The sequence below is a fragment of the Streptomyces sp. JJ38 genome (assembly GCF_019303475.1).
Taxonomy (GTDB): domain Bacteria; phylum Actinomycetota; class Actinomycetes; order Streptomycetales; family Streptomycetaceae; genus Streptomyces.
Map to the genome: position 1 here is coordinate 56,483 of NZ_JABLSI010000002.1, position 106,730 is coordinate 163,212.

Sequence of the window (106,730 nt, forward strand, 5' to 3'; positions counted from 1 at the left end):
TCCTGGTTCCAGTCCGTGAACCCGGTCTACGTGATCATCCTGGCACCCCTCTTCGCGGCCCTGTGGGTGCGACTGGCCCAGCGGAACCGCGAGCCCAGCACGCCGGTCAAGTTCGGCCTGGCCATGCTGCTCATCGGCGGATCCTTCGGTCTCATGGGCCTGGCGGGCGCCGCTGCCGCCGCCAGCGACACCGGGCAGGTCACGGTGTTCTGGCTGCTGGGCGTCTACCTGGTGCAGACCCTCGGCGAGATGTGCCTCTCCCCGGTGGGCCTCTCCCTGTCCACCAAGCTGGCGCCCAAGCAGTTCGTCAGCCAGATCATGGGCCTGTGGTTCCTCGCGACCGCGACCGGCAACGCGCTCAACGGCTGGGTGACGCGGCTCAACGAGCCCCTCGGCGACACGCTCTACTACACGATGTGGGCGATCGTCGCGGTGGCCGCGGGCCTCGCCTTCACCGCGGGAGCCCGCCGCCTGCGGGTGCTGATGGGCGACGTCGGCTGACCCCTCTGACCCCCCGGACGGGCCCGGGGAGCCCACGGTGGGTCCGTGCCGAGGCGAGGCCCTCGGCACGGACCCACCGTCGCCTTGGCGCGGACCTCCCCAGCGCAGCGCGATCCCGCGCGGCGCTGGGGGGCCGAGCTGAGGCGCAGGGCCAACAGGCGGGACCCCGGGCAGGAACTGCCCCTGAACGCGCGTCGTGGCCCGCGGGTGCGTCGTGACTGGTCGCGCGGTTCCCCGCGCCTCCAACGGGGCGCTACGGCTGGGCCAGCTCGGCCCAGACCGTCTTGCCCCGGCCCTCGGGTGCGTGGACGACGCCCCAGTCGGCGCACAGGCGCTGCACGATGAACATGCCGTGACCGCCGGGGCGGCCGGCCCGGTGCGGGGTACGGGGCTCGGGGCGTCCGTCGCCTCCGTCCACCACCTCCACGCGCACCGACTTCGGGCCGCGCGCCACCCGGACCTCCTCGGGCCCGCCGGCGTGCAGGCAGGCGTTGGTGACCAGCTCCGAGACGACGAGCAGCACGTCCTCGGCCGCGGCCTGGGCGTCCCAGTCGGCGGCGGGCAGCCAGCCCCAGTCGTTCAGGGCCTCGCGGCTGAAGTCCCGGGCCCGCTGGACGGCCCCGCTGACGCCGAGCAGCCGCAGGCGACGCACCTGCCGCAGCTCGCGCACCTGCCCGGACGGCGGGGCGCAGGCAGCCGGAGCGCCTTCGGACTCCGGGCCGATCTCGCCCGCCGGAGAGGGCCGGGTGGTGCTCATCAGTCCTTCACCTCACCGGTTCCCGAGTTGGACCTATGCCGCCAGCAGATACAGAGGGTCTCCTGCCCGTCCACCCGGTGGGAACACCCACCGATTCCGCCGGGCTCGTGTGATGCGGATTACGCTGCGCCGGACGGACGCCGCAGCACGTGGTTCCACGCGGAGCTCGGCGTGTCGGCGCGCAACGCTCAGGTGTCGGGCAGCGCCTCCAGCGCGTCGGTCAGCGCGTCGTGGACGGTGAAGACGGCTCCGGCTCCGGTGATCTCGAAGACCCGCGCCACGACGGGGCGCATCGCCGCGAGGTGGACGGCGCCGCCGGCGGCCTCGGCCTCCAGCCGGGCGGCGAGGAGCACGTTGAGCCCGGTGGAGTCCAGGAACTCCAGCCGCGAGCAGTCGACGAGGAGGTACCTGCACCCCTCTTCAAGGGCGGATTCCAGTGGTGTACGCAACAGTTCGGCGGTGTGGTGATCAAGCTCACCCTCGGGCGTGACCACGGCGGTCTCCCCCGCGTGACGCACGCCGACCGTCAGGCGCCCCCGGTGGCTCGTGCTCCCGGGCATTCCGCGGTCCATGCACACCTCATCTGCGTCTTCATCTGCGTTTTCGCGGCCGGTCGCGCCCTGCGCCGCGCGCTGCTCAACCCCCCGTGATCGCACCTTCGAACCCTACGCCTTGACGGCTCCCGCGGGTACCGGAACGAAACGTTCTATCGGTGCGATCCGGACATATCGCACTTGCCATCCCCGCGCAACACCGGATACCCCTAGAAAAGAACCAGCCAGTACGTCAGCCATGGAGGCGCCGCACCTAGCAGTGCACGTCACGGCCCCGGCAGCCTGATGCCGGTCAACGAGGAGGACAGCATGTCACCCCAGCTCGACGAGATACCCGCCGAGCATCCCCTGTGCGAGGGCTCCGAAACCGTCGACGCTGACCCCGTCGATTCGGACCCCGTCGATTCGGACTCCGTCGATATCGACGCCGCCCTCGCCGGACTTCCCGAGATCCCTCCCTACGACGAGATCGCGCCACACGACGCGCGGGCCCTGTCCAAGACGCTCTTCGAGCGCCTCGCCTCCGCCGAGGAGGGGACGCACGAGCACGCCTACGTCCGCAACACCCTCGTCGAGCTCAACCTCGCTCTGGTGAAGTTCGCCGCCTCCCGTTTCCGCTCCCGCAGCGAGCCGATGGAGGACATCGTCCAGGTCGGCACCATCGGCCTCATCAAGGCCATCGACCGGTTCGAACCGGACCGGGGCGTGGAGTTCCCGACCTTCGCGATGCCGACGATCATCGGCGAGATCAAGCGGTTCTTCCGTGACACCTCCTGGTCCGTGCGCGTCCCGCGCCGCCTCCAGGAGCTGCGCCTCGACCTCGCCAAGGCCGGTGACGAGCTCGCCCAGACGCTGGACCGCGCGCCGACCGTCGCCGAGCTGGCCGAGCGGCTGAACCTCTCCCGCGACGAGGTCGTCGAGGGCATGGCGGCCAGCAACGCCTACACCGCCAGCTCGCTCGACGCCCAGCCGGAGGAGGACGACGCCGAGGGCGCCCTCGCCGACCGCATCGGCTACGAGGACCACGGCCTGGAGGGCATCGAGTACGTCGAGTCCCTCAAGCCGCTGATCGCCGAGCTGCCCCCGCGTGACCGCCGCATCCTCTCGCTGCGCTTCGTGGCCAACATGACGCAGTCGGAGATCGGCGAGGAGCTGGGCATCTCCCAGATGCACGTCTCCCGCCTGCTGTCGCGCACGCTCGGCAAGCTGCGCAAGGGGCTGCTCATCGAGGAGTGACCCGGCGGCGCGCCGCACCGTCCGGCACCCGCGCCCGGGGCCCGTCCGGACGCCCGCCTCTCAGCCGAGGCGAGCGTCCAGGCGGGCCCTCGCCGTATGCGCGCGCCGAGTTGCGGAGGGTCACACCCGGCGCCGCAGAATGAGGGGACGGCAACCGGAAGCCCGTCGTCCCCAGGAGGTCTCCCGTGGCGTTCAGGTGCGCGATCGGCCGGGCAGTTCCGGCCACAGTGACGGCCGTGCTGGTCATGACGCTCACGGCGGCGGCCGGAGCGTCCGGCACGGGCACGGCGGCCGGAGCGTCGCCCGCGGGCCCCGGAGAGGCCGCGGGGGCCCCGGCGGGCCGCACGGGGGCGTCCGGCCAGGCGTTGGGCTTCGGGGCGGCCCAGGACCCGCGGCGCCCTCCGCTGGCGTCTCAGGCGGCTCTGGCGCCGCCCCCGGTGCCGCGCGGGCTCGACGCCCGGGTCGTCGGGCCCGGCACCGTCCTGCTGAGCTGGCTGCCGCCCGCCCCGGCCGAGGGGGCCACGCCCGTCGCGGGCTACCGGATCCACCAGCAGGGCACGGCCACCCCGGTCGCCGAGGTGGGGGCACGCACGCTCCGGACGGAGATCACCGGGCTGGAGCCCGGCATCGGCTACACCTTCAGCGTCCGGGCGGTGAACGCGGCGGGCCACGCCTCGCCGGACTCCCGCCCCGTGGACGTCACGCTTCCGGAGTAGCCCCCGGGGCGGCCCCCGGAGCGGGGCACAGCACGGCCCGGTCCGGGTCCCGGCCCAGATAGGCGACCAGCCGGTCGCCCGGCGGCGCCGACGCCGACACCCGACGCGGCGGGGCGAACAGCGGCGCCCGCTCTCCCGCGGCGGGCACCAGCAGCGGCGCGACCCGCAGCAGCTCGGCCGCGAGCGGCGCCGGAACCGGCCGCTCCGGCCGGCCCCGGGCGCGGTGGACGTCCCAGCCGTGAACGGCGATCTCCAGGGCGCCCGCACAGGTCACCGCGCGGGTGGCGAGCGGGCACCCGCCCACCGCCACGGCCCGCCGGCCCGGATCGGCGGCCGACCAGGCGGCCAGCAGTCCGCAGGCCCGGGCCCGCAGCGCCGGGACGGGGTCGGCGGCCTCCTCCCGTGGCTCGGGAGCCGGGAGGAGCGCGACGGCCCCGTCGTCCACGGCCTCCCGCAACGCGGTGAGTGACTCGTTCAGATGGCGCAGCAGTGCGCGCAGGTCCCACCCCCGGCACGGTGTGGGCCGCTCCAGCTCCGCACGTGTCACGTCCCGCACCGCCCCGAGGGCGAAGCCGAGGGCCCGCTCCAACAACTCCGTGCCGTCCGGCCAGGCTGTCACCAGGCCCCCTTCTCCTCGTCCCGCGCCGACCTTCTCAGCGGTACAGACCGACGGGGGCCGGGGAACTCATCGGTGCACGACGCGCGCCCCGCCCTGCCAGACGTCCGTCACCAGCGGAACGCCGGGGCGGTAGGCGAGGTGGACGTGGCTGGGGGCGTCGAGCAGCATCAGGTCGGCGCGGGCGCCCGGGCGCAGTCGCCCGACGTCCTCGCGGCGCAGCGCCGCCGCCCCGCCGACGGTGGCGGACCACACCGCCTCATCCGGGGTCATGCCCATCTCGCGCACCGCGACGGCGACGCAGAACGGCATCGAGCTGGTGAACGACGAGCCGGGGTTGCAGTCGGTGGACAGGGCGACGGTGACGCCCGCGTCCAGCAGCCGCCGGGCGTCGGGGTACTCCGCGCGGGTGGAGAACTCGCAGCCGGGCAGCAGGGTGGCCACGGTCTCGCCCTCGGCCAGCGCCGCGACGTCGGCGTCCGTCAGATGGGTGCAGTGGTCGGCGGAGGCCGCGCCCAGCTCCACGGCGAGCCGCACGCCCGGCCCGTAGGTCAGCTGGTTGGCGTGGACGCGCGGCTGGAGCCCGCGCGCCATGCCCGCGGTGAGGACGGCCCGCGCCTGGTCCCCGTCGAAGGCCCCGCGCTCGCAGAAGACGTCGACCCAGCGGGCGTGCGGCGCGCAGGCGTCGAGCATGGGCCCGGTGACGAGGTCGACGTACCCGGCCACGTCGTCGGCGTACTCGGGGGCCGCCACGTGGGCGCCGAGATAGGTGACCTCCTCCACCCGCTCGGCGGCGATCCGCAGGGCCCTGGCCTCCTCCTCCGGCGTGAGCCCGTAGCCGGACTTGGTCTCCAGCGTGGTGGTGCCCTGGCGCAGCGCCTCGCGCACATACCGGTCGAGGGTGGCGGCCAGTTCGGCGTCGGAGGCCGCGCGGGTGGCGGCGACGGTGGTGCGGATGCCGCCGGCCGTGTAGGCGCGCCCGGACATCCGGGCGTTGAACTCCTCGGTGCGGTCACCGGCGAAGACGAGGTGCGAGTGGGAGTCCACGAAGCCGGGGAGACAGGCCCGGCCCCCGGCGTCGTGGGCGGTGTCGGCGGCGGGGGCCTCGGCGTCCGGACCGACCCAGGCGACGCGCCCGTCCTCGATGAGCACGGCCGCCCGCCGCAGGAGGCCGAGCGGCCCCTCGCCCAGCTCCGGATCGCCCGTGACCAGGCTTCCGATGTCACGGATGAGGGTGGTCGAGGCAGCCATGGGGCTCCTTCACGGTGCGTCGGGTGGCGTGGGGTTCGCGGTTCTGCGGTGGGTGCGGGCGGGGCCCCGGTGCGGCGTGTGACCGGGGGTGGCGGGGCGCGGGTGTGTGGCGGGTCAGCCGGTGAGCGCGCAGACGGCCTCGGCCAGCGCGGCGGCCGTGTCGGTCACCCTCGTGTGGGCGCCGTCGCGGACGATGTGCCGCCCGCCGACGACGGTGTGCCGGACGTCCGCGCCGCTCGCCGCGTACACGGCGGTCTCGGCGGCCAGCCGGGGCGGGGGCCCGGCCGTGCGGACGCTGTCGAGGGCGACGGTGGTGAAGTCGGCCAGCCGGCCCACCGCGATGCGCCCGGCGTCGGGCCAGCCGAGCGCGTCGTGCCCGGCCTCGGTGGCGGCGTGCAGCAGCCCGGCCGCCGTCCAGTGCCCGCGGGTGCGGGTGCGCAGCCGCTCGTCCAGCTCCATCGCCCGGGCCTCCTCGAAGAGGTCGACGACGGCGTGGCTGTCGCTGCCCAGGGACAGCGGGCTGCCGGCCCGCTGGAGGGCGACAGCGGGCCCGATGCCGTCGGCCAGGTCCCGTTCGGTCGTGGGGCACATGCACACGCCGGTGGCCGAGCCGCCGAGCGCGGTGATGTCGGCGTCGGTGAGGTGGGTGGCGTGGACGGCGACCGTGCGGGGCCCGAGCACGCCGTGGTCGGCGAGCAGCTCGGTGGGGGTGCGCCCGTGCGCGGTCTGGCACGCGTCGTTCTCGGCCGGCTGCTCGGACAGGTGGACGTGCAGCGGCAGATGCCGGTCCGCCGCCCACAGGGCGACGGTCTCCAGCTCCTCCGCGGGCACCGCCCGCACGGAGTGGACGGCCGCGCCCAGGCGGGTGTTGCCGTCGGCCCTCAGTTCGCCCGCCCGCGCGGCCCAGCCCTCGGCGGTCCCGTCGGAGAACCGGCGCTGCGGCGGCGTGGGCGGCTGTCCGAAGCCGGCGGACAGGTAGCAGGTGTCGAGCAGGGTGATGCGGACGCCCGCGTCCGCCGCGGCGGCGGTCAGGGCGTGGCCCATGGCGTTCGGGTCGGCGTAGGGGGTGCCGCCGGGCGCGTGGTGCAGGTAGTGGAACTCTCCGACGCAGGTGATCCCGGCCAGCGCCATCTCCGCGTACGCCGCGCGGGCGAGCGCGTAGTAGGTGTCGGGGGTGAGGCGTTCGGCGACGCGGTACATCTGCTCGCGCCAGGTCCAGAAGTCGCCGCCGCCGGCCTGGACGAAGCCGCGCAGGGCCCGGTGGAAGGCGTGGCTGTGGGCGTTGGCCAGGCCCGGCAGGGTGAGGCCGCGGAGCACCTCGGCGCCGGGCGGCGGGGCGGGCACGTCGTGGCGGACGGCGCTGATGTGGCCGTCCGCCACGTCCACGGCCACGCCCGAGGCCACCCGGCCGTCCAGCCAGACGTGTTCGGTCCAGTAGGTCACCGGCACGCGAGGTCCTCCAGTACGTCGGCGAGCGCGTCGACCCCGGCGTGGCAGTCGTCCTCGGTGGCCTGCTCGGCCGGGGAGTGCGAGACGCCGGTGGGGTTGCGCACGAACAGCATGGCGGTGGGGACGGTGTCGGCCAGGATTCCGGCGTCGTGTCCCGCCCCGGTGGGCAGCACGGGCACGCCGTCGAGCCGCGCGGCGATGCGGTCGCGCAGGTCGTGCGCGAACTCCACCACGGGGGTGAAGGACTCGCGGGTGACGCCCACCCGGACGCCGTCGCCGCGGCCGTGCTCGACCGCCGCCCGCTCGATGGCGGTGACGACGGCGTCGAGCGTCGCCTCGTCGGCGGCCCGCGAGTCCAGCCAGCCGCGGACGCGGGAGGCGATGGCGTTGACGCCGTTCGGGTCCACCGCGACCTTGCCGAACGTGGCGAGCGCCCCGGCCGCCTCCGCCTCCGCGCGGGCGGCGAGGACGGTGCGGGCGTAGGTGAGCATCGGGTCGCGGCGGTCGGCGATGCGGGTGGTGCCCGCGTGGTTGGCCTCGCCGTGGAAGTCGAACCGCCAGCGCCCGTGCGGCCAGATGGCGGAGGCGACGCCGACGGGGTGCGGGGTGTCGGCCAGTGCCCGGCCCTGCTCGACGTGCAGCTCGACGAAGGCCCCGACGCGGGCCAGCCGCTCGGGGTCCGGCCCGAGGGCCTCGGGGTCCTGCCCGGCGCGTTCCATGGCGCGGGCGAGGGTGACGCCGTCGGCGTCCCGCAGCTCGCGGGCCGTCTCGGGGCCGAGCTTGCCGCTGCTGAGCCGGGAGCCGGTGCAGGCCACGCCGAACCGGGCGCCCTCCTCGTCGCCGAAGTTCACCACGGCGAGGGGACGGTCGAACTCCCGTCCCCGGGCGCGCAGCTCATCCAGGGCGGCGAACGCGGAGACGACGCCGAGCGGCCCGTCGAAAGCGCCACCGTCGGGCACCGAGTCCAGGTGGGAGCCGGTGACGACGGCGTCCCCGGCGGCCGGGTCGCCCAGCCAGGCCCACTGGTTGCCGTTGCGGTCCGTCTCGCAGGCCAGCCCGCGCGCCGTCGCCTGGTCGTGGAACCAGGCGCGGCAGTCGGTGTCGGCCGGGGTCCAGGCATAGCGGCGGTAGCCGCCGGTCTCGGCGCTGCGGCCGATGCCCGCGAGATCCCGCCACATCTCCAGGAAGGTCACGCCCGCTCGCCCTCGCCCTCGGAGCTCTCGGAGCCCTTGGAGCCCTCGCGCATGGGGACGCGGACGGCGCGCTCGGCGGCGACCTCGTCCGCCCGCTCGTACCCGGCGTCCACGTGCCGGATGACGCCCATGCCCGGGTCGTTGGTGAGGACGCGCCGGATCTTCTCCCCGGCCAGCGGGGTGCCGTCGGCCACCGTGACCTGTCCGGCGTGGATCGAGCGGCCCATGCCGACGCCGCCGCCGTGGTGGATGGAGACCCAGGAGGCCCCGGAGGCGACGTTGACCATGGCGTTGAGCAGCGGCCAGTCGGCGATGGCGTCGGAGCCGTCGAGCATGGACTCCGTCTCCCGGTAGGGGGAGGCGACCGAGCCGCAGTCCAGGTGGTCGCGGCCGATGGCGACGGGTGCGGACAGCTCGCCGCTCGCCACCATGTCGTTGAACCGCTCGCCCGCGCGGTCGCGTTCGCCGTAACCGAGCCAGCAGATGCGGGCGGGCAGGCCCTGGAAGTGCACCCGCTCCCCGGCCATCCTGATCCAGCGGGCCAGCGACTCGTTCTCCGGGAAGAGGTCGAGGATGGCGCGGTCGGTGGCGTGGATGTCCTTCGGGTCACCGCTGAGGGCGGCCCAGCGGAACGGGCCCTTGCCCTCGCAGAACAGCGGGCGAATGTAGGCGGGGACGAAGCCGGGGAACGCGAAGGCGCGTCCGTACCCGGCCAGCTGGGCCTCGCCGCGGATGGAGTTGCCGTAGTCGAAGACCTCGGCGCCCGCGTCCTTGAAGCCGACCATCGCCTCGACGTGCCGAGCCATCGACTCCCGGGCCCGCGCGGTGAAGTCCGCGGGCTTCTCGGCGGCGTAGGACGCCATGTCCGCGAAGTCGACGCCGAGGGGGAGGTAGGCCAGCGGGTCGTGGGCGCTGGTCTGGTCGGTGACGATGTCGATGGGGGCGCCCATGGCCAGCAGCCGGGGCACGAGGTCGGCGGCGTTGCCGAGGACGCCGATCGACAGCGGCTTGCGCTGGTCGCGGGCGGCGGTGGCCAGCTCCAGGGCGTGGTCGAGCGAGTCGGCCCGCACGTCGAGGTAGCGGTGCTCGATGCGGCGGTCGATGGCGCGCGGGTCGCAGTCGACGCACAGGGCGACGCCGTCGTTCATGGTGACGGCGAGCGGCTGGGCGCCGCCCATGCCGCCGAGCCCGGCGGTGAGCGTGATCGTCCCGGCGAGCGTGCCGCCGAAGCGCTTGGCGGCGACGGCGGCGAAGGTCTCGTAGGTGCCCTGGAGGATGCCCTGGGTGCCGATGTAGATCCAGGAGCCGGCGGTCATCTGGCCGTACATCGTGAGGCCGAGCTGCTCCAGGCGGCGGAACTCCTCCCAGTTGGCCCAGTCCCCGACGAGGTTGGAGTTGGCGAGGAGGACGCGCGGAGCCCACTCGTGCGTCGTCATGACGCCGACGGGGCGGCCGGACTGGACGAGCATCGTCTCGTCGGCCTTGAGCGTGCGCAGGGTGCGGACCATGGCGTCGAAGGAGCGCCAGTCCCGCGCCGCCTTGCCGGTGCCGCCGTAGACGACGAGCTGGTCGGGGTGCTCCGCGACCTCGGGGTCGAGGTTGTTCTGGAGCATCCGCAGGGCGGCCTCCTGCTGCCAGCCGAGCGTGGTGAGCTCGCTCCCCCGGGGTGCGCGCACCGTGCGCGGTCCACTCTGCCCTGCCTGTGCTGCCATGAGCCCCTGCCTCCCGGACGCCGGTGTGTGCCGCCTGAACGGATCGAAGTATTCACACACTCTACGAACTGAATAGAACTAGTCAACACCGCCGACGCCCCGACACGGCGCACCGGGCTCCCCGTACGACGACGCCGCCCCGGCCGGATCGCGGTGCGACCGGCCGGGGCGGCGGAGGAACGGTGACGGGGCCCGCTCAGCGGGCGGGGCTCACAGGGAGGCGATGACGCGGTCGGCCAGGACGTAGACCGTCTCGTCCTCGCAGCCGAAGGTCAGGGCGTAGCCGCCGGAGACGCCGGAACCGCCGAGCAGCACGGGCGGCTTCCCGGCGCGCAGGGCGTCGGCCAGCCGCTCCGCCGTCTCCCGGTGCCCCGGTGACAGACAGACGGTGGTGCCGTCGGCGAACACGTAGACGTCCAGCGTGCCCAGGGGGCCGGGGCGCACGTCGGCCAGCTCCGTGCCCGCCTCGGCCACGGCGGCCAGCCGGGCCAGCGTGCGCTCGGGGTCGCTCTCCGGCGAACCGGCCTGCGCCGGGACCACCGGCTCACCCGACAGGGTGTGGTGCGGGTTGGAGGGGTGACGGCGGCGGGCGGCGGCCCGCCCGGCCGCCTCGGCGTCCGCCCGCGCGGACTCCGCCGGGTCGACGTCGACGTGCACGGCCTCGACGTGCGCCGCCTCGGCGGTGGGCTCGACGCGCGCCTCGACGTCCACGGGCTCGGCGTCGTACTCCACGCCGGAAAACGCCATGCCGTGCTGCTCGTGCTCGGCGTGCCGGTCGTGCTCGGCGCCGGCGAACTCGGTGTCGTGCTCGACGTCGACGCGCTCGGGGGCCGATCCCCCGGGGCCGGCGGGGCCGTTGTCGCTCCCGGGCTCCTCGGCGCTCCCCGGGCGGGCGGCGGGGGCCCGGTCGCCCGAGTCGCGGTCGGGCTGGCGCGGCACCACGGGCTGGCCGGCCGATGTCGCCACCTCGTCGAGGAGGGCGTCCAGCAGCGCCGCGTCCATGGCGCCCACGATGTGGTCGGAGTGGCCGTCGTAGGGCCCGGCCGCGAGCCCGGAGGCCAGGCCGGGGGGCGGCCCGCCACCCAGCCCCTCCGCGTCCCGTGCCTCCTGGGCGGCCCAGAAGGCACGCGCCTCGGCGAGCTCGCGCTCGCGTTCGGCCGCGAGCGCGTCCGCGACCGCGGCCCGGACCTCCTCACCGACGGGCTCCGTGCGGGCGGCGGGCACGGCACGGCGTGCCCGCGTCGCGAGGTCACGGCGGAGTCCGGCCACCTCGCGGCGCAGCCCGCGCACGGCGTGCAGGGCGGCCCCGCCGAGGGCCGCGACGACCACGGCGGCCAGCAGCAGGATGAGGGATATGGCGATCACTGGACGTTCTCCCGACTCGGCTTCAGCCCCGATTCCTACCCCACCTTTACCGCGCCCCGGGCTCAAGCACAGCGGAAAACGTCACAAAACGTGCATGCACCCCCGAACGAACCTCTGGCCAAAGCCTTACTGAGCTGCGAAAAGAGTACGCCCCTGGGAGGTAGATCACATCCCAGGGGCGTACCACCCTCCGGGGTCACCCGGCCCCGCGGCCGGACGACCCACGGGGCCGGATCAGCTCAGGCGCTCCAGGACCATGGCCATGCCCTGGCCGCCGCCCACGCACATCGTCTCCAGCGCGAACTGCTTGTCGTGCCACTGGAGGGAGTTGATCAGCGTCGTCGTGATGCGGGCGCCCGTCATGCCGAAGGGGTGGCCGACCGCGATCGCACCGCCGTTGACGTTCAGCCGGTCCAGGTCGATGCCCAGGTCCCGGTAGGAGGGGATGACCTGCGCGGCGAAGGCCTCGTTGATCTCCACCAGGTCCATGTCACCGATGGTCATCCCGGCCCGGGCCAGCGCCTGCCTGCTCGCCTCGACCGGGCCGTAGCCCATGATCTCCGGCGACAGTCCGGACACCCCGGTGGAGACGACGCGGGCCAGCGGCGTGATCCCCAGCTCGCGGGCCTTCGTGTCGGACATGACGACCAGGGCCGCGGCGCCGTCGTTCAGCGGGCAGCAGTTGCCCGCCGTCACCAGACCGTCGGGGCGGAAGACCGGCTTCAGCCCCTCGACGCCCTCCAGCGTGACGCCCGCGCGGGGGCCGTCGTCCTTGCTGACCACGGTGCCGTCCGGCGTCGTCACCGGCGTGATCTCGCGCTCCCAGAAGCCGTCCGCGATGGCCTTCTCGGCCAGGTTCTGCGAGCGGACGCCGAACTCGTCCATGTCCCGCCGGGTGACGCCCTTCACCCGGGCCAGGTTCTCGGCGGTCTGCCCCATGGCGATGTAGACGTCGGGGAGCTCGCCGGACTCACGCGGGTCCGTCCAGCCCTCGCCGCCCTGCTCGGCGCGGGCCGCCGTACGGGCCTCGGCGTCGGCGAAGACCGGGTTGTGGGTGTCCGGCAGCCCGTCCGAGCTGCCCTTCACGCTGCGGGAGACCGCCTCGACGCCCGCCGAGATGAAGACGTCGCCCTCGCCCGCCTTGATCGCGTGCATCGCCATCCGCGTCGTCTGCAGGGACGACGAGCAGTAGCGGGTGATGGTGCAGCCGGGCAGGTGGTCCATGCCGAGCTGTACGGCCACCACGCGGCCGAGGTTGTGGCCCTGCTCACCACCGGGGAGGCCGCAGCCCAGCATCAGGTCGTCGATGTCCCGCGGGTCGAGCTGCGGAACCTTGGCCAGCGCGGCGCGCACGATCTCCGTGGTGAGGTCGTCGGGGCGCACGTCCTTGAGAGAGCCCTTGAAGGCGCGCCCGATCGGCGAGCGGGCGGCGGAAACGATCACTGCTTCGGGCATGACGACTCCAGGAAGACGGACGGGCCGGAACTCCTCGCGAAGCTACCCGTGCGTAGCGCCGAGGTCACGGTTCCCGTCGTGTGAAACGGCTCGCAACAGCGGCCCGACCGGCGCGACCGGCCTCGGCACGGACCGCGGCCGGCAGGCTTCGGACCACCGCGCGGACCCCCGAAGGACCCGTGCACGGGAACGCCTGTACGAAGGGTGTCACGTAAAGGGAACAATTTCCTCTCTTCCCCGCGTTGGAGCAGTGGACTACCGTGCGGCCTTTGCTCAACCATTACCCTGATCGAAGACGCCGTGCCGTGCGGCCATGGAGGAGTGAGATGAGGAGCAGCAACCCGGTCTTCTCGCGACGGGGGTTCAGTCGGGACGGATCCGCCGGCTTCCAGGCCGGCCAGCCGCAGGCCGGGAACCCCTACGCTGCCCAGGCGGGGAACCCGTACGCCCAGGCGCAGCCGGGCCTGGGCCACGCGCCCGCGCCCGCCGCCCCGCGCACCGACCGCATGACGATGGACGACGTGGTCTCGCGCACCGCGATGACCCTCGGAACCGTCGTCCTGACCGCCACCGCCGCCTGGATCCTGAACGTCGGCCTGGGCATCGCCATCGTCGCGCTGCTCGTCGCCTTCGGCCTGGGCATGTGGCAGTCCTTCAAGGCCAAGGCCTCCCCGCCGCTCATCATCGCCTACGCCGTCTTCGAGGGCGTGTTCCTGGGCGCGATGAGCAACTACATCAACACCTACGCCCCCGGGGCCGCCATGCAGGCGGTCATCGGCACCATGGCGGTGTTCGGCGCGGTGCTGTTCCTGTACAAGTCGCGGATCATCCGGGTCAACGCCCGGTTCGCCCGCTTCGCCATCGCCGCCGGTATCGGCTACGGCATCCTCTGCCTGGTCAACCTCGGCTTCGCGCTCTTCGGCGCGGGTGACGGCTGGGGTTTCCGCACCGGCACCATCGGCATCCTCATGGGCATCGCCGGTGTCGTCATCGCCTCGCTGTTCCTCGCCCTGGACTTCAAGCAGGTCGAGGACGGCATCGCGTACGGCGCCCCGCGCGAGGAGGCCTGGCTGGCCGCCTTCGGCCTGACGATGACCCTGGCCTGGATCTACTTCGAGTTCCTGCGCCTGGCCTGGATCCTCAACAGCAGCGACTGACGCGGCTGACGCGGCTCCACCGCCGCGACGAACGGCCCGCGAGGCGATGCCTCGCGGGCCGTTCCGCGTCTGCTCAGGGCGCCCTTCCCGGACTCCGCCCACCGGTATCCGCGCCGCGTCGGTCAGTGCCGCGTATCGGGCAGAACCGCACGTCGTCACCCGCGTGTCGGCCCCGCGTGTCGGTTCAGTGCTTGCGTGCGGCCCGGCCGCGACGGCGGTCGTGCTCGTGGATGATGGCCTTCGCGTGGCCGTAGGCGAGGTTGTGCTCCCCGCGCAGCCAGCTGACCTTTTCCTCGAAGCGGAAGAACGACGGACCGTCGTCGACGGTCCGCATCCAGTCCCCCACTTCACGTCCCGTGCACTCGGGGATGCGGGCGAGCAGGTTCTGATGGGTCTCGTCGGAGAAGAGTTGGGACATCGGCGCCTCCGGACGCGTTCGCTGAGTCCTTCCCGACACCGTGCCCGAGGAGCGGGGCGTTGGCAACAGGCCCTCCGGGTACCGAAGGCTTCCACCGGGGGCGCTTAGGCTTGCGGTGTGCTCGATGTGACGCCCCTGATGACCGCCGTCGACGCGCTCGCCGACCGGCTGCGCGCCCTGCCGCAGAGTGCGCTGCGGCGCGGCGCCGCCGCCGAGGCGCTGGCGCTGGCCCGCGATCTCGCGGCACGGGCCCAGCGCGTCGAGGAGCCGGGGCACGCTCCCCGGGAGCTGCCGGACGCGGGCCTGTTCGCCGTCGGGGACCAGGTGGCGGTGGCCGGGCACGACCTGGCCCAGGCCCTGTCGACCGAGGTGGCGCGGGCGGGCGGCACGCCCTCGGAAGCGGTCGGCCGGGAGCTCGCCGAGGCGCTGGAGCGGGTGGCGGCCACGACCCGCGCCGCCCTGCGCTGAGCCGCTGCGGCGCTCGCGGGGCTCAGGCGATCGCAAGCCTTGCGGACTCACGGACTTGCGGGCTCAGGCGCTCGCGGGCTGCGGGACTCAGGCGCTCGCGGGCTCAGGGCAGGAAGAGGCCGCGTTCGGCCGCCCGGGCGTCGAACTCCTCCAGCCGTGCCTGGGCATCGGGGAGTTCGTCGCACATGGCCTCCAGCAGCACGCGGCCGAGGAGCATCGGCGCGCAGGCCGTGTCGAAGACCAGCCCGGTGCCGACGGCGGCCGGCAGCAGGATGTCCTCGGGGTGCGCGACGGGCGCGAAGGCGCTGTCGGCGACGGTGACGATGCGCAGCCCGGCCGCCCGGGCCTGCTCGACGGCGCCCTGGACCTCGCGCGGGTGCCGGGGCAGGGCGAAGCACATCAGGGCGGTGGCCCCGGCCCGCCCGGCGGCGTCGATGCGGTCGGCGAGCATGGTGCCGCCCTCGTCCAGCAGCCGCACGTCCGGGTGCACCTTCGCGGCGAAGTAGGCGAACCCGCGGGCCTGCGCGGAGGCGGCGCGCAGCCCGAGCACCGGCAGCGGCCGCGAGCCGGCCAGGACCCGCGCGGCTTCGACGACGGGGGCGGGGTCGGCGAGCTGGGCGGCCAGCAGCCGCAGGTTGTCGATCTCCTCGCGCACGGCCTGCTGGTAGGCGTTGGCGGTGTGCTCGCCCCCGCCGCCCGGGGCTCCGGCGCCGGGGGTCTCCCGCAGGTGGCGGCGCAGCGCGGGGTAGCCGTCGAAGCCGAGCGCCACCGCGAACCGGGTCACCGAGGGCTGGCTCACCCCGGCCAGTTCGGCCAGCTCCACGCTGGAGAGGAAGGGCGCGTCGTCGGCCCGCCTCACCATGCACTGCGCGATGCGCCGCTGCGTCGGGGTCAGCCGGTGCCCCTCGAACAGCTTGTGCAACCGTGCCGCCGCGCCGGACATGGCCTCCACCCGCCCTCCCTGTGCTTTCATCCCTCGCCATTCCTGTATGACTCTATGCAAAGGGTGGGCGGACCGGTGCGGCGACCGGGGGGTTAGCCCCCGTGCCTTCCCCGCCGCCGCGGCCTACCGTCACCGGTATGAGTGCGGTGGACCCCGAAATGAAGCGGGAACTGGACGCGACCCTGCAGACGCGCAAGGAGCTGGGTTCCGAGTACGACGACGCGCTCGTCGACTCGTTCCTGGAGAAGGTCGACGTCCGGCTGAACGAGATCGTGGACACCCGGGTGCGGCGGCGCCTGGCCGAGCAGCGCATGTCGGCCGTGCGGGAGGCGTCCTCCGGGCGTCGCGGGCTGGACGGCCCGTCCGGCCCCGGCGCCGTCTTCGCCCTGGCCGTGATCTCCCTGGTGCTCGGCATCCCGCTCTCCGCGGTGGCCGGTCACCAGGCGGGGCTGGCCGGGATCCTCGTCGCCTGGGCCGGGATCGTCGGCGTCAACGCCTTCCACTCGGCCGGACGGCTGCCCTGGGGCCAGCGCCGCGCCGCGGACGAGGGCTGAGGCGGGAGAGAAGACGGGGGACCGTCGAACCCCCGGTGTGACACCGGGGTCGGGACGACGACGGTCCCCCGGGGCGCGTGAGACGTGCCCAGGCGGCGCATCCTCCGGGAGCCGCTCCGGAGTGCCGCAACGCATCGGCGCCGTTGCCGACACCGATCATGATGCCGGGCCGCCGTTAACGGACCGTTGCGCGGCCGTGACTCCTGGGCCACCGGCCGCGCACCGCGTTTCCACCGTGTTCCACGGCCCGTCGAGAGCCCCTACCTGGCCAGGAACGCCAGGAGGTCCTGGCGGCTGACGACACCCGTCGGCTTCCCGTCGAAGAGCACGATGGCCGCGTCCGCGTGCTCCAGCACGGCCATCAGGTCGTTCACCGGCTCGCCCGAGCCGACCTGCGGCAGCGGGTCGCTCATGTGCTTCTCCAGCGGGTCTCCGAGGGAGGCGCGCTGGGTGAAGAGCGCGTCCAGCAGTTCCCGCTCGACGACGGAGCCGACGACCTCGGCCGCCATCACGTCCGGGTGGCCCGCGCCGGGCTTGACGATCGGCATCTGGGAGACGCCGTACTCGCGCAGCACGTCGATCGCCTCGCCGACCGTCTCCTCCGGGTGCATGTGGACGAGCGAGGGCATCGCGCCGCCCTCCTTGTGGTTCAGCACGTCCGCGACCCGGGCCGCCGTCGGCTCGCCCTCGGCGAGGAAGCCGTAGTCGGCCATCCAGTCGTCGTTGAAGATCTTCGACAGGTAGCCGCGTCCGCTGTCCGGCAGCAGGACGACGACGACGTCCTCGGGCGTGAGCCGCTCGGCGACGCGCAGCGCGGCGACCACGGCCATCCCGCAGGAGCCGCCCACCAGCAGGCCCTCCTCCTTGGCCAGGCGGCGGGTCATCTGGAAGGAGTCCTTGTCGGACACGGCGATGATCTCGTCCGTGACCTCACGGTCGTAGGCGGAGGGCCAGAAGTCCTCGCCGACGCCCTCCACCAGGTAGGGGCGGCCGGAGCCGCCGGAGTAGACGGAGCCCTCCGGGTCGGCGCCGACGATCCTCACCCGCCCGTCGGAGACCTCCTTGAGGTAGCGCCCGGTACCGGAGATCGTGCCGCCGGTGCCGATGCCCGCCACGAAGTGGGTGATGCGGCCGTCCGTCTGCTCCCACAGCTCGGGACCGGTCGTCTCGTAGTGGGACCGGGGGTTGTTCGGATTGCTGTACTGGTCCGGCTTCCAGGCCCCGGGGGTCTCCCGCACCAGCCGGTCGGACACGTTGTAATAGGAGTCGGGGTGTTCCGGCGCGACCGCGGTCGGGCAGACGACGACCTCGGCGCCGTAGGCCCGCAGCACGTTGATCTTGTCCGTCGACACCTTGTCCGGGCAGACGAAGATGCAGCGGTAGCCCTTCTGCTGGGCGACGATCGCCAGCCCCACGCCCGTGTTGCCCGACGTGGGCTCGACGATCACGCCGCCGGGCTTCAGCTCGCCGGAGCGCTCGGCCGCCTCGATCATGCGGACCGCGATGCGGTCCTTCACCGAACCGCCCGGGTTGAAGTACTCCACCTTCGCCAGGACGGTGGCCCCGGAGGCGGACGTGACGTTGTTCAGCTTGATCAGCGGGGTGTTGCCGACCAGCTCGATCATCGACTCGTGATACTGCAATGTGGTCTCCGCATCGGAAGGAGCGACCGCGATCGCGGTCCCGTGACAGCAGCCTATTCCGCGTACCCGCCTTACGGGGCGTTGCAGCGGGGACCAGGGCGGGCAACAACCGGATAGGCGCGCGAACGGGAGACGGGGCGGGCCGCCGGCGGAACGGCGCGACGGGAAGGGCGGGCAGGGGATGTCCAGGGCGAGGGTGGCACGGCGCATCGCGGCCGCCGCCGCGTACGGCGGGAGCGGGATCGGACTGCTGGGCGGCGCGGCGGTCGGCGTGCTGGTGGCCGAGGTACAGCTCACCAGACGGAAGGTCGGCGGCCCCCCGGAGCTGCCGCCCCAGGCCGACGGCCGGTACGGCGCCGCCTTCGGACAGCGCGGCGTCCCCGCCCTGCGCCTGGCGTTCCTGGGCGACTCCACCGCCGCCGGGCAGGGCGTCTACCGCGCCCGTCAGACCCCCGGCGCCCTCGTCGCCTCCGGCCTCGGCGCCGTCGCTGAGCGCCCGGTACGGCTGCGGAACGTCGCCCTCCCCGGCGCCTGCTCGGACGACCTCGACCGCCAGGTCAGCCTGCTGCTGGCCGACCCCGACCGCGTACCCGACGTGTGCGTGATCATGATCGGGGCCAACGACGTCACCGAACGGATGCCGCTCGGCCGCTCGGTGCGGTACCTCTCGGACGCCGTGACGCGGCTGTGCTCGGCGGGCTGCGAGGTCGTCGTCGGCACCTGCCCGGACCTGGGCTCGGTGGAGCCCATGGGCCAGCCGCTGCGCTGGCTGGCCCGGCGGCTGAGCCGGCAGCTCGCCGCCGCGCAGACCATCGCCGTCGTCGCCCGCGGCGGCCGCACCGTGTCCCTGGGCGACCTCCTCGGCCCGGAGTTCGCCGCCAATCCGCGCGAGCTCTTCGGGCCCGACCGCTACCACCCCTCCGCCGAGGGCTACGCCACGGCCGCCATGGCCGTCCTGCCCACCGTGTGCGGGGCGCTCGGGCTGTGGCCCGAGGCCGAGGAGCGGCCGGACGCCGCCCGCCGCGAGGCCCTGCTGCCCGTGGCCCACGCCGCGGCGCGGGCCGCCTCCGAGGGCGGCACCGAGGTCAGCGCCGCCCGGGGCCCCTGGGCCCTCCTGCGCCACCGCAGGCGCCGCCGCCTCCCCGCCGAGGACCCGGCCCCGGCCCCCGAGACCGCCGACGCGGACGCCGAGGCCCGGCCCCCGAACTGACCCGGCGTCACCTTCGTCTGCCCGCACAGAGATCCGTGGCCAAAACCCGACGCACGGTGTCACTGGGTGCCCCTACTCTGTAACCCATGACCTTCTCCTCCCCGTCTCCCGACCCGGCGCGTGCCGCCCCGGCCGACGACGTGAACGCCGCCATCCGGCGCCTGATGGAGCAGCCCGCCGACGCCCGTCGGGCCGAGGAGTACAGCCGCCTGCTCACCCTGTGGGCCCGCGCCGCGTCCGACACCTCCGCCTGGACGACCGCCGCCTGAGCCGGACGGTTCACAGCACGGCGATGCCCAGGAGCCACACCGCGGCAACGGCCACCCCTCCTTGACCGGGTCGATGAGCCCGGTGACCACGACGAGGAGGGTGCCGCCCCCCGGCCCCGCCCCCGGGCCCGCCCCCGGCGAGCGCCGCGCCGGGCGGCGGCGGGCCTGGACCTCAGGGCGTCGGCATGACCGGGCGGCCCGTCTCGTCGGCCGTGAGGGGCCAGCCCGAGTCGTGGGGCACATTGGGCTCGGCACCCGGGACGCAGTCGGGTGCGGTGCCGGGGGTGGGCCAAAGGGGGGGGACGCGCGCGGGCGGGGTGCTGGAAGCGACCCGTCCGGCGCTGGGGAGCGCCGGTGTGCCCGGAGCCGGACTCGAACCGGCACGGCCCACGAGGCCAACGAGGTTTAAGCTCGTCGTGTCTACATTCCACCATCCGGGCACCGACTTCCGGGCCTGCCAGGCGGCGGGGACCCGCTCCGAGGGTGCGCAACGAGAGTAACCGGATCCGTGCTTCCAACGTCGCGTTCGGTGAACGATGTTGTCTTATTTTATTGCCGTCTGACGCACCGTCAGACGTTGACCGGCACGATCAGGCTCCCCGGGCGGCATATGCCAGTGGATCAGGAATGTCGCAAAGTCGTCGGGTGGGCGCCGGGAGGGCACGGCCCGGGCCCGTACGGGGCCTGCCCAGGGGGCGCCGGAGACGGGTCGGGGTCGGGGTCATCCGAAGGTAGGACGGGGCCACCGGGGCGGGTACACCGGAAGGCGGCCCCAAGACGGGCGGCAGGGCTGATCCCCGGGGCCGGGCGCGGGCCCACGATGGAGTGGTACCCCTCCGCCTGACCGAACAGGAGCCCGTTCCCGTGACCACCAGCACCACCCAGCCAGGCGCGCCCGCCACCGTCCGTACCGGGGCGGCGGCCGCCAGCGCCGCCGACCTGTCCAAGGTCTACGGCACGGGCGAGACGAAGGTGATCGCCCTGGACCGGGTCTCCGTGGAGTTCCGCCGCGGGGAGTTCACCGCGATCATGGGCCCGTCCGGGTCCGGCAAGTCGACGCTCATGCACTGCATGGCCGGGCTCGACTCCGTCTCCAGCGGCTCCGCGCGCATCGGCGACGCCGAGCTGACGACGCTCAAGGAGAAGAAGCTGACCCGGCTGCGCCGGGACAAGATCGGCTTCATCTTCCAGGCGTTCAACCTCCTGCCCACCCTGAACGCGCTGGAGAACATCACGCTGCCCCTGGACATAGCGGGCCGCAAGGTGGACCGGGCCTGGCTGGACCAGGTCGTGGAGACGGTGGGCCTGAGCGGGCGGCTGAAGCACCGGCCCAGCCAGCTCTCCGGCGGGCAGCAGCAGCGGGTGGCCGTGGCCCGCGCCCTCGCCTCCCGTCCCGAGATCATCTTCGGTGACGAGCCCACCGGCAACCTGGACTCCCGCTCGGGCGCCGAGGTGCTCGGTTTCCTGCGGAACTCGGTGCGCGAGCTGGGCCAGACGGTCGTGATCGTCACCCACGACGCGGTGGCCGCCTCCTACGCGGACCGCGTGATCTTCCTCGCCGACGGCCGGATCGTGGACGACATGGCCGAGCCCACCGCCGACAGGGTGCTGGAGCGGATGAAGGGCTTCGACGCCAAGGGGCGCACGACCTGAGCCCGCCCCTCGCCGTCGCGCCCATACCCTCCCGCCCCCCTGAACCTCCCGTAGGACTCCACCATGTTCCGTACCGCTGTGCGCAACGTGCTCGCGCACAAGGCCCGGTTGCTGATGACCGTGCTCGCCGTCCTGCTCGGCGTGGCGTTCGTCGCCGGCACCCTGGTGTTCACCTCGACCGTCTCGACCGCGTTCCAGAAGAGCTCCGAGAAGGGCTTCGAACACGTCGACGTGGCCCTCCGGCCCGACGCCGACGCGTCCACCACCCCCGGTGACGCCCCGGCGCTGCGCCAGGAGCTGCTGGACGAGGCCGCCGGGCTGCCCGGGGTCGCGCGGGCCACCGGCACCGTGTCCGGGTTCGCCGCCCTGGCGGACCGGGACGGCGACCTCGTCGGCCAGGGCTGGTCCTCACGCGGCACCAACTACTCCCCAGGGGCCGACGGTTCGGACGACCGCTACCCGATGCGGAGTGGACGCGCGCCGCAGCGGCCCGGTGAGATCGCACTGGACGCGAAGACCGCCGAGCGCACCGGCTACGAGGTCGGTGACACCGTGCGGATGTCCGTGGACGGACCCGTGCGCACCGAGACGGTCACCGGCGTCTTCACCACGGACGACGGCAACGTGGCCGCCGGCGGCACGCTCGTCCTCTTCGACACCGCCACGGCCCAGCGCCTCTACGGGGAGCCGGGCCAGTACGACGAGATCACACTGACAGCGGCCGACGGCACCTCGCAGGCGGAGCTGAAGCGGACCGTGGAGGACATCCTCCCGGACACCGCCGAGGCCATCACGGGGGCCAGGCTCGCCGACGACCAGTCGCGGATGATCGAGTCGGAGATGAGCGGCATGCAGACCAGCATGCTCGTCTTCGCGGGCATCGCCCTCTTCGTGGGCGTCTTCATCATCGCCAACACCTTCACCATGCTCGTCGCCCAGCGCACCAAGGAGCTGGCGCTGCTGCGGGCCGTGGGGGCGAGCAGGCGGCAGGTGACGCGGTCGGTGCTGATCGAGGCCACCGTCGTCGGTCTGGTCGCCGGGGTCGCGGGCCTGGCCGCCGGGGTCGGCATCGGGGCCGGGCTGCGTTCGCTCATGGGCTCCCTCGGCGTCACCGTCCCGGACGGCCCCCTCCAGGTGGGCACGGGCGCGATCGTCACCTCGCTGCTCGTCGGCGTCGTGGTCACCGTGCTGGCGGCGTGGCTGCCCGCCCGCCGGGCCGCCAAGATCCCGCCGGTCGCCGCGATGAACAGCGTCCACGCGACGGCCACGGGCCGCGGGCTCCTCGTCCGCAACACGATCGGTTCGCTGCTGGCCGCCGGCGGTGCGGCGCTGGTGCTGGCCGGCACCGGCATGGACGCGGACGCGGCCAAGGGCCCGATGGGGCTCGGCGCCGCCCTCCTGGTGATCGGCGTCTTCGTCCTGACGCCGCTGCTGTCCCGGCCGCTGATCGCCGCCGCGTCCCCGCTGCTGCGCGTCTTCGGGATCTCCGGGAAGCTGGCCCGGCTGAACGCCGTCCGCAACCCGCGCCGCACGGCCGCCACCGCCTCCGCGCTGATGATCGGGCTGACCCTGATCACCGGGATGACGGTGCTGGCCGGGGGCGCCCAGAAGGGCATCGAGAAGATGGCCACGGACGCGCTGAAGGCCGACTACGCCGTCTCCATGGCGAGCTTCAACCCGCTGGCCCCCGAGGTGGCGAAGTCGCTGGCCGACGACGAGCGGGTGACGGCGGTCAGCCCGCTGCGCAGCTCGCCGGCCGAGATCGACGGGTCCACCGAGTACCTGACCGGCGTCAACGGACGGGACCTCGGCGAGCTGCTGTCGCTGGACTTCGCCTCCGGCTCCCTGGAGGGCCTCAGCGGCGACGCGGCCATCGTCGACGCCGACACGGCCGAGGCGTACGGCTGGACGCGGGGCTCCACCATCCCACTGACCTACGAGGACGGAGAGCGCGGGGAGCTGAGCATCACCGGCGTCTACGAGGGCAACGAGATGCTCAGCGGCATCATGCTCGACACCGCCACCCTGGACCCGCACATGGAGCGGGTGACGGACCTGCAGGTGCTGGTCAAGACCGAGGGCGGGGCGAGCGAGGCCACGCAGAACGCGCTGGAGCGGGCGCTGGGCGACAACCCGGCCATCCTGGTGCAGGACGAGGGCGACATCTCCGAGGAGATCGCCTCCATGTTCACCCTCATGCTCAACATGCTCTACGGGCTGCTGGCCATGGCGGTCGTCGTCGCGGTGCTCGGCGTCGTCAACACCCTGGCGATGTCCGTCTTCGAACGGTCGCCGGAGATCGGCATGCTGCGCGCGGTGGGCCTGGACCGCCGCTCGGTGAAGTCGATGGTCCGGCTGGAGTCCGTCGTCATCTCCCTCTTCGGCGGGGTGATGGGCCTCAGCCTCGGGGTCTTCTTCGGCTGGGCGGCCGGGGAGATCGTCGGCGGCGTCCTGCCGACGTACGAACTGGTCCTGCCCTGGGGCCGGATGGGCCTCTTCCTCCTCCTGGCGGCCCTGGTCGGCGTGCTGGCCGCCATGTGGCCCGCCCGGCGGGCCTCCCGCCTCAACATGCTCGCTGCCATCAAGGCCGAGTGAGGGCAGGCCGGGCGGAGCGGTGAGGGCGGGCGGGGCCCGGTGCTGGCGCACCGGGCCCCGCCCGCCGTCGCGAGCCCGTCACGGGCCGGCCGCGGCGCGGGTGCGGCGGGAACCGCTGGGGAGCGAAAGGGGATGGTGCCGTCGCACGCTTCACCGAAGCAATGCAAGCGCGTTCTGAGGAGGAACCCGGTGCCTGCTCTGCTCCACTCCCCCAACGCCAGGCCGAACGCGCGCACCGCTTCCGGCACATCGCGGGGGAACCCGTCCGGCTGGTCCCGGCTGCTGGGTCTGGCCGCCTGCCGGGGCACCCGCTTCCGGTTCCAGCCCGCCGCCTCCGAGGGCGTCGCCCGGTGCGTCGTCCTGCGGGTCAAGCGCGGCAAGCGGACGCTGCGGCACGTGCTGGCCGTCGTCCCAGAGGGCGGCGCCCTCGACCTCGTCGCGGTGGCCCGGCTCTACGGCGCCGGATCGGCGAGCTTCGTCACTCCGGAGACGGCCGCCTCCGTCACTGGCTTCAGCGGGCCTCTGGCGCCGTACTCGGCCGATCCGGCGGTGGAGTTGATCGTGGATCAGCGCCTGGGCGGGCTGCCGGAGATGGTCTTCAACGACATCCGGCCCGACGTGTCGATCGCCTTCGACACGGGCGACCTCCTCGCCCTCGCCCGCCCGCGGCTCGGCGCCATCACCGCCTGACCCCGGCCCTCTTCGTCTCCCGCTCTGCCGCTCTGCCGCTCTGCGGGGCGGGTCAACGGCGCCCGCGGCTCCGCATATGCCGGAAGAAACGGCCGAGGAAAACGCCGGTCGGCCCGTTGTACCGCGACGCAAGGAAAGGTGAATCGGCGGCTCCACACACTGGGAATGCGGCGGTAAGCTGGCAGTGACCGAGGGGGAACGACTCGGGAAGCCATGGTGCGACTCTCGTTGTGTCGAAAGAATCCACGACAGTCGAGAGGGGGCAAGGGAATGCGCATCAAGCTGAGCAACCTGGTCGGAATCCTCGCCGCAGCCGCGTTCTCATTGGGGGTTGCCATCACCGGGCCGAACGTCGCGGACACTGCGCCGGGTGTCGCCATCAGCGAGCAGGGCGGTGGAACCTTGGGCACGTTCGACGACAAGGGCACACCCTGACCGTCACCCGCTGACCGCAGCCACCGCGTCGGCTCTTCTGCGGAGGATCTCCCTCCTCAGAAGAGCCGACGCGCGTTTTCCGGCACGCCCATCTGCTCGAACAGCGCATCGGCCCGGCACCGATAATCGTGCGCCGCGTCCTCGTCTCCAACGCTATTGCTCGCATCGGCCAATCCGTCAAGAGCCTGCGCCATCTCATAACGGAATTTGATACTCATGGCCACGTCATAAGCGCGGCGCCCGCTGGCCAGTGCCAACTTCGGTTCGCCCAACGCCTGATAGACGCGGCCGGCGATGCTCTCCACCGTCGCGCGGCGGATCGTCACGTCCTTCATCGCGGGAATGTGCAGCGCCTGCTCGATGTACTCCCGCGCCTCCCGGTGGTGCCCGAGCATGATGTGGGCCCCGGCGTGCTGTGCCAGGATCAGCGCCGTCGTGGCGGGGCCGTCCAGCTCCTCGCACAGCCGCCTGGCCGCGCCGAGCTCCCTCAGGGCCTCCGCCGGACGGCGCAGCCCGAGCAGGGCGAAGGCGAGGCTGGAGCGCGCGACGATCGTGTGGCCCAGGTCCCCGATGTCCTGCCACAGCTCAATGGCCCGCTCCGCGGCGTCGGCGGCCTCCTCGAACTTGCCCAGCCGGGCGGTGACGGAGCTGAGCACGTTGAGCGTCCCGGCCTGTTCCCGCGTCGTGCCGAGCCTGCGCTCCATGAGGCTGGCGCCCTCCAGGCAGCCGAGCGCCTGATGGAACTCGCCCAGGCTGTTGTAGATCTGGCCGAGGCGCCCCATGCACCCCGCCTCGCTCTCCTCGTCGCCGAGCGAGCGGGCCAGTTCCAGGGCCTCCTCCAGGCAGACGATGCCCTTCTGGAAGGCCCCCACCATCCAGTGCTCCACGGCGAGGATGGTGAGCACGAGGCGCAGCATGTCCGGGTCACCCAGGCGGCGGGCGGCGGCGACGGCCAGCCCGCACACCCGGCGGGCGTCCTGCGGGTAGTTGCGGATCGCCGAGTGGAAGGACAGCGTCCGCGGCAGGTAGGCGGCGTGCCGGTCCATGCCGTGGCGGTAGGCCAGCTCGACGGCGGCGATCAGGTTGTCCCGATGCGCGTCGAGCCAGTCCAGCGCGGAGGCGCGGTCGGCGAAGGGCGGCGGCTCGGGGGCCCGCGTCGGCAACAGCTCGGCGTGCCGGGAGCGTTCGGGGAACAGGGCGTCGCAGGCGCGCTCGGCGTGCACCACGTAGTGGTCGAGCAGCCGCCGTACGGCCTTCTCCTCCCGTGCGGCGGTCGTCGCGCTGCGCAGCCCGAGCGCGAAACTGCGCACCAGGTCGTGGAAGCTGTAGTAGCCGGGCTCGGGTTCCTCGATCAGATGCGCGTCGAGCAGCACCTCCAGCGCGTCCTCGGCCTCCAGGGCGTCACGGCCGAGCAGCGCGGCGCCCTCGTCCGCCGTGATGGTCTGCCCCGGGTGCAGACCGAGCATCAGGAAGTCCGCCCGCTGGGCCTCGGTCATCGCCTGGTAGGACATCCGCAGGGCGACGGCGACGCTGCGGCCCGCGGAGTTGAGCTCGCTGAGCCTGCGCGTCTCGTCCCTCATGCGGTCGGCCAGCCGCTGGATCGTCCAGTGGGAGCGGTTGCGCAGCCGGGCGGCGGCGATGCGGACGGCCAGCGGGAGGCGTCCGCAGAGCCGGATGAGCTCGGCCGCGGCCTGTGGCTCCCGTTCCACGCGTTCGGCGCCGAGGGTGCGGCGCAGCAGGTCCAGCCCGTCGACGTCGGAGAGCGTGCCGAGGGAGAGCCAGTCGGCGCCGTCCAGGTCGACGAGGCGGGGACGGCTGGTGACGAGCGTGAGACAGCCGGAGGAGGCGGGGATCAGCGGCCGGACGTGGTCGGCGTCGGCGGCGTTGTCCAGCACGACGAGCAGCCGCAGCTGCTTGGTGATGGACCGCCACAGCGCGGTGCGGCCCGCGGGGGCGGTGGGCATCTCCTCGCTCTGCACCCCGGCCGCCGCGAGCAGGGCCTCCTGGGCCATGGACGCGCTCAGGGGCTCCTGGCCCGGGGTGTAGCCGCGCAGGTCCACGAAGAGCTGGCCGTCGGGATAGCCCTCGGCCAGCCGGTGCGCGGCCCGGATGGCCAGCGCCGTCTTGCCGCTGCCGCCCATGCCGTCGATGGCGATGATCCGCGCGCACTCGCCGGGGGACCGGCGGACGGCGGCGGTGATCCAACGCAGCTCGTCGGCCCGGCCGGAGAAGTCCCGCAGGTCGTAGGGAAGGGCGCTGGGCGCGGTGGTGGACACGGGCGACCGCTGCACGGGCGACGGCGTGCCCCCGGAGCCCGGTTCCGTGGACGGGGCTTCGCCGCCCGCCGGGTCCGAGCCGGCGGGCCCGGGCGGGCCGGTGCCGGGGCCACCGGTGCCGGAAGGGCCGGGGCCCGGGTGCGGCTCGGGTGCTGTGGGCGGCTCGGGCGCCGGGGCCGATAACGACGCCGTGGCCTCGCCGGACGCGGCGTCCGCCGTGGGCGGTGCGGCACCGGGCGCCGGGCCGGGCTCGACGCCCCCGGAGCCGGGCGGGGACGGCTCACCCGCACAGGACGCAGGGACCGCGGAGGCCGTGGGAGGCCCGGAGGCCGCGGGGGCCCCGGAGGCCGCGGGGGCGTCGGCACCCGCGGCAGCCCCCGCGACAGCCGAAGCACCCGACACCCCGGGGGCGCCGGGCCCGGCGTCAACGGACCCGGGGCCAAACGGGGCGGGAGCCGGGGCGGCGGAGGCGGCGGAGGCCGTGACGGCCTGGGCCGAGGAGGTGTCCGGTGCCTCAAGGGCCGGGCTGTGGCGCAGGATGCTCGCGTGGAGGCGGCTCAGTTCCACGCTGGGGTCGATGCCCAGCTCGTCCGAGAGCAGGGTGCGGACCCGGCTGTACTCCTCCAGGGCCTCCGCCTGCCGCCCCGTGCGGTAGAGCGCGAGCATGAGCTGGCCGCGCAGCGTCTCGCGCAGCGGGTACTGGTTGACCAGAGCGCGCAACTCCCCGATGACGGCGGGCGCCTGACCGGCCGCGAGCTGGAGGTCGAAAAGTTGTTCGCAGGCGCCGAGGCGCTGTTCCTCCAGCGCGGCCGAGGCCGAGTCGATCACGGGGCCGCCGAAGCCGGCCATCACGGGGCCGCGCCAGAGCTCCAGCGCCGACTGGAGCGCGGTGACGGCACCGGCGCGGTCTCCGTCGACGACGGCCTGCCGGGCCCGGCTCACCCCCGCACGGTACTGGGCGAGGTCGAGTTGCTCCTCGGCGATGACGGCGCGGTAGCCGGGGCCGTCGGTCTGGATCAGTTCGGCACCGTCGGGAATGCGCTGGCGCAGTTCGGCGACGGCCTTGCGGATCTGGTGGAAAGCGCTGCTGGGTGGCGAGCTGTCCCAGGCGGCCTCGACGAGCCGGGCGACCGGCACCACCCGGCCGGCCTCCAACAGCAGCATGACCAGAGTGCGTTCGCGCAGCGCGCCGCCGAGGCGCAGTGGCGCTCCGCCATACCAGCCTTCGAGCGTGCCGAGAATACGGAAACCGGGTCCATTCGTCGCCCGTGCAGCACCCAGCATCATGAGCTAGCCAGCCCCCCGTCGCTGTACACCGCCCTGCCTGAGTATCAGCGTTCGATTCTAAGCGCGCGGTCAAGGGCTCAGCAATGAACGGACAACGGTGAGCAACCGTGCGATCACGGGACTTTGAAAGGTGAACGGTAACCGATCGGAACCGGGGCGGTAAGGACGCAGGACGGGACGGAGCAACCCTCCAGGCAACCGTGGATGCACTGCATCCGGCAGGACGTCGGTTAGGGGGAACGATGGCTACAGGCCATGACCTGGTAGGGAATCTCTGTGAGGGGCTCTTCACCTCGCTGCTGCGCCGGGACCAGCGGCTGAAGGCGGAGAGCTACGTGCGGGCCCTGCTCGCGGCCCAGGGCCGCAAGACGCTGCGGAACATCGCCGAGCAGATGGGTGGTGAGGCGGCGCAGCAGAGCGTCCACCACTTCATCAGCTCCTCCTCCTGGGACTGGTCGGCCGTGCGCCGCTCCCTCGCCCAGCGCGTCGACGCGGTGCTGGCCCCGCGCGCCTGGGTGGTGCGCCCCCTCGTCATCCCCAAGGCCGGACCGCACACCGTGGGCGTGGACCAGCAGTTCGTGCCGCACCTGGGGCACACGGTCAACGCCCAACAGGCGTTCGGGGCCTGGCTCGCCTCCGAACGGGCGGCGGTGCCGTGCAACTGGCGTCTGGTGCTGCCCGCCAGCTGGCTGGAGGACCCGCTGCGGCGGCACCGCGCGTGCATCCCGGAGACGAGTCGCGCGGCGGGACTCGAGGAGTGTGCGAGCGACGCGGTGCGGCAGCTCGAGAGCACCCGGGCCGGGCGACGCCCCGTGGTCGTGGACGCCGAGGGGCTCGACGTGCGCCGCTGCGTCCGCCACTTCGGCGAACGCCGCTCGCCGCTGCTGGTGCGGATCGGCCCGCACACCCCGGTCCGGGTGGACAACACCCGGCTGCACGCCTACAGCGACAAGCCGGTGACGGCCGGGCAACTCGTCGCGACGATGAAGCAGTTCCGCCGCCAGGCCGCGAGCCCGGGCGGATACGGAGGGCACGGCGCGGACGTCGGCGTGGCGGCCGCCATCCCGGTGCTGCCGGGGGAGTTCGACGGGCCGGGCCCCCGGACCCCGATGCTGCTGCTCGCCGACTGGCCGAGCGCCCCGCACGGCGACGCCCGGATGTGGCTGGCACGGGGCGCGGGCACGCCGGTCCCTGGGCTGCTGCGGCTGGCCCGGCTCGCGGACACCGCCGAGCGGGACTGCGCCGCCGTCTCCGAACGCATCGGGATCCGGGACTTCGCCGGGCGCTCGTTCCAGGGCTGGCACCGCCACATCACCCTCGCCTCGGTGGCCCATCTGGCGGCTGTCCTGACCACGGCGGAACGGCACGCTCCGGCCCCCGCCCTCTCCCGGGTCGCCTGACGCCCGGCCGCCTGACGCCCGCCGCCCCGGGCGCGCCCGGGGCGGCGGCCCTTCAAGCACTGTGCGAGCCGCGTTCCAGACGCCCTGAGGACAGTGAGGCCCATGATGCGACTCCCGCCCACCGAAGACCGGGTGGCCGAGCTGGAGCGGCTGCTCGGAGACCCGCGAGAGACGACCCTCCCGCTCTCCGACGCGGCGGTGCTGGCGGCGGACCGACGCGGCGAACTGCCGCTGGGCGGCGAGCCGACGCTGGCCTCCTTCGGCCTGCACGAGGAGTTCGTCCCAGCTGACCTCGGCGGCCGGCTCACCGGTCTGGACACCGTGGCCCGCCTGCTGCGCGCCGTCTACCGGCGGGACAGCGCGCTCGGCGGCGGCTACGGCACCGCCACCCTGCTGCCCGCCCTGTCCGTGTGGCACTACGGCGACGCCGCTCAGCGCCGGGCCGCGGCCACCGTCGTGCTGGACGGCGGCCGACTCGTCGCCGCGCCCCGCGAGGCCCCGGCCGCGGCCCGGGCGGGCATCGGGCTCCGCGCCACCGTGGACGCGGGCGGACTGTCCCTGTCCGGGCACAGCGCGCCCCTCCTCAACGCACCCCGTGCCGACGCCTTCGTCGTCCTGGCCGAGCACGGGGACGGGCACGGCCACGGAGGCGGGCACGGGCCCGAGGGGAGGTCCGGGGCGGGACCGGGAGCGGGCGGTGGCGACACCGCGATGCTGCTCCCCCGCCAGGAGCTGCCGGCCTCCGCCGTGCGCGAGCTGCCGTCCCGGGAGCTGGCCGGTCTGCGGCGGCTGCCCGTGGGCGAACTGCGCTTCGACGGCTGGCCGGTGCGCGCGGGCCGGGTGCTGGGGACCTGCGGGCACGGCTCCGCCGCGCTCGTGCGGGCGCATCAGATGGCCCGTCCCCTGGTGCCGGCCATGGCGATCGGCTGTGCCGACACGGCCCTGCGCTCCGTGCTGTCCGTCGTCCTGGCCGGAGGAGACAACGGCCACTCCTTCGGTACCCGTTACTCGCAGGAGGTCATCGCCTCCGCCTTCGCGGACCTGCTGATCGCCGACTGTCTGTCCCTGGCCACCCTCCGGGCCCTGCACCTGCTGCCCGCACTCTCCAGCCTCTGGTCGGCCGCCAGCACCTACCTCGGGCACCGGCTGCTCCAGCAGAGCACCGGCGACCTGCTGCCCGTCCTCGCGCACGCCCGGCACGACGGCGTCGGCTACGGGACGTTCCGCAAGCATCTGATCGACCTCTCCGAACTGCCGCCGGGCCGGACCGGCGCGGTGGCGGCACTCTCCTCCCTGGTGCCCCAACTCGCCACCCTGGCCCGGCGGTCCTGGAAGCGTTCTCCGCACACGGCGCCAAAGGAGCTGTTCGCGCTGCACGACCCGCTGCCGCCGCTGGACGCCTCCCGGCTCAAGGTGGCGGCGGCCGACGACCCGTTGGCCTCGCTGCTCGCCGACGTCGACGGGCTCCTGGACGGCGGCCCCGCGCTCGGCTCCACCCACGGCGGGGTGGTGCGCGAGCGGGCCCGCGCCCTCGCCGGGCAGCTCGGCGTCCTGGCCGGGGAGTGCCGGGAGCTGCCCGAGCGGGACCCGGCGGTGCTGGCCAATCCGCGCGGCTACGCGCTGGCCGAGCGCTACACGCTCCTCACGGCGGGCGCCGCCTGTCTGGGCCTGTGGCGCTACGGCGTCCGGCGGTCCGGCTGCGGCTTCCTGTCGGAGCCCGCCTGGCTGGCCGCGGCGCTCGGCCGGATCTGTCTGCGGCTCGGCCTGCCGGGTTCGGAGGCCCGCCGGGAGGACACCGACGCCCTCGTGGCCCACGTGGTGACGCGGTACCACCAGGGCCGCTCCCTGGACCTGTACGGAACGGTGCTGGGCGGGGCCGCGGGCGACGGGCCGCCAGCCTCGGCGGCCGCCCCCGTCCCGTCGACATGGCAGGCGGTCGCACGGAGTTAGCGCCTCCCGGCCGGGCCGGACCGGGGAGGCGGAGACAACCAGGCGAAGGAGACGGTCATGGCGGTAGGCAGCGGACTGGTGGGCCCGCCCCCGGTTCGGGTGAGCGGCGAGGACGGCCCGTGGGACGGGCTCGACACCGCCCTGCACAGCGGCGCCGGCGGGTACGTCACGGCGTACGGGTTCCTCGCAGACTGGGAACCGGGGCGGCTGTCCGAGGGTGAGCTGACCCGGCTGCTGGGCAGCGAGGCCGGGCGCTACGAGCAGCTCGGCAGCCTCGAGGCGCGGCGGCGGTTCGCGGCCTCGCGGGTGCTGCTCAAGCGGGTGGCGGCGACGGTGCTGGACGCCCACCCCGGCCAGCTCGAGCTGGCCCGCAATCCCAACGGGCGCCCCTACATCCGGGGGTGCGGGCAACTGGAGATGTCCCTCAGCCACACCGGCGAGGTGATGGTCGTCGGGCTCAGCCGCCGGGGCGCGATCGGCGTCGACGTCGAACCCGCGAGCCGCTCGGTGTACGGGCGGGGGCTGGAGGACGACGTGTGCACCCAGCACGAGCGGGACGCCCTGGAGTGGCTCCCGGAGGAGGACCGCAACGCGGCGGTCATCCGGCTGTGGACGCTCAAGGAGGCCTACAGCAAGGCCCTCGGGCACGGGCTGCGGCTGCCGTTCCACTCCTTCGGCTTCACCACTCCGCTCACCCCGACCGCGGTGCCCAGGCTGCTGCGCGTGGACGGCTCGCCCGCGCCCGACACGGGCTGGCAGTTCGAGACGCACCCGCTGCCCGAGGGCTTCACGGTGAGCGTCGCGGTGGAGCCGGGCCCGGCCGGGGACCGTCCCCGGGCGCACGCCGCCGCGCTGCTCGACGGCCGCGTCACTTCAGCCGTTCTCGGCTGCTATCTCAAGGACGACGCGAAGCGCGGCGCCGAAGCTGGGGGAGGCGCGGGCCGCTGACCCGCCGGCCCGCGCCGAACCGACCGAATCCACCGAAGCGTCAGGCGGCCGGCGAGCCGCCGGCCATGTCCGTCCCGGCACCGCACCGGCGCGGGGACGGGCAGGAAAGGGGCACGCGTGAGCGTCGCACAGGACACCCCGCTGCGGAACACCGCCGAGCCCGAGCAGAGCACGCCGCCTCCGAACGGAACCCGGGCCCGTGCCGCTGAGCTGGCGGAGCTGCGGGAGCGCGTCGAGGCGGGGCCGGGTGAGAAGGCCACGGCCGCCCAGCGGGCCAAGGGGAAACTCACCGCGCGGGAGCGGATGGAACTCCTCTTCGACCCGGGGACGTTCGTCGAGACGGAGAGTCTGCGACGGCACCGGGCGACCGGTTTCGGGCTGGAGGCCAAGCGGCCGCACACCGACGGCGTCCTCACCGGCTGGGGGAAGGTGAACGGGCGGACGGTGTTCGCCTACGCGCACGACTTCCGCATCTTCGGCGGCGCGCTCGGCGAGGCGCACGCGCAGAAGATCCACAAGGTGATGGACCTGGCCGAGAAGGCCGGGGCGCCCATCGTCGGGCTCTGCGACGGTGCCGGGGCCCGCATCCAGGAGGGCGTGACGGCGCTCGCCGGATACGGCGGCATCTTCCAGCGCAACGTGCGCAACTCCGGGGTGATTCCGCAGATCAGCGTCATCATGGGGCCGTGCGCCGGCGGCGCCGCGTACTCCCCCGCCCTCACCGACTTCGTGTTCATGGTCAAGGGCACGGCGCAGATGTTCATCACCGGCCCCGACGTCGTCCAGGCGGTGACGGGCGAGCGCATCACCCACGAGGAGCTGGGCGGCGCCGACGTGCACGCGACCACGTCCGGCGTCGCGGGCTTCACGTACGACGACGAGCGGTGCTGTCTGAAGGACGTCCGGCACCTGTTGGCCTACCTGCCCTCCAACAACCGCGAGCTGCCGCCCGTCGAACCCGCCGGCGATCCGGCCGACCGGCGCACGGACGCGCTGCTCGACCTCGTCCCCGCGGACCCGAACCGCTCCTACGACGTCTCCCAGGTGCTCGCCGAGATCGTGGACCACGGCGAGTGGTTCGAGGTGCACGAGCGCTGGGCGCCCAACGTGGTGTGCGCGCTGGCCCGGATGGACGGCCACGTCGTCGGCATCGTCGCCAACCAGCCCTCGCGGCTGGCCGGCGTCCTGGACATCGAGTCCGCGGAGAAGGCCGCGCGCTTCGTCCAGATGTGCGACGCCTTCAACATCCCGCTCGTCACGCTGGTGGACGTGCCCGGCTTCCTGCCGGGCGTCGGCCAGGAGCACGGCGGCGTCATCCGGCACGGGGCGAAGCTGCTGTACGCGTACTGCAACGCGACGGTTCCGCGCGTCCAGCTCATCATGCGCAAGGCCTACGGGGGCGCGTACATCGTGATGGACTCGCGTTCCATCGGCACCGACGTCTCCCTGGCCTGGCCGATCAACGAGATCGCCGTCATGGGGGCGGAGGCGGCGGCGAACGTCGTCTTCCGACGGGAGATCGCCGCCGCGCCGGACCCGGACGCGGCCCGGAACGAACGCATCGCGGAGTACCGCCGGGAGCTGATGCACCCCTACTACGCGGCGGAACGCGGCCTCGTCGACGACGTGATCGACCCCGGCGAGACACGGACCGCCCTCGTCAAGGCGCTGGCCATGCTGCGCGACAAGCACGCGCCACTGCCCAGCCGCAAGCACGGAAACCAGCCGCAGTAGGCCGCCCGGCCGCACGGCCGGGCCGCCGTCCCCACCGGGAGGACCCATGGCACAGGTGACACAGGCGACGCCCCAGACCGACACGCCGCGGCCGGTGCCGCGCGCGGACGTCCGGCCCGGGCCGCCGTCCGCGGCCGCGCGGCCGACCCCACGGCGGTCCACGCATCCGCCGTCCGCGCCGGAGCACGCCGCCCCCGAGCCGTCCGCGGTTCCGCCGTCCCGGGTGCTCGGCGCGGCGTCCTGGCGCATCACCCGCGGCTCCCCCACCGCCGAGGAGCTGGCCGCGCTGGCCGTCGTGCTCAGCGCCCGGCTGCGGGCGCGGGCGGCCGAGGAGGAGGCCGAGGCCACGCGCAACACCGTGTACTGGGGGACGATGAGCCGCCCCGACCATCCGGCGGCCCGGTCGTGGGTGCACCAGCCGTTGCCCGGCTGGCGCAGCGCGGCCTGACTCCGTCCGCGCGGCCGGAGCGGCGGTCCGCACCGCCCGAACGGCCCCTGTCCGTCATGGCGTCGACGCACGCGGACCGATCCGGTTTGGCCCGATGTGACACTCTCGGCCATCCACGATGGGGAATTGCCCGCACCCCGCCTACCGTTTCGGAAGGCACCCTCGGAGAAGAACGCGGTATCGCATTCTTCACTCGTGAAGAGGAGCATGTGCAGTGCGATTCAATCTCATCGGCCCGTTCGAAATCGTCAGTGACGACGGCAGGACGCATCTGCCCAGTACCCCCAAGGTCTGCCAGACGCTCGCCCTGCTGCTGACCCGGCCCAACGAAATCGTGACCTCGGACTGCCTCATTCAGGAACTCTGGGGCGAACGGCCGCCCCGCAGCGCCATAACGACGCTTCAGACGTACATCTACCACGCCCGGCGCATGTTCGAGAGTGAGCAACTCATTCCCTCCGAACGGGCCCTGCTGGTGACCCACGCTCCGGGATATCTGATCGCGGTGGAGGACGACGAGGTCGACATCCGGATCTTCGAACGGCTGGTCGCCCGCGCCCACACCGAGCTGAGCCAGGGGCAGCCGGCCGCCGCGGCCGGGCACCTCAACCGCGCCCTGTCCCTGTGGCGGGGGCCCGCGCTGTCGAACATTCCCGCCGGCGACATGTTGGGCGGTCACATCGTCCACCTGGAGGAGGTGCGCATCCGGGCCCTGGAGCTGCGGATCGAGGCCGACAACCAGCTCGGGCGGCAGCGCGAGTCGATCCCGACGCTGCGCAAGCTGGTCAACGACTACCCGCTGAACGAGTGGTTCCACGGGCAGCTCATCGCGGCGCTCGGCGCGGCGGGGCGGCGCGCCGAGGCGCTGCAGGCCTACCAGAACCTGCGCCGCATCCTCCACGACGAGCTGGGGCTCGAGCCCAGCCCCGAGCTGCAGCGCCTGCAGCTCCAGGTCCTCAACCCCGCTCCGTCGGACAGCGCTTCGTCGACGCCGGTGGGCGTCGCCCAGCCGCGGGACCAGCTGCGCATCCCCACGTTCGCCTGACCCCACGGGCTGCCCGACGCGTCACCGCCCCGCTGAACAGGCCCAGCGGGGCGGTGACGTGTCCGGCTCCACCGGCGGCCCGCCAGAAACGCCACCGCGACGCCACCGCCAAGCCCTGCGAGGCGCCGCGCCGGACGGATCCACCGGGGTTCGAGTCGTACTCGAACCCCGGTGGAGACCATGCCGACGGACTTCCGAGGAGAGGCGAACCGATGGACCAGAGCAGAGTCGTCTACGACGAGGTGGACCTCTGGTTCGACCCCCTGTGCAGCCGTACGTGGATCACGTACCGCTGGCTGCGGGAGGTGGAGCGGGTGCGCCCGGTGCGGGTGCGGCCGCACTGCGCCGGAGTCGCCGTGATGCGTGCCGACGCCCTTCCCGGCGGCGCCCCGGAGGGCCCCGACCCGGCCCGCGGACCGGCCCGGGTGCTGGCCGCCGCCGGGGTGGAACGCGGTCGCTGCACGCTCGCCCCGCTCTACGAGGCGATGGCGCGGCGGCTGCACACCGAGGGCGGCGGGCTGGCGGGCTGGTGCGAGCGGTGGGACGGCACCGACCCGGGGCCGACGGTGGACGATCCGATCCGGGCGGCGCTCATGGAGGTCGGCCTCTGCCCCTCGCTGGCCCGCGAGATGGCGGTGAGCACGTGGGACGACGTCCTGCGCGCGGAGCACCGCAGGATACCCGGCGCCGGGGAGGGCCCCGGCGCGGCCGCGGTGACGGACGTGCCCGTGCTCTCCGTCAACGGCCACGTGGGCCGGTACGGCCCGGTGCTGAGCGCGATTCCGGCCGACGAGCGCGCCGGGCGGGTGTGGGACGGGTTCCGGGCCATCGCGAGCGAGGAGCTGATCGTCGAGGTGCGCCAGGTGACGTGGGGAGGGGAGCCCGCGCCGGACGCCGGGCCGTGACGCCGCGGCCCGGCCCCGGCTGCGCCCCGGCCCCGCCGGGACTCCGTCGTCCCGGCGGGGCCGGGGGAATGGGCGACGAGCCCGGGGCCCCGGGCTCGTCGCCGCTCACACGCGGGCCCGCTCCGCGTGGTCCTTGGCGAACTCCAGCGTGGTCCGGCTGGTGGCGCCCAGCACGGACCGCACGAAGTCCCCGGCCTCCCGGATCCCCGCCTCGGGGCCGAGCACCCCGGGGATCTGGCGCGGGTTGAGCACCACCGTGTGGTGGACGGTGGCGGTCGTGATCCCGGTGATGTCCTCGTCGAACTCCCAGCGGCCGGTGTGCAGCCGCAGCAGGGCCGGCAGCGTGGTCTGCTTGAACGCGACGAGCCGGTGCGGGAAGCGGACCCGCAGCGACTCGGTGGTCTGCGAGGAGCCGTCCCCGGTGAGGGTTTCCAGGCGCAGCCGCTGAAGCCCAAAGTCCGCCTCGCGCACGTCCACGTCGACGATGTGCGGCAGCCGGTCCCGCCAGTGCCGGGCCTCGGCGACGAAGTCGTAGACGTCTGAGACGGGGGCGTCGATCCGTACCGACTCCCGGAAGACGAGCGTCAGTTCCGGGGACCCGAGGACGAGTTCGAGGTTGGCGCGCAGGGCGTCGAGCTCCACGGGGCTGCCGTGGTCGACGGCGCTGTCGATGCGGGCGAGCAGCTCGGCGTCGTCGTCCTTCGCACGGTAGGTGAGCAGGAGCCGCACCCGGCACCGCCCCTCGCCGAGCGGCTCGACGATCCAGGTACCGCCCATGGCCGCGACCGGCGGGACGGGAACCTCCTGCCGGAACGTGATGCGTCCGGCCGCGGGCTGCAGGGTGCGCCGGGACGTCCAGTGGCGGACCTCGCCGTCCACGCTGGCCCAGACCCGGACGCGCTCCTGGTTCCCCGTCAGGTCCCGCTGGTCGACGTGGACGGCCGGAGGGAAGATCAGCGGCCAGTTCGCGACGTCGGCGATCACCCGGTACACGTCCGACGCCGACGCGTCGACCACTGTGTCGTGCTCGACCTCACGCACGGTCATCAGGCTGCTCCTTGAAGCGGAGGAACGGTCGCGCGGCGAGCCGACCGCCGGGCCGGGGCACCCACGCCGAAAGCTCACAGACCGGCCTGGAACACGGCTCGAAAGGATCTCGCGGCCCGGCGGACGCCGAGTCCGGGCCACGCGGCGTGCCCACGCGAGCACGCTTCGAATGCGGGTCGAGCACGCCCGGCCACGCTCGGCGCGAGCAGTACGCGGCGGACGACGCGCCGGCGGAAGCGGACGGCCCCCTGTCGGCCCGCCCGCCTTCCACCGCCGGTCGAGCGGTTCGCGCAACCCTGCGGCACATGGAGGATCAGATGGTCATCACACGCACACCGCGGACGCGCCGTGAACCCGGCACGTCCGACGCGCCGGTCGCCGCGGGGTGGCACGGGTGACCGCCGCCGCGATCTCCGACCCCGACGGCACCCTGGCCGACACCCCGCCCGTCAGCAACCGGCTGCTCGTCGCCCTCCTCGTCACCGAGGAGGCCGCGGCATGAGGGGCCTTGCCACCCGCGGGGCCGTGCTGCCCGCGCGGGAGCTGGAGTACGTCACGCGGAACGGCTGCCTGGTGGCCGAGGCCGTCGGACCGCGCCTGGGTGCCCGGATCGTGCGGCTCGACGTCGTCCGCGTCCCGGCGAACGGGCGCTGGAGGCCGGGCGGTTCGGCGGAGGAGGAGAACGTCGTCGTGGTGTTCGAGGGCGCCGGATCGGCCCGCGCCGGACGGGCCGAGCGGCTCGTCCGGCGCGCGGACACCGTCTACGCCCCCACCGGCGAACCGTACGGCCTCACGGCCGGGCAGGCCGGGCTGACCGCGTACGTGTGGCGCACCGTGCTGCGCCCCGGCCGCGCCCCCGGCCCCTCCCCGCGCCGCTTCTCGACGCTGTGGAACGGGGAGACGCAGCTCAGGGGCTTCACCGGCGTCGGCGCGGGGCCGGAGGCCTCACAGCGCACCGCGACGATGAACTTCCTCTTCTGGCCCGGCACCGGCTCCCCCCAGCTCTGTCTGCACTGCGGGGTCATGAACCCCGGCGAGTACTTCAACGTCCACGTGCACCCGGAGAGCGAGGAGGCGTTCATCGCGTTCGAGGGCGAGGGGCAGCTCCACCTGGACGGCCGGTGGTACGACGCCCGGCCCGGCGACGTGCTCTACGCGCCCCCGGGCGTGCCCCACGGCACCCGGCATCCCGTCGAGGACCCCGGCACGCCCCGGTTCGCCACCTGCGGCGGCCCGACCCCGTTCGATCCGGTCCTCTACGAGCGAGCCGGTGTATCGACCAAGGTTCGGTGATCTCTTCGATGTGCAGGATTCTCGGTCACTTCGACGCCCACTGCACGCGGGACGACCTGCGCGCGGTGGCCGAGGCCCAGCGCCACGGCGGCCCGGACGGACAGGCCCTGCGGTCCGGGGCCGGCTGGGCGCTCGGCAGCAACCGCCTGGCCGTCATGGACCCGGACGGCGGCGCCCAGCCCTACACGCTGACGACGGCCCCGGGAGAGATCGTCGCCGTCTTCAACGGGGAGCTGTACAACCACCGGGAGCTGCGGGAGAGGCTCGGCGCGCGGGGCCACGTCTTCACCGACGCCTGTGACGGCTCCGTCATCCCGGCCCTGTTCGCCGAGTTCGGACCGCGCTTCACCGAACTCCTCGACGGCATGTACGCGATCGCGCTGGTCGATCTGCGCGCCGAGCCCACGCTGTGGCTGTTCACCGACGAGGTCGGCATGAAACCGCTGTACCACCACTGGGACCCGGCGCGACGGCGGCTGCACTTCGCCTCCGAACTGCCCGCCCTGCTCACCTTCCCAGACGTGCCCGCAGCGCCGGTGCCCACCGGGCTCGACACCTACCTGGCCACCAAGACGCCCTTCGGCGAGCAGACCATGTTCGAGGGCGTCCGCGTCCTGCCCCCGGCCGCGACGGTCAGGGTCACCCGCTCGGGCGGGCTGACCCTCGTGCGGCGCCCGCCCGCCCCGGCCACCGAACCCCCGCACGGCACCGAACGGGAGGCCGCCGGCCGGGTGCGCGAGCTGCTGCGCACCCAGGTACACCGGCTCACCGAGGCGGACGTCCCCGTCGCCGCCATCACCAGCGGCGGGCTGGACTCCGGCCTGGTCACCGCGCTGGCGGCGGAGGCCGTGCCGGCGCTGCACACGTTCACCATCGCCTACACCGGCGACTGGCCCGCCGACGAACGGGCGTTCGCCCGCGCCGTCGCCGACCGGGCCGGGACCCGGCACCACCAGGTCGAGATCGACCCGGCGACGTTCCCCGCGCTGTCGGACACCGTCGTCCGCCACCTCGGCCAGCCCAACGCCGACCCCATCACCCTGAGCACGCACGCCCTGTTCGCCGCCGTGCGCCGCGCCGGGTTCCCCGTCGCGCTCACCGGCGACGCGGCCGACGAACTGTTCGGCGGCTACGACCGGCTCCACCGCGCCGTCCACGCCCCCGCCGGAACGGACTGGGTGCCCGGCTACGTGGAGGCGCTGGCCGCCGTTCCCGCCCCCCTGCGCGGCCGCCTCTACAGCTCCGACTACCGCGCCTTCATGGCCGACCACGGCTCGGTGAGCGAGGACATCACCGCCCGGCTGCGCCGGGACGGGAGCAGCCACCCCGACCGGCTGGCCGCACTCACCGCGTTCGAGGTCGGCGAGCGGCTGCCCGCCTACCACCTGCGCCGCGTCGACCATCTGAGCATGTCCTCCTCCGTGGAGGTCCGCCTGCCGTTCTGCCAGCCGGACGTCGTCCGCCACGCCCGCTCCCTGCCGTCCCGGCTCAAGCTCTCCGGCGGGCGGCGCAAGCGGGTGCTGTACGCGGCGGCCGGGGGCCTGCTGCCCGAGTCCGTCCTCACCCGGCCCAAGCAGCCGTTCACGCTGCCCGTGACGGCAATGCTCCGGCCGGGACAGCCGCTCATGGAGCACGCCCGCGAGCTGCTCGCCCCCGAACGGCTGCGCCGCCACGGGCTGCTCGACCCGCGGCAGGTCGAGGCGCTGTTCCGGGCGCAGTCCGCGGCACCGAGCGACCGGGCGGCCGCGGCGATCTGGGCGCTGACGGTGCACGAGCTGTGGCGGGAGCGGTTCTTCCCGGCCACGGCGCGGCGACGCGTGCTGGACCACAGAGTGCCGGAGGTGGCGGTGTGATCGGATACATCGCGCGGGCCATGGGGGCGCCGACCCCCACGCTCGTGCTGGACCAGCGGCAACTGCCCAAGGACGACGCACGGCTGCGCCCGGTCCTCAGCACGATCCGGGAGTGGCTGGAGGAGAACGGGCGCGGCGACATCCTCAAGTTCGCCCTCGTCGAACCCTCCGGACACCCCATGTTCGACCTGGACTACCGGTTCGTGCAGGGCCTGCCCACCGGCGTCGACCGGTTCGACTTCCACGGCAACTGCGGGCACTCCATCCTCGCCGCCGTCGTCGCGGCAGACGGCCAGGCGTGGCTGCCCCGGCTCGCGCCCGGCGGCCGGGTGCGGGTGCGCGTCGTCAACACCGGTGACCAGGTGGTGTGCGAGGTGGACGAGGCGCGGCGGCGCAGCGGCAGCTTCACGGTGCACTTCCTCCAGGACGCCGCCGCCCGCCTGGACGACCTCCTGCTGACCGGCAGCCCGGTGGACCAACTGCTCACGTCCACCGGTGTGCAGGCGGCCTCGCTGGTCTCCATCGGCAACCCGTACGTCTTCGTCGACGCCTCCGCCCTCGGCCTGCACAGCGCCCGGGAACTCTTCGAGGCGGGCGAGGAGACCTTCTCCCTGATGCTGGACATCCGCGCCGCCGCGGCCGAGCTGCTCCAGTGGCCCACCGACGGCATCTTCCCCAAGATCGCCGCCGTCGGCTGCTACGCCCCGGGACGGCTGGCCGTGCGGGCCATCTCCGTGCCCAAGTGGCACCCCAGCATCGCCCTTACCGGCACCACCTGCCTGGCCGGAGCCGCCAGCATCCCCGGCACCGTCCCCGAGCGGCTGGCCCGGCAGGCCGGGCTCCCCCGCGGCGTCATCGAGATCGACACACCGGGCGGCTCCACGGCCGCCACCGCCTCCGTCGCCGGGCGCGGGGACGGCGTCGACCTGCTGCACTGGGTCAGCGTCAGCCGCAAGCTCGCCCAGCTCGACGAGCCCGCCTGCATCGCTTCCCTGAAGAACTACGACTACAAGGAGGAGCCGGCATGGCAGCCGCTGACGGTCTGACCCGCCCGGGCGCCTCGGCCGCAGCGTCCGCCGTGGCGCCCGTCCGGGAGCAGCTGGCCGCCCGGTACGCGGAGTTCCTGGCCACCCTGCGGCACCTCGCGCCCGCGGCCGACGCGGCGGGCGCGCCGCCCGAGGGCACCCTCACCGCCCTGCGTGGCTCCGGCCTGCTCGGAGCCGCCGTTCCCGCCGCCCACGGCGGCGCGGGCGGGGACGCCGTGCTGACCAACCGGCTCGTCGAACTCGTGGCCACCGCCGACCCCTCGGTGGCCATCATCCTGTTCCAGCACTACGCCGTCAGCGCCCGCATCGCCGAGTGGGGCACCCCCGAGCAGCGGGCCCGCTGGCTGCCCCGGCTGGCCGACGGCTCCTGGCTCGCCGCCTCCGCCTGGAGCGAGTCCGGGGCTGGCGCGGACAAGCGGCACCTGGCCACCCGGGCCGTCCGCGCCGACGGCGGCTGGGTCCTGGACGGGGCCAAGACCTTCACCACCGGCGCCGGGATCGCCCAGCTCTACCTGGTGCTGGCCCAGTCCGCGCCGTCCGCCGAAGCCGCCCCGTCCGCCGAGCCCGCCGGGTCCGAGCGCGACGGATCCGGCTACGGCGGCGACGGGCAGACGTTCTACCTCGTCGAGGCGGACAACCCCGGACTCACCGCCGACACCGGCATGGACCTCGTCGGCATGCGCGCCTCGGCCACGGGCTTCGTCGAGCTGACGTCCTGCCGCGTCCCCGACTCGGCGGTGCTCGGCCCCGCCGGAGACGCGGTACGCGTCATCGCCGGGGTCCGGGAGTCCGGCGCCACCCTCGGGGCCGTCGCCGTCGGCATCGCCGAGGCGGCCTACCGGCTCGCCCTCGCGCACGCCGTACGGCGCGGACTCAAGGGCCAACAGGCCCTCCGTCACCGGCTGGTGGACCTGTCGGCCAAGGTGGCCGCCGCCCGCGCCCTGGTGGACAGCTCCGGCCGCCGCGACACGGCCGACCCGGGGGTCACCACGCTGCACAGCAAGCTCCTCGCCTCGCAGTGCTGCGAGGAGGTCACCGCGGAGGCGCAGCGCCTGCTGGGCGGCGCCGGCTACCTCCGCGAGCACCCGCTGAACCAACTGGCCCGGGACGCCCGCGCGGTGGGCCTCATGGGCCCGACCAACGACCTGTGCCGGGAGCTGGTGAGCACACCGTGGACCCACTGAACGGCAGGACCCTCCCGGCTCCCTCCCGGGGAGCGCCCCCGACCCGGCCGACCCGACCGGCCCGACCGGCCCGACCGGACCGACCGGCCCCGGCCACCCGACCCACCGACAGGACTCGCCCGAACCGCAGGACTCGACCGAGCCGCCCGTCCGGCCCGACCCGCCGGAGGGACGGCGCACGGCACACACCCAGTCAGCACGCGGCGCCCGCCCGGGGCGCCGTCCACGACAGGAGTCTCAGGTGAGCACCAACCACGATCTCGTCATCACCGGCGCGCGGGTGGTCACGCCCGACGGGGTGCACGACGGCGGCGTGGCGGTATCCGGAGAGCGGGTCGCCGCCATCTTCGCCGACGGCGCCGCCCCGCCCGCGGACCGCGTCATCGACGCCGCCGGACGCTACCTCCTGCCCGGACTCATCGACTCGCACGTCCACTTCCGCACCCCGGGCCTCACCCACAAGGAGGACTGGCCACACGGCAGCCGGGCGGCGGCCGCCGGCGGGGTGACCACCGTCATCGACATGCCCAACACCGAGCCCCCGCTCGTCGAACCCGAGCTGGCGGCGGAGAAGGCGGCGCTCGTCGCGGGGAACTCGCTGGTCGACTACCGCTTCCACATGGGCGTCACCGCGGACAGCGTCGAGAGCCTGCACCGGCTCCGGCCCCGGCAGGCCACGACGGTGAAGGTCTTCATGACCGGCCACCACACCGCCCCCCACATCATCCGCGACCCGGTCGTCCTCGACCGCATCTTCGCCGTCGCCGCCGAACGCGGCATCCGGCTCGTGCTGCACGCCGAGGACGACAGCGTCTTCGCCCTGCTGGACGAGTACCAGGACCCGCCGGCCGGGTACGACGCCTACGAGTCGGCGCACCCGCGCAGCGGCGGTATCGTCGCGGTCTCCCGGGTCATCGAGCTCGTCCGCAAGTACGGCACGGCGACGCACATCCTGCACGTCTCGTCCTCCGAAGAGTCGGACCTGCTCAAGGCGGCGGGCCGGGTCGGCCTGCCGATCACCTACGAGGTCACCCCGCACCACCTGTCCTTCTCCGCGCCCGACACCCAGCGGCTCGGCGCCCGTATCCGGCTGCGCCCGGCCATCCGCTGCCTCAAGGACCAGGGGCGCCTGTGGGAGGCCGTGATGGACGGCGGCGTGGCCACCATCGGCAGCGACCACGCGCCGCACACCAAGGAGGAGAAGGTCCTGGCCGTGGCCGACGCCCCGCCCGGACTGCCCGGCACCCAGGAGATGCTGATCGCCGTCCACACCGGCATGCGCCGCCGCTACCCGGACCTGGAGCAGGACGAGGTCATGACGCGCATCGCCCGGCTGTGCGCCGAGCGGCCCGCCGAGCTGTTCGGCCTCACCGCCCGCAAGGGCCGCATCGCCATCGGCCTCGACGCGGACCTCACCCTCTTCGACCCGGACGCGACGTGGATCATGTCCGCCGAGCACGCGGAGGCGAAGGTGGGCTGGTCCGCGTACGAGGGCTGGACGTTCACCGGGCGCACCGAACTGACCGTGCGGCGCGGTGAGGTCATCTTCGACGGCCGGCAGGAGAAGCCGCGTTTCGGCACTCCGACGGGCGTCTGGCTCGACGCGGAACCCTCCGTGCTCTCGGACTCCGCCCCCGCCCCCTCCCCCGACACCCCCCTCTCGCCCCTCCCGGCGGAGCCCCACCCGGCGCGCTTGGGAGGTCTGCGCTGAGTGCGGGGCTGGCCAGCGCAGCGCCGCACCCCGGCCCCGGGCGCCGACGCGCCCGGGGCCCCGCGGGCCCACGGCGTACCCGGGAAGCCCCGAAGCCGTGCGGCGTGACGACCGCAACCGAACCCCTGGAGCACCCATGCCCGCCGACACCGCACGCCGCGTCGTCGTCTACTCCGACATCGGCTGCCCCTGGGCCTCGCTCGCCCTGCACAACCTCCGCCGGGCCGCCCGCGCCCAGAACGTCGAACTCGCCGTCGAGCACCGGGCGTTCCCCCTGGAGCTGTTCAACTCCCGGCCCACACCCAAGCGCATCCTCGACCCCGAGATCGCCGTCGTCGCCGAGGTGGAGCCGGAGCTCGGCTGGCGGCCCTGGCAGCGGCCCGAGTCCGAGTACGCCGTGACCACGCTGCTGGCCATGGAAGCCGTCCAGGCGGCCCAGCACCTCGACGGCCTCGCCGCCGGCGACCAGCTCGACGCGGCGCTGCGGCACGCCTTCTACGCCGAGTCCCGCTGCGTCAGCGTGCACCCGGAGGTGATCGACGTCGCGACGGCCTGCCCGCTCGTCGACGCCGAGCGCCTCGACCACGCGCTGCGGCGCGGCACGCACCGGGCCGAGCTGTTCGGCCAGTGGGAGGAGGCCAAGGGCCCCTCGGTGCAGGGCAGCCCGCACTTCTTCCTCCCCGACGGCTCGGACGTCCACAACCCCGGCATCACCTTCACCTGGGCGAAGGGCACCCCCGCCCCCGTCGTCACCGACTACGACCCCACCGTGTTCGAGCGCATCACGAAGCGGTGAGCCGTCCGCGCGGGCACGCGAAGGGGCCGCCCTCCCCACGGATGGAGGGCGGCCCCTTTCGGCGTACCGGCTTCGGCGTACCGGCTACTTGGCGCCGGCCTTGGAGCGCTTCTCGGCCGAGGTCTCGGTCGGCACCGGGCGCGCGGCCTCGTAGAACTCCTCGCGCGGGTTCTCCATCGCCCCGAGGGAGACGACCTCGCGCTTGAGGAACATGCCGAGCGTCCAGTCGGCGAAGACGCGGATCTTGCGGTTCCAGGTCGGAACGGCCAGACCGTGGTACGTGCGGTGCATGTACCAGGCCAGGCGGCCGCGCAGCTTGATCTTGGCCTTGCCCATGACGATCATCGCGACGCCCTTGTGCAGGCCGAGGCCGGCCACCGCACCCTTGTTGGCGTGCTTGTAGTCGGCCTGCGGGAAGCCGCGCATGCCCGAGATGACGTTGTCACCGAGCACCTTGGCCTGGCGCAGCGCGTGCTGGGCGTTCGGCGGGCACCAGGCGTTCTCGTTGCCCGCCTCGCGCGCGGCGAGGTCGGGGATCTGCGCGTTGTCGCCCGCGGCCCAGATGTAGTCGCTCCCGGCCACCTGGAGCGTCGGCTGCGTGTCCACGTGACCGCGCGGGCCGAGCGGCAGGCCGTAGCGGGACAGCACCGGGTTCGGCTTGACGCCCGCGGTCCACACGATCGTGTTGGACTCGGCCTCCAGACCGTTGCTGAGCTTGACCAGGCCGTCCACGCAGGACTCCATGGACGTCTTCAGGTACACCTCGACGCCGCGCTTCTGGAGGTGCTCCTGGCCCCACTTGCCCAGCTCCGGGCCGACCTCGGGGAGGATCTTGTCGGCCACGTCGACGAGGACGAACCGCATGTCCTCGCGCTTGATGCTGGGGTAGTACTTGGCGGCGTCCCGCGCCAGGTCCTCGACCTCGCCGACCGTCTCGGCACCGGCGAAGCCACCACCGACGAAGACGAAGGTCAGCGCCTTGCGGCGGACGTCCTCGTCCGTCGTGGAGTCGGCCTTGTCGAGCTGCTCCAGAACGTGGTTGCGCAGGCCGATGGCCTCCTCGACACCCTTCATGCCGATGCCCTGCTCGGCCAGGCCGGGGATCGGGAAGGTGCGGGAGACGGCGCCGAGCGCGACGACGAGGTAGTCGAAGGGAAGCTCGTACGCCTCGCCGACCAGCGGGGTCACGGTGGCGACCTTGCGGTCCTGGTCGATGCTGCTCACGCGGCCGGTGAGGACCTCGGCCTTGGGCAGGACACGACGCAGCGGGACGACGACGTGACGAGGGGAGATGGAGCCGGCGGCGGCTTCGGGGAGGAAGGGCTGGTACGTCATGTAGGAGCGCGGGTCGACGACGGTGACCGTCGCCTCGCCGTACCGCATCTTCTTCAGTATGCGGCGCGCTGCGTACAGACCGACGTACCCACCACCTACGACGAGGATTCGAGGACGCTCCGTGGTGCTCATGCCATCGAGTATCCAGCACCCGATGGGACGGCGCTCGTGAGCCCCTTCACAAGGTTTCCCCACTCCTCTGCTACACTCCGCCGCCCCGTGATGGGAACCACATCCAGCACGGGAACTCGCCCCAGCTCACCGGGCCCTCCCACAAGGCTGTGAGCTGCGAGGTTTCGGCCGCACTCGGTGAACCCGACAGGAGCCGCAGGTTCCGCGCCCGCCTCGACGTCACCTCTGAAACGCAACCGAAACCCACCTCTCACCTCCGGAACGGATCTTCAGACCACCCAGAAGCAACGAATCGAGCCCCCCAGGGCACTTTTCCTTGTGAAGAACTTCACGAACTTTCTTGCCGAAGCCCGGGCCGGCCCCCTCGCCCCGGCGCTCAGGGGCCAGCCGCCAGCGCACGTCACGCTCCACGCTGAGCGTGACGGAGCCACCGCCGTCGAAGGCGGCGGTGGCTCCCACTCGTTGCAGGCGCCGCTGGTGTACCCCCGCGACGCCGGAGTGCCGTCGCGCATAACGGCACGGTACGGCCCGCCGCCATGCCTTCCGGATCGCCACGAGGGGCGGCGTCATGGCAGGTACCGGCGGCGCCCTGTTCCGGAACCTCTAGCGCCCCCGGCGCGGAACTGGTCCCGCGCCGGGGGCGCCGTCGTGTCTTCGCGGCTCAGACGGTGTCGTCGGGCACCAGGGACCAGCAGATGCCGTCGAGGATGTCGTGTTCCGAGACGACGACCTCGGTGGCGCCGGAGCGCTCCATGACGGCCTGGAGGATGACGGCACCGGCGGTGATGACGTCGACGCGGCCGGGGTGCATGACGGGGATCGCCTCGCGCTCGGCGTGGGTGGAGTGGACGAGGCGGTCGGTGACCTCGCGGACCTGGTCGAGCGAGACCCGGGCGTGGTGGATGGCGGCCGGGTCGTACTCGGGGAGGCCGAGGACGATGCCGGCGACCGTGGTGACGGAGCCGGCGAGGCCCACCAGGGTGCGGGCCGAGGCGAGGGGGACGCTTTCCTCGGCGAGGGTGAGGGCGGTGTCGACGTCGGCCCTTATGGCGGCGATCTGCTCGGCCGTGGGCGGGTCGGTGACGACGCCGTCCCGGACGAGGTGGCGCTCGGTCATGCGGACGCAGCCGATGTCCACGCTGCGGGCGGCGCTCACCTCGCCGGTGCCGATGACGAGTTCGGTGGAGCCGCCGCCGATGTCGGTGACGAGGTACGGGGTGTCGAGGCCGGAGGCGGTGAGCTCCCTCGTCGCGCCGGTGAAGGAGAAGGCGGCCTCCTGGTCACCGGTGACGACCTCGGGCTCGACGCCGAGGATGTCCACCACACCGCGCACGAACTCGTCCCGGTTCTCCGCGTCGCGGGAGGCGGAGGTGGCGACGAAGCGGACCCGGGAGGCGTCGAGGGAGCGGATGACGTCGGCGTACTCACGGCAGGCGGCGAAGGTGCGTTCCAAGGCCTCGGGGGCAAGGCGCCCGGTGCGGTCCACGCCCTGGCCGAGCCGGACGATCCGCATGCGGCGGTCCAGTTCCTTGAAGGCGCCGGTGGCCGGATCGAGGTCGGCGACGAGCAGGCGGATGGAGTTGGTGCCGCAGTCCACGGCGGCCACGCGGGTCATCGGTCGGTCTCCTCGGCGTCGGCGGCCCGGGTTCCGGTCTCGTCGGTGGTGACGCAGGGGCCCTTGCGCCACCACTCGGGGAGCAGCGCGATGGCCTCGTCGCCCAGGGGGTTGACGCCGGGTCCGGCGACGAGCGAGTGGGCGACGAGGACGTGCAGGCACTTGACGCGGTCGGGCATGCCGCCCGCGCTGGGGAAGCCCGCGAGGACCTCGATGGCGTCGCGCCGGGCGATGTAGTCCTCGTGCGCCGCACGGTACGCGGCGGCCAGCTCGGGGTCGGTGGCGAGCCGTTCCGTCATCTCCTTCATGACGCCCTCCGCCTCCAGGGTGCCGATGGCGGAGGCGGCCCGCGGGCAGGTCAGGTAGTACGTCGTGGGGAACGGAGTGCCGTCCTCCAGCCGTGGGGCCGTCTCGACGACGTCGGGCTGTCCGCACGGGCAGCGGTGGGCGATGGCCCGCAGACCGCGCGGCGGTCGGCCGAGCTGCGCCTTGAAGGCGGCGACGTCCGCGTCGGTGGGCGGCGTGGGGTCGGTCGGGGGCGGCGGAGTGTCCATGCGGGCGGTGGGTCTCTCGGGTCGGGATAGCAGGGGAAGGCGGGGCGGCTCAGCCCGCGTCCGCGCGGTCGAGGCCGTCGAAGAAGTTGGTGTACCAGGCGCGGTCGGCGGCGGCTTCCTCGCCGCGGCGGCGTGGCTCCTCTGTCTCGTCGCGGACGATGTAGCCGCGCTCGCCGACGCGGACGTAGTGCAGGTGTTCGCGGGCGAGCTGCTCGACGTAGGCCGGGTCCTGGAGGCGGGCCTTGAGCTCGCGCAGTTCGGCGACGCGCTCCTCCGTCTTCTTGAGCTTGCGGCGCTCCTCGGCGATGTCGGAGCGCTGGGAGACGTAGGTGCGCGTCGGGTAGGCGAGGGCGACGACGAGAGAGCACAGGACGAGCGCGAGGAGGGCGGCGCGCCCGGTGAGGCGGCTGCGGCGCGGCCCTGTGCGGAGCCGTCGGCTCTGCGCGCGGTAGACGCGCTCGGCGGCCTGTTCGCCCAGCGCCCTGAGCCGGGTCGCGGTGGAGAACCGGTCCCGTTCCGGGGCACCTCCCAAGGTTCTACCTCCCTGTTCCCTGTGCTCGCCGTGCCAGCGCTGCGGTCACGGTCCGCCGCCGGGCTCGTCCACCCGAACGGTCACGTCCCGGCCCACGGTACGCGGGACCGTGGGCCGGGACGCGGCGGCGTCCGGCGTCAGCCGACAACGTCAGCCCTTGACACGTCAGCCCTTGAAGCGCGGGAACGCGCTGCGGCCGGCGTAGACCGCGGCGTCGTCGAGGATCTCCTCGATGCGCAGGAGCTGGTTGTACTTGGCGACGCGCTCGGAGCGGGCCGGGGCACCGGTCTTGATCTGGCCGCAGTTGGTGGCGACGGCCAGGTCGGCGATGGTGACGTCCTCGGTCTCGCCGGAGCGGTGCGACATCATGCACTTGAAGCCGTTGCGCTGGGCCAGCTCGACGGCGTCGAGGGTCTCGGTCAGCGAGCCGATCTGGTTGACCTTGACCAGCAGGGCGTTGCCGGCCTTGTCGTCGATGCCGCGCTGCAGGCGCTCGGGGTTGGTGACGAACAGGTCGTCGCCGACAAGCTGGACCTTCTCACCGATCTGGGCGGTGATGGTCTGCCAGCCCTCCCAGTCGTCCTCGAACAGCGGGTCCTCGATGGAGACCAGCGGGTACGCCTCGGCCAGCTCGGCGTAGTAGGCGGTCATGTCGGCGGCGCTGCGGGACTGGCCCTCGAACTGGTAGGCGCCGTCCTTGTAGAACTCGGAGGCGGCGACGTCCAGGGCGAGCGCGATGTCGCGGCCGGGCGTGTAGCCGGCGGCCTTGACAGCCTCCAGGATGAGGTCGAGGGCCTCGCGGTTCGAGCCGAGGTTGGGCGCGAAGCCGCCCTCGTCGCCGAGGCCGGTGGACAGGCCGCGCTCCTTCAGGACGGCCTTGAGGGCGTGGTAGACCTCGGTGCCCCAGCGCAGCGCCTCGGAGAAGGACTCGGCGCCGATGGGCGCGATCATGAACTCCTGGATGTCCACGTTGGAGTCGGCGTGAGAGCCGCCGTTGAGGATGTTCATCATCGGGACGGGCAGCAGGTGCGCGTTGGGCCCGCCGAGGTACCGGAAGAGCGGCAGGTCGGAGGCCTCGGAGGCGGCGTGCGCGACGGCGAGTGAGACGCCGAGGATGGCGTTGGCGCCCAGCGAGGACTTGTCGGCGGTGGCGTCCAGGTCGAGCATGGCCTGGTCGATGAGGCGCTGCTCGGTGGCGTCGTAGCCCACCAGCTCGGGGCCGATCTGCTCGATGACGGCGAGGACCGCCTTCTCGACGCCCTTGCCGCCGTAGCGGGCCTTGTCGCCGTCGCGCAGCTCAAGGGCCTCGAAGGCGCCGGTCGAGGCGCCGGACGGCACGGCCGCGCGGCCGGTGCTGCTGTCGTCGAGGCCGACCTCTACCTCGACCGTGGGGTTGCCTCGCGAGTCGAGGATCTCGCGGGCTACGACGACGTCGATGGACGGCACGAGGTTCTCCTTCGTGTGGGTCGGTCTTCCTGAGGCAGGAGCCTAGCGGTCCGGTGGCCCGCGGTGGGCCCGCGGGCCGCGTCCGGGGCGAGGCGCCGCGGTGAATTCCCAGCTCAGAGGCGAACCAGGTTTTGTTCACTGACTGAAGATAATGCCGTCGTCTCGCTGTACGGACGGGTACGCCGACGGCGCGGCGGGCCCGCGGCGGGGAACCTGGCCGGCCCCGGGGCGGGGGGCCGCGGCGGGCCGACACGGAGGACACACCGGGCCCGGCACGGGGCGCGCGTCGGGCCCGGCGCAGGGGACGCGCGCCGGGCCCGACGACCGGGGTCACCGCCGGGGGGCAGCCCCCGGCGGTGACCCGCCCCGGTCACACCTTCAGGCGCTGACCGGGGAGGATCAGGTCCGGGTCGGCCCCGACGACGGCCTTGTTGCGGTCGTAGAGCTCCTGCCACGTCATGCCGTGGCGGTGGGCGATGGCGGCCAGCGTGTCACCGGGACGCACGACGTACGTGCCGCCCTTCCCCGACTGCCCCTTGGCGTCCTGCTGCGCGGGGGCGGCCTGCTGGGACTGCGGCGCCTGCCCCTGGCCCTGCTGCTGCGGCTGGGGGCGCGGCTGCCGCTGGGGGGCGGCGCCCCCACCCGGCGCCTGCGGGGCGACATCGGCGGGCGGGGCGCCGGCCGTGAGGCCGCCCTCCTCGGCGCAGGCCCAGGCCCCCGGGCCCTGCATCTCCAGGAGTCGCTCGGCGACGGCGATCTGCTGCTCCTTGGTGGCCAGATCGGCCCGCGGCGCGTACCGGAGTCCACCGGCCGCCTCCCAGCTCGACTGGGCGAACTGGAGCCCGCCGTAGTACCCGTTCCCCGTGTTGGTGCGCCAGTTCCCGCTCGACTCGCACTGGGCGACCTTCTCCCAGGTGTCGACGGAGGCGGCTTGCGCGCTGCTCGCCATCACCACCGGGCCGCCGACCGCGGCACCGGCGAATCCGGCGAGCGAGGCGGCGAGGCGGACGACGACGGGCTGACGGTTACGACTCTTGGCGGAGTCCTTGTCGGTGAACAGCATGGACGGTCTTCCTCACCGTACGCCTGCGAGGTGAGCTGTCGGGTTCGGACGCGTGAGTCGCCCGGTCCGGCGCGGCGTTTCCGCGCCGGGCTTCACCCCGAGCCGCCTGGGGCGGCACTCGCCTGGTTCCCCCGCTCCTGCCTGCGGTTCGCGGACGCGACGATGTTCCCGCCGACCGTCGGCAGGATTCGGCGTGACGGTCGGCGACCCCACGGGAGTGGGCGATGCGAACGTAGACCTACCGCAATAATCCGATCAAACACCCCTGAAACGGACACAAGGGGATGACTTGACGCCTCGTCATATCAATTCCGCAGGTCCCGGCACGTTTCACCGGGGCCCGCAACCCGGACACGCCCACGCGAGAATGTGACGATCGTCACATTGCACCCGAACGGGTGAGCCACGCGGTGCCCGGACCCGCCAACTAGTCCTGGATGGAGGGAAGTTGAAGCTCCTGTCCGGGCAGGATCAGGTCCGGATCGGCGCCGACGACGGACGCGTTGGCCGCGTACAACGCGGGCCAGCCGCCGTCCACACCCTGCTCCGCGGCGATCCCGGACAGCGAGTCCCCCGCGGCGACGAGGTACTCGACGGCCGGCTCCGCCGGAGCCGCGTGCCGCCCGGAACCGCGCTCGGAGCGGTCCGCCGCCTCCCGGCCGGACTCCCTCGGGTCACGGTCGCCGCGGTGACGCCCGGTGCCCTCCGTGCCGCCGTCGGAGTCCTCGTCGGGGGCGGAGGAGTCCACGTCGGGGGCGGACGGGCCGCCCGGGGTGGAGGAGTCCACGTCGGGGGCGGAGGAGTCGCCCGGCGCATCGCCCGGCACCCCGGTCGGCGTCTCGGTCGGCGTCTGACCCGGCGTCTGACCCGGCTGCCCGGTCGCCCCGTCGGAGGGCCCGTCGGACTCGGCGTCGGACCGCTCGCCGGGGCCCGGATTCCGCGCCCCCGGGGCCGCGTCCGTGCCCGCGTCGGGGGCCGGCGTCCCGGTGGCGTCGGGCGCGTCCGTCCCCGGCGCGCCCGGCTTCGGCGTGCCCTCGGCCGGGTGCTCGGCGTCACCCCTGCCATCCGGCCCGCCGGGGGCCGGGGGCGGCTGGGGTGCGGGCGTCTCCGTCACGCCGTTGACCGCGGCCGCCAGGCCGCTCGTCACGGCGCACGAGGGCCAGGCGTCCGGGCCCTCCGCCGCGAGGATGGCCTCGGCGACGGCGATCTGCTGCCCGCGGCTGGCGAGGTCCGGGCGGTCGGCGTGCACGGTGCCGCCGTACTGCTCCCAGGTTCGCTGGGTGAGTTGGAAGCCGCCGTAGTAGCCGCTGCCCTCGTTCGCGCTCCACGCGCCGCCGCTCTCGCACTCGGCGACGCGGTCCCACACGGCCCCGTCGGCGGCCTGGGCGCCGGAGGCCGCGAAGAGCGGCAGGGCCATCCCCGCGCCGGTCACCCCCGCGGCGACGACGACGGCAGGGGCCTGACGAGGGCGACGATGCCGCCCGCTCCCGGAACGCATGCGGTGACCTCTCCTGAGACGACGAGCGGTCCCGCGACGGGGTCCGCTGACGGCGGAAACCTAACGTCGAACACCCGTCCATCACAACCCAGTGTCGCAAGGATCACGCGATGGTCACGGGCTGTCGCCGACTGACTTCCCGTCAGGCGTGAACTCGACGGGCAGGCTGCGCAGACCGCGCATGATGAGCCCGCCGCGCCACCGCAGTTCCTCCGGTTCGGCGGCAAGTCGCAGGTCGGGGAGCCGACTCAGCAGCGTGGCCAGTGCCGTCTGCCCCTCCAGCCGGGCCAGCGGAGCGCCCAGACAGTAGTGGATGCCGTGCCCGTACCCCAGATGCTGGTTGTCGCGGCGGGCGAGGTCGAGCACGTCCGGGTGCGGGAACCTCGCCGGGTCCCGGTCGGCCGCCGCGAGCACCACCAGCACGGGGTCACCCGTCTCGACGCGCTGCCCGCCCAGCGTCAGCGGCTCGGTCGCGAACCGCCAGGTCGCCAGCTCCACCGGGCCGTCGTAGCGCAGCAGTTCCTCGACGCCGGTCTCCAACAACGCCGTGTCCCCTTCGGCCAGCGCGCCCTGGAGCCTACGGCGCTGCTCCGGGTGGCGCAGGAGTGCGTACGTGCCGTTGCCGATGAGGTTGACCGTCGTCTCGAAGCCCGCGAACAGGAGGATGAAGGCCATCGCGGCGGCTTCGTTCTCGGTGAGGTGCTCGCCGTGGTCGCTCGCGCGGATGAGCCCGGAGATGAGGTCGTCCCCGAGGTCGTCGCGCTTGCGGTGGATCAGCTCGGCCAGATAGCCGCGCATCTTCTTCACCGCGCGCCCCACGCCGCCGCGCGGTCCCCCGCCGTGGCGGAGCATCATGCCCGCCCAGTCCCGGAAGTCGTCCTGGTCCTCTGCCGGGACGCCGAGCAGGTCGCAGATGGCGTAGATCGGCAACGGGAAGGCGAACTCGTGGATGAGGTCGGCGCTGCCGCGGGCCGCGAAGCCGTCGATGAGGCCGTCCGTCAGCTCCTGCACGCGCGGGGCGAACGCGGCCACGCGCCGCGGGGTGAAGGCGCGCGACACGAGACGGCGCAGCCGGGTGTGGTCCGGCGGGTCGATGTTGAGAAGGTGCGTCATCAGGTTGGCGCTGCGCTCACCGGGGATGCCGACCTTCCCCCGGCCGTGCGCCCGCTCGCTGTGCGCACCCGGGTTCTTGCTGAGCCGCTGGTCGGCGAGGGCCTGGCGGGCGTCGTCGTACCGGGTGACCAGCCACGCCGAGACCCCGCTGGGCAGCTCCGCGCGGTGCACGGGCGCGTGCTCCCGCAGCCAGGCGTAGGCCGGGTACGGGTCGGCGGCGAACTCCCAGGTGAAGAGGTCGGGCATCGGGGGGCGGTCGTTCACGTTCACCAGGCGAAACCTACCCGCGGGCCCACAGCCCCCGCCCGCCCCCTCCACGGGGCCGCCGTGCGGGCCGGACGGGTTTCCTTATGCTGAGCCTGAGGAAGCCGGGGCTCCGGGTTCGCCGTCCCGCCGGGCGTCGGGCCACGCGGCCGTACGGGGCCGGGGTGCGCACTGGGCGTGACGGGCACGGGCGCGCGGGCGGAGTCATACGGTCCGAACCGACGAGGGCAGGACGAACCGGTGGGTTTTGGCAGGTGGGAAGAGCGGGCGCGTGCCACGCTCGCCGCCGCCGCGGCCGGACGTCCGGCGCTCGTCCTCGTCGAAGGCGAGGCCGGGAGCGGAAAGAGCAGCCTCGTGCGCCGGCTGGCCGGTCCGGGGCGCTCCGCCCGGGGCGTGCGGCAGATCCGCTTCTCCTCGTTCGAGACCGTGGTCCAGCCGGTCGGCCAGGGCGCGCCGGGTGCCTCCGCCGAACAGCCCCCGCCGGCCCCTGTCGGTGCGGCTCCCCCTGTCGGTGCCCCGCCCGCCACCAGGGAGACGCCCGCCGCCGGAGAGCCGCGCACCGCCGGGGACCCACCCGGCCGGGTGTACCCCCTCGGCTCGTTCGGCTTCGCTGAGCTGTCCGCGCTGACGCGCCGCCAGACCGGTGAGTCGCTGCTGCTCGTCGCCGAGGACGTCCACCGGGCGGACCCGCTGGCCCAGGAGGCGCTGCGCCGCCTCCTCACGCACCCGCCGGGGCCGCTGTGCACGGTGCTGACCTTCCGCCCCGAGGAGCTGGCGGTCCCGGGCGTGGTCCTGGGCGAGCGGGTGGACTACCCGGCCGACATGGTCATCACCCGCGTCCGGCTGGAACCGCTGGACGAGGACGAGGTCGCCGAACTGGCCCGGCAGGCCCTGGGCCGCCCGTGCTCCGAGGCGCTGGCCGAGCAGCTGCACCGGCGGTCGGGAGGCGTCCCGCAGGTCGTCCTCGACCTGCTCGCCGAGGCGGGCGCCGAGGCCGGACCCGACGGCCCCGGCGGCCGGGACGTGGAGCAGGCCGGGCCGCCCGCCCGGCTCACCGAGCTGGTCCTCGGCCGCGCCGCGGAGCTGGGCGAGGCCGAGCGCCTGGTGCTGGCCGCCGCGGCCGTTCTGGAGGAGGGCGCCGGCGTCGAGGAGCTGGCCACGATCGCCGTCCTGTCCGAGGCCACCGTCCGCGACGCCCTGACCACGCTGCTGCGGGTCCGCTTCGTCCGGCAGCTCGACGCCGACCGCTACGGCTTCCGCGTCCCCCTCGCCGCCGACGCCGTCAGCGCCTCCGTGCCCGGCCCGCTGCGGCAGCTGCTGCACCGGCGGGCGGCCGAGGTGCTGCCGCGCCGGCAGCCGGTGCCGCTGGCCCAGCTGGCCCGGCACCAGCTCGCCAGCGGACAGATGTCCGCCTGGGTGGACAGCGTCACCCGGGCAGCCGAGGAGGCCGCGGAGGCCGGAGCCCACCAGTGGGCCCTGGACCTCCTCCAGGAGGCGCTGGCTCAGCCCGCGCTGCCGGAGCCCGACCGCGGCAGGCTCGCCCTCCTCCTCGGCCGCAGCGCCGACCGCGCCCTCAGCACCCACGAGACCGCCCGGCTCCTGCGCCACGTGGTCGAGGACCTGGCCATGCCCACGGCGGCCCGCGGGGAGATCCGGCTCGAACTCGGCCTGCTCCTCCTCAACCAGCTCGACCGCACCGGCGAGGCGCGGGAGCAGCTGGCCACGGCCGCCGAGGAGCTGGACGACGCCCCCGCACTCGCGGTGCGTGCCATGGCCGCGCTCGGCGCGCCCATGATCGCCGACGTCCCGATCGCCGAGAGCCACGGCTGGATGGCCCGCGCGGAGGCCGCGGCCATCCGCGACGGCGGCCTGGCGACGCGGACCGCCGTGGCCGCCAACCGGATCGGTCTCCTCATGGCCGTCGGGGACGCCGAAGCCTGGCGCGAGCTGGAGCGGCTCCCCCGGGACAGCGGCGACCCCAAGGTCCTGCACCACTGCGCCCGCGCCCTGTGCAACGCCGCCCACGGCGCGCTCTGGCTCGGCGAGCACGCCAAGGTGCCCGGGCTGATGAACGAGGCCCTCCAGCTCGCGGTGAAGAGCGCGACGCCCTACGTCGACCAGCTCGCCAGGGCCAACACCGTCCACGCCGACTGGCTCGGCGGAGCCTGGGAAGGGCTCCCCGAACGCGTCCGCGCGGTGGTGCAGGACGCCGGAAGGATGCCGATGCAGCCCGGCGAGGTGGAACTCGTCGCCGCCATGATCGCCCTGGCCAGGGGTGAGTGGAGCCGCCTCGACACCTGGCTGGACAACATGGCCGCCCACGGCGCGAACGAGCTGTCCTCCCTCCTGCTCGCCATGGCGGGCGCCGCCCGCATCCGTCTGGCCCTGGCCCGCGACGACGTCCCCGAAGCGGCCAGGGAGGCCGCCGAGGTTTGGGGTCACCTGCGCACCAAGGGCGTGTGGGCCTGGGCGGCGGCACCCGCGCCCTGGGCGGTGGAGGCCACCGCCCGCTCCGGCCGGCCGGACGTGGCCCGGCAGATGGTCGCCCAGATGGCGGAGGGGCTGGAGGGCCTCAGCGCACCCTGGGCCCAGGCGTCCGTGACGTGGAGCCGGGGCGTCCTCGCCGAGGCCGAGGGCGAGCCTGGCGAGGCGGTCGGGCACTACCGCGGGGCCGCCGAGCAGTTCGAGCGGCTACCCCACCCCTACGAGGCCGCCCTGACCGCCGAGGCCGCCGGCCGTGTCGCGCTCGCCGCGCGAGCCTCCTCCGAGCGCCGCCCAGGCGAGGCGACGGGGGCGGCGGACGGCTCCGGGCGGGCCCGCGCCCTGGCCGACCTGCACGGGGCCCAGGACGGCTTCGAGCGGCTCCGCGCCACGTGGGACCTCGCCCGCGTGCGCACCCTGCTGCGCGAGCACCAGGGCGCCACGCCCCACACCCCGGGACGCCGGGCCTACGGCGACCGGCTCTCACCCCGGGAGCACGAGGTCGCCCGGCTCGCCGCCACCGGCCTCACCAACCGCGAGATCGCCGCGACCCTGCACCTCTCCCCCCGCACCGTCGAGCAGCACGTCGCCCGCGCCATGCGCAAGCTCGGCGCCCGCTCACGCGGCGAGCTCTCCCGCGCCACGGCCCCGGACCGCGACTGACCGCCCCGGCGTCACCCGGGCCGCTCGACGCCGGGCCGCGTGGCTCGGGCCAGGTCTCCTACCGGCGCGTCACTTCGGGACGTCGCCGCCGCGGCTGCCGAAGTCCCAGCGGCGCCGCCCGTCCGTCTTCCCCCGGTGCGTGCCCCAGTTCCCGATCTCGTACGGGTACCGGCGCCTGCCGTCGTGCGGCATCTCGTCCGGCTCGCGCAGCTCCCGCTCGTGCCCGGTACTCCCCGTCACCTCGGCACCGTGCCCGGTGGTGTCCCGGTGCCCCGGGTGCTGGAGCGGCGGCTGGGAGCGGCCGACGCTCCGGCGGATCTTGTGGACGCCCACCGTCACCGTGAGGACCAGCAGGACGGTGATGACGATGCCGATAAGCAGCGGGCCGAGACCGACCAGATGGTCTTCCGCCGCCAGCCCGGCGTCGGCCAGGCGTGTCGCAAGGCTCTCGTTCATGGCCGCCGAGTACCCCGGGGGCCGCACCTTACGCAGCCCCGCCGAGCCGGGCCCGCCTCAGCTCGACGACGCGTCCGTCCCCGTCGCCGCCTCCGCCGCCCCCGTCGCCGTCTCCGCCGCCCCCGTCGCCCCAGGAGCAGCCGCCGACCGCCGCTCCTCCGCGAGGATCGCGTCCCGGTACGCGCGGGCCGCCGCCCGCAGCGCCGTCTCCGGGTCGACGCCCTCCGCCTCGGCCCGCACGGCCAGGCCCAGCAGCTCGTAGCCGACGCCCACGCCCGCCGTGCGGACGTCGAGCCCCGCCGTACGGGCCCGGCCCGCCAGCTTCGCGGCCAGCGCCAGCGCCGGCTGTCCCAGCGGCACGCCCTCCGTCACCGACGTCCGGCGCTTCTCCACGGCCTTCGTCCGCCGCCAGTGCTCCTTGACGTCCTCCGCCGTCTCCGCCGTCTCCTCGCCGAACACGTGGGGGTGCCGGTGGACCAGCTTCGCCACGATCCCGGCCGCCACGTCGTCGATGGAGAACGGCTCGTCCGGGTCGTCCTGCGCGATCCGTGCGTGGAAGACCACCTGGAGCAGGACGTCGCCCAGTTCCTCGCGCAGCTCCTCCCGGTCACCCGCCTCGATGGCCTCGACGAGTTCGTACGCCTCCTCGATGCCGTACTTGACCAGGTCCTCGTGGGTGCGCGGGCCCGTCCAGGGGCACACCTCCCGGATCTGGTCCATGACCTCGACCAGGTCCAGCAGCCGGGCGCCGGGCAGGTCGTAGGAGCCCGGCAGCAGCTCCAGGTCCGGCATGGGCTCCCGGCCGCCGCCCGCGAGGCGGGCCAGGCCGTCGGTCAGCCGGGGCTCGCCCTCCGCACCGGCCACCACGACGACCGTCCGGCCGCCCGCGCACTGCGTCACCAGCTCCCGGGCCGTCGGCTCGGCCTCCTCCACCGCGACCCCGGCCTCGCGCAGGTACGGCAGCTGCGGGTGCTCGGCGTCGGAGCACACCACCCGGTCGGCGCTGCGCAGCGCCTGCCAGGCGGGCCAGGACAGCAGCCCGGGCGCCACCCGGTGACTGGTGGTGAGCAGCACGACGCGCCCGGTGTCCCGGTTCTCGCAGCCGGTCGTCTCGGGGGTCTCTTCGGGGGTTATGGCCTCTTCTCGGGACGTCACCCGTCGAATGTAACGCGCCCGGTCAGGCCGGTTCCTGCGGCGTCCGGGCGGGCTGGATCCACGGCTCCGTCCCGCCGGTGAGCGACACCAGGTCGACGTCCCACTCCCCGTAGCGGGGGTTGACGTCGATGTCGAGGGACCGCGCCGCCTCGACGAACTCCTTGTTCATCGCGTCGTCGGCGTTCGGCGTCTGCGGGCCGACGCCGATAGCCTTGGCGACCCCGTCGATCAGCAGCTGCATGCGCAGGGCGTCGTCGATGTGCTCCGGCGCGATCGACTGCTGGATCATGAACGCCTCCAGCCCCTTCGGGCCGCCGCGCAGCTTCTGCTGCGCCGCCCGGTGCTCCTGCACGTCCCGCCGCGTGATCTCCACCCCGTGGCGGCGCGCCGACTCCTCGACGACGCGCTCCCACAGCATGTAGTTCAGCGTGTAGCGCGGCAGCGGACCCGTCTGCTGGATGAGCTGCCCGCCGTTCGGGTCGGCGCGCTGGGCCTCCCGCACGGCCTCCGCCCGCGCCTGGACCGAGGACACCTCGATCCGGTCCCCGTCCACGACGGCCGCCGCACCCGGATGCGTCTCTCCGCCGCAGCCCGTCAGCAGCGGTACCCCGCCCAGCAGCAGCGCTGCGGCGGAGAGGGGAAGCGCGGACCTACGGCGATGCATGGGGGCCTCCTGGCTGGGCCGGAAACGACGGCGTTTCGTCCTGCCTGGTGATCGTAAGGAGTCAACCCCCCGATCCACCACCGTTTCGCCACGCCCGTCTCGTCGGCCCCGCCAGAAAGGCTCCCGCCCGCGCGTCACGCCTTGCGCAGGGCCTCCCAGTACTCCTCGAAGGACAGCTTCCCGTCCCCGTTGACGTCCTTCGCCGCGATGACCGCCTCCGCCACCGGACCGGTGACGAACGGGTCGCCCATCTCCGCCATGGCCCGCTTGAACTCCTCGGCGGTCACCAGACCGTCCTGGTCCGCGTCGAACCGGTCGAACGAAGCCCGCGCATCCTCCATGCTCGCCACGCCCGCACCCCCTTCACCTCGAAGCCTGTCCCGCGCCCCCAGCGGACGCGCTCTCTACAGTAACGACGTTGCCGGGACGTGTGGTTGCACATGGGGCGACCCCTGGCCGGTCTGGCAACGAGGTTTCCCTCCGTCACGTCGCGGTGGTTCAGCTTCCCCGTGCCACGCGGGGGCGTTCGCCGCCGGCCTGGTCCGCCGGGACGCCGCCGCCTGCGGCGAGCAGCCGCTTGCGGTGGCCGTGCCGGCGGAGGGCGGTGACGAGGACGATGACCACGCAGACGCCGATCCCGAGGGCGGGCAGGGAGGCGGCCAGGAGCAGCCAGCCCGCGAACGCGACCAGACCAGCGGAGTCCCCGACGGCGTACCGGGACAGCGCTTCGGACGAGCAGACGACCGCGAAGTCACCCGTGCGCGACACCTCGACGGCGTAGGCCGGCGTCCAGGTCTCGTCACGGGTGAGGAAGACGTCCGGCCCCGGATCGGTGAGGCGGGGGCGCCCCGGCCCGGTGATGTCGCACTCCGGACCGGGCGACCGGCCCGGGTACTTGACCCAGATCACCCTCTCGCTCTCCGGCCCGAGCCGCAGGGTGATCGTGTCGCCGTTGGCGAACTGCTCGCCGGTGTCCACCGCTTCGGCCGCCCTGCCGAGCCGGTAGACACCGAGGGCCACGCCCAACACGGTCAGCACGACGGCGATCGCGGCCGCCGTGGCGTACCAGTGACGGCCGGGACGGATCTCGCCCGCCGGTATCCGCGGCGGTGGGTCAGGCTGCACCGCCTCACCCTAGAACGCCCGCAACCCCCGGCCGACGGCGGGTCGGCACGCCAGCGCCGTGTCCCGGGCGCTCCTCGACAGTCGCGGCACAGCCCTGACGTCGCACTCCTCGGCGCGGAGGCGCCCGTCTCCGCGTCGTAGGGTGCCGTCATGACCAGCACACTCCGCCTGGAGAAGATCACCGCGGCCAACCTCGACACCGCGACCGAGCTCCGCGTGCGCCCGGACCAGGAACACCTGGTCGAACCCGTAGCGAAGTCCCTGGCCGAGGCGTACGTCCACCCCGACATAGCCTGGCCCCGCCTCATCCTCGACGGAGACCGCCCCGTCGGCTTCCTCATGGGCTTCTTCGACGTCGACTGGAAGGACGACGGCACCCGCACCGACCTCCGCTCCGGCCTCTGGCGCCTCAACATCGCCGCCGGGGAGCAGGGTCGGGGCTACGGCCGCTTCGCCGTCGAGGCCGTGGCCGAGGAGATCCGGCGCCGCGGCGGCGACCGGCTCACCGTCACCTGGCACCCGGGCGAGGACGGCCCCGAGAAGTTCTATCTCCGCCTCGGCTTCCGCCTCACCGGCGAAACGAGCGGCGGCCAGACCGTCGGCGAGCTGGACCTGGCCTGACCCCGCTCCCCGTCCCCGCCCGGCCCAGGGCCGTCGCCTTGACGTGAAGTCATGTTGAACTTCTAGCGTCATCGGCGACGAAGGGAGTTCGACGATGACGACACTGGTCACGGGGGCCACGGGGAACACCGGTCGGCACGTGGTGGCGGAGCTGGTCCGCAGGGGAGAGCGAGTCCGGGCCCTGACGCGGAACCCGGCCGCCGCCACGCAACACCTTCCCCCTGAGGTGGAACTCGCGGCGGGCACGCACACGGCGCCGGAGACGCTGGACGCGGCCCTCGACGGGGTCGGTCGCCTGCACATCACGCTGACAGCCGGACTCGCCGACGTCGGCCCCGAGCTCGTCCGGAGGGCGGTCGACGCGGGCGTGCGGCGCATCACCGTCCTGTGGGGCGGCTACGTGGGCCCGGTCGAGCAGGCCGTGGAGCAGTCGGGCGTGGAGTGGACCCGCCTGGAGGCGCAGGAGTTCATGTCCAACACGCTGACCTGGGCCGAGTCCGTGCGCAGCGAGGGCGTCGTGCGCGAGCCCTACGATCAGCCCAGCGCGGTCGTCCACGAGGCCGACATCGGGGCGGTGGCGGCGACGGCGCTGCTGGAGGACGGCCACGCGGGCCAGATCTACAACCTCACCGGCCCCCAACCGCTCACCCCACGCGAGCGGGTCGCCATCCTGTCCCGCGCCGTCGGCCGCGACATCGCCTTCGTCCCCATCACCCACGAACGGGCCGTCGACAGGCTGATGGCCACCGGGGCGTCCCGGGAGGAGGCCGAGTACGTCATCGGCTGGTACGCGAAACCCGACGAGAGCGCCACCACCGCCGACGCCACAGTCGAACGCGTGACGGGCCGTCCGGCACGCGCCTTCGAGGCATGGGTGGCCGAGAACGCGCACCGCTTCCGGGCCCAGCGCGTCACGGCCGACTAACCCCACGCCTTCGCCCCGGCCGAGGGGGTGGGAGGGACGCCCCCGCTCCCGACCCCTCGGTGTCCGCCGGTCACCACCGACGCCAAGCCTGACGCGCCGCGGTTCCACCGGCGGCGCGGCATGCGGATCACCGGTGTCGCACCGGTACCTGTCGCCCCGCCTGGTGGGGTCACCCGCCTCGACACGGCCGGGCAGGGCCGGGCGGCGCGTGGCACGCCCTGCCCACGGGCGTCCGTGTTCGCCGGGATGACGACGGAACAAAACCAGCCCGCATGCGGCGTTCACCCCAGTGTCACCCGGGCGGCCCATGGCGTTCCATGGGGAGAGCTCATGGTCGGAGAGCCTCGTTCCACTCACCGGCACCTAGCGAGGACCAGCACACCACCATGGCACGCAGATCCCTCTCCTCCGGCACCGGCGATGCCGTCGGCGCGACGGAGACAGCTCGCATCCGTCCTCCCGCGACCGAACCGAGAGCCGCTGGGCACCGCTTCGACGTCGACGTGCTGCGGCTGCTGGCCTCTTGCACGGTGATGCTCGGGCACGTCTCGGCCACGTTCATCCACGTCGTCGACGGCGAGAGGGGGAACGGGTCGGGTGCCTACTGGACCGGCCACGTCTTCGAAGCCGTCAACGCCTTCGCGGTACCGGTCTTCTTCGCCATCGCGGGCTGGGGTGTGCTGGTGGGCGCGGTGCCGCGGGACGAACGCCGAATGTGGACGCGCATCATCCGCACCGGCGTTCCGTTGTTCGTCTGGACCGGGATCTACCTCGTGTGGGCCTGGCTGCGGGACCGCAACGAGAAACCCGTGACCGAGCTGGCGGTGGACGGGCTGTTCGCATCCGTCCAGCCCGCCTACCACCTGTGGTTCCTCTACGCGTACCTGCCGATTGTCGCGGTGCTGGCCTTCGCCGTCCTGGTCAAGGACGGCCAGCGACCGTGGGGACTGGGCCTGGCGCTCCTCGCGATCGCGACGGGGCCCACCGCCCTGTCCACCGTGTCCGAGGTCACCGGCTGGGCCGTGCCGCGCATGGGCTGGGGCTTCGGCACCTACTCGATCGTGTACGCGATCGGTGGCGCCCTGCTGCTGGGGCTTCCGGCCTCGGCCCTGCGCGGTCGGCGTCGGATCTTCGCCGCCCTGTTGCCCGTGGCCATGGCCGGGGTCCTCTGGTACCACACACAGGTCCACTACGTGATCCCCAACGCCCACCTCCTCGTCGGCACGATGACCGTCTGCGTGCTGCTCCTCGTCAGCCGGACGAACGTGCCCGAGCGACTACGCCCCGCGCTGCGGCGGGGGGCCAACGCCGCCATGGGCGCCTACATGGTCCACGTCCTCTTCGTCGAGGAGCTGGTACGGCCACTCGTCTCCGCCGACATGAGCATCCCCACGGCCACCCTCACCGTCCTCGGCATGCTCACCGTCGTGATCGCCCTCTCCTACGGCTCCAGCCTCCTGTGGGGACGCCTCGGCCTCCGGCGTCTCCTCGGCTGAGGAAGAAGCACGCGGAGGAAGGGGGCTGGACCACGTGCGGTCCAGCCCCCTTCCTCCGCGTGACGCGCTATGCCGGCGGCTCCCCGAACGTCTTGCGCAGCTCGGCCATGTTGTCCTGGGTGACCTTCCACAGGAGGTCCTGGCGCCCGTGCACGTCGGCGACGACGGCGGCGTGGTCGTCGAGGATGCCGAGGGCGCGCTCGGTGAGCAGGGTGCCGAGGTCGCGCTCGTGGACGGAGACGCCCCACTCGGGGCGCTCGATGTCGGCGAGGAAGTACGCCATCTTCGGGTGTGAGATGAGGCTGATGATCGGCGTGCCGCAGCCGAACGGAATCATGCCGGCGTGGCCGCGCATGCCGATCACGAGCCTGGTGCGGGCGTACTCGGCGCGGATCGCGTCGCAGTCCCAGTCGTACATCGGGACGACGGGCAGCGAGATGCCGTGCTCGCGGCGCAGGTCGAAGGCTATGCGCTCGTCCTCCAGCGCGTGGGCGACGCAGCGCACCTCGGCGTGCTCGCCCAGGGCCCGGACGGCCCTCGCCATCTCGCCGAGGAAGTGGCCGTAGTCGTGGCCGAAGCGGAGTCCGGCGCGGTCGTAGGCACAGTTGAGCAGGATGGTGTCGGCCCGGTCGGCCGGGTCCTGCCAGCCGGGGACGAGCTGCCGGGTGACGGTCGTCGGGCAGGGCTGGTAGAGCACCCGGTCTCGCAGCTCGGCCGGGAGCAGGTCGCGCACCTTCCGCACGGAGCCGCTGTTGCGCAGCCCGAAGAAGGCCGACTTCTCCACCAGCAGGCGCAGGCTCTCGGTGAAGCGGTCCCTGCGGTAGGACTGGCCGTCGAAGGCGTTGTAGCCGACGGCGAAGACGGCCAGCGGTACGGTGATCCGCTCCAGGTTGCGGTCGGGGACGTTCCACTGCCAGGCGCTGTTGCCGTTGGGCGCGGTGTCGGGGATGAACAGCCCGCCGCCACCGACGACCAGGCCGCGGCTCGCGTTGACGCGGTCGAGGGCGGCCTCGTCGAAGAGCCGGTGGGCGTGCTGGGAGTGCCAGCGGGCGGGGCCGGTGTCGCTGTCGAAGCAGAGCCGGACGGACTCCGGGAGCAGCTTGTCGCCCGCGTTGCCCTGCCGGTCCATGTAGAAGGCGACGTGCGAGAGCAGGCCCGAGGGCTCGGCGGCGGGCTCGTCGGCGCCCGTGTCGGGGCGGGTGCGCTCGTGCAGGATGCGGCACATGCGGCTGATCGGTTCCACGGCGAGGCCCGCGGCGGCGTGCCGGTGTGCGGCGGCGTCGTCGTTCAGGGTCCAGGCGAGCTGGGCGAGCCGGCCGTACGACCGGGCGGCGTTCTTGGGCTCGGCGGTGGCCAGCAGCAGGTGCGCCTCGGCCTCCTCGTACCGGGAGAGCGCCATGAGGGCGGTGCCGAGCACCTCGTGCGGCCAGGCGGCACGGGCCGGGAGGGCGAGCCCTCCCAGGATGTCCACCGCCTCCTGGTAGCGCCCGGTGGCGATGCACGCCGACGCGACCTGTCGGGCGGCGGCGACGTCGCCGGTGCGCTCGACGTGCTGACGGCCGAAGTGCAGGAGGAGGTCTGGGTGCTTGGCCCCGGGCTGGGACATGTAGGCGGCGGCCAGCGCGCTCTCGCTCATGGTGTGGCGCTGCCAGGCCTCCTCGGCGAGCGTGTACCCCTCCTCTCCGCCGTTCCAGGGCTTGTGGCGGCCGGTGAAGTGGAGGACGGCGACGTCGTCGGGTACCGGCCTGTCGCCCGAGAGCCTGCGCTTGACGAAGTTGAAGCGGGGGTCGAGCCGGACGAAGTCCCCGTCCAGAACGGCGTTGAGGATGCCCTGGTCGTGCTTGTCCAGCTCGTACTTCCCCGAGCGGCCGGCCTCGTCGAGCCGGGCGCAGAACGCGTCGGTGAGGTACTCGCGCTGGATGACGAGCAGTCCGCTGTTGAGCTTGTGCTGGCCGTGGAAGAACTGGGGAACGGCGGCGAGGCCGTGGCGCAGTGTCAGCAGTTCGCCGATGTCGCCGAGGACGACCATGTCGGTGTCCAGGGTGATGACCGTGTCGTAGTCGCGGATCCGGAAGACGTCCAGGATGAAGTACGCCTTGCGGATCAGGTAGTTCTCCGGATCCCCCTTGACGAAGTCCTCGTAGCGCGTGTCGTCGACGCGGCGCAGCACGATGCGCGGGTGGAGGCGGCGGATCGCCGCGACGGACGCGGGTCGCAGGTCGTCGTAGAGGACGACGAAGTCCTCGCACACGCCCGGGTTCGACAGGGCCAGGCTGCGCAGCAGGGCGAGAAAGCCGGGCAGGTAGTTCTCGTCGACGTACGACGCGAACGCCACGCGGCGCTTGCCGGTCAGATCGGGGGCTGCGGCGCCGGCCGCCGGGGTTGGCGCGGTCATCGGAGCGAAATCCTCTTCTCGGTACGGCTGGTGGCCCGGTCCATGACCCACGCCTTCTCGCTCAGGTACTCGTGAACGGAGGTGATGGGCAGCTTCATCGCACCCGGGAGCCGATAGGCGCCGGAGTCGTAGAAGTCGAATCCGATCAGGTCGATCGTCGGATTGACGTCGAGGAAGTCGAGCAGCCACAGCATGTTGAAGCCGCTGGTGGGGATGGAGGGCCACTCCTCCTCGGAGACTCTCCCGAGGTTGCGCAGGGGCCAGCGCAGCGAAGCGTCGTTGAGGTAACGCTGCGCTCCGGGCACCAGGCGCTGGCGGATGGACTGCTTCCACTGCTCTTCCAGGCCGCCGAAGACGAGGCGGGTCTGCACCTTCTCGCCCCAGTTGAATCCGTGCTTGTGGATCGTGGCGTGGATGTCGGTGCGCGAGCCGGTGGCGGGCGCGTCGATGCGGAAGGAGTTGAAACGGACGACGAGGTCGTAGGAGTCGATCTCCTCGCCCATGGAGCTCGACCCGACGCGCTGGGAGTTGGCCACGAGGCAGATGCTCTTGCCCGCGATGAGGTTTCGGAAGTCCCCGACGGTGATGATCGACGCTCCGCCGTCCCAGTCCGCGACCGGCCCTCGGGAGCGCAGGCGCGCGTGGTCCGCGTACGCGCGGAGAACGGCGCCGCTGCCGACCACGCCGTCGGGGCGACGCGTGGTGTAGCGGTCCATGAAGCCCGCGAGCGCCTCGCCCATGTCGGTGCTCGACGCGCCCTGCTCGTGCATCGTGCTCAGGGCGGCCACCAAACGGGGGGCGGCCTGCGGCCACTCCCCCCGCTCGTCCAGGGCAAGACCCTCGGCCCACAGCTCCGCCGGTTCCCCGCCGACGAACCCGGAAGCCTTCGGGAACTCCTCCCGCAGCAGGCCCAGGAGCTCTGCCAGTCGGGTGGCACTCTGCCGCAGCCCCGTCACCCGCGCCGCGATGCCCAGGTCGTCGTCACGGCAGAGCGCGACGTAACGCTCGTGCGCCTCGGCCGCACCCGCGTCCTCACCCTGCTCCTCCAGCACGCGGGCGCGCAGCCGCCATCCCGCACGCGAGTTGGGCCGCTCGGTCAGCACGGCGTCGGTGATGGACAGTGCGAGCTCCAGCTCCGCGACGGACCAGCAGTACAGCGCCTTGTTGCCGGCCTCCAGCAATGCGTCGAGGAGCTCAGGACACTCCTTGGCCCAGCCCGAGCCACGCCCAGCACGGCTCGCCGACCCGGCTGCCGAGCGGGCATGGACGACCAGGAGCTGCCGTAGCGCCTCTCCCAGTTCGGCACGCTTACGGTCGCGGTTGTACACGAGCTTCCCGCTGTGTGCCGCACACGCGTCGATGCTCTGGTCGAGAGTCGTCGGGCGGATGGGGACCTCGGTGTTCGGTGCCGGAGCGGATCGCCGGTCCAGGCGGCGCTCCAACCATCCGGTACGGACCCGTTTCATGATGCTCCAAGCCTCAAGTACGCCCCGCTGACCGGGCGTTACGGAAGCACCGTACGGAGGTCGGGTGTACCGGTGATGAACGACGACCGTCTCGACGACGAACGGCGCGGCCGATTCACCCGGTGTTCAGCGCACCGTCGCGACGTTGCCTAACGATGTCCTCCACGGCGCCGGGAGGCCGCTCGCCTGACACGCCGGGCCACCCGCAGCGCCGCACCGCCGCCCGGGAAGCGTCCGCCCGCGGGGGCGAGACTGCCGGGAAGCTCCAGGCTGGTCAGCCGCCGCCGCTTGAAGTAACGCTGGGTTCGGGACCCGAAGTGCTCGTCCAACCATGCGAACGCCTCCGCCCGCAGCCCGGGGTACTGCCGCGGCTGCATGCAGTATCCGACGGTCCGGACCAGGGGGCCGACGTCCCCGGGCGCCTCGGCCGCGTTCGACGTCTCAAGGTCGGGCAGGAGTGCGTCGACGATGGTGAGCGGCACCCGGTTGCTGTTCTGGTAGGGCTTGAGCCGGTCGAGCAGGAGATCCGTGCCCACGCGCGCCGCGGGGACGCCGTAATACGTGGCCGCGGTGAACAGCGCCGTCGAGAAGCAGCCCACGACGAGGCGGGGCCGGCAGCGGCCGAAGACGGCCTCGGCCAGCAGCGGCGTCGTGGGGACGAGCAGCTCGACCCCGCAGTCGGCGGCGGCCTTCTCCAAGGCCCGCGAGTAGCGGCTCGGCGCGGTGGGGTGCGGCTTGAACAGCACCCTCTCGTGCCCGGCGGCGGCCGCCGCGCGCAGCATGCGGGCGTGCAGTTCCTCCTCTTCCCCGGTGCTGAGGATGCCGAGGTCGGCGAGGTACTGACCGAGGATCACGGCGCCGGGCGCGCGTTCGGGGTCCCGCGGAACCTCCGGATCGTCCGCGGCGACGGCCGTGAGCTCGTCCAGGACGGCGCGGAACGCCGCGTCCGGGACCGTCTCGGACCCGACCTCGTACTCGCTCAGGAGCAGGGGCCGCAGGCCGGGAACGAGGTCCAGGTGCAGCAGTCGCACGATGCGCGGGGCCGTGGCCGAGGGCAGCGCCTCGCGGGTCGGCCCGTAGCTCATCAGCCCGTCGGCGTAGACGTGCACGTCGGCGTCGGCGAAGATCCGCGCGAGGGCCGCGGCCGGGTTGGCGTGCACGGACTCCACCACCAGATCGGCGATACCCTCGCCAAGCCCCCAGGCCTCCCGGAAGACACGCTGCCACAGCGGGGCGTCCTGCTCCACGGGCGACCAGTCACTCGGGTGCAGAGGCCGGATCGTGGCGTTCCAGTCGACCACCAGGTCGAAGCGCGTGACGATGCCGTCCCAGCCGGCCATGTCGCCCAACGGCGTGGCGGTCTCCGGAACGGCCGCGTTGTTGGAGACGAGGAGAACGCGGCGGGCGGCGTCCGCCGGCCCGAAGAGCCCGGCGTCGAGCGCGGCGGAGAGGGTGGCGGCACCGTAGAGAGTGGACACCTCGAAGATCTGGGGACGGAGTTCGGCGTGCCGACCCGTCGGATTCGCGTGGATCGCTTCCTTGGCCATGCCGTCATGCCGCCTTTCCGGTGCCGCGCCCCCGCAGCCGTCGCAGTACCACGGCGCGTTTCTCGTCCAGCACGGAGAGCACCGCTTCGAGGACGTCGGAAGGCATTCTGCGGAGCGCCGCCGAAGCCTCGCCGCGCAACTTCCTCGTCGTCTCGGCGTCATAGCGGGTCGATCCGCTCATATGGAAGGCGATCATCGCGCAGTAGGTGCGCACGATCTTGGGTAGGAACCGGTCGGCCTCCGGATGCGCCGCGACCTCTTCCAGGATCCGGTCATGCGCCGGGATGAAGTCCAGTTGGCGCTCGTCCCCGATCTGGGTGAGCGAGGTCCCCACGCCGCGCCGGTAGAAGACGCCGTGCAGGCCGACGGTGGCGAACGTCTCGGCACGCAGGTGCAGTTGCCAGGTGAAGACACGGTCCTCGGCGGTGCGCAGCCGGGGCTCGAACCGGAACCCGTCGTCGAAGAGGCTCCGGCGGTAGACGCCGGCCCAGACGAACGGGTAGTCCACCATCGTCTTCATCGTCGCCGGTCCGATGGCGTCCCGAGGGGAGAGGACGACGCCCCGCCGCGGCGCCGGGGCACGCTGAACGGACCGCGTACGGCCACTCGCCTGCACGTGGTCAGTGCGCACGAAGTCGCAGTCCAGCCTCTGGGCCGCCGCGAGCAGCTCGTCGAGATAGCCCGGGGCGTACCAGTCGTCGCCGTCCAGGAAGGTCAGATAGTCGCCGCGAGCCGCGTCGATGCCGGTGTTGCGGGCCTGCGAGATTCCTCGGTTGACCTCGTGGCGGAGCACTCTCGACCGGGGAATGTCCGGAGCCGCGCGCTCCAGCAGGTCGCCGGTACCGTCCGTCGAGCGGTCGTCGACGAGGAGGAACTCCGTGTCCGGACCGGCGTTTCGGGAGAGGCTGCGGAGCGTGTCCGGCACGAATTCCTGCACATTGAAGCAGGGGACGATCACAGAAAGCTTGGGCACGTGGTTTCCCGGTGAGGCTGACAGGCCAGGCGGCCGCCAGGTCACGGCGCCGCCTTCTGCCGAGCCTAGACAGGGCGGGTGGTCCCCGGATGCCCGCTGGGCGGCCGTGGGGTGAACTTCACGCGTACGACGCGCGAAGGGGTGACGTGGACGCGCCACATCTGGCGAGCGGCGTCAGTGGCCGGTGAGGTTGTGGCGGCAGAGAGCCTCGTCCTGGAGGAGCTGGGTGACCACCGGGTCGTGCGGGCCGCGTTCGGCGGCGTACTCGGCGATCAGCCGGGTGATCTCGGGCAGGGCGCGGGCGTACTGGCCCGCCTCCATCAGGGTCACCGCGTACTGCTTGCGCAGGCTGCGGACGATCGGCGAGCCCTCGCCGTGCTCGGCCGCCGCGGTGGGCAGGGCGGCGCCCAGCAGGTCGGCCACCTGGGCGTACTGGCCGTAGGACAGCAGCCGCCGGACGTCCTCCAGGGTGGCCGCGAGGCCGGTCGCCGGCGGCGGGCCGAAGCCGGCGGCGGGAGCGGTGCGGGCCGGGCGCTGCGGCCAGGGCTCCAGGGGCCGGCGGAAGGGCCGGGACGGGTCCAGGGGCAGCGCGGGGCCGGGGGCTTTGGGGCTGGGCAGCAGCGGGGCCAGCGCCTCGTAGACCTCGTGCGCGTCGGCCGGGCGGCCCTGCGGGTCCTTGTGCAGGAGCCGGTGGACGAGGGCGGCCAGCGCGCTCGGCGTCTCCGGGCGGATCTCCCGGACGGGGACGGGCTCCTCGTGCAGCTTCCTGTACAGCAGGCCGGTGGCCTCGGGCGCCTCGAAGGGCACCTGGCCGGTGAGGAGTTCGTAGAGCATGACGCCCAGCGCGTACAGGTCGGCGGCGGGCCCGACGGGCGCGGTGCCGATGGCCTGCTCGGGCGCCATGTAGACGGGCGTGCCGATGAGGGTGCCGGTGCGGGTGAGGCGCGTGTCGGCGGCGGAGCCGACGGCCGCGATGCCCAGGTCGAGAACGACGACGCGGCCCTCGGGGCGGACGATCACGTTGCCGGGCTTGAGGTCGCGGTGGACGATGCCGACGGCGTGCACGGCGACCAGGGCCGCGCACAGCTGGGCGGCGACGGCCACGGCCCACTGCCACGGATAGGGGTCGTTCTCGGCGAGGTGGTCGGCCAGGTCGCTGCCGTCCAGCCGCTGCATGACGAGGAACAACTCGTCGTCGTCCCGCCCGGCGTCGAAGACGGTGACCAGGTTGGGGTGGTCGATCTGGGCGGTGACGCGGCACTCGCGCTCGAACCGCTCGCGCAGCTCCTCCGGGTCGGCGCTGCCCGACAGCGAGGCCATCTGGCCGGAGTGCATGAGCTTCACCGCCACCGGGCGTCCGCCCAGGCCCCGGTCGTGGCCGCCCCACACCTGGCCCATCGCGCCCTTGCCGAGGGGCTCGGTCAGCTCGTACCGGCCCGCGATGACGCGGCCGATCACCGGCCGTCCCGCTTGCGCAGCAACGCGTCGAGCTCGTCCAGCTCGGAGGCCACCTGCCGCATCCGCCCCTGCGGCTCCGGCCGACCCTGCGCGGCCGGGGCGGGCGCGGGCGGGGGCGGCGGCGTGTGCCGGTTCGCGGGCGGGGGCGTGCGGGCCGGAGCCGGGGCGGGCGGCGGGGCGGAGAGCGTCGGCTGCTGGTGGAGGGGCGCGGCGGGCGGCTGCGGGTAGCCGTAGCCGGGCGCGGGCGGGGGCGGCGCCCCCAAGCCGTACCCGGGCGGGACGGCGCCGGGGACGACGCCCGGAACGGCCCCGGGGTGGGGCCCGGGGTACGGCCCGGGGTGGTGCGGGTAGTGAGGGGGCAGGCGGGGGAAGCGGTCGCCGAGGACGGCGTGCACCGTCGCGCCGATGATCAGAACGAGGACGGAACCACCCACCGCGGCACTGAGGTTGGAGCCCTCGGGCTCGTCGTCGAGAGCGAGGGCGAGGACGACCTCCAGGACGCTCAGGGTCAGGAAGCCCACGAACACCGCCCAGTCCAGGGGACGGCGGCGCAGGACGGCGAACCGCAGGGACGGCACCCAGGCGAGGATGCCGAGCGACCAGACGGGGAACGACGCGAACAGCACCCGCACCACCAGCGCCCCGCCACCGGGCCCCTGGCGGTAGGGCGTTGGGGTCGCCGGTCTGACCGGGTCGTGCATGCTCATGCTCCCGCCATCTCTCCGTGCCGTACCTGACAGCTTGTAGGAGGAGCGTATCCGGGCTCCCGCTCACGGGGCACGGGGCGGGCACGCGGTGAGACGGCGGGCGGTCAGTCCGGAGTGAGGGTGCCGTCGGTGAGGGCGTCGAACATGCCCTGGGCGAGCTGGGTTCCCACGTCGGCGGCGAGGGCGAGGGCGGCCTCGAAGTCGGCGAGGCGGCGGAAGTGGAGGCCGTAGCGGCGCTGGGCCTCCAACGGGAGCCGCGGGAGCTGGAGGCGGCGCACGTCGAGGCGGGAGGCGGTGGAGGCGTAACTGCTGGCCTGCCGGGTGTTGGCGGTCGAGCGCAGGAAGCCGGCCACGAACCAGGGGTCGAGGGCGTTCGGGTCGGGGCGGAGCAGGTAGAGCGGCTTGGCCAGGGTCTCCCCCGCGCGGTCGGCGGCGACGACGTAGGCCGCGCCGCGGCCCTGGACCGGGATGACGACGTCGCCCTCACGCGTGACGGCCGGTTCTCCCTCGGAGCCTCCCGAGCCCCCGGAACCGCCCGAGCCGCCCGCCCGCAGCTCCAGGGCGCCGCCGCGGACGAGTTCGCCCACGGTGGTCACCGTCCAGCGCGGCCCGTCGTCGGTCACGGGGCCGGCGGCGGGGGCGAGTTCGAGGGTGCGGCGCAGGGTGCGGTCCAGCTTCCCGCGCATCCCGGTGAGCGCCTCGGCGTCCGCGGTGCCACCGGCCGGGGGCAGATGGCGGGCCGGGGCGAGGTCGACGTCGTCGTCGAGCAGGTCGATGACGGGCCGGGTGCCGCACACGCCGGGCTCCTCGGGGACCGGGCTTCCGGCGTCGAAGGCCCGCCACGCGGCGAGGACCGTGGCGCTCAGCTCCTCCCAGGGCAGCGGGTCCCGCCCGGTGGCCTGGTGCCGGGTGCTGGTGTCCAGCAGGAGGAGGTGCGGGTCGGGGGCGACGGGCCCGCCGGGGGCCCGCAGGACCCACAGGTGGAGCGGGAGGCTGTGCGGCGGGGCGGCCCCGGCGGGCAGCGCGACGACGGCGCGGAGGGCGCCCCGGCGCAGCAGCGCGGCACGGACGCGGCGGCCGGTGCGGCGGGACGCGGCGGCGGGCGGCATCAGCAGGACGGCGGTGCCGCCGGGCCGCAGCCGGGCCAGCGCGTGCTGCACCCAGGCCAGTTCGGACTCGGTACGGGCGGGCAGGCCGTACGACCAGCGGGGGTCGTAGGCCAGTTCGTCGTGGCCCCAGTTGCGCTCGTTGAACGGCGGGTGGCACAGCACGGCCTCGGTACCCGGCTGCTCGCCGAGGGGGGTGCGCAGGGCGTCCTCGGTGCGCACGTGGACGGCGGCGGGGCGCGGCGTCCCGTCGCACAGGGTGAGGCGGAGGGCGGCGAGCCGGGCGAGGGCGGGGTCACTCTCCTGGCCGTACAGCTCGACGGCGCCGCTGCCCTGGCGCAGGGCGGCGGCGAGCAGTTCGGCGGAGCCGCAGGCGGGGTCGAGGACGGTCGCGGCGGGGCCGGCGAGGCGGGCCATCAGGTCGGCGGCGGGCGGCGGGGTGAGCGTGTAGGCGCGGGGGTTGGCGTCGAAGTAGCGGCCCAGGAGGAAGGCGAAGGCCTCGCCGGGGCCCAGCTCGTCGGCCAGGGCGGGCAGCCCGGGGACGGCCTGGGCGGCGGACGCGGACGCGTGCACGGAAGCGGACTCCGGTGCGGAATCCGGTGCAGGCGCGGAGGCGGGCGCGGGCGCCGACGCGGTACCGCCGGTATGCCGCAGCAGGTACTCCCCGGCCCGCGCGAGGGCGCCCGGGACGCCCTCGGGGTCGGCTTCGAGGTGCTGCCACACCTTCTCCCGCAGGGGGACCTCGGCGAGCTTGCCGTGGGCGCGCAGCCACTCCTCGACCTCCCCGAGGTCGAACGTCGGGCTCGTCTCCGTGCCGCCGACGGGTTGCGGGAAGTGCGGGTAACGGCGACGCCAGTTGCTGACGGCGGCCCGTCCCACTCCGGCGAGGCGGGCGATCCCGGCCGCCGTCACCTCGGGCACGTCTGGCGAGCTCTGCGACACGTCACCGGCCTCTCTCGGGTGGCTGCTGGGGTTCGTTCGAGCATACCCGGAGAGCGGTTCACAGCACGGTTCACTCAGTGAACTCGAAGAAGACTGTGAATCGTGTTGACTCGATTCACAGTCTCTGCTGTTATTAACCCACCGGTTCACAGCGAGCCGCACTGACGAAGTCCGTCATGGAATCGAGGGGTACAGCCATGTCCGTGAACACCACCCGCACCCGTACGCTCATCGCCGCCGTGGCCACCGCCGTCCTCGCGGTAGGCGGACTGACCGCCTGCGGCACGGACGACGAGCCGACCAAGGAGAGCAAGCCCTCCAGCAGCGAGGAGAAGACCGGGGGCGACACGAAGGACGAGGACACGAAGGGCGAGGAGAAGTCCGACGAGAGCGGCGCCTACTCCGCCGGGGACACCGCCGTCTACGACAGCGGACTCAAGATCACCGTCTCCGCGGCCGAGGGCTACACCCCCGACGAGTACGCCGTCGGCCACACCGAGGGCAACAAGGCGCACCAGGTGACCGTCACGCTGGAGAACACCGGCGACGAGAACGTCTCCGCCGACCTCATCACCGTCAGCGCCCGCGCCGGCGAGGACGGCGTCGACGCCGAGGAGATCTTCGACAACACCGTCGGCTCCGGCTTCTCCGGCGAACTGCTGCCCGGCAAGAAGGCCACCGCCGTGTACGCCTTCGACGCCCCGGCCGACGCGAAGATCCTCGACCTGGAGGTGGAGCTGATCGACTTCACCACCGCCCCGGCCCAGTGGAGCCTGCAGCTCTGACCCACGGCCACGCCGGCCCCGACCGGTCCGCCCGAGGGCCCTTCCCGCAACTCCCGCCGGAAGGGCCCTCGTCTCCGTCGTCGCCCAGGGGCCGCGGCCCGCGCGGCTCCCCGCGCGTCTTCGGGGCGCGGGTCAGGAACCCAGCACCGTGGCCAGGAACTCGCCCGTCCAGGCCAGCAGATCCCGGCCCACCACCGGCTTGCCGCCGATGCCCCCGGCCTTGGGGCGCGGCACCAGCACCTGGCCGGCCGCCGCCTTCACCACCGAGCCCGGATAGACGCGCTTCAGCCGCAGCTCCTGCGACTCCCGCAGCTCCACCGGGCCGAAGCGGATCTTGTTCCCCTGCAGCGTGACGTCCGTGACCCCGCACGAGCGGGCCAGCATCCGCAGCCCGGCCACCAGGAGCAGGTTCTCCACCGGCTCCGGCAACGGGCCGTAGCGGTCCGCCAGCTCCTCGCGCACCGCCGCGATGTCCTCCTCCGAGGTGGCGGCGGCGATCGAGCGGTACGCCTGCAGCCGCAGCCGCTCGCCCGGCGCGTAGTCGTGCGGGACGTGCGCGTCCACCGGAAGCTCGATCTTCACCTCCAGCGGCGGCTCCTCCTCTTCCTTCCCCTCCAGCGAGGCCCGGAAGTCCGCCACGGCCTCGCCGACCATCCGCACGTACAGGTCGAAGCCGACCCCCGCGATGTGCCCCGACTGCTCGCCGCCCAGCAGGTTTCCGGCCCCGCGGATCTCCAGGTCCTTCATGGCCACGTACATGCCCGCGCCCATCTCGGTGTGCTGGGCGATCGTGGCCAGCCGCTCGTGCGCCGTCTCCGTCAGCGGCTTCTCCGGCGGGTACAGGAAGTACGCGTACCCGCGCTCCCGGCCCCGGCCGACCCGGCCACGCAGCTGGTGGAGCTGCGACAGGCCGAAGTTGTCGCCCCGCTCGACGATCAGGGTGTTCGCGTTGGAGATGTCGATCCCGGACTCCACGATCGTCGTCGACACCAGCACGTCGAACTTCTTCTCCCAGAAGTCCACCACGACCTGCTCCAGCGCCGACTCCGACATCTGCCCGTGCGCCGTCGCGATCCGCGCCTCCGGCACCGCCTCGCGCAGCCGCGCCGCCGCCCGGTCGATCGACTCCACCCGGTTGTGGATGTAGAAGACCTGGCCCTCGCGCAGCAGCTCCCGGCGGATCGCCGCCGCGATCTGCCGCTCCTCGTACGGGCCGACGAAGGTCAGCACCGGGTGCCGCTCCTCCGGGGGCGTCGTGATCGTCGACATCTCCCGGATGCCGGTCACCGCCATCTCCAGCGTGCGCGGGATCGGCGTCGCGGACATCGTCAGCACGTCCACGTTCGCCCGCAGCTTCTTCAACTGCTCCTTGTGCTCGACACCGAACCGCTGCTCCTCGTCCACGATCACCAGACCGAGGTCCTTGAACTTCGTCTCCGAGGAGAACAGCCGGTGCGTGCCGATGACGACGTCCACCGAGCCGTCCCGCAGCCCCTCCAGGACCGCCTTCGCCTCCGCGTCCGTCTGGAAGCGCGACAGCGCCCTCACCACGACCGGGAACTGCCCGTACCGCTCGGAGAACGTCCCGAAGTGCTGCTGCACCAGCAGCGTCGTCGGGACGAGGACGGCGACCTGCTTGCCGTCCTGCACCGCCTTGAACGCCGCGCGCACGGCGATCTCCGTCTTGCCGTAGCCCACGTCGCCGCAGATCAGCCGGTCCATCGGGGACGGCTTCTCCATGTCCGCCTTCACCTCACCGATCGTGGTGAGCTGATCCGGCGTCTCGGCGTACGGGAAGGCGTCCTCCAGCTCCCGCTGCCACGGCGTGTCGCCGCCGAACGCGTGCCCCGGCGCCGCCATCCGCGCCGAGTACAGCTTGATCAGGTCCGCGGCGATCTCCTTGACCGCCTTGCGCGCCCGCGCCTTCGTCTTCGTCCAGTCCGCGCCGCCGAGCCGGTGCAGCGACGGCGCCTCACCGCCCACGTACTTGGTGACCTGCTCCAGCTGGTCCGTCGGCACGAACAGCCGGTCCCCCGGCTGGCCGCGCTTGGCGGGCGCGTACTCGACGACCAGGTACTCGCGCGTCGCGCCCTGCACCGTGCGCTGCACCATCTCCACGTAGCGGCCCACACCGTGCTGCTCGTGCACGATGTAGTCGCCCGCCTCCAGCGTGAGCGGGTCGATCGTCTTCCGGCGCCGCGCCGGCATCCGGGCCGCCTCCCGGCCCGCCGCCTTCTGCCCCGTCAGATCCGTCTCCGTCAGCACCGCGAGCCTCAGCTCCGGCGCGACGAACCCGCGCTCCAGCGCACCGCACGACACCTGCACCAGCGAGGGCGCCAGTTCCGCCAGCTCCTCGTCCAGCCGCGCGGGCACCCCCTCGCCGCTCAGCACCTCCACCGTGCGGGCGGCCGGACCGTGCCCCTCGGTCAGGTACACACACCGCCAGCCGTCGGCCAGCCAGCCCTTGGTGTCCGCCAACGCCCGCGCCGTGTCACCCCGGTAGGACTCCGCGGCCCGCAGGCCCAGCCGCACCGTGTCGCCGTCGTCCAGCCCCAGCTCGGCGTCCGCCGTGAACGGCGACACCGACCACCACAGCATGCCCAGCTCCCGCGCCCGGTCCCGGACGTCGGCGATCGACCACAGCGAGGCCGCGCCCACGTCCACCGGCGCCTGACCGCCACCCGCCGTCGCCGCCCACGACGCCTCCAGGAACTCCCGGCTCGTCGCCACCAGGTCCGCCGCCCGGGCCCGCACCCGCTCCGGATCGCACACGACCGCCATGGCGCCCCGCGGCAGCACGTCGAGCAGCAGCTCCATCTCGTCCACCAGCACCGGGGCCAGCGACTCCATGCCCTCCACCGCGATGCCCTCGGCGATCTTGCCCAGCAGCTCGCCCAGCTCCGGATGCGCCTCGGCCAGAGCCGCCGCCCGCTCCCGCACCGCGTCCGTCAGCAGCAGCTCCCGGCACGGCGGCGCCCACAGCCCGTGCTCCGCCACCTCCAGCGACCGCTGGTCCGCCACCTTGAAGTAGCGGATCTCCTCGACGTCGTCACCCCAGAACTCGATCCGGACGGGGTGCTCCTCCGTCGGCGGGAAGACGTCGAGGATGCCGCCGCGCACCGCGAACTCGCCGCGCTTCTCCACCAGCTCCACCCGCGCGTACGCGGCGGCCGACAGGCCGTCCACGACCTCGCCCAGATCCGCCGACTCCCCGGTGCGCAGGCTCACCGGCACCAGCTCGCCCAGCCCCTTGACCTGCGGCTGCAACACCGAGCGGACCGGGGCCACCACCACCGACACCGGGCCCGTGCCCGCCTCGTCCGCGGCCTCCGGGTGCGCCAGCCGGCGCAGCACCGCCAACCGCCGGCCCACCGTGTCACTGCGCGGCGACAGCCGCTCGTGCGGCAGCGTCTCCCACGCCGGGAACTCCGCCACCCGCTCCGGCGGCAGCAGCGAGCGCAGCGCCGCCGCCAGATCCTCCGCCTCGCGCCCTGTGGCCGTCACGGCCAGCACCGGGCCCGGGCTGCGCCGCGCCAGCGCCGCCACCGCCAGGGGGCGCGCCGACGACGGCCCCACCAGATCCACCTCACGACGCCGCCCCGCGACGGCGGCCTCGACCGCCTCGCGCAGCCCCGCGTCGGCAACCACCGCATCAAGCAGACCGGACAGGCTCATGGCTTGGTGTTTTCTTCCGTCCTCGGACAACACGAAGGACCCGACACGCGTGCGGGCCGGGGCTGCCCAGCGTACGCGCTCAGGGCGACAACGGCCGACAGACGACCACGTCCGGGCAGCGTGGCCGCCCCCGCCCCGCCCGCGCCCGGCACGCCGAGGCCCCGGCACGGGAAACCCGTACCGGGGGCCTCGGCGTGTGCGGCCGCACGCCCTCCGGCGGCGGCGCGCCACCCGGCCGCCCAGTCGCCTAGTCGGTGGCGATCGCGTTGAGCACGTTCATCCGGCCGGCCCGGAAGGCGGGGACCAGCGCCGCCAGCAGACCCACGACCGCGGAGCCCAGGAACACCGTGACGATCGTCGGCCACGGGATCTCCAGCGTGCGCAGGCCCTCCAGAGCCAGCAGCTGCTGCCCCGCCACGCCCCAGGCCAGGCCCAGGCCCAGGCCCAGCAGCGCGCCGAACAGGGCGATCACGACCGCCTCCAGCCGCACCATCCGGCGCAGCTGGCGCCGCGACAGCCCGACGGCCCGCAGCAGCCCGATCTCCCGTGTCCGCTCGACCACCGACAGCGCGAGCGTGTTCACCACACCCAGCACGGCCACGATGATCGCCAGCGCCAGCAGCCCGTAGACCATGGTCAGCAGCTGGCCCACCTGGTCCTCCAGGAGCTGCTTGTACTCCGCCTGATCCCGCACCTCGTACTGCGGGTAGCTCTTGAGCTCCGCCTTCAGCGCCTCGTAGGCCGCGCTCTCGCTGCCCTCGACCGCCGTGCCGAGCATCATCATGTTCAGCGGCATCAGGTCCTGCGGAATGTGCGCCTCCGCCGTCGCCAGCGCCAGGTACATCTGGCCCTGGTCGATCATCGTCTCGGCCGACGTCACCGCACGGATCTCCAGCTCCGCGCCCTCCCCACCGGGGAACAGCACCTCCAGCCGATCCCCGACACCGAGCCCGTGCTCCGTGGCGAACTCCTCGCCCACCGACATGCCACCGGCCGTGACCGCGTCCGACAGCTCCCCCTCGACCGTCTCCGCGCGCACGTCCTGCGCGTACGTCGGCGAGACCGCGGAGACGTCCCCCGGCACCCGCTCGCCGTCCGGCAGCCGCAGCTCCGCGCCGGACAGATAGCGGTACTCCGTGACGTGCTCCAGCAGCGGCAACCCCTTGACGGACTCCGCCACCTGCGGCGTCACCGGCTGGCCCCCCGTGCTCGTGACGATGAAGTCCGCCCCGACCGAGCGGTCCACCTCGTCCCGGCCCGAGGCCACCAGCGAGGAACCCACCACCGACAGCCCCGCCACCAGGGCCAGGCCGATCATCAACGCGGCCGCCGTGGCCCCGGTCCGCCGCGGATTGCGCAGCGCGTTCCGCTCCGCGAGCCGGCCCACCGGACCCCACACCCGCAGCACGACCACCGACAGCGCCCGCACCACCACCCGGGCCAGCAGCGGACCCACCAGCACGAAGCCCAGCAGCGACAGCAGCACGCCCAGCGCCAGGTACATCGACCCCGGCCCGGCCTCGCTCGCCGTCCCCGCCGCGACGAGCGCGGCCGCTCCGGCCGCCGTCAGCACCGTGCCGGAGACCGCGCGCAGCTTCCCGGAACGACCGTCCGCGGACACCCCCGCGTCGCGCAGCGCCGCCATCGGCGAGACCCTGCCCGCCCGGCGCGCCGGCAGCCACGCCGCCAGCAGCGTCACGACCACGCCCAGCACCAGACCCACCACCGGCGTCGTCCAGGCGATCGTCAGGTCGTCCGTGCTGAGGTTCATCCCCATCAGGCCCATCAGCTCCATGAGCCCGACCGCGATCCCCACACCGGCCCCGATGCCGATCAGCGAGCCGACGACGCCCAGCAGCAGCGCCTCGATCACCACCGAGCGGCCCACCTGCCGCCGCTCCGCGCCGATCGCCCGCATCAGCCCCAGCTCACGCGTGCGCTGCGCCACCAGCATCGAGAACGTGTTGACGATCAGGAACACACCCACGAGCACCGCGATCCCCGCGAAGCCCAGCAGCGCGTACCGCATGACGTCCAGGAAGCCGCCCACGTCCTCCTGGTTCTCGGCGGCGTACTCCTCGGCCGTCTGCACCGACAGCCCGTCCTCGACGGCCGCCACCACGTGCTTCTTCAGCAGCTCGTCCGTGACGCCGTCCGCCGACAGCACGGCCACCGACGTGAACACCTCACCACCGCCCAGCAGCCGCTCCTGCACGACCTCCGTCGGGTAGTACAGCGCCGCGGCGCCGGGGTTCGTCATCTCCCACTCGGCGATGCCCGTCACCTTGGAGGTGAACTCGCCGAACACCGAGATCGTGCGCAGCTCGTCGCCGAGCCCGATGCCGTGCTTCTCGGCGGTGTCGGCGTCGACCATCACCTCGTCGGGCCCCCGCGGCGGATGGCCGGCCGACACCGTCATCGCCCGGCGGTCCAGCTCCGTCCAGTTGCTGGCGATCGTCGGGGCGCCCGTCGTCGGGCCGATGTTCTCGCCGTCCCCGTCCACCACGGTGACGGCCATGCTCATCGCGACACCGAAGGCCGTCTCGGCGCCCTCGACCTCCCCGGCCCGCTCGACCACCGAGGCCGGCAGCGTGTCGGGGCGGCCGTTCGACGGCAGCTCGTCGTCACCGCCGCCGCCCTCGCGCTCCTCCGGCGACACCATCACGTTCGGCGCCGTGTCACCGAACAGCTTGTCGAAGGTGGCGCCCATCGTGTCCGTGAACACGAGCGTCCCGCAGACGAACGCGACGGACAGCACCACCGCCATGCCGGACAGCACCATCCGGCCCTTGTGCGCGAAGAAGTTGCGCAACGACGTCCGTACGATCGTCATGACACCCGCCCGACCGTGTCGAAGGCCTTCATCCGGTCCAGCACCATCTCGGCCGTCGGCCGCCGCATCTCGTCCACGATCCGGCCGTCCGCCAGATACAGCACCCGGTCCGCGTACGCCGCCGCCACCGGGTCGTGCGTGACCATCACGATCGTCTGCCCCAGCTCGTCCACCGAACGGCGCAGGAAGCCCAACACCTCGGCGCCCGCACGCGAGTCCAGGTTGCCCGTCGGCTCGTCACCGAAGATGATGTCCGGCCGCGCCGCCAGCGCCCGCGCCACCGCGACCCGCTGCTGCTGACCGCCCGACAGCTCGTTCGGCCGGTGCCTCAGCCGCTGCCGCAGCCCCACCGTCTCCACCACCCGGTCCAGCCACGCCTTGTCCGGCTTCCGGCCTGCGATGTCCATGGGCAGCGTGATGTTCTCCAGCGCACTCAGCGTGGGGAGCAGGTTGAACGACTGGAAGACGAAGCCGATGTGGTCGCGGCGCAGCCGCGTCAGCTTCTTCTCCTTCAGCCCGGTGATCTCGGTGTCCCCCACCCAGATGCGCCCCGAGGAGACGGTGTCCAGCCCCGCCAGACAGTGCATCAGCGTCGACTTGCCGGAGCCGGACGGGCCCATGATCGCGGTGTACGCGCCGGCGGCGATGTCCACGTCGACCCGGTCGAGGGCGACCACTTCCGTCTCCCCCGAGCCGTACGCCTTGACGACCTGTCGCGCCTGCGCCGCGACGGCCGTAGGCCCCCCGGTCCCGCCGGACCCCCCGGACATGGCGTCCGCTACAGCCGTAGTCACGGTGTTCTCCCTCTGATCGTGTTCGTGTTGGTGACGTGCGTGGCTTGCCGAGTCGAGCCTCGTGCAGGAAGGGGGTGCGCCGCGATGGTGTCTGTCGGTCTGTCGACCGGGGGCTTTCCCCACCCCTCGACTACGCCCCAACCGTAGGAACGCGGGCCCCTCGTCCTCGTCGTACGCAGGGACGAACGGTGCCCGGGCGCGACCCTGCCCCGCCCCTTAGGGGAAGCCTCGCCCCTCCCCTGACGTCAGGGTCAAGCCGCAGGGCCCGGCGGGCGCCGGGCAACACGAAGGGCCCCGGCCGACAACTCGGCCAGGGCCCTTCCACGCTGCTCCCCCGCCAGGACTCGAACCTGGAATGATCGGACCAAAACCGACAGTGTTGCCAATTACACCACGGGGGACTGCATATAGGTCAATTCGGACACCCATCTCCGGCCGCCGAACTGACGCCCTCCACTATGCCGTACCACCAGCCCTCAATGCGACGGTAGAGATCAGCACCGCCGAGAACAACCACCCGTAGACACCCCCGGTGGCGTGGTCCAGCCGACAGACGCGTCGTCTTCGGGTTGTGCCGCTTGAGGCTCGCCTTCTGGAGACACGAGGCCGGAATGCCGATGTGTTGCGCCCAGAACCGCTCGGCCGCGGCCACATCCGCGGACTCGTGGATGTTCACAGCGAAGCGCAAGCGACTCCGGTCCACCGCGAGCAAGTCCAGCCAGCGCAGATAGACGCTGATGACGTCGGGGTCACTGTTGACGAAGACGACCCGCTCACTACGACGATGTGGCTTACTCTTGGCGCCCTCCGCCCAGTACAGGGCGACTCCCGCAATCAGCAACTCCCTCTCGGACAGCGCGCCCACCTCACTGGCAGCCTGGCTCCTCACCTCCCGTCGCTCCGCCTCCCGTCGGCGGAGCACGGGCCCCCAATAGGCACGACTCATCCGCGTCATCCGATCAGGATCGGGAACCCGGGGCGGCTTCGGCAGGTCGCGGACCCAGAGGGAGACGGAGCTCTTGGAGACGCCGAGCTCGGCGGCGATCTCGTCGTAGCGGCGGCCCTGGCGGCGCAGCTCACGGGCCCGCTCCCAGAGGTGGTCCTTGGCGTTCGGGTGGCGGCGTCGCCGGGCGGGCACGCCGCCGCGTCCGCGTTCTGACGTTCGGCTCATGCACACAGAGTGAGGGCTCGCGCACGTCGGCGGGTCGAATGCGCGGTCGATTCACCAGTTCGAGCGAGGAACGAGCGGCTCCGGTTCCCCGCGGCGCGCCGTGCGCGAATGCGCAGGTGATCCGCCTCGGGCGCCGCCGGGAAACGGCTGGCGCGGGGTCTTAGGGTGGTCGGTATGACCGAGTCGGGGGCTGAGGTGCCGCGGGGGCGGGCGGGACCGTTGTGGTGGAGACGCAGACGCGCTGCCGTGCTGGACGTCTCGCTGGGCGTCGTGTCCGCGGTGGAGTGCGCGGCCGAGGGGGTTCCGTTCGCCTCGCAGACCGGGCTGCCGGTCGTCGCCGCGATGCTGCTGGGGCTGTTGGCGGGCGGCTCGCTCGTCTTCCGTCGGCGCTATCCGATCGCCGTCGTGCTGGTGGCCATCGCGGTCATGCCCGCGCAGATGGGCTTCCTGCTGGCCACGGTGGCGCTGTACACGCTGTCGGCGACGGATGTGCCGCGCCGGATCATCGCCCTGCTGGCCGGGATGATGGTCGTCGGCTCGTTCGTCGTCACGTATCTGCAGTTCCTGCCGGGCGGGGCGGAGGCCGACGTCCCCGGGCCGCGGTGGTTCCTGTTGCTGCTGGCGGCGCTGCTGTCGGCGGTGACGGTGCTGCCACCGGTGCTGCTGGGGCTGTACGTGGGCGCGCGGCGGCGGCTGGTGGACGCGCTGCGGGAGCGGGCGGACGGCCTGGAGCGGGAGCTGTCGCTGCTGGCCGAGCGGGCGGAGGAGCGCGCGGAGTGGGCGCGCGGCGAGGAGCGGACGCGGATCGCCCGGGAGATGCACGACGTGGTGGCCCACCGGGTGAGCCTGATGGTGGTGCACGCGGCGGCGTTGCAGGCGGTGGCGCTGAAGGACCCGGCGAAGGCGGCGCGGAACGCGGCGCTCGTGGGGGACATGGGGCGGCAGGCCCTGTCGGAGCTGCGGGCGATGCTGGGGGTGCTGCGGGCGCACGAGGACGACGAGGCCGGCGGCGCGCGGGGGGCCGAGCCGACGCGTGAGGGGGAGCGTCCACTGGAGCGGGTCGCCCGGTTCGCGGCGGCGGCGGCCGAGCGGGACGCCCTGTTGCGGGCGGACGGAGAGGGCCCGCGCCTGGGCGAGTTGGAGCAGTTGGTGGGGCAGTCGCGGGCGGCCGGGATGACGGTGGAGCTGTCGGTCGAGGGCGAGGTGCGCTCGTACGGGCCTCAGGTGGAGCAGACGGCGTTCCGGGTTGTCCAGGAGGCGCTGACGAACGTGCACAAGCACGCGGCGGGGGCGGCGACCCGGGTGCGGCTGGCGCACCGGGGCGCGGAGGTGGCGGTGCAGGTGGAGAACGCGGCTCCGGGGGCGGGCGTGGCGGACGCGGGGCTGCCGAGCGGGGGCAACGGCCTGGTGGGGATGCGGGAGCGGGTGACGGCGCTGGGGGGCGTCTTCGTGTCGGGCCCGACGGATTCGGGGGGCTTCCGGGTGTCGGCGGTCATTCCGGAGGGCCGCCCGCGCTGACGGGCCCGCGCGACCGGCCCGCGCTGACCGCCCCGGGGCCCGCGCCTGCCGGGCGGCCGTCAGTGCTGGGGGTACTCCAGGCGCTGCGGCCGGGTTCCGGTGACGAGCGTGGCCAGTGCGGAGTCGACGTCGTACCCGAGGTACCAGTCGCCGCTGTGGTCGAGGCTGTAGACGCGGCCCTCCCGGTCGAGGACGAGGAGCGCGGCGGGTTCGCCGTGGTGGCCCTCCTCGGTGCCCAGCGGGGCGAGTTGGGTGTCGAGGGCGCGGCCGAGGTCGGCGAGGGTGCGGGCCCAGTGGAGCCCGGCTGAGGGGTCGATGACGGCCGGGGTGGGGGCGAGGTGGCGGCCGGGCGCGGTGCCGGCGATGCGGAGTCCGCCGAACTCGGCCCAGGCCTCGACGGCGGCGGGGAAGAGGGCGTGCCGGTGTCCGGCGGGCGAGGCGTGGGCGCGCAGGGCGTCGGCCCAGATCTCGGCCTGGCGCATGTCCCAGCGGCCGGGGCGCCAGCCGGCGTCGCGCAGGGCGGCGTCGACGGCGACGGGGAATCGGGTGGTCATCGGCTGGTGCGGGTGGGGTCGACGGCGCGGACGCCGAAGTGGGCGAGGAGGGCGTCGCAGGAGCGGCAGGGCGGGGCGTAGGTGCCGTGTTCGGGGTCGCCCTGTTCGCGGATGCGACGGGTGGTGATCTTGGCGTGCTTGAGGGCCCGGCGGGCGTCACCGCCGGTGAAGGGTTTTCGGGCCGCGCGTCTGGAGCGGGTGGCCTCGGCGCTGGTGAGGTAGCGGGAGATGAGGACGGCTTCGGGGCAGCGTCCGGTGTGACGTTCGCGACGCTCGGTTGTGAGGGTGTCGAGGAAGTCCTGTACGAGCGGGTGGTGCACGGGGGGCGGGCCGGACTTCCCGGCGGCACAGGTGAGGGTGGTGCCGCGGACGGAGAGGGCGGCGGCCGTCGTCGGCATGATGCCGTCGCGGCGGTGGCGCGGTATGGGCGCGGTGCCGGTCTCGGGGGCGTCTCCCCAGCCGAGCCGGGGGTCGGTGGTGGTGTGGTGCGTCGCCTGCATGGTGGTGCTCCCTCCCCGTTTCGTCCCCCGTCAGGTGGGGTCGACTTTGCCAAATGTTCGCGTGGCAGCGTAAGGCGGGTTCTGTGCCTGGTGTGTCCCGGATCTGTGACAGGCGCCGGGAGACGGGCGTCGGATGGGGCCTTGGAGGGAGCGCATACGCTGTGGGGCGAGCAGTCGCCACTCACAGGGAGCACCGCCAATGACGACAGGTCGGCTCGGGCAGGAGGCCGCGCCGCCGAATGCGGCGTACGCGGGTCAGGTCGTGCACTTTCCGGACCCGGTGCGCGGTGCGCGCTTCCCGCAGGGGGTGCGGGTGGACGCCTCGGGGTTCCCGTCGTTCACGCCGTACGCGCGGGCGGCGGCGGAGATCGCCGAGCCGCCGGAGGGCTTCGGCGTCGACGAGTTGCGGCTGACGGACTACGTGTCGGCGAACGTGGCCCAGCACGCGGAGGGGCACGAGCTGTGGGCGGATCTTCCGCCGGTGGCGACGCCGCACGGGTGGACGTGGCATCACGTTCCGCACAGCCGCCGGATGGAGTTGGTGCCGGTGGAGGTGAAGGCTCTGCTGCGGCATCACGGCGGTCTGTCCACCGCGGCGGTGGACCACGGCAAGCGGGGCACGCGTCCGCTGCAGGAGACGCGTCCGGCGCACTTCGAGGTGCCGCACGGGGTGGCGGTGCCGGAGGAGAAGGTCGTCCAGGTCGAGGAGTCGCTGGGGTACCGGCTGCCCGGTGCCTACCGGTCGTTCCTGAAGGCGGCGGGCGGCTGCGCGCCGGTCGGGGTCGCGCTGGACGCCGAGTTGGGGCTGCTGGTGGACCAGCCGTTCTTCACCGTGCGCGACGAGCCGGCGGTCAACGACCTGGCGTACGTGAACAAGTGTCTGCGGGATCACCTGACGAAGGACTTCCTGGGTGTGGGGTTCGTGCACGGTGGCCTGCTGGCGGTGAAGGTGCGCGGTGAGAGCGTGGGATCGGTGTGGTTCTGCGCGTACGACGACGCACGGGACCGGGACGGTCTCGGGGTGCAGGAGCGCATGGACGCGCTGCTGCTGCCGTGCGGGGCGGACTTCGACGCGTTTCTGTTGCGCCTGGCGGGGAATCCGCCGGAGCTGGAGACGGTGGCGAACCTGATGGTCGACGGTGGCTTCGCGCGTGCCGTCGCGGTGGAGGGGTGAGCGCGATGGTGACGTTCGCACAGGCGCAGGAGCGGGCGGAGCGCTGGATCAACGGCGGCGTCCCGGCGTACCAGCACCGCGAGGTGAGGGTGCGGGAGTTCGAGCTGGGCTTCGTGGCCTGGGCGGAGGACCGCGCGGACGGACCGCGGGGCGACGGCGGGCTGACGCGGCTGGTGATCGCGCGGGACAGCGGTGAGTCGACGTTGTGGCCGGGCCTGTCGGTGGGTGAGGTGATCCGCCGGTATCTGGAGGAGTACGGGACGCGGGCGGATGCCGCGCCCGAGCCGGCGCCCCCGCGGCGGACGGATCTGGAGGCGACGTCGTTCCTGCTGTCGCCGCCCGACTGGCTACAGGAGGCCGCGGACCGGATGGGCATTCCGGACCGCCGTGGCGGTGAGCGTCCGACGGAGCCGACGCCCGCGGCGCCCGCGCAGGGCGGTGCGACGCCGCCCGCACCGGAGCCGCAGGCGGCACAGGCGGCACAGGCGGCGCAGGCGCCCGCGGAGCCCGCGCGCCCGGTGGTGGGCGGCTGGGCGGACACCTCGGACTCGGGTGAGGGCGAGTCGATCGCCCTGCCGGACACGGTGTTCAGCCCGCCGCTCGGCAGAGGCGACGACGAGCCCGGTGCGGGCGCCGTGCCGGAGCCCCCGGCGCCGGTGGCCGAGGCGCGCACGGAGCTGATGCCCGAGGGCAGCGCACTGCCGCCGACGAAGCTGTCCCCGGCGCTGGAGCGTCCGGCTCCGCCGGAGGAGGGCGAGAGCATCGCCTACGCGGCGACGAGCAAGGTGAAGCCGACGCCGCGGCCCTCGCGTGGCCGGGGTCCGACGGTGCCGCCGCCCCCGGGCGCGCCGGGGGTTCCGGGCGCCGGGCGCAAGCCGCAGGGTTCCTCGGGCTCGGGGAGCTCCGGCGGGGTGGCCGGTGGCTACGTGCCGACGCAGATGGTGTCGGCGGACGACGTGGCCGCGCAGGGCGGTACGGGCGAGCCGGGTCCGGGCACGCCGCCGTCCGGCGAGGGCTCGTCGGACGGCGGTGTGCACCACGCCGCGACGATGCTGGCGGGCCCGCAGGGCGGGCCGGGCCAGGGCGGTCAGCCGCCGGCACCGCCCACTCCGCCGGGCGGTACCGGTGGTGACGTGCACCAGGCCGCGACGATGCTGGCGGGCCCGGGGCCGTCCGGTGCGAGCGCGCCGCCTCCGCCGCAGCCGCCCCCGGGGAGCCCGCAGCCTCCGCCGGGCGTGCCGCAGGGGCAGCCCGGTGGGCAGGCGTACGGCTATCCGCAGCAGCCGGGTGTGCCGATGGTCGGCCCCGGGTACATGGCGGTGCTGCGCTATCGCGCTCCGGACGGCTCGGAGCAGCAGCTCATCCGGCGTTCCGCACCGGGGACGCCGCACCCGGAGTGGCAGATCTTCTACGAGCTGCGGTCGATGAACGTGCCGCCGCAGGAGGTGCTGGAGCTCCACACGGAGCTGGAGTCCTGTGATCTGCCGGGCGGCTACTGCGCCCGCATGGTCCGCGAGACGTGGCCGCAGGTGCGGGTGAGCCACACCGCTCCCTACGGAACCGACCACGGGTCGCGGCAGCAGGGCATGCGGCATCTGCTGACGCATCAGGGCGAGCTGCACCAGGTGGCGGACGGCCCGGCGCGCCCGGCTCCGGTGCGGGCGCCGTTGCAGCCGGTGCCGCAGGCCGCGCCGATCCCGCCGGACGGGATCGGGCAGGAGCTGCAGCAGGCGTTCGGCCCGCAGGGCGTGTTCCGGTTCGACCAGCGGGCCGTCTCCCGGCAGGGCGTGCCCGACGTCGTCGCGCAGACGCTGATGTGGGCGGGGCTGCCCATGGAGTTCGGCCCGTTCTTCTGGGCGCAGGCCCAGCCGGGGCGGCCGGTGCCGACGCTGGCGGAGCTGGCGCAGGAGCGCGGCGTGCAGCCGGGGCCGGACGCCGGGACGTATCTGGTGATGGGCAGCGACTTCGGCCGCCAGCTGTGCGTGCAGTACGGCACCGCGCACATCGTCGCCATCCCGCTGGAGGCGGCGCCGGACGGGGCACCCGCGCCGGCGCAGTTCGTCAACACCGGGCTGCCGGAGTTCGCCCGCTGCCTGGCGATGGCGGGGCGGATGTGGCGGCTGCGCTACGGCCTGACGCCGGATCAGGCGGGCCGCTGGACGGTGGATTTCCAGCAGCAGCTCGCCGCGCTCGACCCGGCGGCGCTGAGCCACCCGGAGAACTGGTGGTCGGTGCTGGTGGAGCAGCTCTGGGACGGGTTGCTGTAGCCCGGGTTCCTTCGCACACGCCTGACGGGGTTCGTCCCGGGATGGGCTGCTATGCCGCATCCTGGGACGACGGACGCGCTCGAGTGGAAGAGGCCTACAGGGATGTCTCCGACGAAGTCACCGCACGGCTTCGACGTCGTACGGGGCCGTGGCTACCGGCCCGCGCAGGTGGACCGGCAGGTCGACGGCCTCCGGCGGGAGATCGAGGAGGCGCGCGGGTCGCTGGAGAGGCTGGAGGTCCTCGCCAGGGAGCTGGGCGAGGAGGCGGAGCGGCTGCACGCGGTGGTGGCGGCTCTGCCACCACCGACGTTCGAGTCGCTGGGAGCGCGCGCCCAGTCGCTGCTGGCCGAGGTGGAGGCCGAGGCGGCGGCGGTGCGGGGCGCCGGCGAGGAGGACGCGGCCCGGCTGCGGGCCGAGGCCGAGGAGGCGGGCCGGGCCCGGCGGGAGGCCGCGGCGGCGGAGGCCGCGCGAACCCGGTCGGCCGGGACGGAGGCCGCGGACGGGGTGCTGGCCGAGGCCCGGGCGCGGGCGGACGAGCTGCGCGAGGAGGCCCGGGAGGCCGCCGGCCGGGTGCGCGGGGAGGCCGAGGAGGCGCTGCGCGAGGTCTCGGAGCGGTGCACGGCGCTGCTGGAGGGCCAGGAGCGGGAGCACCGGGCACGGCGGGAGTCGGCCGAGGGTGAGCTGGCGGCGCGGGAGGCCGAGGTGGCGGCCCGGGTGACGGCGCTGGAGGAGCGCGGCCGGGAGGCGCTGGCGGCGGCGCGGCGCGAGCAGGCGGAGGCGGAGCGCGCGGCGCAGCTGGCCGAGGAGGAGGCACGGTCCGAGGCCGAGGGGCTGGTGGCCACGGCCCGCTCCGAGGAGGAGCGGGTCGAGGCGGAGACGGCGCGGCTGCTGCGGGAGCACGGCGAGGAGGCGGACGAGCTGCGCGAACACCTGGCGCGGGTGCGGGCCTCGCTGGCGGCCCTCACCGGCCGCGGCCACGTGGCCGACTGAGCTCCGGGCCCCGGCGCGCGGTCCGCCGTCCGCGTCCCCGCGCGCCGGGCTGGCACCCGGTCCGCGGGGACGCAGCGGTATCCTTCGGGTGACATTCACCCGAAGCCGAAGGGCATACCGTGAGCGCCAACCGCCCGGCAGCCGTCGTCGTTCTCGCAGCGGGTGAGGGCACCCGCATGAAGTCGTCGACGCCGAAGGTTCTGCACGAGATCTGCGGGCGGTCGCTCGTGGGTCACGTCGTCGCCGCAGCCAGGGAACTGGACCCGGAGCATCTCGTCGTGGTCGTGGGCCACGCCCGTGAGCAGGTCGGTTCGCACGTGACGGGGCTGGACGCGGGTGCCCGCACGGCCGTGCAACACGAGCAGAACGGCACCGGGCACGCGGTGCGCATGGGGCTGGAGGAGCTGGCCGCGGACGGTGTGACGCTGTCCGGGACGGTGCTCGTCACCTGCGGGGACACGCCGCTGCTGACCGGGGAGACGCTGGCCGCGCTGGCCGCGGCGCACGCGTCCGAGGGCAACGCGGTGACGGTACTGTCGGCCCGGGTGCCGGACGCGACGGGGTACGGGCGGATCGTGCGCGGGGCGGACGGTTCGGTCACCGCCATCGTCGAGCACAAGGACGCCACCGAGGAGCAGCTCGCCATCGGTGAGATCAACTCCGGGGTCTTCGCCTTCGACGCCGCGCTGCTGACCGAGGCGCTGGGCAAGGTGCGCACCGACAACAGCCAGGGCGAGGAGTACCTCACCGACGTGCTGGGCATCCTGCGCGGGGAGGGCCACCGGGTGGGAGCCGCCGTCGCCGCGGACCACCGGGAGATCGTCGGTATCAACAACCGGGTGCAGCTCGCCCAGGCCCGTCGGCTGCTGAACGACCGGCTGCTGGAGCGGGCGATGCTGGCCGGGGTGACGGTCGTGGACCCGGCGTCGACATGGGTGGACGTGACGGTGACGTTCGAGCCGGACGCCCTCGTCCACCCCGGTACGCAGCTGCTGGGCTCGACGCACCTGTCCGCGGGCTGCGAGGTCGGCCCGCAGGCGCGGCTGACGGACACGTTCGTCGGCGCGGAGGCCGAGGTCACGCACACCGTGGCGGTCGGCGCCCGGATCGGCGCGCAGGCGTCGGTGGGCCCGTACACGTATCTGCGGCCGGGCACCGAGCTGGGCCTGAAGTCCAAGGCGGGCACGTACGTGGAGATGAAGAACGCGCGGGTGGGCGAGGGCACGAAGGTCCCGCACCTGTCCTACGTGGGCGACGCCACGATCGGGGAGTACACGAACATCGGCGCGGCCAGCGTGTTCGTGAACTACGACGGCGAGACCAAGCACCACACGACCATCGGCTCCCACTGCAAGACGGGCTCGGACAACATGTTCGTCGCGCCGGTGACCGTCGGGGACGGCGCCTACACGGCGGCCGGCTCGGTGATCACCAAGGACGTACCGCCCGGCTCGCTGGCCGTGGCGCGCGGGCAGCAGCGCAACATCGAGGGCTGGGTGGCTCGCAAGCGGCCCGGCAGTGCCGCGGCGCAGGCGGCCCAGACGGCACGCCCGGCGCAGGACGCGGAGGATTCCGGCATCCGGAAGGCATGACCACCGTCACACCTGCAAAAGGACGGCCGATGACGAGGTGTGCCCACCGGGGCGTACCGTGATAGGCGCACAACCACCGCAGCCCAAGGAGACACCGCAGTGACCGGGATCAAGACGACCAGCGAGAAGAAGCTGATGCTCTTCTCCGGCCGCGCTCACCCCAAGCTGGCCGAGGAGGTGGCCAGCGAGCTCGGGGTGGACCTGGTCCCGACGAAGGCCATCGACTTCGCGAACGGTGAGATCTACGTCCGCTTCCAGGAGTCGGTGCGCGGCGCCGACTGCTTCCTGATCCAGAGCCACACGGCTCCGATCAACAAGTGGATCATGGAACAGCTCATCATGATCGACGCGCTGAAGCGGGCCTCCGCGCGCAGCATCTCGGTCGTGATCCCGTTCTACGGCTACGCCCGGCAGGACAAGAAGCACCGCGGCCGCGAGCCGATCTCGGCCCGCCTCATGGCCGACCTGCTGAAGACGGCCGGCGCCGACCGGGTGCTGAGCGTCGATCTCCACGCCGACCAGGTGCAGGGCTACTTCGACGGTCCCGTCGACCACCTGTTCGCGCTGCCGGTGCTCACCGACTACATCGCCAACCGGGTGGACCGGGACAAGCTGACGGTCGTGTCCCCCGACGCCGGCCGGGTGCGTGTCGCCGATCGCTGGGCGGACCGGCTGGGCGCCCCGCTGGCCATCGTGCACAAGCGCCGGGACCCGGACGTGGCGAACCAGGTCACCGTGCACGAGGTCGTCGGTGACGTGGAGGGCCGCGTCTGCGTGCTCGTCGACGACATGGTGGACACCGGCGGCACCATCTGCGCGGCGGCGGACGCCCTCTTCGCCAACGGCGCCGAGGACGTCATGGTCACCGCGACCCACGGCATCCTGTCCCACCCGGCTCCGGACCGGCTGAAGAACTCCCGGGTGAGCGAGTTCGTCTTCACGGACACGCTGCCCACCCCGGAGGCGCTGGACATGGACAAGATCACCGTCCTGTCGATCGCCCCGACCATCGCCCGCGCGGTGCGCGAGGTGTTCGAGGACGGCTCCGTCACCAGCCTCTTCGAGGAGGCCTGACCGCAGGGCCGGGCCCTGGGGCCGGTTGATCGATTTACGGTGCGGCCTCCCGGCCGGGTACCCTGAGCGGGTTGCTCGGCGAGGGAGGCCGCACCGTTCTCACGGCGCGGTGGTCCGTAATCGACGCGCTCTTCGTAGCAGGCCGTTCGTGGCCGGGTGACGTGTAGCGATTCACCCCCAGACGAGGAGCGAACGTCATGTCCGAAGTGAAGCTTTCCGCCACGATCCGCACCGAGTTCGGCAAGGGCGCGTCCCGGCGACTGCGGGCCAAGGAGCAGGTCCCCGGCGTGATCTACGGCCACGGTGCCGAGCCGGTGCACGTCGTCATCCCCGCCTACGACCTGATGATGGCCCTGAAGACCTCGAACGTCCTGATCAACCTGGACGTGGAGGGCAAGAAGGAGCTGTGCATCCCCAAGGCCGTGCAGCGTGAGGCCATCCGCGGCTTCCTCGTCCACATCGACCTGCTCACGGTCAAGAAGGGCGAGCAGGTCGACGTCGAGATCCCGCTGGTCACCGAGGGCGACCTGGCCCCGGGTCAGCACATCCTCGAGCACTCGCTCAACGCTCTGCCGGTCCACGCCGAGGCGACGCACATCCCGGAGTCGGTCACCGTCTCCATCGCCGGTCTGGCCGCCGGTGACAGCGTCCTGGCCAAGGACGTGAAGCTGCCCTCCGGCGTCACCCTGGCCGTCGACGGCGACACCACCGTCATCCAGGTGCTGGCGGCGCAGGCTGAGGCCGCCGAGGAGGGCGAGGGCGAGGCCGAGTCCGCCGAGTGACCCCAGGGGGTGTTTCCGAGACACCCCCCAGGGCCGGGCCGCGGTCTCCCGCGGCCCGGCCCGTAGTGTGTGCATCCCCCGGGGCCGCGTCGGCCCCCGGAACCAGCCGCAGGGAGAAGCAGGCATGAGCGAGTCCACCACCGGCCCCTGGCTGATCGCCGGGCTCGGCAACCCGGGCCCCGGGTACGCGGGGAACCGGCACAACGTGGGCTTCATGGTGGCCGACCTGCTGGCCGAGCGGATGGGCTCGGCGTTCAAGGCGCACAAGGCCCGGGCCCAGGTCGTCGAGGGCCGTATCGGCCCGCCCGGTCCGGGCAGCCGGCGCGTGGTCGTGGCCAAGCCCATGACGTACATGAACCTCTCCGGCGGCCCGGTGACCGCCCTGGCCGACTTCTACAAGGTGCCGGTCGAGCGGATCGTCGTCGTCCACGACGAGCTGGACATCGACTACGGAGCGCTCCGCCTCAAGCTGGGCGGCGGGGACAACGGCCACAACGGCCTGAAGTCCATCACCAAGTCCCTGGGGAACGGGTACCACCGGGTGCGCTTCGGCGTGGGCCGTCCGCCGGGCCGGATGGCCGTCGCGGACTTCGTCCTCAAGGACTTCGGCTCGGCCGAGCGCAAGGAGCTGGACTACTTCGTCGACCGTGCCGCCGACGCCGCCGAGTGCCTGGTCATCGACGGTCTGCCGCGCGCCCAGAACACCTACAACACCTAGCTCACGCCTTGCGGTGCCCGATGAGGCGGGGGTGCTGCTCCAGCCCGTCGAGGCCGTGCCACGCGAGGTTCACCAGGTGGGCGGCGACGTCGGCCTTCTTCGGCTTGCGGGCGTTCAGCCACCACTGGCCGGTGAGGGCCACCATGCCGACGAGCGCCTGGGCGTAGAGCGGGGCGAGCTTCTCGTCGAAGCCGCGGGCGCTGAACTCCCGGCCGAGGATGTCCTCGACCTGCGTGGCGATGTCGCTGATCAGGGAGGCGAAGGTGCCCGTGGTGGAGGCGACGGGCGAGTCGCGCACGAGGATGCGGAAGCCGTCGGTGTAGGTGTCGATGTAGTCCAGCAGGGCGAAGGCGGCCTGCTCCAGCAGCTCGCGCGGGTGACCGCCGGTGAGGGCACTGGTCACCATGTCCAGGAGCTGGCGCATCTCGCGGTCGACGACGACGGCGTACAGCCCTTCCTTGCCGCCGAAGTGTTCGTAGACGACCGGCTTGGAGACCCCGGCCTTGGCCGCGATCTCCTCCACCGAGGTGGCCTCGAAGCCGCGCTCGGCGAACAGCCTGCGCCCGATGTCGAGAAGCTGCTCCCGACGTTCCTTCCCGGTCATGCGGCGTCGCGCACGCCGGGAAGGAGCGTCGGGTTTGTGCTGCTGGATACTGCTGTCATCGGTCGCCACGGCGACCATCATGCCGCGTCGGCCGTGGCCTTCTCCCGGCGGGAGGCTCGGGGGTCCTCGGCGCGCTTGGCGTCCAGGCGGTGCTCCTGCGGCCAGCGGACGTCGTAGGCCCAGCCGGCCTTCTCGAACCAGCGGATGATGCGGGCGCTGGAGTCGATCTGGCCCCGCTGCACGCCGTGCCGGGCGCAGGTGGGGTCGGCGTGGTGCAGGTTGTGCCAGGACTCGCCGCAGGACAGCACGGCCAGCCACCACACGTTGCCGGAGCGGTCGCGGGACTTGAAGGGGCGCTTGCCGACGGCGTGGCAGATGGAGTTGATCGACCACGTGACGTGGTGCAGCAGCGCGACGCGGACCAGGGAGCCCCAGAAGAACGCGCTGAGCGCCCCCTCCCAGGACCAGGTGACCAGGCCGCCGACGAGGGCGGGGAACAGCAGGGAGACCGTCGTCCAGAGCACGAACTGACGGGAGACGGCCCGCAGGGCCGGGTCCTTGACGAGGTCGGGGGCGTACTTCTGCTGCGAGGTCTGCTCGGTGTCGAACATCCAGCCGATGTGGGCCCACCACAGGCCCTTCATCAGGGCCGGCACCGTCTCGCCGTAGCGCCACGGGGAGTGCGGGTCGCCCTCGGCGTCGGAGAACTTGTGGTGCTTGCGGTGGTCCGCGACCCAGCGCACGAGCGGACCCTCGACGGCCATGGAGCCGGCGATGGCGAGCGCGATGCGCAGGGGCCGCTTGGCCTTGAAGGAACCGTGGGTGAAGTAGCGGTGGAAGCCGATGGTGATGCCGTGGCACCCCAGGTAGTACATGAAGGCCATCAGGCCGAGGTCGAGCCAGCTGACTCCCCAGCCCCAGGCGAGCGGCACCGCGGCGACGAGGGCCACGAACGGCACCGCGATGAAGAGGAGCAGGGTGATCTGCTCCACCGAGCGGCGCTCCTCCCCGCCGAGGGTGGCGGAGGACACGGGCGGCTGGTCGTTCGCGGTGGTCAGGGCGGGTTCAGCGGTGGTGTCGACGGCGCCGTCGATCAGGTCTGGTGTCGTCGTCATATGTGTCCTCATCCGTCGGGGGGCGGCCCGGCCCACCTACGGGACCGTAACCTACGGTTTCGTAAGTATGGCAGCACTTCGCTCGACCATCACAGGGGCTGGCGACTGTGAGGTACTCGAGCACGGCGTGACATACCGCACCGCCGGCGCGCGGCGCGCGTGGTACGCGCCGCCGCCCGTGGGAGCCGACCGGTGCGTGGACACCCCGGCCGTGGGGTAGGCGATCGATCTATCCTGGGCACTCGGACAGCGCGGTCCGTGACCTGCCAAGAGCGAGAATGTCCTGACATCAGGTGTGCCCGCGCTGACGGCGACGCAACCGCAGCAGCCGCTGGCCGGGCGCACCACAGTGCCGCCAAGAGCTGCCGAAGAGCTGCAAGGAGCCGCCCCTCATGAGCAGTGCCGATCCCCGTCCGGAGGCCGTGGAGACCCCGGAGGGAACCAGCGCCCTGCGCACCGACATCCGCCGACTGGGCGATCTGCTGGGCGAGACGATCGTCCGGCAGGAAGGCCCGGAGCTGCTGGAGCTGGTCGAACGCGTCCGGGCGCTGACCCGCAGCGACGGAGAGGCCGCCGCCGCGCTGCTGGGTGAGACCGACCCGCAGACCGCCGCGAAGCTGGTGCGGGCCTTCTCCATCTACTTCCATCTGGCGAACGTCACCGAGCAGGTGCACCGCGGCCGGGAGATGCGGGAGACGCGCTCGGTCGAGGGCGGTCGGCTGTCGCGCACCGCCGACCTGCTGAAGGACGCCGACCCCGCCCACCTGCGGGAGACGGCCCGGCACCTGGGCGTGCGGCCGGTGTTCACCGCGCACCCGACCGAGGCGGCCCGCCGCTCGGTGCTGACGAAGCTGCGCAAGGTCGCCGAGCTGCTGGAGGTCACCGACTCCGCCGAGCGCCGCCGTACCGACCTGCGGTTGGCGGAGAACATCGACCTGATCTGGCAGACGGACGAGCTGCGCGTGGCCCGCCCCGAGCCGACGGACGAGGCCCGCAACGCGGTGTACTACCTGGACGAGCTGCACCGCGGCGCTGTCGGCGACGTCCTGGAGGACCTGGCCGCCGAGCTGGAGCGCGCCGGGGCGCCGCTGCCCGCCGGCTCGCGCCCGCTGACGTTCGGCACCTGGATCGGCGGCGACCGCGACGGCAACCCGAACGTCACCCCGCAGGTGACCTGGGACGTGCTGATGCTCCAGCACGAGCACGGCATCGAGCAGGCTCTGGAGCACGTGGACGAGCTGCGCGGCGCGCTGTCCAGCTCCATCCGGAACTGCGGGGCCACGCAGGAGATGCTGGACTCGCTGAGCGACGACCTGGAGCGGCTGCCGGAGATCAGCCCGCGCTACAAGCGGCTGAACGCCGAGGAGCCCTACCGGCTGAAGGTCACCTGCATCCGGCAGAAGCTGCTCAACACCCGGGACCGGCTCGCGCAGGACAAGCCGCACGTCCCGGGGCGCGACTACCTGGGCACGGGCGAGCTCCAGGCCGACCTCGAGCTCGTACAGTCCTCGCTGCGGCAGCACCGCGGCGAGCTGATCGCCGACGGGCGGCTGGAGCGGGTGCTGCGCACGCTGGGCGCTTTCGGGCTGCAGCTCGCGACGCTGGACGTGCGCGAGCACGCCGACGCGCACCACCGCGCGCTGGGCCAGCTCTTCGACCGCCTGGGTGAGGAGTCCTGGCGGTACGAGGACATGCCGCGCGACTACCGGCGCAGGCTGCTGGCGAAGGAGCTGCGTTCGCGGCGCCCGCTGGCCCCGACCCCGGCGCCGCTGGACGAGGCGGGCGCGAAGACCCTCGGCGTCTTCGACACCGTCCGCCGGGCGCTGGACACCTTCGGGCCCGAGGTCGTCGAGTCGTACATCATCTCGATGTGCCAGGGCGCCGACGACGTGTTCGCCGCCGCGATCCTCGCCCGCGAGGCCGGGCTGATCGACCTGCACGCGGGGTGGGCCCGCATCGGCATCGTCCCGCTGCTGGAGACGACCGACGAGCTGCGGATCGCGGACGAGCTGTTGGACGCCATGCTCTCCGACCCCTCCTACCGGAAGCTGGTGGCGCTGCGCGGCGACCTCCAGGAGGTCATGCTCGGCTACTCGGACTCCTCGAAGTTCGGCGGCATCACCACCTCGCAGTGGGAGATCCACCGCGCCCAGCGGCGGCTGCGCGACGTCGCGCACCGGCACGGGGTGCGGCTGCGGCTCTTCCACGGCCGCGGCGGCACCGTCGGGCGGGGCGGCGGCCCGACGCACGACGCCATCCTCGCCCAGCCGTACGGGACGCTGGAGGGCGAGATCAAGGTGACCGAGCAGGGCGAGGTCATCTCGGACAAGTACCTGGTGCCCTCCCTCGCGCGGGAGAACCTGGAGCTGACCGTCGCGGCCACCCTCCAGGCGTCCGCGCTGCACACGGCGCCGCGCCAGTCGGACGAGGCGCTGGCCCGCTGGGACGCGGCGATGGACACCGTCTCGGAGGCTGCGCACGGCGCCTACCGCGCCCTGGTGGAGGACCCGGACCTGCCCGCGTACTTCTTCGCCGCCACGCCGGTCGACCAGCTCGCCGAGCTGCACCTGGGCTCGCGTCCTGCCCGGCGCCCCGACTCGGGGGCCGGGCTCGACGGACTGCGGGCGATCCCGTGGGTGTTCGGCTGGACGCAGTCGCGGCAGATCGTGCCGGGCTGGTTCGGCGTGGGCACCGGGCTGAAGGCGGCCCGGGAGGCCGGGCTCGGCGACGTCCTGGCCGAGGCGCAGGAGCGCTGGCACTTCTTCCGCAACTTCCTGTCGAACGTCGAGATGACGCTGGCCAAGACGGACCTGCGGATCGCCCGGCACTACGTGGATACGCTGGTGCCGGCCGAGCTGCGGCACGTCTTCGACGTCATCGAGGCGGAGCACGCGCTGACGGTGCGGGAGGTGCTGCGCGTCACCGGGGAGAGCGAGCTGCTGGAGTCGAACCCCGTCCTGCGGCAGACGCTGAAGATCCGCGACGCCTATCTGGACCCGATCTCCTACCTCCAGGTGGCGCTGCTGGACCGGCAGCGGCGGGCCGCCGAGCGCGGCGAGGCGCCGGACCAGACGCTCTCCCGGGCGCTGCTGCTGACGGTCAACGGCGTGGCCGCGGGCCTGCGCAACACGGGCTGACCACGCCCCTGCCGCCGGAGGCGGCGCGCGGGGTGTCACGCCCCGCGCGCCGCCTCCCCGGCGCCCTCGGCCCGCACCCGCGGCAGCAGGCGGTCCAGCGCGCGCGGCATCCACCAGGCCGCGCGCCCGAGCAGGGTGAGCGCGGCCGGGACGAGCAGCAGGCGCACCACGGTGGCGTCGACGAGCACGCTGACGGCCAGCCCGAGGCCGAGCATCTTGACGACGATGACGTCGCTCAGCACGAACGCCCCGAACACGCTGACCATGATCAGCGCGGCGCAGGAGATGACGCGGGCGGTGACCTCCAGGGCGTGGGCGACGCTCGCGTGGCTGTCGCCCGTCCGCAGCCAGGCGGCGTGCACCCGGGAGAGCAGGAACACCTCGTAGTCCATGCTGAGCCCGAACACGATGGCGAACATCATCATCGGCACGTAGCTCTCGATGGGCACCGTTCCGTTGACGCCGAGGGCGGGGCCGCCCCAGCCCCACTGGAAGACGGCGACCAGCACCCCGTAGGCGGCGGCGATGGAGAGCAGGTTCAGCACGGCCGCCTTGACCGCGACGAGCACCCCCCGGAACACGGTGAGGATGATGAGGAAGGCCAGGCCGACGACGACGGCGATGATGACCGGCAGCCGGCCGGCGATGACGTCGCGGAAGTCGACCTGTGCGGCGGTGACGCCGGTGACGTAGCCGCTCGCCTCCGTGCCGCGGGTGACCTCGGGCAGCGTGTCGTCCGCCAGCCGGTGGACGAGGTCGGTGGTCGCCGCGTCCTGCGGGGCCTGGGCGGGGGTCACGGTCGACAGCAGCACGTCGCCGTCGCCGACGGCCTGGGGCGGCGTGGCCCCGGTGGCCCCGGGCAGGTTCTTCAGGGCGTCGCCGAGGGAGGACGCGAGGGCGTCGCGCTGGTCCTCGGGAACCCCGGCCTGGTCGACGACGACGGTGAGCTGGCCGTTGGTGCCCACGCCGAAACCGGAGGAGATGAGGTCGTAGGCCCTGCGGTCGGTGAAGGAGGCCGGGTCCGCGCCGTCGTCGATGTGCCCGAGCCGCAGCGACAGCAGCGGGATGGCCAGGATGAGCAGGACGACGACACCGGCGCCGAGGACGGGCCAGGGGTGCCGGCGGACGAAGCCGGCCCACCGGTGCCAGGTGCCGCCAGCGGCGGCCCCGGAGGCGGCCGGCGTCGTCTCGGCCACGGGGGTGCGCACATGCAGCCGGTCGATGCCGCGGCCCGCCATGCCCAGCAGCGCGGGCGCGAGGGTGAGGGCGCCGAGGAGCGCGGTCAGGACGGTGATCGCGGCGGCCATGCCGAGCCGCCCGATGAAGGTGAGCCCGGATGCGTAGAGGCCGCCGAGCGCGACGATGACCGTGCTGCCGGAGACGAGGACCGCGTGCCCGGCGCTCGCGACCGCGCGTCCCGCGCTGTCGGCGGCCTCGCCCCCGTCCAGGAGGAGCTGCCGGTGGCGGGTGATGAGGAAGAGGGCGTAGTCGATGCCGACGCCGATGCCGATCATCGTGGCGAGCGTCGGGGACACCGAAGCGAACGTCACCTGCGCCGCGACCAGGCCCAGCACCGCGACGCCCACGACGACCGCGGCGAGCGCGGACAGCAGTGGGACGGCCGCGGCCACGACACTGCCGAAGGTGAGCAGGAGGAGGACGACGGCGACGCCGTAGCCGATGCCCTCGCTCATGGTGTCGGCCGGGGCGGGGCGGGCCAGTTCCCCGAGTCCGGCGCCGTACTCGACCTGCACGCCCGCCGAGCGCAGCGGCTGGACGGCGGCGTCGACCTCGTCGATGTAGTCCTGGCCCAGGGTCTGCGGGTTGGTGTCGAAGCGGACCGTCAGATAGGCGGTGCGGCCGTCCTTCGAGACGGCCGACGGATCGCGGCCCGAGTCCGCGAACGGGTTGGTCACCGAGGTGACGTGCGGGAGCTTCCCGAGGGCGGTGGCGGTGTCGGCCGTCTGCCGCGTGTACCGGCTCAGCCCGTCCTCGTCGTGCAGGACGACGGGGGCGCTCGTGCCGCTCAGCTGCGGGGCGTGCTCGCTGAGGACGTCCGCGCCGCGCTGGGCGGAGGAGTCGGAGAGGGTGAAGTCGTCGGAGTAGTCGCCGCCCCAGACGGCGGCGGCCGTGTGCGCTCCGGCCAGGGCGACCACCCACGCGAGCAGGACCGTGACCCAGTGCCGGGCGCACCACCGGCCCAGCCGGTACAGGAGGGCACCGCGGCCGGAGGAGGGGGCGCCGGAGGAGGGGGCTCCGCGCCCCGCCGCGTTGGACGGCGGGCCGCCGGGCCCGCCGGAGGGTGCCGCCATGCCGCTCCCGTGCCTGCGAGAAGACGGTGCCGGACGCCGCCCCACGGGGTTGGTGTCCGGCACACGCGCGTGGCTCTCACCGTAGGTCCGGGCCGGGGACGCGGCATGCCCCTCGGGCCGTTCGGGGGACGCTCCGTCCGGGGGTCATGGGGGTGGCCCCGGACGGGCGGGGGTCAGGCGGGTTTGCGGGCCACCGCGAAGATCCGGCGGAACGGGAACACCGTGCCGTCCGGGCCCTCGGGGTAGGCGGCCCGCAGGAGGTCGCGGTACTCGGCGACGAACGCCTCCGCGGCCTCGGGGTCGTCGGCGAGGGTCGTCAGCACCGGGCGCAGGGCCGTGCCGCGCACCCAGTCGAGCACGGCGTCGCGGCCCTGGAGGAGCTGGACGTACGTCGTCTCCCACACGTCGGCCGTGCAGCCGAGGTCGGTGAGCCACCGAAGGTACTCGGCCGGTTCGAGGATGTGGACGTAGCGACGGCCCTGATCAGCCAGGCGTGCCCGCCAGCGGGGGGAGTCGCACAGCTCGCCGAGCAGCGCGTGGCTGGGCGAGGTGAAGTTGCCGGGCACCTGGAAGGCGAGGACGCCGCCGGGCGGCAGCGCCTCCAGCCAGGACTTGAAGCGTTCCGCGTGGCCGCGCACCCACTGGAGGGCGGCGTTGGAGACGATCAGGTCGTACTGCTCCTGGGGTTCCCAGTCCGCGATGTCGCCGCGGGCGAAGTGGAGGTGTCCGCCGCCCGGGGTGCCGCCTTCACGCGTCCGGGCGGCGGCGAGCATCTGGGGTGAGCTGTCGTAGCCGGTGATGCGCGCGTCCGGCCAGCGGCGGGCGAGCAGCTCCGTCACGTTGCCGGGGCCGCAGCCCAGGTCGGCTATGCGGGCCGGGCGCCCGGTCGCGGGCAGCTGGGGTATGCGTTCCAGCAGGTCGTGGAACGGGCGGGTGCGGTGGTCCGTGTGCTGAAGGTAGATCTGTGGGTCCCAGGTTGGAGCGGACGACATGTGTGGTGCCTCCTCGCGTGCGTCGGACCGGCCCTGCCTGACAGGCGGTCCCGGCCATCGGAGCCTTCCACCCTGGAAAGGTCGTCACCCCTCGAATTTATCTCGATATCAAGAAACTTTATGGCGACACAACTACTACACTGATCGCATGGAGGACGAGGTCGATCGACTGGTGGCAGCGTGGCGCCGTGAACGCCCCGATCTCGACGTGGAACCGCTCGAAGTGCTCAGCCGGGTCAGTCGGCTCGCCCGCCACCTCGACCGGGCCCGTCGGATCGCGTTCGCGGAGCACGGGCTGGAGCCCTGGGAGTTCGACGTCCTCACCTCCCTGCGGCGCGCCGGGGCGCCCTACCAGCTCTCCCCCGGCCAGCTCCTCACCCAGACGCTGGTGACCTCCGGCACCATGACGAACCGGATCGACCGGCTCGCCAAGAAGGGCCTCGTCGAGCGGCTGCCCGACCCCAGCGACCGCCGCGGCGTCCTCGTCCGCCTCACCGACGAGGGCCGCGACCGCGCGGACCAGGCCCTCGCCGGGCTGCTCGCCCAGGAGCGGGCCATCCTCGTCGAGCTGTCCACCGCCCAGCGCTCGGATCTCGCCGGGCTGCTGCGTCGGCTCACCGCCCCCTTCGACAACGTTCCCGTCGGTCCCTGACGTCAGGGACCGGGCTGTGCCGCCGGGCCACCCCCGCCCCGGGGTCCGCCCGGGGCCCCTCCCGCCGCGCCGATCCCCGCCCGGCGCGCCAGCGCCACCGCGGCGAGCGTCGAGTGGACGCCCAGCTTGCCCAGGACGTTCTGCATGTGCGTCCGCACCGTGTGCGGGGACAGGTACAGCCGCTCCGCGACCGCGTTCCGCCCGAGCCCCGCCACCATGCACCGCAGCACCTCGTGCTCCCGCGGGGTCAGCGAGGCCAGCAGCCGCTCCCCCTCGCTGCGCTGCCGCGCCCCCGCCGTCAGCTCCCGCAGCACGCCCGTCAACAGGGCGGGCGGCACGTGCGTCTCGTCCCGCAGCGCCCCCCGGACGACGAGCAGCAGCCGGGACAGCGACACCCCCTTGGCCACCCAGCCCGCGGCCCCCGCCTGGAACGCCGCGGCCGCGCGCCGCGAGTCGTCCCGCGCCGCCAGCACGACCGTCCGCAGCCCCGGATGCCCCCGCCGCAGCCGCGCCAGCAGCGGCGCCCCCTCCACCGAGCCGGGCCCCGGCTCCCCGCCCGAGCCGATCAGCTCGACGTCGACCAGCAGCACCGCGAAGGGCCGCCCGTCCGCCGCGCCCCGCTCCAGACAGCGCTCCACGGCCTCACCGCTCGACGTCGCCGCCGGCTCCATGTCCGGCTCGGCCGCGAGCGCCGCGGCCATCGACTCGGCGAACACCCGGTGGCCGTCCGCCACCAGTACCCGGATCCGTCGCACACACCCCACCCCTCGGCACACCCCCGGCACAGTGCGGACCAGGGTACGGACGCCGGGCCCCGGCGGAAGCCCCGCCGCGACATCCGTCCGGACCCCGGCCCGCAAAAGCGCTCCCGGCCCAGGCCCCCGGCGGCCTAGTGTGACGGCATGTACACCCTCGACACGACGGTCAGCGCAGCCCGCCGCGACCTGCTGGTCTCCCGGCTGCGGGAGACCAACACCCGGCGCTCCCCCGTCCTCGCCGCGATGCGCGACACCCCGCTGGACGCCGACGTCCCCGTGCACGTCCACGCCCTCGATCCCGGCGACGGCGACGCTCTCGTCGGCGGGCTCGTCGGGCACGTCTGGGGGCGGTGGCTGCACGTCGACTACCTGTGGGTCGACGAGCACCGGCGCGGCGCCGGGCTCGGCGGCCGTCTCCTCGCCCGCGCCGAGGAGACGGCCCGCCGAGAGCACGACTGCCTCTTCGCCCGAGTCGGCACGTGGGACTTCCAGGCCCCCGGCTTCTACCAACTGCACGGCTACACCATCGCGCTGGCGCTGCCCGACTACCCGCCCGGCGTCACCGACTACCTGCTCACCAAGCCGCTCACCTGAGCAGCCCCGTCCGCGCGGCCAGGGCCGCCGCCTCCAGCCGGGAACCCACCTCCAGCTTGGACAGCACCCGCTGCACATGCGTCCGCGCCGTGCTCGGCGCGATCCCCAGCGCCGCCGCGATCCCCCGGGTGTCCTCCCCCTCCGCCACCCGGGTCAGCACCTCGACCTCCCGGACCGTCAGCAGGGCCCGCAGCCGCGCGGCCTCCTCCTCCGGCTCCGGCGCCGGGTGCAGCAGCTCGGTGAACGCCTGCCGCAACAGCTCCGGCGTGACCGCCGCCTCCCCCGCCCGCACCCGGCACAGCGCCCGGTCCACCTGGGCCACCCGCTCCCCGCAGGGCACGTAGCCGCACGCCCCGGCGGCGAACGCGGCCGCCACGCCCCGCGGATGGGGCACCGGGCCGAGTACGACGACGGACGTCAGCGGCTGCCGCGCCCTGATCAGCGCCACGGACTCGAAGGCCTCCGGCGCCCCGGGCGCCCCCGTGCCCCACAGGCACACCTCGGGCCGCCTGCGCACGACCACCTCGACGGCCTCCGCGTCCGGGGTCAGGGCCGCCAGCACCCGGTGCCCGCGCAGTCGCAGCGCCGAGGCCAACGCCTCGGCCTGCAACCGGTACTCGTCGACGACCACGACCCGTACCCCC

Annotated in this window: 87 protein-coding genes, 2 tRNA genes and 1 riboswitch (1 of these 90 cut by a window edge); of the genes, 41 read left to right on the plus strand and 48 right to left on the minus strand. The window is 73.6% G+C overall.

Annotation, left to right across the window (positions count from 1 at the left end; genetic code table 11):
* Window positions 1-501, plus strand: the final stretch of a protein-coding gene (locus tag HPT28_RS01450; RefSeq protein WP_219088377.1) for a peptide MFS transporter. 999 nt of this gene lie to the left of the window's left edge; the window shows 501 of its 1,500 coding nt (coding positions 1,000-1,500); the start codon falls outside the window, past its left edge; its stop codon occupies window positions 499-501.
* Between the two features lie 253 nt (window positions 502-754).
* Here the strand turns inward: HPT28_RS01450 and HPT28_RS01455 are convergent, their stop codons facing one another.
* Both HPT28_RS01455 and HPT28_RS01460 read right to left on the minus strand, forming a co-directional pair.
* Window positions 755-1,258: an ATP-binding protein gene (locus tag HPT28_RS01455; RefSeq protein ID WP_219088378.1), complete on the minus strand. Its 504-nt coding sequence runs from the start codon at window positions 1,256-1,258 to the stop codon at window positions 755-757.
* A gap of 188 nt (window positions 1,259-1,446) precedes the next feature.
* Window positions 1,447-1,830, minus strand: coding sequence for an STAS domain-containing protein (locus HPT28_RS01460; RefSeq protein ID WP_219088380.1), 384 nt, complete (start codon window positions 1,828-1,830; stop codon window positions 1,447-1,449).
* 291 nt (window positions 1,831-2,121) lie between these two features.
* On the opposite strand from HPT28_RS01460, the gene HPT28_RS01465 reads away from it, so the two are divergent.
* Complete coding sequence (locus HPT28_RS01465) at window positions 2,122-3,048, plus strand: RNA polymerase sigma factor SigF (RefSeq protein WP_219088382.1); 927 nt, start codon at window positions 2,122-2,124, stop codon at window positions 3,046-3,048.
* Window positions 3,049-3,293: 245 nt separating this feature from the next.
* Window positions 3,294-3,764: a fibronectin type III domain-containing protein gene (locus HPT28_RS01470; RefSeq protein ID WP_257577917.1), complete on the plus strand. Its 471-nt coding sequence runs from the start codon at window positions 3,294-3,296 to the stop codon at window positions 3,762-3,764.
* Here HPT28_RS01470 and HPT28_RS01475 read toward each other — a convergent pair.
* From HPT28_RS01475 to HPT28_RS01505, 7 genes are all read right to left on the minus strand, one after another.
* The gene (locus HPT28_RS01475; protein ID WP_308119036.1) at window positions 3,748-4,383 is read right to left on the minus strand and encodes a TIGR03086 family metal-binding protein; all 636 of its coding nucleotides are present in this window, start codon (window positions 4,381-4,383) and stop codon (window positions 3,748-3,750) included. The two genes, HPT28_RS01470 and HPT28_RS01475, sit on opposite strands and share 17 nt — an antisense overlap.
* Window positions 4,384-4,449: 66 nt before the next feature.
* A complete protein-coding gene (gene hutI / locus HPT28_RS01480) occupies window positions 4,450-5,631 on the minus strand; it encodes an imidazolonepropionase (protein WP_219088385.1) in 1,182 nt (393 codons plus the stop codon).
* Between the two features lie 114 nt (window positions 5,632-5,745).
* On the minus strand, window positions 5,746-7,080 hold the full coding sequence (locus tag HPT28_RS01485; protein WP_219088387.1) for a formimidoylglutamate deiminase: 1,335 nt from the start codon (window positions 7,078-7,080) through the stop codon (window positions 5,746-5,748).
* A complete protein-coding gene (locus HPT28_RS01490; RefSeq protein WP_219088526.1) occupies window positions 7,071-8,258 on the minus strand; it encodes an allantoate amidohydrolase in 1,188 nt (395 codons plus the stop codon). The genes HPT28_RS01485 and HPT28_RS01490 overlap by 10 nt, the downstream gene beginning before the upstream one ends.
* Before the next feature lie 11 nt (window positions 8,259-8,269).
* A complete protein-coding gene (gene hutU, locus HPT28_RS01495) occupies window positions 8,270-9,985 on the minus strand; it encodes a urocanate hydratase (protein WP_219088389.1) in 1,716 nt (571 codons plus the stop codon).
* Between the two features lie 210 nt (window positions 9,986-10,195).
* On the minus strand, window positions 10,196-11,350 hold the full coding sequence (locus HPT28_RS01500; protein WP_219088391.1) for a hypothetical protein: 1,155 nt from the start codon (window positions 11,348-11,350) through the stop codon (window positions 10,196-10,198).
* Window positions 11,351-11,584: 234 nt separating this feature from the next.
* Entirely contained in the window at window positions 11,585-12,805 is a 1,221-nt protein-coding gene (locus HPT28_RS01505; protein WP_219088393.1) for an acetyl-CoA C-acetyltransferase, read from the minus strand.
* Between the two features lie 326 nt (window positions 12,806-13,131).
* Between HPT28_RS01505 and HPT28_RS01510 the strand changes: the two genes are divergently transcribed.
* Window positions 13,132-13,962, plus strand: coding sequence for a Bax inhibitor-1/YccA family protein (locus HPT28_RS01510; protein WP_219088395.1), 831 nt, complete (start codon window positions 13,132-13,134; stop codon window positions 13,960-13,962).
* A 184-nt stretch (window positions 13,963-14,146) separates the two neighbouring features.
* On the opposite strand, the gene HPT28_RS01515 is transcribed toward HPT28_RS01510, so the two are convergent.
* Window positions 14,147-14,380, minus strand: a complete 234-nt coding sequence (locus HPT28_RS01515; protein WP_219088396.1) for a DUF4287 domain-containing protein — start codon at window positions 14,378-14,380, stop codon at window positions 14,147-14,149.
* Between the two features lie 117 nt (window positions 14,381-14,497).
* On the opposite strand from HPT28_RS01515, the gene HPT28_RS01520 reads away from it, so the two are divergent.
* The gene (locus HPT28_RS01520; protein WP_219088398.1) at window positions 14,498-14,848 is read left to right on the plus strand and encodes a hypothetical protein; all 351 of its coding nucleotides are present in this window, start codon (window positions 14,498-14,500) and stop codon (window positions 14,846-14,848) included.
* A gap of 103 nt (window positions 14,849-14,951) precedes the next feature.
* Here HPT28_RS01520 and HPT28_RS01525 read toward each other — a convergent pair whose 3' ends face one another.
* Entirely contained in the window at window positions 14,952-15,821 is an 870-nt protein-coding gene (locus HPT28_RS01525; protein WP_257577900.1) for a MurR/RpiR family transcriptional regulator, read from the minus strand.
* 107 nt (window positions 15,822-15,928) lie between these two features.
* On the opposite strand from HPT28_RS01525, the gene HPT28_RS01530 reads away from it, so the two are divergent.
* Window positions 15,929-16,345 carry a hypothetical protein gene (locus HPT28_RS01530; RefSeq protein ID WP_219088400.1) on the plus strand — a complete coding sequence of 139 codons (417 nt, stop codon included), beginning with the start codon at window positions 15,929-15,931 and terminating at the stop codon, window positions 16,343-16,345.
* 260 nt (window positions 16,346-16,605) lie between these two features.
* Here the strand turns inward: HPT28_RS01530 and HPT28_RS01535 are convergent, their stop codons facing one another.
* Window positions 16,606-17,988 (minus strand): cystathionine beta-synthase, encoded by a 1,383-nt coding sequence (locus tag HPT28_RS01535; RefSeq protein ID WP_219088402.1) that lies wholly within the window; start codon window positions 17,986-17,988, stop codon window positions 16,606-16,608.
* Window positions 17,989-18,169: 181 nt separating this feature from the next.
* Here HPT28_RS01535 and HPT28_RS01540 point away from each other — a divergent pair, with 181 nt between their 5' ends.
* Together HPT28_RS01540 and HPT28_RS01545 are read left to right on the plus strand one after the other, a co-directional pair.
* A complete protein-coding gene (locus tag HPT28_RS01540) occupies window positions 18,170-19,198 on the plus strand; it encodes an SGNH/GDSL hydrolase family protein (RefSeq protein ID WP_219088404.1) in 1,029 nt (342 codons plus the stop codon).
* Between the two features lie 86 nt (window positions 19,199-19,284).
* Window positions 19,285-19,467 carry a hypothetical protein gene (locus HPT28_RS01545; protein WP_219088406.1) on the plus strand — a complete coding sequence of 61 codons (183 nt, stop codon included), beginning with the start codon at window positions 19,285-19,287 and terminating at the stop codon, window positions 19,465-19,467.
* Between the two features lie 357 nt (window positions 19,468-19,824).
* Here the strand turns inward: HPT28_RS01545 and HPT28_RS01550 are convergent.
* Window positions 19,825-19,907 (minus strand) — tRNA-Leu (locus HPT28_RS01550).
* A gap of 424 nt (window positions 19,908-20,331) precedes the next feature.
* Between HPT28_RS01550 and HPT28_RS01555 the strand changes: the two genes are divergently transcribed.
* The 4 genes from HPT28_RS01555 to HPT28_RS01570 all read left to right on the plus strand — a co-directional run bounded on the left by HPT28_RS01555 (window position 20,332) and on the right by HPT28_RS01570 (window position 24,840).
* The gene (locus tag HPT28_RS01555; protein ID WP_219088408.1) at window positions 20,332-21,120 is read left to right on the plus strand and encodes an ABC transporter ATP-binding protein; all 789 of its coding nucleotides are present in this window, start codon (window positions 20,332-20,334) and stop codon (window positions 21,118-21,120) included.
* Window positions 21,121-21,183: 63 nt separating this feature from the next.
* Window positions 21,184-23,715 (plus strand): ABC transporter permease, encoded by a 2,532-nt coding sequence (locus tag HPT28_RS01560; RefSeq protein WP_219088410.1) that lies wholly within the window; start codon window positions 21,184-21,186, stop codon window positions 23,713-23,715.
* Between the two features lie 189 nt (window positions 23,716-23,904).
* Window positions 23,905-24,405 carry a YbaK/EbsC family protein gene (locus HPT28_RS01565; RefSeq protein ID WP_219088412.1) on the plus strand — a complete coding sequence of 167 codons (501 nt, stop codon included), beginning with the start codon at window positions 23,905-23,907 and terminating at the stop codon, window positions 24,403-24,405.
* A 270-nt stretch (window positions 24,406-24,675) separates the two neighbouring features.
* Complete coding sequence (locus tag HPT28_RS01570) at window positions 24,676-24,840, plus strand: hypothetical protein (protein ID WP_219088414.1); 165 nt, start codon at window positions 24,676-24,678, stop codon at window positions 24,838-24,840.
* Between the two features lie 56 nt (window positions 24,841-24,896).
* Here the strand turns inward: HPT28_RS01570 and HPT28_RS01575 are convergent, their stop codons facing one another.
* Window positions 24,897-28,280 carry an AfsR/SARP family transcriptional regulator gene (locus tag HPT28_RS01575; RefSeq protein WP_257577901.1) on the minus strand — a complete coding sequence of 1,128 codons (3,384 nt, stop codon included), beginning with the start codon at window positions 28,278-28,280 and terminating at the stop codon, window positions 24,897-24,899.
* Between the two features lie 365 nt (window positions 28,281-28,645).
* Between HPT28_RS01575 and HPT28_RS01580 the strand changes: the two genes are divergently transcribed.
* From HPT28_RS01580 to HPT28_RS01610, 7 genes are all read left to right on the plus strand, one after another.
* Window positions 28,646-29,803, plus strand: coding sequence for a transposase (locus HPT28_RS01580; protein ID WP_219088418.1), 1,158 nt, complete (start codon window positions 28,646-28,648; stop codon window positions 29,801-29,803).
* A gap of 102 nt (window positions 29,804-29,905) precedes the next feature.
* On the plus strand, window positions 29,906-31,753 hold the full coding sequence (locus tag HPT28_RS01585) for an acyl-CoA dehydrogenase (RefSeq protein ID WP_219088420.1): 1,848 nt from the start codon (window positions 29,906-29,908) through the stop codon (window positions 31,751-31,753).
* A 57-nt stretch (window positions 31,754-31,810) separates the two neighbouring features.
* Entirely contained in the window at window positions 31,811-32,701 is an 891-nt protein-coding gene (locus HPT28_RS01590; protein WP_219088422.1) for a 4'-phosphopantetheinyl transferase superfamily protein, read from the plus strand.
* A 141-nt stretch (window positions 32,702-32,842) separates the two neighbouring features.
* Window positions 32,843-34,435, plus strand: a complete 1,593-nt coding sequence (locus HPT28_RS01595; RefSeq protein WP_219088530.1) for an acyl-CoA carboxylase subunit beta — start codon at window positions 32,843-32,845, stop codon at window positions 34,433-34,435.
* Window positions 34,436-34,481: 46 nt separating this feature from the next.
* Window positions 34,482-34,883 (plus strand): acyl-CoA carboxylase epsilon subunit, encoded by a 402-nt coding sequence (locus HPT28_RS01600; protein ID WP_257577902.1) that lies wholly within the window; start codon window positions 34,482-34,484, stop codon window positions 34,881-34,883.
* Window positions 34,884-35,097: 214 nt separating this feature from the next.
* Window positions 35,098-35,928, plus strand: a complete 831-nt coding sequence (locus tag HPT28_RS01605) for an AfsR/SARP family transcriptional regulator (protein WP_219088424.1) — start codon at window positions 35,098-35,100, stop codon at window positions 35,926-35,928.
* A 212-nt stretch (window positions 35,929-36,140) separates the two neighbouring features.
* Window positions 36,141-36,833: a disulfide bond formation protein DsbA gene (locus HPT28_RS01610; protein ID WP_219088426.1), complete on the plus strand. Its 693-nt coding sequence runs from the start codon at window positions 36,141-36,143 to the stop codon at window positions 36,831-36,833.
* Between the two features lie 105 nt (window positions 36,834-36,938).
* On the opposite strand, the gene HPT28_RS01615 is transcribed toward HPT28_RS01610, so the two are convergent.
* On the minus strand, window positions 36,939-37,880 hold the full coding sequence (locus tag HPT28_RS01615) for an aromatase/cyclase (protein ID WP_219088427.1): 942 nt from the start codon (window positions 37,878-37,880) through the stop codon (window positions 36,939-36,941).
* 498 nt (window positions 37,881-38,378) lie between these two features.
* Here HPT28_RS01615 and HPT28_RS01620 point away from each other — a divergent pair, with 498 nt between their 5' ends.
* The 6 genes from HPT28_RS01620 (at window position 38,379) to HPT28_RS01645 (ending at window position 45,763) form a co-directional block, all read left to right on the plus strand.
* A complete protein-coding gene (locus HPT28_RS01620; RefSeq protein WP_219088429.1) occupies window positions 38,379-39,173 on the plus strand; it encodes a cupin domain-containing protein in 795 nt (264 codons plus the stop codon).
* An 8-nt stretch (window positions 39,174-39,181) separates the two neighbouring features.
* Window positions 39,182-41,026: an asparagine synthase (glutamine-hydrolyzing) gene (gene asnB, locus HPT28_RS01625; RefSeq protein WP_219088431.1), complete on the plus strand. Its 1,845-nt coding sequence runs from the start codon at window positions 39,182-39,184 to the stop codon at window positions 41,024-41,026.
* Complete coding sequence (locus HPT28_RS01630; RefSeq protein ID WP_219088432.1) at window positions 41,023-42,072, plus strand: PrpF domain-containing protein; 1,050 nt, start codon at window positions 41,023-41,025, stop codon at window positions 42,070-42,072. Before asnB ends, HPT28_RS01630 begins: the two co-directional genes overlap by 4 nt.
* Window positions 42,051-43,256, plus strand: a complete 1,206-nt coding sequence (locus HPT28_RS01635) for an acyl-CoA dehydrogenase family protein (protein ID WP_219088434.1) — start codon at window positions 42,051-42,053, stop codon at window positions 43,254-43,256. The genes HPT28_RS01630 and HPT28_RS01635 overlap by 22 nt, the downstream gene beginning before the upstream one ends.
* Window positions 43,257-43,497: 241 nt before the next feature.
* The gene (locus HPT28_RS01640; protein WP_219088435.1) at window positions 43,498-44,967 is read left to right on the plus strand and encodes a dihydroorotase family protein; all 1,470 of its coding nucleotides are present in this window, start codon (window positions 43,498-43,500) and stop codon (window positions 44,965-44,967) included.
* 136 nt (window positions 44,968-45,103) lie between these two features.
* Window positions 45,104-45,763, plus strand: coding sequence for a DsbA family protein (locus HPT28_RS01645; RefSeq protein WP_219088438.1), 660 nt, complete (start codon window positions 45,104-45,106; stop codon window positions 45,761-45,763).
* An 84-nt stretch (window positions 45,764-45,847) separates the two neighbouring features.
* Here the strand turns inward: HPT28_RS01645 and HPT28_RS01650 are convergent, their stop codons facing one another.
* The 8 genes from HPT28_RS01650 to HPT28_RS01685 all read right to left on the minus strand — a co-directional run bounded on the left by HPT28_RS01650 (window position 45,848) and on the right by HPT28_RS01685 (window position 55,297).
* Window positions 45,848-47,230 carry an NAD(P)/FAD-dependent oxidoreductase gene (locus HPT28_RS01650; protein ID WP_219088439.1) on the minus strand — a complete coding sequence of 461 codons (1,383 nt, stop codon included), beginning with the start codon at window positions 47,228-47,230 and terminating at the stop codon, window positions 45,848-45,850.
* Window positions 47,231-47,891: 661 nt separating this feature from the next.
* Entirely contained in the window at window positions 47,892-48,845 is a 954-nt protein-coding gene (locus HPT28_RS01655; protein WP_219088441.1) for a Ppx/GppA phosphatase family protein, read from the minus strand.
* Window positions 48,842-49,399, minus strand: coding sequence for a DUF501 domain-containing protein (locus tag HPT28_RS01660; RefSeq protein ID WP_219088444.1), 558 nt, complete (start codon window positions 49,397-49,399; stop codon window positions 48,842-48,844). The genes HPT28_RS01655 and HPT28_RS01660 overlap by 4 nt, the downstream gene beginning before the upstream one ends.
* Before the next feature lie 49 nt (window positions 49,400-49,448).
* Window positions 49,449-49,931 (minus strand): septum formation initiator family protein, encoded by a 483-nt coding sequence (locus tag HPT28_RS01665; protein WP_219088446.1) that lies wholly within the window; start codon window positions 49,929-49,931, stop codon window positions 49,449-49,451.
* 165 nt (window positions 49,932-50,096) lie between these two features.
* Window positions 50,097-51,377 carry a phosphopyruvate hydratase gene (eno, locus tag HPT28_RS01670; RefSeq protein ID WP_219088448.1) on the minus strand — a complete coding sequence of 427 codons (1,281 nt, stop codon included), beginning with the start codon at window positions 51,375-51,377 and terminating at the stop codon, window positions 50,097-50,099.
* Window positions 51,378-51,747: 370 nt separating this feature from the next.
* Entirely contained in the window at window positions 51,748-52,440 is a 693-nt protein-coding gene (locus HPT28_RS01675) for a transglycosylase family protein (RefSeq protein WP_219088450.1), read from the minus strand.
* A gap of 6 nt (window positions 52,441-52,446) precedes the next feature.
* Window positions 52,447-52,612: riboswitch (cyclic di-AMP (ydaO/yuaA leader) on the minus strand.
* Between the two features lie 255 nt (window positions 52,613-52,867).
* A complete protein-coding gene (locus tag HPT28_RS01680) occupies window positions 52,868-53,938 on the minus strand; it encodes a transglycosylase family protein (protein WP_219088452.1) in 1,071 nt (356 codons plus the stop codon).
* 114 nt (window positions 53,939-54,052) lie between these two features.
* Window positions 54,053-55,297: a cytochrome P450 gene (locus HPT28_RS01685; RefSeq protein ID WP_219088533.1), complete on the minus strand. Its 1,245-nt coding sequence runs from the start codon at window positions 55,295-55,297 to the stop codon at window positions 54,053-54,055.
* A 258-nt stretch (window positions 55,298-55,555) separates the two neighbouring features.
* On the opposite strand from HPT28_RS01685, the gene HPT28_RS01690 reads away from it, so the two are divergent.
* On the plus strand, window positions 55,556-58,459 hold the full coding sequence (locus tag HPT28_RS01690; RefSeq protein WP_219088454.1) for a LuxR family transcriptional regulator: 2,904 nt from the start codon (window positions 55,556-55,558) through the stop codon (window positions 58,457-58,459).
* A 69-nt stretch (window positions 58,460-58,528) separates the two neighbouring features.
* On the opposite strand, the gene HPT28_RS01695 is transcribed toward HPT28_RS01690, so the two are convergent.
* The 5 genes from HPT28_RS01695 to HPT28_RS01715 all read right to left on the minus strand — a co-directional run bounded on the left by HPT28_RS01695 (window position 58,529) and on the right by HPT28_RS01715 (window position 61,859).
* A complete protein-coding gene (locus HPT28_RS01695; protein ID WP_219088456.1) occupies window positions 58,529-58,915 on the minus strand; it encodes a DUF6479 family protein in 387 nt (128 codons plus the stop codon).
* Between the two features lie 57 nt (window positions 58,916-58,972).
* Entirely contained in the window at window positions 58,973-60,049 is a 1,077-nt protein-coding gene (locus tag HPT28_RS01700) for a nucleoside triphosphate pyrophosphohydrolase (protein ID WP_219088536.1), read from the minus strand.
* Between the two features lie 43 nt (window positions 60,050-60,092).
* Complete coding sequence (locus HPT28_RS01705; RefSeq protein WP_219088458.1) at window positions 60,093-60,734, minus strand: SurA N-terminal domain-containing protein; 642 nt, start codon at window positions 60,732-60,734, stop codon at window positions 60,093-60,095.
* Between the two features lie 134 nt (window positions 60,735-60,868).
* Complete coding sequence (locus HPT28_RS01710; RefSeq protein ID WP_219088460.1) at window positions 60,869-61,084, minus strand: EF-hand domain-containing protein; 216 nt, start codon at window positions 61,082-61,084, stop codon at window positions 60,869-60,871.
* A gap of 148 nt (window positions 61,085-61,232) precedes the next feature.
* On the minus strand, window positions 61,233-61,859 hold the full coding sequence (locus tag HPT28_RS01715) for a hypothetical protein (RefSeq protein ID WP_219088462.1): 627 nt from the start codon (window positions 61,857-61,859) through the stop codon (window positions 61,233-61,235).
* Between the two features lie 150 nt (window positions 61,860-62,009).
* Here HPT28_RS01715 and HPT28_RS01720 point away from each other — a divergent pair, with 150 nt between their 5' ends.
* From HPT28_RS01720 to HPT28_RS01730, 3 genes are all read left to right on the plus strand, one after another.
* Window positions 62,010-62,480 carry a GNAT family N-acetyltransferase gene (locus HPT28_RS01720; RefSeq protein ID WP_219088464.1) on the plus strand — a complete coding sequence of 157 codons (471 nt, stop codon included), beginning with the start codon at window positions 62,010-62,012 and terminating at the stop codon, window positions 62,478-62,480.
* A gap of 94 nt (window positions 62,481-62,574) precedes the next feature.
* The gene (locus HPT28_RS01725) at window positions 62,575-63,405 is read left to right on the plus strand and encodes an NmrA family NAD(P)-binding protein (protein ID WP_219088466.1); all 831 of its coding nucleotides are present in this window, start codon (window positions 62,575-62,577) and stop codon (window positions 63,403-63,405) included.
* A gap of 386 nt (window positions 63,406-63,791) precedes the next feature.
* Complete coding sequence (locus HPT28_RS01730) at window positions 63,792-64,901, plus strand: acyltransferase (protein WP_219088468.1); 1,110 nt, start codon at window positions 63,792-63,794, stop codon at window positions 64,899-64,901.
* A 67-nt stretch (window positions 64,902-64,968) separates the two neighbouring features.
* Here the strand turns inward: HPT28_RS01730 and HPT28_RS01735 are convergent, their stop codons facing one another.
* From HPT28_RS01735 to HPT28_RS01765, 7 genes are all read right to left on the minus strand, one after another.
* Window positions 64,969-67,296, minus strand: coding sequence for a glycosyltransferase (locus HPT28_RS01735; RefSeq protein WP_219088470.1), 2,328 nt, complete (start codon window positions 67,294-67,296; stop codon window positions 64,969-64,971).
* The gene (locus tag HPT28_RS01740; RefSeq protein ID WP_219088472.1) at window positions 67,293-68,762 is read right to left on the minus strand and encodes a glycosyltransferase family 29 protein; all 1,470 of its coding nucleotides are present in this window, start codon (window positions 68,760-68,762) and stop codon (window positions 67,293-67,295) included. Before HPT28_RS01740 ends, HPT28_RS01735 begins: the two co-directional genes overlap by 4 nt.
* A 149-nt stretch (window positions 68,763-68,911) precedes the next feature.
* Complete coding sequence (locus HPT28_RS01745) at window positions 68,912-70,309, minus strand: alpha-2,8-polysialyltransferase family protein (RefSeq protein ID WP_219088474.1); 1,398 nt, start codon at window positions 70,307-70,309, stop codon at window positions 68,912-68,914.
* Between the two features lie 4 nt (window positions 70,310-70,313).
* Window positions 70,314-71,282: a glycosyltransferase family 2 protein gene (locus HPT28_RS01750; protein WP_219088476.1), complete on the minus strand. Its 969-nt coding sequence runs from the start codon at window positions 71,280-71,282 to the stop codon at window positions 70,314-70,316.
* Window positions 71,283-71,456: 174 nt separating this feature from the next.
* Window positions 71,457-72,740 carry a serine/threonine-protein kinase gene (locus HPT28_RS01755; RefSeq protein ID WP_219088478.1) on the minus strand — a complete coding sequence of 428 codons (1,284 nt, stop codon included), beginning with the start codon at window positions 72,738-72,740 and terminating at the stop codon, window positions 71,457-71,459.
* The gene (locus HPT28_RS01760) at window positions 72,737-73,447 is read right to left on the minus strand and encodes a hypothetical protein (protein WP_257577903.1); all 711 of its coding nucleotides are present in this window, start codon (window positions 73,445-73,447) and stop codon (window positions 72,737-72,739) included. The genes HPT28_RS01755 and HPT28_RS01760 overlap by 4 nt, the downstream gene beginning before the upstream one ends.
* Before the next feature lie 104 nt (window positions 73,448-73,551).
* Window positions 73,552-75,495, minus strand: a complete 1,944-nt coding sequence (locus tag HPT28_RS01765) for an N-6 DNA methylase (protein ID WP_308119037.1) — start codon at window positions 75,493-75,495, stop codon at window positions 73,552-73,554.
* Window positions 75,496-75,692: 197 nt separating this feature from the next.
* Between HPT28_RS01765 and HPT28_RS01770 the strand changes: the two genes are divergently transcribed.
* Window positions 75,693-76,280 (plus strand): DUF4352 domain-containing protein, encoded by a 588-nt coding sequence (locus HPT28_RS01770; protein ID WP_257577904.1) that lies wholly within the window; start codon window positions 75,693-75,695, stop codon window positions 76,278-76,280.
* Window positions 76,281-76,412: 132 nt separating this feature from the next.
* On the opposite strand, the gene mfd is transcribed toward HPT28_RS01770, so the two are convergent.
* The 5 genes from mfd to HPT28_RS01795 form a co-directional block, all read right to left on the minus strand.
* Entirely contained in the window at window positions 76,413-79,955 is a 3,543-nt protein-coding gene (mfd, locus tag HPT28_RS01775; RefSeq protein WP_219088481.1) for a transcription-repair coupling factor, read from the minus strand.
* A 247-nt stretch (window positions 79,956-80,202) separates the two neighbouring features.
* Window positions 80,203-82,788 (minus strand): ABC transporter permease, encoded by a 2,586-nt coding sequence (locus HPT28_RS01780; RefSeq protein ID WP_219088483.1) that lies wholly within the window; start codon window positions 82,786-82,788, stop codon window positions 80,203-80,205.
* On the minus strand, window positions 82,785-83,558 hold the full coding sequence (locus tag HPT28_RS01785) for an ABC transporter ATP-binding protein (RefSeq protein ID WP_219088542.1): 774 nt from the start codon (window positions 83,556-83,558) through the stop codon (window positions 82,785-82,787). Before HPT28_RS01785 ends, HPT28_RS01780 begins: the two co-directional genes overlap by 4 nt.
* Window positions 83,559-83,911: 353 nt before the next feature.
* Window positions 83,912-83,983 (minus strand) — tRNA-Gln (locus HPT28_RS01790).
* Window positions 83,984-83,994: 11 nt separating this feature from the next.
* Entirely contained in the window at window positions 83,995-84,753 is a 759-nt protein-coding gene (locus HPT28_RS01795) for a helix-turn-helix transcriptional regulator (protein WP_257577905.1), read from the minus strand.
* A 174-nt stretch (window positions 84,754-84,927) separates the two neighbouring features.
* Here HPT28_RS01795 and HPT28_RS01800 point away from each other — a divergent pair, with 174 nt between their 5' ends.
* A complete protein-coding gene (locus HPT28_RS01800) occupies window positions 84,928-86,271 on the plus strand; it encodes a sensor histidine kinase (protein WP_219088485.1) in 1,344 nt (447 codons plus the stop codon).
* 59 nt (window positions 86,272-86,330) lie between these two features.
* On the opposite strand, the gene HPT28_RS01805 is transcribed toward HPT28_RS01800, so the two are convergent.
* Together HPT28_RS01805 and HPT28_RS01810 are read right to left on the minus strand one after the other, a co-directional pair.
* Window positions 86,331-86,825 carry an SUKH-3 domain-containing protein gene (locus HPT28_RS01805; protein ID WP_219088487.1) on the minus strand — a complete coding sequence of 165 codons (495 nt, stop codon included), beginning with the start codon at window positions 86,823-86,825 and terminating at the stop codon, window positions 86,331-86,333.
* Window positions 86,822-87,325, minus strand: a complete 504-nt coding sequence (locus tag HPT28_RS01810; RefSeq protein WP_219088488.1) for a YwqJ-related putative deaminase — start codon at window positions 87,323-87,325, stop codon at window positions 86,822-86,824. Before HPT28_RS01810 ends, HPT28_RS01805 begins: the two co-directional genes overlap by 4 nt.
* A 199-nt stretch (window positions 87,326-87,524) precedes the next feature.
* Here HPT28_RS01810 and HPT28_RS01815 point away from each other — a divergent pair, with 199 nt between their 5' ends.
* The 7 genes from HPT28_RS01815 to pth all read left to right on the plus strand — a co-directional run bounded on the left by HPT28_RS01815 (window position 87,525) and on the right by pth (window position 95,922).
* On the plus strand, window positions 87,525-88,499 hold the full coding sequence (locus tag HPT28_RS01815; protein WP_219088490.1) for an SMI1/KNR4 family protein: 975 nt from the start codon (window positions 87,525-87,527) through the stop codon (window positions 88,497-88,499).
* Between the two features lie 5 nt (window positions 88,500-88,504).
* Window positions 88,505-90,766: an SUKH-4 family immunity protein gene (locus HPT28_RS01820; RefSeq protein ID WP_219088492.1), complete on the plus strand. Its 2,262-nt coding sequence runs from the start codon at window positions 88,505-88,507 to the stop codon at window positions 90,764-90,766.
* A gap of 102 nt (window positions 90,767-90,868) precedes the next feature.
* The gene (locus HPT28_RS01825; protein WP_219088494.1) at window positions 90,869-91,756 is read left to right on the plus strand and encodes a cellulose-binding protein; all 888 of its coding nucleotides are present in this window, start codon (window positions 90,869-90,871) and stop codon (window positions 91,754-91,756) included.
* A 119-nt stretch (window positions 91,757-91,875) separates the two neighbouring features.
* Complete coding sequence (glmU, locus tag HPT28_RS01830; protein ID WP_219088496.1) at window positions 91,876-93,348, plus strand: bifunctional UDP-N-acetylglucosamine diphosphorylase/glucosamine-1-phosphate N-acetyltransferase GlmU; 1,473 nt, start codon at window positions 91,876-91,878, stop codon at window positions 93,346-93,348.
* A 99-nt stretch (window positions 93,349-93,447) separates the two neighbouring features.
* Window positions 93,448-94,422 (plus strand): ribose-phosphate diphosphokinase, encoded by a 975-nt coding sequence (locus HPT28_RS01835; protein ID WP_219088498.1) that lies wholly within the window; start codon window positions 93,448-93,450, stop codon window positions 94,420-94,422.
* A 197-nt stretch (window positions 94,423-94,619) separates the two neighbouring features.
* On the plus strand, window positions 94,620-95,204 hold the full coding sequence (locus HPT28_RS01840; RefSeq protein WP_219088500.1) for a 50S ribosomal protein L25/general stress protein Ctc: 585 nt from the start codon (window positions 94,620-94,622) through the stop codon (window positions 95,202-95,204).
* A gap of 124 nt (window positions 95,205-95,328) precedes the next feature.
* Entirely contained in the window at window positions 95,329-95,922 is a 594-nt protein-coding gene (gene pth, locus HPT28_RS01845) for an aminoacyl-tRNA hydrolase (protein WP_219088501.1), read from the plus strand.
* A gap of 1 nt (window position 95,923) precedes the next feature.
* On the opposite strand, the gene HPT28_RS01850 is transcribed toward pth, so the two are convergent.
* Both HPT28_RS01850 and HPT28_RS01855 read right to left on the minus strand, forming a co-directional pair.
* Window positions 95,924-96,607, minus strand: a complete 684-nt coding sequence (locus HPT28_RS01850) for a TetR/AcrR family transcriptional regulator (protein WP_219088503.1) — start codon at window positions 96,605-96,607, stop codon at window positions 95,924-95,926.
* Window positions 96,604-97,641: a fatty acid desaturase gene (locus HPT28_RS01855; protein ID WP_219088505.1), complete on the minus strand. Its 1,038-nt coding sequence runs from the start codon at window positions 97,639-97,641 to the stop codon at window positions 96,604-96,606. Before HPT28_RS01855 ends, HPT28_RS01850 begins: the two co-directional genes overlap by 4 nt.
* 392 nt (window positions 97,642-98,033) lie before the next feature.
* On the opposite strand from HPT28_RS01855, the gene ppc reads away from it, so the two are divergent.
* A complete protein-coding gene (ppc, locus tag HPT28_RS01860) occupies window positions 98,034-100,778 on the plus strand; it encodes a phosphoenolpyruvate carboxylase (protein ID WP_219088507.1) in 2,745 nt (914 codons plus the stop codon).
* Window positions 100,779-100,813: 35 nt separating this feature from the next.
* Here the strand turns inward: ppc and HPT28_RS01865 are convergent, their stop codons facing one another.
* Together HPT28_RS01865 and HPT28_RS01870 are read right to left on the minus strand one after the other, a co-directional pair.
* Window positions 100,814-103,090 (minus strand): MMPL family transporter, encoded by a 2,277-nt coding sequence (locus HPT28_RS01865; RefSeq protein ID WP_219088509.1) that lies wholly within the window; start codon window positions 103,088-103,090, stop codon window positions 100,814-100,816.
* Between the two features lie 173 nt (window positions 103,091-103,263).
* Window positions 103,264-104,082 (minus strand): trans-aconitate 2-methyltransferase, encoded by an 819-nt coding sequence (locus HPT28_RS01870; RefSeq protein WP_219088511.1) that lies wholly within the window; start codon window positions 104,080-104,082, stop codon window positions 103,264-103,266.
* A gap of 148 nt (window positions 104,083-104,230) precedes the next feature.
* Here HPT28_RS01870 and HPT28_RS01875 point away from each other — a divergent pair, with 148 nt between their 5' ends.
* Window positions 104,231-104,734, plus strand: coding sequence for a MarR family winged helix-turn-helix transcriptional regulator (locus tag HPT28_RS01875; RefSeq protein WP_219088513.1), 504 nt, complete (start codon window positions 104,231-104,233; stop codon window positions 104,732-104,734).
* A 2-nt stretch (window positions 104,735-104,736) separates the two neighbouring features.
* Here the strand turns inward: HPT28_RS01875 and HPT28_RS01880 are convergent, their stop codons facing one another.
* Complete coding sequence (locus tag HPT28_RS01880; RefSeq protein WP_219088515.1) at window positions 104,737-105,489, minus strand: response regulator transcription factor; 753 nt, start codon at window positions 105,487-105,489, stop codon at window positions 104,737-104,739.
* A gap of 147 nt (window positions 105,490-105,636) precedes the next feature.
* Between HPT28_RS01880 and HPT28_RS01885 the strand changes: the two genes are divergently transcribed.
* The gene (locus HPT28_RS01885) at window positions 105,637-106,086 is read left to right on the plus strand and encodes an N-acetyltransferase (protein WP_219088517.1); all 450 of its coding nucleotides are present in this window, start codon (window positions 105,637-105,639) and stop codon (window positions 106,084-106,086) included.
* Here HPT28_RS01885 and HPT28_RS01890 read toward each other — a convergent pair.
* Window positions 106,079-106,730: response regulator transcription factor (locus HPT28_RS01890; protein WP_219088519.1), on the minus strand; the 652-nt coding region annotated here is incomplete at its 5' end. The genes HPT28_RS01885 and HPT28_RS01890 overlap by 8 nt on opposite strands.

Excerpts from the sequence above, each read along its gene's own strand:
- HPT28_RS01455 (WP_219088378.1), bottom strand. The coding sequence starts at position 1,258 with ATGAGCACCACCCGGCCCTCTCCGGCGGGCGAGATCGGCCCGGAGTCC.
- HPT28_RS01460 (WP_219088380.1), bottom strand. The coding sequence starts at position 1,830 with ATGGACCGCGGAATGCCCGGGAGCACGAGCCACCGGGGGCGCCTGACG.
- HPT28_RS01465 (WP_219088382.1), top strand. The coding sequence starts at position 2,122 with ATGTCACCCCAGCTCGACGAGATACCCGCCGAGCATCCCCTGTGCGAG.
- HPT28_RS01470 (WP_257577917.1), top strand. The coding sequence starts at position 3,294 with ATGACGCTCACGGCGGCGGCCGGAGCGTCCGGCACGGGCACGGCGGCC.
- hutI (WP_219088385.1), bottom strand. The coding sequence starts at position 5,631 with ATGGCTGCCTCGACCACCCTCATCCGTGACATCGGAAGCCTGGTCACG.
- HPT28_RS01490 (WP_219088526.1), bottom strand. The coding sequence starts at position 8,258 with ATGTGGCGGGATCTCGCGGGCATCGGCCGCAGCGCCGAGACCGGCGGC.
- hutU (WP_219088389.1), bottom strand. The coding sequence starts at position 9,985 with ATGGCAGCACAGGCAGGGCAGAGTGGACCGCGCACGGTGCGCGCACCC.
- HPT28_RS01505 (WP_219088393.1), bottom strand. The coding sequence starts at position 12,805 with ATGCCCGAAGCAGTGATCGTTTCCGCCGCCCGCTCGCCGATCGGGCGC.
- HPT28_RS01510 (WP_219088395.1), top strand. The coding sequence starts at position 13,132 with ATGAGGAGCAGCAACCCGGTCTTCTCGCGACGGGGGTTCAGTCGGGAC.
- HPT28_RS01515 (WP_219088396.1), bottom strand. The coding sequence starts at position 14,380 with ATGTCCCAACTCTTCTCCGACGAGACCCATCAGAACCTGCTCGCCCGC.
- HPT28_RS01525 (WP_257577900.1), bottom strand. The coding sequence starts at position 15,821 with ATGAAAGCACAGGGAGGGCGGGTGGAGGCCATGTCCGGCGCGGCGGCA.
- HPT28_RS01530 (WP_219088400.1), top strand. The coding sequence starts at position 15,929 with ATGAGTGCGGTGGACCCCGAAATGAAGCGGGAACTGGACGCGACCCTG.
- HPT28_RS01540 (WP_219088404.1), top strand. The coding sequence starts at position 18,170 with ATGTCCAGGGCGAGGGTGGCACGGCGCATCGCGGCCGCCGCCGCGTAC.
- HPT28_RS01545 (WP_219088406.1), top strand. The coding sequence starts at position 19,285 with ATGACCTTCTCCTCCCCGTCTCCCGACCCGGCGCGTGCCGCCCCGGCC.
- HPT28_RS01560 (WP_219088410.1), top strand. The coding sequence starts at position 21,184 with ATGTTCCGTACCGCTGTGCGCAACGTGCTCGCGCACAAGGCCCGGTTG.
- HPT28_RS01570 (WP_219088414.1), top strand. The coding sequence starts at position 24,676 with ATGCGCATCAAGCTGAGCAACCTGGTCGGAATCCTCGCCGCAGCCGCG.
- HPT28_RS01575 (WP_257577901.1), bottom strand. The coding sequence starts at position 28,280 with ATGCTGCTGTTGGAGGCCGGCCGGGTGGTGCCGGTCGCCCGGCTCGTC.
- HPT28_RS01580 (WP_219088418.1), top strand. The coding sequence starts at position 28,646 with ATGGCTACAGGCCATGACCTGGTAGGGAATCTCTGTGAGGGGCTCTTC.
- HPT28_RS01585 (WP_219088420.1), top strand. The coding sequence starts at position 29,906 with ATGATGCGACTCCCGCCCACCGAAGACCGGGTGGCCGAGCTGGAGCGG.
- HPT28_RS01590 (WP_219088422.1), top strand. The coding sequence starts at position 31,811 with ATGGCGGTAGGCAGCGGACTGGTGGGCCCGCCCCCGGTTCGGGTGAGC.
- HPT28_RS01600 (WP_257577902.1), top strand. The coding sequence starts at position 34,482 with ATGGCACAGGTGACACAGGCGACGCCCCAGACCGACACGCCGCGGCCG.
- HPT28_RS01610 (WP_219088426.1), top strand. The coding sequence starts at position 36,141 with ATGGACCAGAGCAGAGTCGTCTACGACGAGGTGGACCTCTGGTTCGAC.
- HPT28_RS01615 (WP_219088427.1), bottom strand. The coding sequence starts at position 37,880 with ATGACCGTGCGTGAGGTCGAGCACGACACAGTGGTCGACGCGTCGGCG.
- HPT28_RS01620 (WP_219088429.1), top strand. The coding sequence starts at position 38,379 with ATGAGGGGCCTTGCCACCCGCGGGGCCGTGCTGCCCGCGCGGGAGCTG.
- asnB (WP_219088431.1), top strand. The coding sequence starts at position 39,182 with ATGTGCAGGATTCTCGGTCACTTCGACGCCCACTGCACGCGGGACGAC.
- HPT28_RS01635 (WP_219088434.1), top strand. The coding sequence starts at position 42,051 with ATGGCAGCCGCTGACGGTCTGACCCGCCCGGGCGCCTCGGCCGCAGCG.
- HPT28_RS01645 (WP_219088438.1), top strand. The coding sequence starts at position 45,104 with ATGCCCGCCGACACCGCACGCCGCGTCGTCGTCTACTCCGACATCGGC.
- HPT28_RS01650 (WP_219088439.1), bottom strand. The coding sequence starts at position 47,230 with ATGAGCACCACGGAGCGTCCTCGAATCCTCGTCGTAGGTGGTGGGTAC.
- HPT28_RS01655 (WP_219088441.1), bottom strand. The coding sequence starts at position 48,845 with ATGACCCGCGTGGCCGCCGTGGACTGCGGCACCAACTCCATCCGCCTG.
- HPT28_RS01660 (WP_219088444.1), bottom strand. The coding sequence starts at position 49,399 with ATGGACACTCCGCCGCCCCCGACCGACCCCACGCCGCCCACCGACGCG.
- HPT28_RS01675 (WP_219088450.1), bottom strand. The coding sequence starts at position 52,440 with ATGCTGTTCACCGACAAGGACTCCGCCAAGAGTCGTAACCGTCAGCCC.
- HPT28_RS01680 (WP_219088452.1), bottom strand. The coding sequence starts at position 53,938 with ATGCGTTCCGGGAGCGGGCGGCATCGTCGCCCTCGTCAGGCCCCTGCC.
- HPT28_RS01685 (WP_219088533.1), bottom strand. The coding sequence starts at position 55,297 with ATGCCCGACCTCTTCACCTGGGAGTTCGCCGCCGACCCGTACCCGGCC.
- HPT28_RS01695 (WP_219088456.1), bottom strand. The coding sequence starts at position 58,915 with ATGAACGAGAGCCTTGCGACACGCCTGGCCGACGCCGGGCTGGCGGCG.
- HPT28_RS01705 (WP_219088458.1), bottom strand. The coding sequence starts at position 60,734 with ATGCATCGCCGTAGGTCCGCGCTTCCCCTCTCCGCCGCAGCGCTGCTG.
- HPT28_RS01720 (WP_219088464.1), top strand. The coding sequence starts at position 62,010 with ATGACCAGCACACTCCGCCTGGAGAAGATCACCGCGGCCAACCTCGAC.
- HPT28_RS01725 (WP_219088466.1), top strand. The coding sequence starts at position 62,575 with ATGACGACACTGGTCACGGGGGCCACGGGGAACACCGGTCGGCACGTG.
- HPT28_RS01730 (WP_219088468.1), top strand. The coding sequence starts at position 63,792 with ATGGCACGCAGATCCCTCTCCTCCGGCACCGGCGATGCCGTCGGCGCG.
- HPT28_RS01735 (WP_219088470.1), bottom strand. The coding sequence starts at position 67,296 with ATGACCGCGCCAACCCCGGCGGCCGGCGCCGCAGCCCCCGATCTGACC.
- HPT28_RS01740 (WP_219088472.1), bottom strand. The coding sequence starts at position 68,762 with ATGAAACGGGTCCGTACCGGATGGTTGGAGCGCCGCCTGGACCGGCGA.
- HPT28_RS01745 (WP_219088474.1), bottom strand. The coding sequence starts at position 70,309 with ATGGCCAAGGAAGCGATCCACGCGAATCCGACGGGTCGGCACGCCGAA.
- HPT28_RS01760 (WP_257577903.1), bottom strand. The coding sequence starts at position 73,447 with ATGAGCATGCACGACCCGGTCAGACCGGCGACCCCAACGCCCTACCGC.
- HPT28_RS01770 (WP_257577904.1), top strand. The coding sequence starts at position 75,693 with ATGTCCGTGAACACCACCCGCACCCGTACGCTCATCGCCGCCGTGGCC.
- mfd (WP_219088481.1), bottom strand. The coding sequence starts at position 79,955 with ATGAGCCTGTCCGGTCTGCTTGATGCGGTGGTTGCCGACGCGGGGCTG.
- HPT28_RS01780 (WP_219088483.1), bottom strand. The coding sequence starts at position 82,788 with ATGACGATCGTACGGACGTCGTTGCGCAACTTCTTCGCGCACAAGGGC.
- HPT28_RS01785 (WP_219088542.1), bottom strand. The coding sequence starts at position 83,558 with ATGTCCGGGGGGTCCGGCGGGACCGGGGGGCCTACGGCCGTCGCGGCG.
- HPT28_RS01795 (WP_257577905.1), bottom strand. The coding sequence starts at position 84,753 with ATGAGCCGAACGTCAGAACGCGGACGCGGCGGCGTGCCCGCCCGGCGA.
- HPT28_RS01800 (WP_219088485.1), top strand. The coding sequence starts at position 84,928 with ATGACCGAGTCGGGGGCTGAGGTGCCGCGGGGGCGGGCGGGACCGTTG.
- HPT28_RS01805 (WP_219088487.1), bottom strand. The coding sequence starts at position 86,825 with ATGACCACCCGATTCCCCGTCGCCGTCGACGCCGCCCTGCGCGACGCC.
- HPT28_RS01810 (WP_219088488.1), bottom strand. The coding sequence starts at position 87,325 with ATGCAGGCGACGCACCACACCACCACCGACCCCCGGCTCGGCTGGGGA.
- HPT28_RS01815 (WP_219088490.1), top strand. The coding sequence starts at position 87,525 with ATGACGACAGGTCGGCTCGGGCAGGAGGCCGCGCCGCCGAATGCGGCG.
- HPT28_RS01820 (WP_219088492.1), top strand. The coding sequence starts at position 88,505 with ATGGTGACGTTCGCACAGGCGCAGGAGCGGGCGGAGCGCTGGATCAAC.
- HPT28_RS01825 (WP_219088494.1), top strand. The coding sequence starts at position 90,869 with ATGTCTCCGACGAAGTCACCGCACGGCTTCGACGTCGTACGGGGCCGT.
- HPT28_RS01840 (WP_219088500.1), top strand. The coding sequence starts at position 94,620 with ATGTCCGAAGTGAAGCTTTCCGCCACGATCCGCACCGAGTTCGGCAAG.
- pth (WP_219088501.1), top strand. The coding sequence starts at position 95,329 with ATGAGCGAGTCCACCACCGGCCCCTGGCTGATCGCCGGGCTCGGCAAC.
- HPT28_RS01850 (WP_219088503.1), bottom strand. The coding sequence starts at position 96,607 with ATGATGGTCGCCGTGGCGACCGATGACAGCAGTATCCAGCAGCACAAA.
- HPT28_RS01855 (WP_219088505.1), bottom strand. The coding sequence starts at position 97,641 with ATGACGACGACACCAGACCTGATCGACGGCGCCGTCGACACCACCGCT.
- ppc (WP_219088507.1), top strand. The coding sequence starts at position 98,034 with ATGAGCAGTGCCGATCCCCGTCCGGAGGCCGTGGAGACCCCGGAGGGA.
- HPT28_RS01865 (WP_219088509.1), bottom strand. The coding sequence starts at position 103,090 with ATGGCGGCACCCTCCGGCGGGCCCGGCGGCCCGCCGTCCAACGCGGCG.
- HPT28_RS01870 (WP_219088511.1), bottom strand. The coding sequence starts at position 104,082 with ATGTCGTCCGCTCCAACCTGGGACCCACAGATCTACCTTCAGCACACG.
- HPT28_RS01875 (WP_219088513.1), top strand. The coding sequence starts at position 104,231 with ATGGAGGACGAGGTCGATCGACTGGTGGCAGCGTGGCGCCGTGAACGC.
- HPT28_RS01885 (WP_219088517.1), top strand. The coding sequence starts at position 105,637 with ATGTACACCCTCGACACGACGGTCAGCGCAGCCCGCCGCGACCTGCTG.